The 111581-nt window shown below is 73.4% G+C and carries 104 protein-coding genes and 1 pseudogene (2 of these 105 only partly in view); 55 read left to right on the forward strand and 50 right to left on the reverse strand.

All coding sequences use genetic code 11. The features are described from left to right. Together lysX and ACZ4WZ_RS03310 are read left to right on the forward strand one after the other, a co-directional pair. Positions 1-563, forward strand: the 3' end of a protein-coding gene (gene lysX / locus ACZ4WZ_RS03305) for a bifunctional lysylphosphatidylglycerol synthetase/lysine--tRNA ligase LysX (protein WP_467884504.1). The gene continues 2740 nt to the left of window position 1, outside the view; only the last 563 of its 3303 coding nucleotides appear in the window; its start codon lies off the left edge, out of view; its stop codon occupies positions 561-563. Between the two features lie 91 nt (positions 564-654). Further along, complete coding sequence (locus tag ACZ4WZ_RS03310; protein WP_467884506.1) at positions 655-1521, forward strand: polysaccharide deacetylase family protein; 867 nt, start codon at positions 655-657, stop codon at positions 1519-1521. 73 nt (positions 1522-1594) lie between these two features. Here the strand turns inward: ACZ4WZ_RS03310 and ACZ4WZ_RS03315 are convergent, their stop codons facing one another. Further along, positions 1595-2260, reverse strand: a complete 666-nt coding sequence (locus tag ACZ4WZ_RS03315; RefSeq protein ID WP_467884507.1) for a class F sortase — start codon at positions 2258-2260, stop codon at positions 1595-1597. Between the two features lie 353 nt (positions 2261-2613). Between ACZ4WZ_RS03315 and ACZ4WZ_RS03320 the strand changes: the two genes are divergently transcribed. After that, entirely contained in the window at positions 2614-3114 is a 501-nt protein-coding gene (locus ACZ4WZ_RS03320) for a hypothetical protein (RefSeq protein ID WP_467884509.1), read from the forward strand. Between the two features lie 196 nt (positions 3115-3310). On the opposite strand, the gene ACZ4WZ_RS03325 is transcribed toward ACZ4WZ_RS03320, so the two are convergent. The 3 genes from ACZ4WZ_RS03325 to ACZ4WZ_RS03335 form a co-directional block, all read right to left on the reverse strand. After that, positions 3311-4003 carry a hypothetical protein gene (locus ACZ4WZ_RS03325; RefSeq protein ID WP_467884511.1) on the reverse strand — a complete coding sequence of 231 codons (693 nt, stop codon included), beginning with the start codon at positions 4001-4003 and terminating at the stop codon, positions 3311-3313. A gap of 188 nt (positions 4004-4191) precedes the next feature. Next, positions 4192-4962 carry a bestrophin-like domain gene (locus ACZ4WZ_RS03330; RefSeq protein ID WP_467884512.1) on the reverse strand — a complete coding sequence of 257 codons (771 nt, stop codon included), beginning with the start codon at positions 4960-4962 and terminating at the stop codon, positions 4192-4194. A gap of 53 nt (positions 4963-5015) precedes the next feature. Beyond that, positions 5016-5141: a hypothetical protein gene (locus tag ACZ4WZ_RS03335; protein WP_467884513.1), complete on the reverse strand. Its 126-nt coding sequence runs from the start codon at positions 5139-5141 to the stop codon at positions 5016-5018. Between the two features lie 897 nt (positions 5142-6038). Between ACZ4WZ_RS03335 and ACZ4WZ_RS03340 the strand changes: the two genes are divergently transcribed. Further along, positions 6039-6869, forward strand: a complete 831-nt coding sequence (locus ACZ4WZ_RS03340) for an SAM-dependent methyltransferase (RefSeq protein ID WP_467884514.1) — start codon at positions 6039-6041, stop codon at positions 6867-6869. A 218-nt stretch (positions 6870-7087) separates the two neighbouring features. Further along, on the forward strand, positions 7088-9265 hold the full coding sequence (locus ACZ4WZ_RS03345; protein ID WP_467884971.1) for a putative bifunctional diguanylate cyclase/phosphodiesterase: 2178 nt from the start codon (positions 7088-7090) through the stop codon (positions 9263-9265). Between the two features lie 206 nt (positions 9266-9471). On the opposite strand, the gene ACZ4WZ_RS03350 is transcribed toward ACZ4WZ_RS03345, so the two are convergent. Next, positions 9472-10539 carry an FAD-dependent monooxygenase gene (locus tag ACZ4WZ_RS03350; RefSeq protein WP_467884516.1) on the reverse strand — a complete coding sequence of 356 codons (1068 nt, stop codon included), beginning with the start codon at positions 10537-10539 and terminating at the stop codon, positions 9472-9474. A 133-nt stretch (positions 10540-10672) separates the two neighbouring features. Here ACZ4WZ_RS03350 and ACZ4WZ_RS03355 point away from each other — a divergent pair, with 133 nt between their 5' ends. Together ACZ4WZ_RS03355 and ACZ4WZ_RS03360 are read left to right on the forward strand one after the other, a co-directional pair. After that, complete coding sequence (locus ACZ4WZ_RS03355) at positions 10673-11323, forward strand: TetR/AcrR family transcriptional regulator (RefSeq protein ID WP_467884518.1); 651 nt, start codon at positions 10673-10675, stop codon at positions 11321-11323. 51 nt (positions 11324-11374) lie between these two features. Continuing rightward, positions 11375-12877 (forward strand): class I adenylate-forming enzyme family protein, encoded by a 1503-nt coding sequence (locus ACZ4WZ_RS03360; protein WP_467884519.1) that lies wholly within the window; start codon positions 11375-11377, stop codon positions 12875-12877. Positions 12878-12943: 66 nt separating this feature from the next. On the opposite strand, the gene ACZ4WZ_RS03365 is transcribed toward ACZ4WZ_RS03360, so the two are convergent. Then, positions 12944-13486, reverse strand: coding sequence for a GNAT family N-acetyltransferase (locus ACZ4WZ_RS03365; RefSeq protein WP_467884521.1), 543 nt, complete (start codon positions 13484-13486; stop codon positions 12944-12946). 244 nt (positions 13487-13730) lie between these two features. Then, positions 13731-14609, reverse strand: a complete 879-nt coding sequence (locus ACZ4WZ_RS03370) for a LysR family transcriptional regulator (protein WP_267037533.1) — start codon at positions 14607-14609, stop codon at positions 13731-13733. Between the two features lie 94 nt (positions 14610-14703). Between ACZ4WZ_RS03370 and ACZ4WZ_RS03375 the strand changes: the two genes are divergently transcribed. The 4 genes from ACZ4WZ_RS03375 to ACZ4WZ_RS03390 all read left to right on the forward strand — a co-directional run bounded on the left by ACZ4WZ_RS03375 (position 14704) and on the right by ACZ4WZ_RS03390 (position 18960). After that, positions 14704-15408 carry a succinate dehydrogenase gene (locus ACZ4WZ_RS03375; protein WP_467884523.1) on the forward strand — a complete coding sequence of 235 codons (705 nt, stop codon included), beginning with the start codon at positions 14704-14706 and terminating at the stop codon, positions 15406-15408. Positions 15409-15410: 2 nt separating this feature from the next. Next, positions 15411-17372: a fumarate reductase/succinate dehydrogenase flavoprotein subunit gene (locus ACZ4WZ_RS03380; protein ID WP_467884524.1), complete on the forward strand. Its 1962-nt coding sequence runs from the start codon at positions 15411-15413 to the stop codon at positions 17370-17372. Then, positions 17369-18109 (forward strand): succinate dehydrogenase/fumarate reductase iron-sulfur subunit, encoded by a 741-nt coding sequence (locus ACZ4WZ_RS03385; RefSeq protein ID WP_467884526.1) that lies wholly within the window; start codon positions 17369-17371, stop codon positions 18107-18109. Before ACZ4WZ_RS03380 ends, ACZ4WZ_RS03385 begins: the two co-directional genes overlap by 4 nt. Positions 18110-18294: 185 nt before the next feature. Then, complete coding sequence (locus ACZ4WZ_RS03390; RefSeq protein ID WP_467884527.1) at positions 18295-18960, forward strand: hypothetical protein; 666 nt, start codon at positions 18295-18297, stop codon at positions 18958-18960. A 16-nt stretch (positions 18961-18976) separates the two neighbouring features. On the opposite strand, the gene ACZ4WZ_RS03395 is transcribed toward ACZ4WZ_RS03390, so the two are convergent. Both ACZ4WZ_RS03395 and ACZ4WZ_RS03400 read right to left on the reverse strand, forming a co-directional pair. Beyond that, a complete protein-coding gene (locus tag ACZ4WZ_RS03395; RefSeq protein ID WP_467884529.1) occupies positions 18977-21391 on the reverse strand; it encodes an excinuclease ABC subunit UvrA in 2415 nt (804 codons plus the stop codon). 127 nt (positions 21392-21518) lie between these two features. Next, positions 21519-22511, reverse strand: a complete 993-nt coding sequence (locus ACZ4WZ_RS03400; RefSeq protein WP_467884531.1) for an MsnO8 family LLM class oxidoreductase — start codon at positions 22509-22511, stop codon at positions 21519-21521. A gap of 86 nt (positions 22512-22597) precedes the next feature. On the opposite strand from ACZ4WZ_RS03400, the gene ACZ4WZ_RS03405 reads away from it, so the two are divergent. Beyond that, entirely contained in the window at positions 22598-23092 is a 495-nt protein-coding gene (locus ACZ4WZ_RS03405) for a phosphatase domain-containing protein (RefSeq protein ID WP_467884533.1), read from the forward strand. 31 nt (positions 23093-23123) lie between these two features. On the opposite strand, the gene ACZ4WZ_RS03410 is transcribed toward ACZ4WZ_RS03405, so the two are convergent. Next, positions 23124-23339: a dodecin gene (locus ACZ4WZ_RS03410; RefSeq protein ID WP_467884535.1), complete on the reverse strand. Its 216-nt coding sequence runs from the start codon at positions 23337-23339 to the stop codon at positions 23124-23126. 162 nt (positions 23340-23501) lie between these two features. On the opposite strand from ACZ4WZ_RS03410, the gene ACZ4WZ_RS03415 reads away from it, so the two are divergent. The 3 genes from ACZ4WZ_RS03415 (at position 23502) to ACZ4WZ_RS03425 (ending at position 26757) form a co-directional block, all read left to right on the forward strand. Then, positions 23502-24764 (forward strand): extracellular solute-binding protein, encoded by a 1263-nt coding sequence (locus ACZ4WZ_RS03415; RefSeq protein WP_467884537.1) that lies wholly within the window; start codon positions 23502-23504, stop codon positions 24762-24764. A 221-nt stretch (positions 24765-24985) separates the two neighbouring features. After that, positions 24986-25789 carry a GNAT family N-acetyltransferase gene (locus tag ACZ4WZ_RS03420; RefSeq protein WP_467884538.1) on the forward strand — a complete coding sequence of 268 codons (804 nt, stop codon included), beginning with the start codon at positions 24986-24988 and terminating at the stop codon, positions 25787-25789. After that, a complete protein-coding gene (locus tag ACZ4WZ_RS03425; protein WP_467884540.1) occupies positions 25786-26757 on the forward strand; it encodes a lysophospholipid acyltransferase family protein in 972 nt (323 codons plus the stop codon). The genes ACZ4WZ_RS03420 and ACZ4WZ_RS03425 overlap by 4 nt, the downstream gene beginning before the upstream one ends. On the opposite strand, the gene egtD is transcribed toward ACZ4WZ_RS03425, so the two are convergent. Genes egtD through egtA form a run of 4 tightly spaced genes read right to left on the reverse strand, consistent with a single transcriptional unit; the run spans position 26649 to position 31067 of the window. Next, positions 26649-27614, reverse strand: coding sequence for an L-histidine N(alpha)-methyltransferase (gene egtD / locus ACZ4WZ_RS03430; RefSeq protein ID WP_467884542.1), 966 nt, complete (start codon positions 27612-27614; stop codon positions 26649-26651). The genes ACZ4WZ_RS03425 and egtD overlap by 109 nt on opposite strands. Beyond that, complete coding sequence (egtC, locus tag ACZ4WZ_RS03435; protein ID WP_467884544.1) at positions 27611-28369, reverse strand: ergothioneine biosynthesis protein EgtC; 759 nt, start codon at positions 28367-28369, stop codon at positions 27611-27613. The genes egtD and egtC overlap by 4 nt, the downstream gene beginning before the upstream one ends. Next, positions 28369-29691 carry an ergothioneine biosynthesis protein EgtB gene (gene egtB / locus ACZ4WZ_RS03440; RefSeq protein ID WP_467884545.1) on the reverse strand — a complete coding sequence of 441 codons (1323 nt, stop codon included), beginning with the start codon at positions 29689-29691 and terminating at the stop codon, positions 28369-28371. Before egtB ends, egtC begins: the two co-directional genes overlap by 1 nt. Beyond that, complete coding sequence (egtA, locus tag ACZ4WZ_RS03445; RefSeq protein WP_467884547.1) at positions 29688-31067, reverse strand: ergothioneine biosynthesis glutamate--cysteine ligase EgtA; 1380 nt, start codon at positions 31065-31067, stop codon at positions 29688-29690. Before egtA ends, egtB begins: the two co-directional genes overlap by 4 nt. Positions 31068-31174: 107 nt before the next feature. On the opposite strand from egtA, the gene ACZ4WZ_RS03450 reads away from it, so the two are divergent. Continuing rightward, positions 31175-31990 (forward strand): TIGR02452 family protein, encoded by an 816-nt coding sequence (locus tag ACZ4WZ_RS03450; RefSeq protein WP_467884549.1) that lies wholly within the window; start codon positions 31175-31177, stop codon positions 31988-31990. 296 nt (positions 31991-32286) lie between these two features. Here ACZ4WZ_RS03450 and ACZ4WZ_RS03455 read toward each other — a convergent pair whose 3' ends face one another. Next, positions 32287-32751: a type II toxin-antitoxin system PemK/MazF family toxin gene (locus tag ACZ4WZ_RS03455; RefSeq protein WP_467884551.1), complete on the reverse strand. Its 465-nt coding sequence runs from the start codon at positions 32749-32751 to the stop codon at positions 32287-32289. Between the two features lie 205 nt (positions 32752-32956). On the opposite strand from ACZ4WZ_RS03455, the gene ACZ4WZ_RS03460 reads away from it, so the two are divergent. The 6 genes from ACZ4WZ_RS03460 (at position 32957) to ACZ4WZ_RS03485 (ending at position 39234) form a co-directional block, all read left to right on the forward strand. Further along, positions 32957-33619: a GOLPH3/VPS74 family protein gene (locus ACZ4WZ_RS03460; RefSeq protein WP_467884552.1), complete on the forward strand. Its 663-nt coding sequence runs from the start codon at positions 32957-32959 to the stop codon at positions 33617-33619. Between the two features lie 76 nt (positions 33620-33695). After that, a complete protein-coding gene (locus ACZ4WZ_RS03465) occupies positions 33696-34181 on the forward strand; it encodes a hypothetical protein (RefSeq protein WP_467884553.1) in 486 nt (161 codons plus the stop codon). A 243-nt stretch (positions 34182-34424) separates the two neighbouring features. Next, entirely contained in the window at positions 34425-35624 is a 1200-nt protein-coding gene (locus ACZ4WZ_RS03470) for a thiolase family protein (protein ID WP_467884554.1), read from the forward strand. Between the two features lie 158 nt (positions 35625-35782). Then, a complete protein-coding gene (locus ACZ4WZ_RS03475; RefSeq protein ID WP_467884556.1) occupies positions 35783-37222 on the forward strand; it encodes an aldehyde dehydrogenase family protein in 1440 nt (479 codons plus the stop codon). A gap of 125 nt (positions 37223-37347) precedes the next feature. Then, a complete protein-coding gene (locus ACZ4WZ_RS03480) occupies positions 37348-37728 on the forward strand; it encodes a thioredoxin family protein (protein WP_467884558.1) in 381 nt (126 codons plus the stop codon). A 69-nt stretch (positions 37729-37797) separates the two neighbouring features. Then, on the forward strand, positions 37798-39234 hold the full coding sequence (locus ACZ4WZ_RS03485; RefSeq protein WP_467884559.1) for a dihydrolipoyl dehydrogenase family protein: 1437 nt from the start codon (positions 37798-37800) through the stop codon (positions 39232-39234). Between the two features lie 43 nt (positions 39235-39277). On the opposite strand, the gene ACZ4WZ_RS03490 is transcribed toward ACZ4WZ_RS03485, so the two are convergent. Next, entirely contained in the window at positions 39278-40027 is a 750-nt protein-coding gene (locus ACZ4WZ_RS03490; RefSeq protein WP_467884561.1) for an SDR family NAD(P)-dependent oxidoreductase, read from the reverse strand. Positions 40028-40223: 196 nt separating this feature from the next. Then, positions 40224-40856: pseudogene (locus ACZ4WZ_RS03495) on the reverse strand (phosphoribosyltransferase); the annotation flags it as partial. A 213-nt stretch (positions 40857-41069) separates the two neighbouring features. Between ACZ4WZ_RS03495 and ACZ4WZ_RS03500 the strand changes: the two are divergent. Continuing rightward, the gene (locus ACZ4WZ_RS03500) at positions 41070-41834 is read left to right on the forward strand and encodes a metallophosphoesterase (RefSeq protein ID WP_467884563.1); all 765 of its coding nucleotides are present in this window, start codon (positions 41070-41072) and stop codon (positions 41832-41834) included. On the opposite strand, the gene ACZ4WZ_RS03505 is transcribed toward ACZ4WZ_RS03500, so the two are convergent. From ACZ4WZ_RS03505 to ACZ4WZ_RS03530, 6 genes are all read right to left on the reverse strand, one after another. Next, positions 41807-42139: a DUF2087 domain-containing protein gene (locus ACZ4WZ_RS03505; RefSeq protein WP_467884565.1), complete on the reverse strand. Its 333-nt coding sequence runs from the start codon at positions 42137-42139 to the stop codon at positions 41807-41809. The two genes, ACZ4WZ_RS03500 and ACZ4WZ_RS03505, sit on opposite strands and share 28 nt — an antisense overlap. A gap of 104 nt (positions 42140-42243) precedes the next feature. Continuing rightward, positions 42244-42900 carry a hypothetical protein gene (locus ACZ4WZ_RS03510; protein WP_467884567.1) on the reverse strand — a complete coding sequence of 219 codons (657 nt, stop codon included), beginning with the start codon at positions 42898-42900 and terminating at the stop codon, positions 42244-42246. Further along, on the reverse strand, positions 42897-43334 hold the full coding sequence (locus ACZ4WZ_RS03515) for a DUF6114 domain-containing protein (RefSeq protein WP_467884569.1): 438 nt from the start codon (positions 43332-43334) through the stop codon (positions 42897-42899). Before ACZ4WZ_RS03515 ends, ACZ4WZ_RS03510 begins: the two co-directional genes overlap by 4 nt. Next, positions 43325-43882, reverse strand: a complete 558-nt coding sequence (locus tag ACZ4WZ_RS03520) for a DUF6230 family protein (protein ID WP_467884974.1) — start codon at positions 43880-43882, stop codon at positions 43325-43327. The genes ACZ4WZ_RS03515 and ACZ4WZ_RS03520 overlap by 10 nt, the downstream gene beginning before the upstream one ends. Positions 43883-44105: 223 nt before the next feature. After that, positions 44106-44888 (reverse strand): MerR family transcriptional regulator, encoded by a 783-nt coding sequence (locus ACZ4WZ_RS03525; protein ID WP_467884571.1) that lies wholly within the window; start codon positions 44886-44888, stop codon positions 44106-44108. 40 nt (positions 44889-44928) lie between these two features. Continuing rightward, positions 44929-46122, reverse strand: a complete 1194-nt coding sequence (locus tag ACZ4WZ_RS03530) for a methyltransferase (protein ID WP_467884977.1) — start codon at positions 46120-46122, stop codon at positions 44929-44931. Between the two features lie 125 nt (positions 46123-46247). On the opposite strand from ACZ4WZ_RS03530, the gene ACZ4WZ_RS03535 reads away from it, so the two are divergent. Beyond that, on the forward strand, positions 46248-47213 hold the full coding sequence (locus ACZ4WZ_RS03535) for a pirin family protein (RefSeq protein WP_467884573.1): 966 nt from the start codon (positions 46248-46250) through the stop codon (positions 47211-47213). Between the two features lie 129 nt (positions 47214-47342). Further along, positions 47343-47861, forward strand: a complete 519-nt coding sequence (locus tag ACZ4WZ_RS03540) for a DinB family protein (RefSeq protein WP_467884575.1) — start codon at positions 47343-47345, stop codon at positions 47859-47861. Positions 47862-47919: 58 nt separating this feature from the next. Here the strand turns inward: ACZ4WZ_RS03540 and ACZ4WZ_RS03545 are convergent, their stop codons facing one another. The 3 genes from ACZ4WZ_RS03545 to ACZ4WZ_RS03555 all read right to left on the reverse strand — a co-directional run bounded on the left by ACZ4WZ_RS03545 (position 47920) and on the right by ACZ4WZ_RS03555 (position 51525). Beyond that, positions 47920-48555, reverse strand: a complete 636-nt coding sequence (locus ACZ4WZ_RS03545) for a VOC family protein (RefSeq protein WP_467884577.1) — start codon at positions 48553-48555, stop codon at positions 47920-47922. A 121-nt stretch (positions 48556-48676) separates the two neighbouring features. Beyond that, positions 48677-50182, reverse strand: coding sequence for an alpha/beta hydrolase family protein (locus ACZ4WZ_RS03550; RefSeq protein ID WP_467884579.1), 1506 nt, complete (start codon positions 50180-50182; stop codon positions 48677-48679). A 278-nt stretch (positions 50183-50460) separates the two neighbouring features. Next, on the reverse strand, positions 50461-51525 hold the full coding sequence (locus ACZ4WZ_RS03555; protein WP_467884580.1) for an alpha/beta hydrolase family protein: 1065 nt from the start codon (positions 51523-51525) through the stop codon (positions 50461-50463). Between the two features lie 113 nt (positions 51526-51638). Between ACZ4WZ_RS03555 and ACZ4WZ_RS03560 the strand changes: the two genes are divergently transcribed. Both ACZ4WZ_RS03560 and ACZ4WZ_RS03565 read left to right on the forward strand, forming a co-directional pair. Then, a complete protein-coding gene (locus ACZ4WZ_RS03560; RefSeq protein ID WP_467884582.1) occupies positions 51639-52271 on the forward strand; it encodes a GNAT family N-acetyltransferase in 633 nt (210 codons plus the stop codon). Between the two features lie 7 nt (positions 52272-52278). Then, positions 52279-53154, forward strand: coding sequence for a PaaX family transcriptional regulator C-terminal domain-containing protein (locus ACZ4WZ_RS03565; RefSeq protein WP_467884584.1), 876 nt, complete (start codon positions 52279-52281; stop codon positions 53152-53154). Positions 53155-53531: 377 nt separating this feature from the next. On the opposite strand, the gene ACZ4WZ_RS03570 is transcribed toward ACZ4WZ_RS03565, so the two are convergent. The 3 genes from ACZ4WZ_RS03570 to ACZ4WZ_RS03580 form a co-directional block, all read right to left on the reverse strand. Then, positions 53532-53849, reverse strand: coding sequence for a hypothetical protein (locus ACZ4WZ_RS03570; protein ID WP_467884586.1), 318 nt, complete (start codon positions 53847-53849; stop codon positions 53532-53534). Positions 53850-54014: 165 nt separating this feature from the next. Further along, positions 54015-54467 (reverse strand): hypothetical protein, encoded by a 453-nt coding sequence (locus ACZ4WZ_RS03575; protein WP_467884587.1) that lies wholly within the window; start codon positions 54465-54467, stop codon positions 54015-54017. Between the two features lie 301 nt (positions 54468-54768). After that, positions 54769-55875 carry a glutamate--cysteine ligase gene (locus tag ACZ4WZ_RS03580; protein ID WP_467884589.1) on the reverse strand — a complete coding sequence of 369 codons (1107 nt, stop codon included), beginning with the start codon at positions 55873-55875 and terminating at the stop codon, positions 54769-54771. Between the two features lie 526 nt (positions 55876-56401). Here ACZ4WZ_RS03580 and ACZ4WZ_RS03585 point away from each other — a divergent pair. Continuing rightward, positions 56402-58384: an APC family permease gene (locus tag ACZ4WZ_RS03585; RefSeq protein ID WP_467884591.1), complete on the forward strand. Its 1983-nt coding sequence runs from the start codon at positions 56402-56404 to the stop codon at positions 58382-58384. Positions 58385-58426: 42 nt separating this feature from the next. Here ACZ4WZ_RS03585 and ACZ4WZ_RS03590 read toward each other — a convergent pair whose 3' ends face one another. Continuing rightward, positions 58427-59494, reverse strand: a complete 1068-nt coding sequence (locus tag ACZ4WZ_RS03590) for a hypothetical protein (protein WP_467884593.1) — start codon at positions 59492-59494, stop codon at positions 58427-58429. Positions 59495-59674: 180 nt separating this feature from the next. Between ACZ4WZ_RS03590 and ACZ4WZ_RS03595 the strand changes: the two genes are divergently transcribed. The 5 genes from ACZ4WZ_RS03595 to ACZ4WZ_RS03615 all read left to right on the forward strand — a co-directional run bounded on the left by ACZ4WZ_RS03595 (position 59675) and on the right by ACZ4WZ_RS03615 (position 63323). Further along, entirely contained in the window at positions 59675-59902 is a 228-nt protein-coding gene (locus tag ACZ4WZ_RS03595; RefSeq protein ID WP_467884594.1) for a hypothetical protein, read from the forward strand. 198 nt (positions 59903-60100) lie between these two features. Continuing rightward, positions 60101-60988 (forward strand): STAS domain-containing protein, encoded by an 888-nt coding sequence (locus tag ACZ4WZ_RS03600; RefSeq protein ID WP_467884596.1) that lies wholly within the window; start codon positions 60101-60103, stop codon positions 60986-60988. After that, positions 60985-61392 (forward strand): STAS domain-containing protein, encoded by a 408-nt coding sequence (locus tag ACZ4WZ_RS03605; RefSeq protein WP_358813499.1) that lies wholly within the window; start codon positions 60985-60987, stop codon positions 61390-61392. Before ACZ4WZ_RS03600 ends, ACZ4WZ_RS03605 begins: the two co-directional genes overlap by 4 nt. Further along, positions 61376-61849 carry an ATP-binding protein gene (locus ACZ4WZ_RS03610; protein ID WP_467884598.1) on the forward strand — a complete coding sequence of 158 codons (474 nt, stop codon included), beginning with the start codon at positions 61376-61378 and terminating at the stop codon, positions 61847-61849. The genes ACZ4WZ_RS03605 and ACZ4WZ_RS03610 overlap by 17 nt, the downstream gene beginning before the upstream one ends. Before the next feature lie 193 nt (positions 61850-62042). Further along, entirely contained in the window at positions 62043-63323 is a 1281-nt protein-coding gene (locus ACZ4WZ_RS03615) for a PP2C family protein-serine/threonine phosphatase (RefSeq protein WP_467884599.1), read from the forward strand. Between the two features lie 93 nt (positions 63324-63416). Here ACZ4WZ_RS03615 and ACZ4WZ_RS03620 read toward each other — a convergent pair whose 3' ends face one another. Beyond that, on the reverse strand, positions 63417-63902 hold the full coding sequence (locus ACZ4WZ_RS03620) for a MarR family winged helix-turn-helix transcriptional regulator (RefSeq protein ID WP_467884601.1): 486 nt from the start codon (positions 63900-63902) through the stop codon (positions 63417-63419). A gap of 750 nt (positions 63903-64652) precedes the next feature. Here ACZ4WZ_RS03620 and ACZ4WZ_RS03625 point away from each other — a divergent pair. The 4 genes from ACZ4WZ_RS03625 (at position 64653) to ACZ4WZ_RS03640 (ending at position 67687) form a co-directional block, all read left to right on the forward strand. Further along, complete coding sequence (locus ACZ4WZ_RS03625) at positions 64653-64805, forward strand: hypothetical protein (RefSeq protein ID WP_467884603.1); 153 nt, start codon at positions 64653-64655, stop codon at positions 64803-64805. After that, entirely contained in the window at positions 64805-65815 is a 1011-nt protein-coding gene (locus ACZ4WZ_RS03630) for a SpoIIE family protein phosphatase (protein WP_467884605.1), read from the forward strand. The genes ACZ4WZ_RS03625 and ACZ4WZ_RS03630 overlap by 1 nt, the downstream gene beginning before the upstream one ends. Next, positions 65812-67083: a PP2C family protein-serine/threonine phosphatase gene (locus ACZ4WZ_RS03635; RefSeq protein ID WP_467884607.1), complete on the forward strand. Its 1272-nt coding sequence runs from the start codon at positions 65812-65814 to the stop codon at positions 67081-67083. Before ACZ4WZ_RS03630 ends, ACZ4WZ_RS03635 begins: the two co-directional genes overlap by 4 nt. A gap of 100 nt (positions 67084-67183) precedes the next feature. After that, positions 67184-67687, forward strand: a complete 504-nt coding sequence (locus tag ACZ4WZ_RS03640; RefSeq protein ID WP_467884609.1) for a MarR family transcriptional regulator — start codon at positions 67184-67186, stop codon at positions 67685-67687. A gap of 36 nt (positions 67688-67723) precedes the next feature. Here ACZ4WZ_RS03640 and ACZ4WZ_RS03645 read toward each other — a convergent pair whose 3' ends face one another. The 3 genes from ACZ4WZ_RS03645 to ACZ4WZ_RS03655 form a co-directional block, all read right to left on the reverse strand. Continuing rightward, complete coding sequence (locus tag ACZ4WZ_RS03645; protein ID WP_467884611.1) at positions 67724-68896, reverse strand: PP2C family protein-serine/threonine phosphatase; 1173 nt, start codon at positions 68894-68896, stop codon at positions 67724-67726. A 211-nt stretch (positions 68897-69107) separates the two neighbouring features. Beyond that, positions 69108-69674: an ATP-binding protein gene (locus ACZ4WZ_RS03650; protein ID WP_467884612.1), complete on the reverse strand. Its 567-nt coding sequence runs from the start codon at positions 69672-69674 to the stop codon at positions 69108-69110. Positions 69675-69974: 300 nt separating this feature from the next. After that, a complete protein-coding gene (locus ACZ4WZ_RS03655) occupies positions 69975-70532 on the reverse strand; it encodes a hypothetical protein (protein ID WP_467884614.1) in 558 nt (185 codons plus the stop codon). 166 nt (positions 70533-70698) lie between these two features. Between ACZ4WZ_RS03655 and ACZ4WZ_RS03660 the strand changes: the two genes are divergently transcribed. Further along, positions 70699-71406 (forward strand): hypothetical protein, encoded by a 708-nt coding sequence (locus tag ACZ4WZ_RS03660; protein ID WP_467884616.1) that lies wholly within the window; start codon positions 70699-70701, stop codon positions 71404-71406. A gap of 100 nt (positions 71407-71506) precedes the next feature. Here the strand turns inward: ACZ4WZ_RS03660 and ACZ4WZ_RS03665 are convergent, their stop codons facing one another. Continuing rightward, the gene (locus tag ACZ4WZ_RS03665) at positions 71507-72580 is read right to left on the reverse strand and encodes a polyprenyl synthetase family protein (RefSeq protein WP_467884617.1); all 1074 of its coding nucleotides are present in this window, start codon (positions 72578-72580) and stop codon (positions 71507-71509) included. Positions 72581-72856: 276 nt separating this feature from the next. On the opposite strand from ACZ4WZ_RS03665, the gene ACZ4WZ_RS03670 reads away from it, so the two are divergent. Continuing rightward, positions 72857-73945: an AfsR/SARP family transcriptional regulator gene (locus tag ACZ4WZ_RS03670; RefSeq protein WP_467884619.1), complete on the forward strand. Its 1089-nt coding sequence runs from the start codon at positions 72857-72859 to the stop codon at positions 73943-73945. Positions 73946-73992: 47 nt separating this feature from the next. Here the strand turns inward: ACZ4WZ_RS03670 and ACZ4WZ_RS03675 are convergent, their stop codons facing one another. Further along, positions 73993-74646, reverse strand: a complete 654-nt coding sequence (locus tag ACZ4WZ_RS03675) for a cutinase family protein (RefSeq protein ID WP_467884621.1) — start codon at positions 74644-74646, stop codon at positions 73993-73995. Between the two features lie 352 nt (positions 74647-74998). Between ACZ4WZ_RS03675 and ACZ4WZ_RS03680 the strand changes: the two genes are divergently transcribed. From ACZ4WZ_RS03680 to ACZ4WZ_RS03700, 5 genes are all read left to right on the forward strand, one after another. Further along, complete coding sequence (locus tag ACZ4WZ_RS03680; protein WP_467884623.1) at positions 74999-76660, forward strand: DUF8189 domain-containing protein; 1662 nt, start codon at positions 74999-75001, stop codon at positions 76658-76660. 244 nt (positions 76661-76904) lie between these two features. Next, positions 76905-78416 carry a DUF8189 domain-containing protein gene (locus ACZ4WZ_RS03685; protein ID WP_467884624.1) on the forward strand — a complete coding sequence of 504 codons (1512 nt, stop codon included), beginning with the start codon at positions 76905-76907 and terminating at the stop codon, positions 78414-78416. A gap of 86 nt (positions 78417-78502) precedes the next feature. Further along, positions 78503-80533: a DUF8189 domain-containing protein gene (locus tag ACZ4WZ_RS03690; protein ID WP_467884626.1), complete on the forward strand. Its 2031-nt coding sequence runs from the start codon at positions 78503-78505 to the stop codon at positions 80531-80533. Positions 80534-80882: 349 nt separating this feature from the next. Continuing rightward, positions 80883-81692: a serine/threonine protein kinase gene (locus tag ACZ4WZ_RS03695; protein ID WP_467884628.1), complete on the forward strand. Its 810-nt coding sequence runs from the start codon at positions 80883-80885 to the stop codon at positions 81690-81692. Beyond that, on the forward strand, positions 81689-83128 hold the full coding sequence (locus tag ACZ4WZ_RS03700) for a serine/threonine-protein kinase (protein WP_467884630.1): 1440 nt from the start codon (positions 81689-81691) through the stop codon (positions 83126-83128). Before ACZ4WZ_RS03695 ends, ACZ4WZ_RS03700 begins: the two co-directional genes overlap by 4 nt. Positions 83129-83381: 253 nt before the next feature. Here the strand turns inward: ACZ4WZ_RS03700 and ACZ4WZ_RS03705 are convergent, their stop codons facing one another. Then, on the reverse strand, positions 83382-84017 hold the full coding sequence (locus ACZ4WZ_RS03705) for a Tat pathway signal protein (protein WP_467884632.1): 636 nt from the start codon (positions 84015-84017) through the stop codon (positions 83382-83384). Positions 84018-84198: 181 nt separating this feature from the next. Here ACZ4WZ_RS03705 and ACZ4WZ_RS03710 point away from each other — a divergent pair, with 181 nt between their 5' ends. The 4 genes from ACZ4WZ_RS03710 to ACZ4WZ_RS03725 all read left to right on the forward strand — a co-directional run bounded on the left by ACZ4WZ_RS03710 (position 84199) and on the right by ACZ4WZ_RS03725 (position 90165). After that, the gene (locus tag ACZ4WZ_RS03710; protein WP_467884633.1) at positions 84199-85272 is read left to right on the forward strand and encodes a hypothetical protein; all 1074 of its coding nucleotides are present in this window, start codon (positions 84199-84201) and stop codon (positions 85270-85272) included. Positions 85273-85556: 284 nt separating this feature from the next. Continuing rightward, positions 85557-86648, forward strand: coding sequence for a methyltransferase (locus tag ACZ4WZ_RS03715; protein WP_467884635.1), 1092 nt, complete (start codon positions 85557-85559; stop codon positions 86646-86648). Next, entirely contained in the window at positions 86645-88372 is a 1728-nt protein-coding gene (locus tag ACZ4WZ_RS03720; RefSeq protein WP_467884637.1) for an ABC transporter ATP-binding protein, read from the forward strand. The genes ACZ4WZ_RS03715 and ACZ4WZ_RS03720 overlap by 4 nt, the downstream gene beginning before the upstream one ends. Beyond that, a complete protein-coding gene (locus ACZ4WZ_RS03725) occupies positions 88369-90165 on the forward strand; it encodes an ABC transporter ATP-binding protein (protein ID WP_467884638.1) in 1797 nt (598 codons plus the stop codon). Before ACZ4WZ_RS03720 ends, ACZ4WZ_RS03725 begins: the two co-directional genes overlap by 4 nt. A 29-nt stretch (positions 90166-90194) precedes the next feature. On the opposite strand, the gene ACZ4WZ_RS03730 is transcribed toward ACZ4WZ_RS03725, so the two are convergent. The 8 genes from ACZ4WZ_RS03730 to ACZ4WZ_RS03765 form a co-directional block, all read right to left on the reverse strand. Next, positions 90195-91400 (reverse strand): cytochrome P450, encoded by a 1206-nt coding sequence (locus tag ACZ4WZ_RS03730; protein WP_467884639.1) that lies wholly within the window; start codon positions 91398-91400, stop codon positions 90195-90197. Further along, positions 91397-92728 (reverse strand): aminotransferase-like domain-containing protein, encoded by a 1332-nt coding sequence (locus tag ACZ4WZ_RS03735; RefSeq protein ID WP_467884641.1) that lies wholly within the window; start codon positions 92726-92728, stop codon positions 91397-91399. The genes ACZ4WZ_RS03730 and ACZ4WZ_RS03735 overlap by 4 nt, the downstream gene beginning before the upstream one ends. Continuing rightward, on the reverse strand, positions 92725-94239 hold the full coding sequence (gene dpgC / locus ACZ4WZ_RS03740) for a (3,5-dihydroxyphenyl)acetyl-CoA 1,2-dioxygenase DpgC (protein WP_467884643.1): 1515 nt from the start codon (positions 94237-94239) through the stop codon (positions 92725-92727). The genes ACZ4WZ_RS03735 and dpgC overlap by 4 nt, the downstream gene beginning before the upstream one ends. Then, positions 94232-95023, reverse strand: a complete 792-nt coding sequence (gene dpgB / locus ACZ4WZ_RS03745) for an enoyl-CoA-hydratase DpgB (RefSeq protein ID WP_467884645.1) — start codon at positions 95021-95023, stop codon at positions 94232-94234. The genes dpgC and dpgB overlap by 8 nt, the downstream gene beginning before the upstream one ends. Positions 95024-95076: 53 nt before the next feature. After that, the gene (dpgA, locus tag ACZ4WZ_RS03750; RefSeq protein ID WP_467884646.1) at positions 95077-96162 is read right to left on the reverse strand and encodes a 3,5-dihydroxyphenylacetyl-CoA synthase DpgA; all 1086 of its coding nucleotides are present in this window, start codon (positions 96160-96162) and stop codon (positions 95077-95079) included. Continuing rightward, the gene (locus tag ACZ4WZ_RS03755) at positions 96159-97328 is read right to left on the reverse strand and encodes a glycine amidinotransferase (protein ID WP_467884648.1); all 1170 of its coding nucleotides are present in this window, start codon (positions 97326-97328) and stop codon (positions 96159-96161) included. The genes dpgA and ACZ4WZ_RS03755 overlap by 4 nt, the downstream gene beginning before the upstream one ends. Further along, a complete protein-coding gene (locus tag ACZ4WZ_RS03760) occupies positions 97325-99316 on the reverse strand; it encodes a RiPP maturation radical SAM C-methyltransferase (protein ID WP_467884649.1) in 1992 nt (663 codons plus the stop codon). The genes ACZ4WZ_RS03755 and ACZ4WZ_RS03760 overlap by 4 nt, the downstream gene beginning before the upstream one ends. 94 nt (positions 99317-99410) lie before the next feature. After that, the gene (locus tag ACZ4WZ_RS03765; protein ID WP_467884651.1) at positions 99411-99524 is read right to left on the reverse strand and encodes a pheganomycin family RiPP precursor; all 114 of its coding nucleotides are present in this window, start codon (positions 99522-99524) and stop codon (positions 99411-99413) included. 268 nt (positions 99525-99792) lie between these two features. Between ACZ4WZ_RS03765 and ACZ4WZ_RS03770 the strand changes: the two genes are divergently transcribed. Both ACZ4WZ_RS03770 and ACZ4WZ_RS03775 read left to right on the forward strand, forming a co-directional pair. After that, positions 99793-101106 carry a preATP grasp domain-containing protein gene (locus tag ACZ4WZ_RS03770; RefSeq protein ID WP_467884653.1) on the forward strand — a complete coding sequence of 438 codons (1314 nt, stop codon included), beginning with the start codon at positions 99793-99795 and terminating at the stop codon, positions 101104-101106. A 104-nt stretch (positions 101107-101210) separates the two neighbouring features. Further along, complete coding sequence (locus ACZ4WZ_RS03775) at positions 101211-101621, forward strand: hypothetical protein (protein WP_467884654.1); 411 nt, start codon at positions 101211-101213, stop codon at positions 101619-101621. Between the two features lie 52 nt (positions 101622-101673). Here ACZ4WZ_RS03775 and ACZ4WZ_RS03780 read toward each other — a convergent pair whose 3' ends face one another. Further along, positions 101674-103155, reverse strand: a complete 1482-nt coding sequence (locus tag ACZ4WZ_RS03780) for a hypothetical protein (RefSeq protein WP_467884656.1) — start codon at positions 103153-103155, stop codon at positions 101674-101676. 373 nt (positions 103156-103528) lie between these two features. On the opposite strand from ACZ4WZ_RS03780, the gene ACZ4WZ_RS03785 reads away from it, so the two are divergent. Together ACZ4WZ_RS03785 and ACZ4WZ_RS03790 are read left to right on the forward strand one after the other, a co-directional pair. Next, entirely contained in the window at positions 103529-104260 is a 732-nt protein-coding gene (locus tag ACZ4WZ_RS03785; protein WP_467884658.1) for a DUF4839 domain-containing protein, read from the forward strand. Between the two features lie 98 nt (positions 104261-104358). Further along, the gene (locus ACZ4WZ_RS03790) at positions 104359-105096 is read left to right on the forward strand and encodes a VOC family protein (RefSeq protein ID WP_467884660.1); all 738 of its coding nucleotides are present in this window, start codon (positions 104359-104361) and stop codon (positions 105094-105096) included. Positions 105097-105201: 105 nt separating this feature from the next. On the opposite strand, the gene ACZ4WZ_RS03795 is transcribed toward ACZ4WZ_RS03790, so the two are convergent. From ACZ4WZ_RS03795 to ACZ4WZ_RS03805, 3 genes are read right to left on the reverse strand one after another with little or no spacing between them, the layout of a single operon-like run. Then, complete coding sequence (locus ACZ4WZ_RS03795; protein ID WP_467884662.1) at positions 105202-105540, reverse strand: STAS domain-containing protein; 339 nt, start codon at positions 105538-105540, stop codon at positions 105202-105204. Next, positions 105537-106823 (reverse strand): PP2C family protein-serine/threonine phosphatase, encoded by a 1287-nt coding sequence (locus tag ACZ4WZ_RS03800; protein WP_467884664.1) that lies wholly within the window; start codon positions 106821-106823, stop codon positions 105537-105539. Before ACZ4WZ_RS03800 ends, ACZ4WZ_RS03795 begins: the two co-directional genes overlap by 4 nt. After that, entirely contained in the window at positions 106823-107626 is an 804-nt protein-coding gene (locus ACZ4WZ_RS03805) for an alpha/beta fold hydrolase (protein ID WP_467884666.1), read from the reverse strand. The genes ACZ4WZ_RS03800 and ACZ4WZ_RS03805 overlap by 1 nt, the downstream gene beginning before the upstream one ends. A 176-nt stretch (positions 107627-107802) precedes the next feature. On the opposite strand from ACZ4WZ_RS03805, the gene ACZ4WZ_RS03810 reads away from it, so the two are divergent. Then, complete coding sequence (locus tag ACZ4WZ_RS03810; RefSeq protein WP_467884667.1) at positions 107803-108543, forward strand: restriction endonuclease; 741 nt, start codon at positions 107803-107805, stop codon at positions 108541-108543. Between the two features lie 211 nt (positions 108544-108754). Then, a complete protein-coding gene (locus ACZ4WZ_RS03815; RefSeq protein ID WP_467884669.1) occupies positions 108755-109648 on the forward strand; it encodes an SDR family oxidoreductase in 894 nt (297 codons plus the stop codon). 92 nt (positions 109649-109740) lie between these two features. Here the strand turns inward: ACZ4WZ_RS03815 and ACZ4WZ_RS03820 are convergent, their stop codons facing one another. Next, positions 109741-110889: a CinY protein gene (locus tag ACZ4WZ_RS03820; RefSeq protein WP_467884671.1), complete on the reverse strand. Its 1149-nt coding sequence runs from the start codon at positions 110887-110889 to the stop codon at positions 109741-109743. Between the two features lie 211 nt (positions 110890-111100). Here ACZ4WZ_RS03820 and ACZ4WZ_RS03825 point away from each other — a divergent pair, with 211 nt between their 5' ends. Further along, on the forward strand, positions 111101-111581 hold the 5' portion of the coding sequence (locus ACZ4WZ_RS03825) for a ZIP family metal transporter (protein ID WP_467884673.1). It continues 269 nt past the right edge of the window; the window shows 481 of its 750 coding nt (coding positions 1-481); it begins with the start codon at positions 111101-111103; the stop codon falls past the right edge of the window.

Raw genomic sequence — 111581 nt, forward strand, 5'->3', positions numbered from 1 at the left:
CCGTCCACGACATCTCCGGGCCCTGGCCGGTCAAGACGATGTACGGGGCCATCAGCGAGGCGCTCGGCGAGGAGGTCGACGCCGATACGGAGGAACACCTGCTGCGCGCGCTGTGCGACCGGGCGCACGTTCCGCACGCGCCCGGGGACACCCGGGGCGACGTGGTGCTGGAGATGTACGAGCGGCTGGTGGAGGAGCGCACCCAACTGCCCACCTTCTACAAGGACTTCCCGACCGAGGTGTCCCCGCTGACCCGGCAGCACCGCAAGGACCCCCGGCTGGCCGAGCGCTGGGACCTGGTGGCCTTCGGCACCGAACTCGGCACCGCCTACTCGGAGCTGACCGACCCCGTCGAGCAGCGCCGGCGGCTGACCGCCCAGTCACTGCTGGCGGCGGGCGGCGACCCGGAGGCGATGGAGCTCGACAACGACTTCCTCGACGCCCTGGAGTACGCGATGCCGCCCACCGGCGGGCTCGGCATCGGCGTCGACCGGCTCGTCATGTTCCTCACGGGCCTGACGATCCGCGAGACGCTGCCGTTCCCGCTGGTACGACAGGGCTGATCAGGGGGGCGGCTGGTCCGAGGGGGTGACGGGAGCGGGGCGCGTCCGCGCCCCTCGACATCTTCCGCGATGTCGTTGATACGTAGTAATAATGAAAAATGACGAGCCGACAGTGGGGCGGCGCGTGCTCCTGCGCACCGCCGTCTTCCTCGGAATCGCCGCCGCCTCCGGACTGCTCACCGCCGGCGAGGACGGCGCCGGGGGCGGGGCCACGGCCGGCGCCCCCGCTCCCGGCGCTCCCGGCGCCCCCGGAGCACCCGGGCTGCGCCCCGAAGGGCCCCCGGACAAGTCGTACCGGCTGCGGCCCATGACCGCCGAGGCCCCCGCCCGGCCCCCCGTCGCCAAGCCCGCCGTCCGCACCCGGCCCATCCTGGAGCTGCCGGCCGACCCGAGCACGGGCAGCGCCATGGTGCTCACCTTCGACGACGGCCCCGACCCCCGCTACACCCCGGCCGTCCTCGACACCCTCGCCCGGTACGGGGTGCGCGCGATGTTCTTCGTCTGCGGGGAGATGGCCACCGAGAACCGCGACCTGCTGCGCAGGATGGCCGCCGAGGGCCATGTCATCGGCAACCACACCTGGACGCACCCGCTCATCCCCACGCTCGGCCGGTCCGCCCTCGAAGCCGAGATCGGGCGCACCAGCGAGGTCGTCCAGCAGGCCGTGGGGCAGGCCCCCCTGTGGTTCCGGGCGCCGTACGGGGCGTGGAACCGGGCCGCCTTCGAGATCGGTGCCGAGCTCAACATGGAGCCCTTCGCCTGGACCCTGGACACCCTCGACTGGAAGGAGCCGGGGAGCGCCACCATCATCTCCAGGGTGCTCTCGGGCGCCGGGCCGGGGGTGATCGTGCTGAACCACGACGCCGGCGGCGACCGTTCGCAGACCGTCCGGGCGCTGGAGGCGTACCTGCCCCAGCTGCTCGGGCGCGGCTACCGGATGACGCTGCCGACCCGCTGAGGCGCCGGCCGCGCGCTTCCCCGGCGGCCCGGGGGAGCGCGGGGCCGCCGGGGGGCGTCGGTGAATCGTTCCGTCAGCGGGCCGCCACCATCCGGGCGAAGACGACCACGTTGCCGTCGTAGCCCTTGGCCTTGGAGTAGCTGCCACCGCAGGTGATCACGCGCAGCTCCGGATGGCCGGTGTCCCCGTACACCCGCGAGCCGGGGAAGGCCTCCTTGGAGAACACCTCCACCCCGTACACCTCGAAGACGGCGGTCCGCCCGTCGTAGCGCTCCACCTCGATGCGGCTCCCGTGCCTGAGCGCGCCGAGCCCGTAGAAGACCGCCGGGCCCTGCGCGTTGTCCACGTGGCCCACGATCACCGCGGAGCCCTGCTGGCCCGGCGAGATGCCGTTGAGGTACCAGCCCGCCAGGTTGCGGTCCTGGGGCGGCGGGGCGTCGATGTAGCCCTGCGCGTCCAGCCCGACCGTCATCACCGGCGCGTCCACGTTGATCGTCGGAATCCGGATGCGCTGGACCGACGAGTGTTCCAGCACCTCCAAGTCCGCCGGCGGGGTGGGCGCCGCGGCCGGCAGGTGGTCCGCGCGCGCGGCGACCGCCGCCGCGGCGGCGGGCTGTGGCGGCCCGGCCTCGGCGTTCGCCCCGTTCCTCATCATGGCGAGGCCGCTGAGCATGACCAGCGCGAGCGCTCCCCAGGGGGAGCGTCTCCTCGGCCGCTGCTCGTACTCGTCCTCGGTCATGGCTCTCCCTTCCCGACGCGGGGGTCCCGACCCGCGTTCCAGTCCCTCCCCGGTACGCCCTTCTTCACGCACGCTAAGGGTGCACGCCCGGGACGGCGATCGGGGAAGGGGCGAACGGGTGGTGCGTCCGGTTGGGGTGCGTCCATCCAGGTATTCGTCACATAAATGACTGACGGCTCATGACCTGCGGATCCGTCAGATGATCTTCACGCGCTCCGGCGTGTCGCTCAACCGGGCGGCCCAAAGACGGAAATGCGCTGGTTGCGCCGTGCCCCGAGGGTTCGTGATGGGAGGCGTTCTCGTCGATCTGCCCGGGCCACCGCTCCGGGGCGCTTCCCGCTGGAGGTTCCACCATGCGTGTTCTGCGCGCTCTCACCGTGACCGCGGGCGCCTGCGCCGCGATCGGTCTCAGTGCCCCGTTCGCCGGCGCGAACCCGCCGCAGGGCGGCGGCAACGGGCCCAGCAACGTCACCGTCAACCCGTACTCCGTGCACCAGGGCGCCTCGATGCAGGTCAGCGCCGCGGGCTGCGGCCACGGCGGCACGGTCTGGTCGAACGGCAACTTTCCGCAGACCAACCTGTCGGCCGGCTCCATCGGCTTCGCGACCGTCCGCATCTTCAACCACGCCTCGCCCGGCAACCACACGCTGTCGGTCAAGTGCCACGACAACAGCCTGGTCGCCACGCACCGGTTCACGATCCTGCCGGGCAACGGAGCGCAGGGCGGCATCGGCGGCTCCATCGGCCCGTCCGCCGCCGAGACGGCCATCGGCGCCGGGCTCGTCGGCATCGCGGCGGTCGGCGCGGGTGCGCACGTGATCCGCCGCCGCCGTCCGGCCGGCTCCCGGGGCTGACGCGCCCGCGAGCCGCGGCCACGGGCCGCCCCGGGTCCGCGACCCGGGGCGCGACCGGTGGTTCCGCGGTGGGGCGGGGGTTTCCGGGGCCTTGTGAGACTCCGGGGGCTCCTGGGGTGTCCGGGGCTCCTGGGGGTCACGGGCGCTCCGGAGGCATGGGCACTCCCGGGGCTCCGGGGAGAGGCGCGGTGCGGGCTCAGTGGCCGCGGGCCGGCCGGCGGCGGCGCAGGGCGTACGCCGTTCCGCCCGCGGCGGAGAGGAACAGCGCGGCGCCCGCCCCCAGTTCCACGGCGTCCATCCCGGCCACGCTGCCGCCGAGACCGCCCCGCACCCCGAGGGTGGCCGCGGCGCTGCGGGAGGTTTCGGCGGAGCCGCGCGCGGTGGGCGGGATCCGCGCGGCCGGGGCGGTGCGGACGGGGACGGGGGTGGTGCGCGCCGGGGCTGGGGTGGTGGTGCCCGGCCGGATGCCGGTGGTGGTGCCCGTGGTCGGGGTGGGCCGGACGCCGGTGGTGGAGCTGGTGGTGGGCGTCGTCGTACCGTCGGTGATGGTGAGGTCGGCGGAGCCGTTCTCCCCGTTGCAGGTGAAGGTGACGGAGTACAGGGCTCCGCGCCGGGCGTCGCGGTCCACCGTGACCCGGGCCGTCTGCCCGCGCGCGATGCTCACGGTGTCGAAGGCGCCGGAGGAGGCGGTGGCGTACGCGGCGTCGCAGCCGGTGACGGAGAGCACCACTTGGCCGCCGGGGGCGACCGTGGAGGGAGTGACGGCGAAGCCGAAGGAAGTGACCTGCGCGGCCTCGGCCGCCACGGCGGCGGGCACGCCGAACGCGCCGGACGCGAGGAAGGCGCCGGCGCTGAGCAGGACGGTGGCGGAGCCGCGTATCGCACCCATGGTGGGTCCTCCGGATCCCCGAGGAGCAGTCGCGCAGCGTTTCCGCACGTGGGGGTCGTGCACCTCGATGTCCGCCACGCTAGGCGCCGGTCCGGTGACCCGCGATCAGGAACGGGCGAATGGGGCATGGCCCTGGGCCGAACCGGCGACGGGGGCCCGCCCCCGGTTTCCCGGCAGCGGGCGCACGTTCAGCTTTTCAGCCCCAGGTGCGGGAACTGGGCGAGGAAGGGCTCGGCGGTGGCGGAGATCCCTCGCCCGAAGGGCGCGTCGAAGTCCCAGATGAGGAAGAGCAGGAAGGCGATCAGCGCGCTGAACAGGCCGGCCAGCAGCATTTCGCGGAAGGAACGGCGGATCTGCAGGGTGAAGATCAGGCCCACCGTCACCATGGCCCCGGCGATCAGCCCGAACCACACCACGCCGGGCATGGTGGCGCCGGCGCTCTGGCCGCGCGAGTTGCGGGCGTCGTCCACGAGCGCGACCTGGTCGACGAGCGGCTGGTAGGCCTGCCCCTCGTGGTCGGTACGCGGCTCGTAGTCGGTGACGTCCCTGCGGATCGTCTCCAGCAGTTCCCCGCTGCGCTCGGTGATGACCCCGCTGTCGGCCATCTTCCGCCATTCCGTCTCGACCACGTAGGTCACGTACGCGTCGACGTCGGAGCGGATCTTCGTGCGCACCTCGGCCGGGTAGACCTGGGAGCGGACGCTGATCTCGTGCAGGGCCTGGGCTTCCTGGCGTACGTACTCCTGGGCGGCCCCGCGGGCCTCCCAGACGCCCGCGATCGCCAGGCCCAGGACGATCGCGTAGATCACCCCGATCATCATCGTCATGTACTCGATGACGTCGGGGGTTTCGTTCGGATCGTCGTCCTCGCCGATCCTGCGGTGGTTAAAGAAGGCGATGGACAGCACCACGGCGCAGGCCGCGGCCATCGCGAGGGACAGGACGAGCCATTCCGACAAGACGACTCCCGATCGGTGAGCGGTGGGCGGTGGGCGGTGAGCGAGTGGGCGGGCTAACGCGGGCGCAGCGCGACGATCGCGAGCACGGCCGGGGCGGCGGTCATGAGGGTGAAGGTGACCGGTGAGATGTGGTGCTCCACCGGCTTGCGGGTGCGCGTGTGGTACGCGGGACGGGCCACGGGCCTGGGCACGGGAGCCGGAGCCGTCGCCGATGGCGGTGCCGGTGCCGGTGGCTCGGGCGCGGGCTTCGGCGGCGGCGCGGCGGGTGCGGCGCGCACCGGGGGCGGTGGCGGCGGTGGCGGGGGCGGCTTGGGCGCCGCCGGCGGCGGCTTCGGGGCGGGCACGGGCGGCGCGGGGGCCGGTTCGGGCGGCGGTGGCGGCGGGGTGGGCTTCGGCGGTGGCGGCTTCGGCGGCGGAGGGGGCGTCGGCGGTGGCGGCGGCTTGGGGGTCGGCTTGGGCGGGCAGGGCGGGGGCGGAGGCGGGCAGTGGTGCGCGCCGGAGTGGCCCTCGCCGCGGTGGCCGCGGGCGTGGCCGTGGCCGTGGCCGCCGTGATGTCCGCCACCTCGGCCGGCCCCGGCGCCGCCGCTGCCCGCGTAGGCGTACAGCTCGACGGCGGGTCCGCCGTCCGCGGCGCCGATCGTCGCGTAGGCGCAGCTATCGGCCACGGCCGGCGTGGCGGAGAGCGCCGCCCACAGCAGGACCGGGACCGCCAGCAGGCGTCTGGCACAGGCTCTGTTCACTGGGGGAGCATGGGCCCGCGCGCGCCCGCGCACGCGGGGCGTTGGTGTCGGTTCGCCTGATCGGGTGGAGCGTGGAGCGTAGATGTTTGAGCCAGCTTTGGATCGCTTCTGATCGCTCGCAGTCGAAATCTCAAATGGTATTTGTCGGTTTCTTCTTCATCGCTGGCGGGGGCCGCACGTGCCTTTGGTGTGTGACCAAGAACGGACCGCCAATTTCCGCTTTTGCTCGCCCTGTTGGGAAATGATCAGTACATTCGGCTCGGACAGCAGTCCGACCACCGTCCCACCCCCGGACGAACCCGCCCGACCATGGCACGACGAGGCTTGGAGACCCCGATGGAACGCCCCGCCTGGGCCCCGCCGGGCATCGACATATCGGTGCCCAGCGTGTCCCGCATCTACGATTACTACCTGGGCGGCTCCCACAATTTCGAGGTCGACCGCCAGGCGGCCCGCCGCGCCATGGAGTTCATGCCGGGCCTGCCCAAGATCATGCAGGCCAACCGGGCGTTCATGCGCCGCGCCGTCCGCCACGCCCTGGCCGAGGGCGTCACCCAGTTCCTCGACATCGGCTCCGGCATCCCGACCTTCGGCAACGTCCACGAGGTCGCCCGCGCCGCCAGCCCCGAGGCCCGCGTGGTCTACGTGGACCACGACCCGGTGGCCGTGGCCCACAGCCGCGCCGTCCTGGCCGGGGACGACCGCACCGGTGTCGTCCCCGCCGACCTGCGCAAGCCGCAGGACATCCTCGGCTCGCCCGAGGTGGGCCGGCTGCTGGACCTCGAACGGCCCGTCGCCCTGCTGCTCGTCGCCGTCCTGCACTTCCTGGAGGACACCGACCAGCCGTACGACTCCGTCGCCGAGCTGCGCGACGCGCTGGCCCCGGGCAGCCTGCTGATCCTCACCCACGCCTCCTACGAGGGCATCCCGCTCACCGAGGACGTCGCGGGCGAGGTCGTCGGCGTCTACCGGGACATCCGCAACCCGCTGGTCATGCGCAGCCACGAGCAGATCACCGGCTTCTTCGACGGGTTCGAGCTGCTGGATCCCGGCCTGGTGTCCATGCCCGAGTGGCGCCCCGAACGCATCGGGCCGCTCGAGGACGGCGAGGAGCCCGAGGACCCGTACGCGTTCTCGGGCTACGGCGGCGTGGGACGCAAGGCGTGAGACTCCCCGCTCCGACACCCCCGCCCGCCGGCCCCCGCCCCGCGGGCCGTGCCCCTGCCAGCCCAGGCCCCATCAGCCCAGGCCCCATCGGCTCCGGTCCGGCCGGCTCCGGTCTGGTCGGCTCCGGCCCCCTTGCCTCCGGTCCTGTGGGCCCCGCGGCTGCTGTTCCCGGCCCGGTCGGCCCCCGTCCTGCCGGCCCGCGGGAGGGCCGGGCACCGCTGCGCGAGCCGCGCAGCGGGCTGGAGGACCGCATCGCCCGCTTCGCCACCATCTGGGGCCGGGCCATCTTCCCCGTCACCGCGACGTCCCTGACGCGCCCCGAGTTCGAGCAGCACCTCGTGCCCCTCGCCCGGACCCTGACCGAGGCCCTGCACGCCCGTCCCTTCGACGCGTCTGTCGCGCAGCGCGTGGGCGCCGAGCTCGTCGCCGTGCACTGCACCGACCCGGAGGCGCTCGCCGGCACCCTCGGGGTGGTCGAGTCCTACCTGGTGCTCTACTGCGGCCCCGACGGGCCTGACGGCGCCGGCACGGACAGCACCGAGGAGTACCGGTCCCGCTGCGCCCGGCTCCAGCACGGCATCGCGGCCGGCTTCGCCCGCGCCCTGCGCGAGCGCACCCTGCGGGAGCAGGAGGCCATCGCCCGTTCCGCGCTGACGGCCCGCAGTGACGCCCAGCAGGCCCTGCACGCCAGCGAGGAACGCTTCCGGGCGGTCTTCGAGGGAGCGGCCGTCGGCATCGGCATCGCCGACCTGGAGGGCAACGTCCTCGAGGTCAACGACGCCCTGCTGAAGATGTTCGGCGGCCTGGAGGGCCACGTTCGCAGCCGGAACGTCAGCGAATGGGGCCACCCCGACGACACCCCGCACGTCTGGCGGATGTACGGGGAACTGGTCCGCGGGGAACGCGAGCACTACCGCGTCGAGAAGCCCTACTACCGGCACGACGGCACCGTGCTGTGGACCAACCTGACGGTGTCCCTGCTGCGCGACGCCAACGGCGTGCCCCAGTACCAGCTGGCCCTGATGGAGGACACCACCGAACGCCGGCTGCTCAACCTCCGGCTGCGCTACGAGGCCACCCACGACGCCCTCACCGGTCTGCCCAACCGGACGCTCTTCTTCGAGCGGCTGGAGAAGGCACTGGCAGGCGCCCCCGGCAGCCGCTTCGGCCTGTGCTACCTGGACCTCGACGGCTTCAAGGCGGTCAACGACAGCCTCGGCCACTCGGCGGGGGACCGGCTGCTGGTGGAGGTCGCCGACCGGCTGCAGAGCTGCGCCACCGGACCGGGCGAGGTCGTGGCCCGCCTCGGCGGTGACGAGTTCGTGGCCCTCACCACGGGGCCCGCCGCCGGCACGGACGAGGATCCCGGGGACAAGGTGACCGACCTGGCGGTGCGCATCCTGTCGGCGCTGTCCACCCCCATCCGGCTGGAGGGCCGGGAGCTGTCGGTGCGCGGCAGCATCGGCATCGTCGAGGGCCGCGCGGGGGAGCGCACCCCGGCGGAGGTGCTGCGCAGCGCGGACATCACCATGTACCGGGCCAAGGCGGCCGGCGGAAACCGCTTCGAGTTCGCCGACGCGGAGGCGGACGCCCGCGCCATCACCCGGCACGGCCTGACCAACGCCCTGCCGGCGGCGCTGGAGCGCGGCGAGTTCTTCATCGAGTACCAGCCCCTGGTGCACATGCACGACGGCAGCGTCCACGGCGCGGAGGCGCTGGTGCGCTGGTCGCACCCCCAGTACGGGGTGCTCGGCCCGGACCGTTTCATCCCGCTCGCCGAACGGACCGGGCTGATCGTGCCGCTCGGCCGCTGGGTGCTGGAGGAGTCCGTCCGCCAGGCCCGCAACTGGCAGCGCCAGCACGGCGGAGCGGCCCTGCGCGTCAACGTCAACCTCTCGCCGACCCAGCTCCACCATCCCGGTCTGGTCGCCGACACCGTCCGCGTGCTGGAGACCTTCGGGCTGGCTCCGGGTGCCCTGTGCCTGGAGGTCACCGAATCGGCGCTGATCGGCGCCGACGACGAGCTCCTCGAGCCGCTGCGCCGGCTCGCCGCGCTCGGCGTGGACATCGCCCTCGACGACTTCGGTACCGGCTACTCGAACCTCGCCAATCTGCGCCGCCTCCCGGTCAGCGTCCTGAAACTGGACCGCTCCTTCACGCAGGGGATGCAGCAGCAGCCGGCCAACCCCGTCGACGTCAAGATCGTGGAGGGCATCGTCGCCCTGGCCCACAGCCTCGAACTGGCGGTCACGGTGGAGGGGGTGGAGACCGGCGTCCAGGCGGCCCAGCTCCGTGCCCTCGGCTGCGACACCGCCCAGGGCTGGTACTACGCCCGCCCCGGGGCCCCGGACCGGATCCACGCCCTCACCCTCTCGGACGCCGTCCCCACCCCCTGAACCGGAGCCCCGGCGAGGGTGTCGGCGGACCGCCGGACCCGGCCGGGGCCGCGCCGGAACGGTGTCCGGCGCCCGAACGACGGGTCCGGCGCCCGGTCTGGCGGGGCCGACGGCCGAACGGCGGGGCCGCGCGCCGGTACGACCCTGCCGGGCGCGAGCCGGTGCCGCGCCCCGGTGGCAGGGTGCCCCGAGGGCGCTCGCCCGGGTCAGCCCATGCCGGCCTCCGTTCCGCGGCCGGGCTCGCGCACCGCGGCCATGACCCGCCGATGCCGCTCCGAGGTGTCCGCCAGCACCCGCGCGGCCGCCGGCAGCCGCTCGGCCTCGTAGACGTCGAGCACCTGCGCCCCGGCTTCCCCGGTGAGGGCCGCGCCCAGAGTCCGGCCGAGGGCTACCGCGTCCTGGATGCCGGTGTTCATTCCGAGCCCGCCTGCCACCGAGTGGACATGGGCGGCGTCCCCGGCGAGGAAGGCCCGGCCCTCCCGCAGCCGCGTGGCCATGCGGACGTTGACCCGCCAGGTGGAGAGCCAGGTCGCCCGGGTCAGCCGTATGCCCTCCATCCGGGCGTGCCGGTCGAAGAGCCGCTGGAAGCCCTCCAGCGACGGCGGCACCGGCGTGCCCTCCTCGTCGAGCTCCGGCGAGGCCTGGAGCTGGAACGACGGGGTCCCCGGTATCGGACAGAGCATCACGGCCCCGCCGTCCGAGGTGAACCACTGGTGCCAGCGGTCCCGGACCAGACCCGGGGCCTCGACGTCGCCGATCACCATCAGCTGGGTCTCGTCCGTGGTCCCCTCGAAGGGGATGCCGAGGAGCTTGCGGGTCGTGCTGTGCCCGCCGTCGCATCCGGCGAGGTACCCCGCGCGGATCGAGCGGCCGTCCGCCAGCCGCGCGGTGAGCCCCTCCGCGTCCTGGTCGATCCCGGTGACCCGGGCGTCGTACTCGACGCGGACGCCGAGGGCGGAGAGGTGCTCGCGCAGGATCCCCTCGATCTGCCACTGGCCGATGAAGAGACCGCCCCCGGAGGGGGTGTCGTTGACGTAAGCGCCGTCGAAGTACTTGCGCAGCACCAGCCCCTGGATGCCCGCTGCGGACAGCCGCTCGCCGAGGCCGAGCCCGGCGAAGACCTCGAGGCTTTCCGGGTTGAGGCCCTTGCCGCGGGATTCGCGGTGCGGGCCGGGCCGCTGGTCGAGCACGCGGACCGGGACGCCCCGGCGGGTCAGGTCGCAGGCAAGGGTGAGTCCGGTGGGGCCGGAGCCCGCGATCAGTACGTCGGTCATCGGAATGTCCTGTCTTCCTTCGGTGCCCTCGGTGGGTCGATGACTCAAGGAAAGCGCGACCCGGGCAGAAATGCAACCCGGTCACGAAATTGACTTGGTTGTTTTTTCGTGCCACTCTGGAGGCATGGAGAACATGACGGATGCACCCACGGGGCTGCGCGAGACGAAGAAACTGCGGACGAAGAACCAGCTGGCGGCCACGGCGCTCGAGCTCTTCCTCGAGCGCGGCTTCGACGCCGTGTCGGTGGCCGACGTCGCCGCCGCGGCCGAGGTCTCCAAGCCCACCCTGTTCCGGTACTTCCCGAGCAAGGAGGACCTGGTGCTGGACCGGTTCGCCGACCACCAGGACGAGGCGGCGCGCGTCGTGCGCGACCGTCCGGCGGGTCTGACCCCGGTCCGGGCGGTCCACGAGCACTTCGTGGCCGCCCTCGCCGAGCGGGACCCGATCACCGGGCTCTGCGACCACCCGGACGTCCTCGCCTTCCAGGGGCTGCTGTACTCGACCGCCAGCCTGGAGACCCGGCTGGCCCACTACACGGCGCGGGAGGTCGACCTGCTCGCGGCGGTCCTGGAGGCGGAATCGATCCCGCCGTTCACCGCCCGGCTGGCGGCCCTGCACCTGGTGACCGTGCGACAGGAGCTGGGCCGGGAGAACTGGCACCGGCTCTCCGCGGGCCAGAGCGCCGACGAGGCCTACCCGGCCGCCGTCGCCGAAGCCGACCGTGCCTTCGCCATGCTGGCCGACGGACTCGACCGGACCCTCGGGCCGCTCATACCCTCCTGACGCCGGCGCACGGGATCGCCGGTGACTCGAATCGCGGAGGCGGGAGTGCGGATGGGCGCCAGGTATGTCACCGAGCTGATCGAGGCGTTGGAGCGGTACGGGGACCGGCCGGCGATCGGGTCCGGGGCGGACGTCCTGCGGTTCTCCGAAGTGCAGGACACGGTGTACCGGCTGGCCGGGGCGCTGGACGAGGCCGGCGTCCGGCGGGGCGAGGGGCTGGCCTGCGTGACGGGCGGCAACCGGCCGGAGGCGCTCCTGGTGCGGCTCGCGGCGCACGTGCTGGGCGCGCGGCTCACCCAGGTGGTGGGCGGTCCGGCCGTGCACGGCGTGGACTTCATCCTGCGGGACTGCCGGCCGGCCGTCGTGGTGCACGACGTCCCGGTGCCGGAGACCGGTGCCCCGCGGCTCCCCCTGGAACGGCTGCTCGCGGCGGCGGCCGAACGGGAGGCCGCCGAAGTGACGGTACGTGCGAGGGAGCAGGACCTCGCCCGCGTGATGTACACCGGCGGGACCACGGGCCGCCCCAAGGGCGTGGCCTCGACCTTCGGCGCGCTGGCCGCGCGGGACAGCGGCCGCGGGGCCCGGTGGACCGAGTCGGTGTACCTCTCGGTCACCACCCTGGCCCAGCGCTCCGGCGGGCGGTGCCTGGAGCAGCTGCGGACCGGCGGCAGGGTGGAGATCCTCGATCCCTTCGAGCCGCGGGAGTTCGCGGCCGCCTGCCGGCGCCTGGGGCGGGTGTCCACGTATCTGACGCCGCCGATGCTCTACCGGCTGCTGGACGACCCGGCGACCGCCCAGGGGATTCCGGGACTCGAGGCGGTCTCGTACGGAGCCTCGCCCATCCTCCCCGCACGCCTGCGTGAGGCCGTGACCCGATGGGGTGTGAAGTGGCGGCAGGGCTACGGGATGAACGAGGCGGGGGTGATCTGCCGCCTCACCCCCGCCGACCACGACGCGGCGGCGGCCGGCCGCCCCGAGCTGCTGGCGTCGGCGGGCCGGCCCGCGTCCGGGGTGGAGCTCCAGGTGCGGGACGAGCGGGGCGAGGTGCTGCCCGCCGGACACAAGGGAGAGGTGTGGGTCCGTTCCGCGACGGTGATGGCCGGCTACTGGAACCAGCCTGACCTGACGGCCGGAGTCCTGCGCGAGGGATGGCTGCGCACCGGGGACGTCGGGCACGTCGGCGAGGGCGGGTACCTCTACCTCGACGACCGGGTCAAGGACATGGTGATCGTCAACGGAGCCAACATCTACTGCCTGCCCGTCGAGGCGTCCCTCGCACAACATCCCGCCGTGGCGCAGGCGGTGGTGGTCGGGCGTCCCAGCCCGGTCACCGGCGAGGAGCTGTGCGCCTTCCTGGTCCCGGTCCCCGGCCGTGAGCCGAGCGGGACGTCCGCGGCCGAGGCCTGTGATCTGGTGGAGCGGGAGCTGGCCCCGGCGCACCGGCCGACCGCCGTGTTCTGGGAACGGGAGATCCCGCTGACCGACCGGGGCAAGCCCGACAGGCGGCGCCTGCGACAGCGCGCCGCGACCGCGCCGTCCCCGCCACCCGCATGACCCGAGAGCGCACGGGGGAGTTCCGGCGGACCGGGGCCGCCCCGGCCGTGATCCGCCGGACGCCGCCTATCGCCGCGCGTGCTGCTTCCAGTCGTGGACGAGGAGCCCGAGCAGCACCTCGTCCAGGAACTCGCCCAGCACCCAGGCCGAGGAGCGCAGCAGGCCCTCGCGTACGAAGCCGTTGCGCTCGGCCGAGCGCAGCATCGCGGCGTTGTCCGACAGCGTCTCGATCTGCAGCCGGTGCAGGCCGCGCACGACGAAGCCGTAGTGGCACAGCACCGCGACCACGTCGGTGCCGTAGCCCTTGCCCCGGCAGGACGGAAGCAGCCCCAGCCCGATGTGCGCGGACCGGCTGTGGTTGTCGATGCCCCACAGCGTCGCGGTGCCGACCAGGGTGCCGCCTTCCAGCTCCACCACGGAGAACTGGACGCTTCCCTCCCTCGTGTCGTCCACCACGAGCCGCGGATCCTTCGAGCCCGGCGTGATCGGCCGCCACGGCCCGCTTTCGGCCCGGGAGGAGTTGACCACGTCGTCGTAGAGCTCGGCCCGCAGGGCCGGGATGTCATCCTCGTGCCGGGCCCTGAGCCCGACCTTGCTGCCTCTGAGCATGCGAGCTTCCTATCCGGCCGGGCCGGCAGGCGGCAAACCAATATCCGGCGGCAAACCGAGGACCCGCGGCAAACCGATGAGCGGTCTCCCCGAGCGGGTCGCATGCGGCGGCCCTCGCGGCCCCCGCGCCGCCGCGAAGGCCCGCCGCCCCGCGCCAGCCGCCCGTCGCACCGCCGCGGGCCGTCCGCCGTCCGCCGCCCGTCGCACCGCCGCGAGCCGTCCGCCGCCGGCCGGGGAGGCCGTCTCAGCCGACCAGGATCCGCTTCAGTTCTCGGGCCGCCCGCGGGGGCGCGACGTCCGTACGGTGGGCCAGGGCGATGGTGCGGCGCAGCGGGGAGCCGGCCAGGGGGGTGGCGCGCAGGCCCGGGCCGGCGTGGTCCACGACCATGGCCGGGACCACCGCGATGCCCAGCCCGGCGCGTACGAAGCCCAGCACCGCGTCCATCTCCCCGCCCTCCACGGTGAACACCGGTTCGAAGCCCGCAGCCCGGCACGCCCCCACCGTCAGGTCCCGCAGGTCGTAGCCGTGGCGGAACATCACCATCGGCTCCTCGCGGAGGTCGGCGATGGTCAGCTCCCCGCCGCCCGCCGGGGGCGGGAGGTCCGCGGACGACACCACCACCAGGTCCTCGGTCAGCAGCTCCACCGTGGTCAGGGCGGGCGCCGACGGCGGCAGCGGCAGCGCGATCAGGGCCAGGTCCAGCACCCCGCGCGCGAGTTCGCGCACCAGGTCCAGCGAGCCGCTCTCCTCGATCAGCAGCTCGATGCCCGGGTGGGCCGTGTGGAAGGCGCGCAGCACGGCCGGCAGCAGGCCCGTGCACACGCTCGGGGTCGCCCCCAGCCGCACCCGGCCCCGCCGCAGCTGCGCCAGCTCCTGCACCTCGAGCCGTGCCGTGTCCGCGTCCGCCAGGATCCGCCGGGCCAGCGGCAGCAGGGCCTCGCCCGCGTCGGTGAGGGCGATGTTGCCGCGCGCCCGGCTGAACAGCTCGGCGCCGAGCTCGCGCTCCAGCGCCTTGATCTGCTGCGACAGCGACGGCTGGGCCACGTGCTCGCGCTCGGCGGCGCGCGTGAAGTGCCGGGTCTCGGCGACGGCCACGAAATAGACGAGCTGCTGGAACTGCATCCCCCCAGGCTACCGCCAACCATAGGGCGTGCCTATCGCGATCAGCTCCACCATGTCTTGGACCTCTGGGGACCTTCGTCCGTACGGTCATGCCATGGCTCTGGCAACGCGGACGGCACGACGGCCGTCCACCACGCGCACGCTCTGGGACTCCACCGTCGGCAAGAAGTCCGTGATGGCCGCATCAGGCCTGGTCATGCTCGGCTACCTCGTCGTGCACATGCTTGGCAACCTCAAGATCTTCTTCGGGGCGGACGAGTTCAACGGCTACGCCCGCTGGCTGCGCACCCTCGGCTCCCCCTTCCTGCACCACGAGTGGGCCCTGTGGATCGTCCGCGTGATCCTGGTCGCGGCCGTCGTCGCCCACGCCGTCTGCGCGTACCAGCTCAGCCGCCGCGACATCAGGGCGCGCCCCGTCAAGTACGCCCGCAAGCGCCGCCGGGCCGGCTACGCCACCCGCACCATGCGCTGGGGCGGCGTCATCCTCGGCCTCTTCATCGTCTGGCACATCCTCGACCTCACCACGCTCACCGTCAACGAGCGCGCCTGGGCCGGCCACCCGTACGAGAACGTCCTCTCGACCTTCTCCACCTGGTACGGCAACACCATCTACATCGCGGCGGTGGCCGCACTCGGCCTCCACGTACGCCACGGCTTCTGGAGCGCCGCCCAGACCCTCGGCGCGGGCAACGCCCGGCGCGACCGGGCGCTGAAGTCCCTGGCCAACGCCCTGGCCTTCGTCCTCTTCGCGGGCTTCGTGTCCGTGCCCCTCGCCGTCATGACCGGAGTGGTGAGCTGACCATGAGCACCGAGTACGCCGCCTACACCACCGGCGGGCCCGTCCGCGACACAAAGGCCCCCGAAGGCCCGATCGCCGAACGCTGGGACCGCCGCCGCTTCGAGGCGAAGCTGGTCAATCCGGCCAACCGCCGCAAGCACACCGTGATCGTCGTCGGCACCGGCCTGGCGGGCGGTGCCGCCGGCGCGACCCTCGCCGAGCAGGGCTACCACGTGGTCCAGTTCTGCTTCAGCGATTCCCCGCGCCGCGCCCACTCCATCGCCGCCCAGGGCGGCATCAACGCCGCCAAGAACTACCGCAACGACGGGGACTCCGTACACCGGCTCTTCTACGACACCGTCAAGGGCGGCGACTTCCGCGCCCGCGAGTCCAACGTCCACCGCCTCGCCCAGATCTCCGTCGAGATCATCGACCAGTGCGTGGCCCAGGGCGTCCCCTTCGCCCGCGAGTACGGCGGCCTCCTCGACACCCGCTCCTTCGGCGGCGTCCAGGTCTCCCGCACCTTCTACGCCCGCGGCCAGACCGGCCAGCAGCTGCTGCTCGGCGCCTACCAGGCACTGTCCCGGCAGATCGCCGCCGGCAACGTGGAGATGCACGCCCGTACCGAGATGCTCGACCTGATCACCGTCGACGGGGTGGCGCGCGGCGTCGTCGCCCGCGACCTGGTCACCGGCAGGATCGCCACGTACTACGCGGACGCGGTGGTACTGGCCAGCGGCGGCTACGGCAACGTCTTCTACCTCTCCACCAACGCCATGAACTCCAACGCGACCGCCGTCTGGCGGGCGCACCGGCGCGGCGCCTACTTCGCGAACCCCTGCTTCACCCAGATCCACCCCACCTGCATCCCGCGCACCGGCGACCACCAGTCCAAGCTCACCCTGATGAGCGAGTCCCTGCGCAACGACGGCCGCATCTGGGTCCCCAAGGCCAAGGGCGACACCCGCCCCGCCGCCGAGATCCCCGAGGCCGAACGCGACTACTACCTGGAGCGGATCTACCCCTCCTTCGGCAACCTGGTCCCGCGCGACATCGCCTCCCGCGCCGCGAAGAACGTCTGCGACGAGGGCCGCGGCGTCGGACCCGGCGGCCAGGGCGTCTACCTCGACTTCGCCGACGCCATCCGCCGCATGGGCCGGGACAAGGTCGCCGAGAAGTACGGCAACCTCTTCGAGATGTACGAGCGGATCACCGCGGAGGACCCGTACGAGGTCCCGATGCGGATCTACCCGGCCGTCCACTACACGATGGGCGGACTGTGGGTCGACTACGACCTCCAGACCACCGTCCCCGGCCTGTTCGCGATCGGCGAGGCCAACTTCTCCGACCACGGGGCCAACCGCCTCGGCGCCTCCGCCCTGATGCAGGGCCTCGGCGACGGCTACTTCGTCCTCCCCTCCACCATCAGCGACTACCTCGCCCGCCGCCCGGCCGGGGACGGCACCGGCGCGGTCGACGACACCCACCCCGAGGCGCGGGAAGCCGTACGCGAGACCCGCGAGCGGCTCGAACGGCTGCTGGCCGTCGACGGCGACCGCACCCCCGACTCCTTCCACCGGGAGATCGGCGAACTCATGTGGGAGTACTGCGGGATGGCCCGCACCGAGGAAGGCCTGCGCAAGGCCCTCGCCCGCATCCCGGAGATCCGCGAGGAATTCTGGCGGCGGATCAAGGTCCCCGGCAGCGGCGAGGAGTTCAACCAGTCGCTGGAGAAGGCCAACCGCATCGTCGACTACCTCGAACTCGCCGAGCTGATGTGCCTCGACGCCCTCCACCGCGCCGAGTCCTGCGGCGGCCACTTCCGCGAGGAGTCCCAGACCCCGGACGGCGAAGCCGCCCGCCGCGACGAGGAGTTCGGCTACGTCGCCGCCTGGGAGTACGCCGGCACCGGCGCCGCGCCCGTCCTGCACAAGGAAGACCTCGTCTTCGAGTACGTCCACCCCACCCAGCGGAGCTACGCATGAAGCTCACCCTGCGCGTCTGGCGCCAGCAGAACGCCGACGCCCCCGGCGCCATGGCCTCCTACGAGGTCGACGGCATATCGAAGGACATGTCCTTCCTGGAGATGCTCGACACCCTCAACGAGGACCTCATCCTGCGCGGCGAGGACCCGGTCGCCTTCGACCACGACTGCCGGGAGGGCATCTGCGGCGCGTGCAGCCTCGTCATCAACGGCGACGCCCACGGCCCCGAACGGACCACCACCTGCCAGCTCCACATGAGGTCCTTCGACGACGGCGACACCATCGACGTCGAACCGTGGCGCGCCTCGGCCTTCCCCGTGGTCAAGGACCTCGTCGTGGACCGCAGCGCCTTCGACCGCATCATCCAGGCCGGCGGCTACATCACCGCGCCGACCGGCTCCGCTCCCGAGGCGCACGCCACGGCCGTGCCCAAGCCCGCCGCCGACCACGCCTTCGAGCACGCCGAGTGCATCGGCTGCGGCGCCTGCGTGGCGGCCTGCCCCAACGGCTCCGCGATGCTCTTCACCTCAGCCAAGATCAACCACCTGAACGTGCTCCCGCAGGGCTCGCCCGAGCGCGAGACGCGGGTGCTGGACATGGTGGCGCAGATGGACGGCGAGGGATTCGGCGGCTGCACCCTGACCGGAGAATGCGCGACGGCCTGCCCCAAGGGCATCCCGCTGCCGTCGATCGCCGCGATGAACAAGGAGTGGCTGCGGGCCCTGCGCAAGGCCTGACGCACCCGGCGGCGGGGCGGCCCCGCCCGTGTGCCGCCCCGCCCCCGAAAGAGCCCGGCCCCGGCCCCGCCCCGGACCCCGGCCTGGGCCGATCGGCTGATCCGATCCGCCGACCGGGCGCTCGTACGGGCCGTACGCCGCGCCGCGCCCCGGCCCGGTCCGGCGCGTGGGGTTCAGTGGGCCCCATGCCCCACGCCCCCGCCGGGTCCGGACCGCGCCGCCGCACCGCGCTGGCCGCCGCCCTCGCCTGCCTGGCGCCGGCCGGCTGCACGGCGCACGACGACGCAACCCGCCACAGGGCGCCCCGCCCCGCCCCCGGCGGGCGGGCCCCCGCCAAGGACGCCCTCGTGATGGTGATCCGGCACGCGGAGAAGCCCTACGCCGGAGCCACCGGCGAGGACGACGAGGGCAACGAGGACCCCGGCTTCCTCGCCGGACGCGGCCGCCGCCGCGCAGACGAGCTGCCCCGGCTCTTCGGCCCCGCCCACAGTGCCCGGCTGCCCCGGCCCGCCGCGCTGTTCGCGACCGGCGGGCCGGAATCCGCCCCCGCCCGGTGCAGGCAGACCCTGGCGCCCCTGGCCGCCGCCCTGCGGATCCCCGTCAGCACGCGGTACGCCCTCGGAGCCGAAACCGACCTGGCCCGCGCCGCGTTGGAGGCCCGGACACCCGTACTCGTGTGCTGGGAGCCCGCCGGCATCCCCCGCCTGGTCCGCGCCCTCGGCGCCCACCGGGTCCTCGGCGTGCCCGCCGCCTGGCCCGACCGCTACGACCTCGTCTGGACCCTGACCCGCACCCGCGGCGCGTGGGCCTTCCGCGAACTGCCGCAGGACCTCCTGCCCGGAGACGCCTGATCCGCCCCGGAGCGCCCTACAGGCCCAGTGCCCGCGCCAGGTAGGGGGCCGTACGGGCGTCCGGCGAGGCGGCCACCGCCGTCGGCGGACCGGCGGCCGTGATCCGGCCGCCCTCCGTGCCTCCGCCCGGCCCCAGGTCGATGACCCAGTCCGCCCCCGCCACCACCTCCATGTCGTGCTCCACGACCACCACCGAGTGCCCCGCGTCCACCAGCCCGTGCAACTGCCGCAACAGCACCCGCACATCGGCCGGATGCAGGCCCGTCGTCGGCTCGTCCAGCAGGTACAGGGTGTGGTCGCGGCGCAGCCGCTGGAGCTCCGTCGCCAGCTTGATGCGCTGCGCCTCCCCGCCCGACAGCTCCGTCGCGGGCTGCCCCAGCCGCAGGTAACCCAGGCCGATGTCCTCCAGGGCCCGCAGGCTGCGCGCCGCGGCCGGGACCTCCGCGAAGAAGCCCGCCGCCGCCTCCACGGTCAGACCCAGCACCTCCGCGACGTTCAGCCCCGCGTAACGCACCTCCAGCGTCTCGGGGTTGTAGCGGGCGCCCGCGCAATCCGGGCACGGGGCGTACGTACTGGGCAGGAAGAGCAGCTCCACCGAGACGAAGCCCTCGCCCTGGCAGGTCTCGCAGCGCCCGCCCGGCACGTTGAAGGAGAACCGGCCGGCCTTCCAGCCGCGCGCCCTGGACTCCGGGGCGGCCGTGAAGAGCCTGCGGACGACGTCGAACAGGCCCGTGTACGTGGCCAGGTTGGAGCGGGGCGTCCGCCCGATCGGCTTCTGGTCCACCTCCACCAGCCGCCGCACCGGGAACTCCGCCTCCCCCAGCCGCCCGGCGACCTCGCCCGCCAGCACCTGCCCCACCAGCGTGGACTTCCCCGAACCGGACACCCCCGTCACCGCCGTGAACACCCCCAGCGGGAACTCCACGTCCACGCCGCGCAGGTTGTGCCGGTCGACGCCCGTCAGCCGGACGGCACCGCAGGCCTCCCGCGGGGGCCGCTCCCGGCCCCGGGGCGCGTCGGGAGCGAACAGGTGCCGTGCCGTCGCCGACTCCGCGACGGCGGCCAGCTCCCCGGGCGGTCCGCTGTACAGCACCCGTCCGCCGTGCTCCCCGGCCAGCGGCCCCACGTCCACCACCCAGTCCGCGCGGCGCACCACGTCCAGCTGGTGCTCCACGACGAAGACGGTGTTCCCCGCCCGCTTCAGCCGCTCCAGAACGCCGAGCAGCGCCTCGGTGTCCGCCGGGTGCAGCCCCGCCGACGGCTCGTCCAGTACGTACACCACCCCGAACAGCCCCGACCGCAGCTGGGTCGCCAGCCGCAGCCGCTGGAGCTCGCCCGCCGACAGGCTGGGCGCCGTCCGGTCCAGGCTGAGATAGCCGAGCCCCAGCTCCGCCACGGGCGCGATCCGCGCCCGGAGGTCCCCGGCCAGCACCCGCGCGGCCTCACCCTCCAGCGGAGCCGTGGCCAGCAGACGGTCCAGGTCGCTCAGCGCCAGCGCCGCCGTCTCCGCGATCGTCCGGCCCGCGAACGTCACCGCCAGCGCCTCCGGCCGCAGCCTGCGCCCCGCGCAGACCGGACACGGGGCATCGGTGAGGAACTTCTCCGCGCGCGCCCGCAGGGTGGCGCTCTTGGTGTCGGCGAACGTCCGCATCACATAGCGGTGGGCGCTCGTGTACGTGCCCTGGTAGGGCCGTTGGATGCGGTCGGCATCGCGTACCGGGTGCACGGTGACCACCGGCTGCTCCTCCGTGAACAGGATCCACTCCCGGTCCTCCGCCGGCAGCTCCCGCCAGGGCCGGTCCACGTCGTGGCCGAGCACCTCGAGGATGTCGCGCAGGTTCTTGCCCTGCCAGGCTCCCGGCCAGGCCGCGATGGCTCCCTGACGGAGCGACAGCTCCGGGTCCGGTACGAGGAGCTCCTCGCTGGTGCGGTGGATCCGCCCCAGCCCGTGGCAGGAGGGGCAGGCGCCGGCCGCCGTGTTGGGGGAGAAGGCGTCGGAGTCGAGCCGTTCGGCACCCGGGGGATAGGTTCCGGCCCGCGCGTACAGCATCCGCAGGGAGTTGGAGAGGAGGGTCACCGTCCCCACCGAGGACCGCGAGCCGGGGGCGGAGCGGCGCTGCTCCAGGGAGACGGCGGGCGGCAGCCCGGTCACCGAGTCGACCTTCGGGGCGCCGATCTGGTGGATCAGCCGCCGGGCGTACGGGGCGACCGACTCGAAGTACCGCCGCTGGGCCTCGGCGTAGAGGGTGCCGAAGGCCAGCGAGCTCTTCCCGGAGCCGGACACTCCGGTGAAGACGGTCAGGGTGTCGCGCGGGATGTCCACGTCGACCCCGCGCAGGTTGTGCTCCCGGGCACCGCGTACCCGTACGCAGGGGTCGGGGGCGGCGTCCGGCCGTTCGGGCCCGGCGGGCGCATCGGGGGAGTGGTGCATTCGTCCCAGTTTAGGGGGCCTTCGGGGTCGGGAGTGCACGACCGGCGCCGGAGGCCGGCCGTCCGGGCCCGGGGCCTGTTCGGCGGGATTCCCGCCACCCGGTCCGGACGAAGCCCCCCTCTCGTGTCTAGCCCAGCCCGCTGATCCCGGCCAGCCGCGTGAAGGAGTCCAGCAGGGCCGTCCGGTCGTACGTGGAGGTGGTGACCAGCAGCTCGTCCGCACCCGTGGTCTCCGCGACCCCTGCCAGCGCGGCGGCTACCTGTTCGGCGGTACCGGCGATGTGCCCGGCGAGGCCTCCCTCGTACAGCTCCCGCTCCTTCGGGGTCATCTCCAGCGCCGCGACCTGCTCGGCCGGGCGCAACGGCGGGAAACTGCCCCGGGTCCGCGAGAGCGCGAGGGCCCAGGCCTCCGGCAGCAGCATCCGCCGGGCGGCCTCCTCGGTGGCGGCCACCGCGACCGTCCCCGAGACCACCACATACGGCTCCGCCGCCCACGCGGACGGCCGGAACTCCTCCCGGTACCGGCGCACCGCCTCGGTGACCCTGGCGCGGCCCCGCAGGTCTCCGACCACCACCGGGAGCCCGGCCCGGGCGGCGATCCCCGCGCCGTTCCCCGTGGCCAGCACGAAGGGCGGGATCCGCAGCCCCTCCGCCGGACGGGCGTGCACCTCGGGGTGGACCCGCTGACTGCCGTCGATCCACCCCAGCAGCTCGGCCAGCTGCTCCTCGAAGCGGTCGGCGTCGGCGGTGTCACGGCCCAGCGCCCGCCGGATGCCGCCGGTGAAGCCGACCGAGCGGCCGAGCCCCATGTCGATCCGGCCGGGGAACAGGGCTTCCAGGACCCCGAACTGCTCGGCGACGACCAGCGGCTGGTGGTTGGGCAGCATCACCCCGCCGGTTCCGACCCGGATCCGCCGGGTGGCGGCGGCCACGGCGGCGGCCAGCACGGTGGGCGCGGAGCCCGCGACCCCGGGCACGCTGTGGTGCTCCGACACCCAGAAGCGGTGGTAGCCCAGCTCGTCCGCCGCGCGGGCCAGCTCCACGGTGTCCCGCAGGGCCTCCGCGGCGGTGTGCCCCTCGCGGGTGCGGGACCGGTCGAGTATCGAGACTTTTCGGATCACAGAGGTCTCAACGCGCGGCGGCGGAGGGCATTCCCCGCCCGTGCGCTGGCCGGTGCGCTGTCGGAGGCAGAGCCTAGGCTGCGTACATGACCGAGACCGCATCGCGTCGGCCGCTGGCCGTCTTCGACATCGACAACACCCTCGCGGACACGACTCACCGCCAGCACTTCCTGGAGGGCCGGCCCCGCGACTGGGCGGGCTTCTTCGGCGCGGCCCCCGCCGATCCGCCGCTCGCCCGGGGCGTGGCGCTGGCGGTGGAGAGCGCGGCCGACTGCGAGGTGGTGTACCTGACCGGCAGGCCCGAGCGCTACCGGGCCGACACCGCCGACTGGCTGTCCCGGCACGGGCTGCCCGAGGGCCGGGTGTGGATGCGCGGCAACCAGGACCGGCGCCCGGCCAGGCTGACCAAGCTGGACGTGCTCAGGCGCATCGCCCGCGAGCGCGAGGTGCGGGTGCTCGTCGACGACGACGAGCTCGTCTGCGACGCCGCCCGGGCGGCCGGTTTCCGGGTGCTGCTGGCGGACTGGGCCGCGGACGCGCCGGAACTCAAGCAGGCGCAGGAGGGTGAGGGCCGCACCTGACCGGCTCCTGTCCGTAGCCCAGTGCGCGGCCTCAGCTCTCGCCGTCGAGGCGGAAGCCCACCTTCAGTCCGACCTGGTAGTGCGCGATCTCACCGTTCTCGATGTGCCCGCGCATCTGTGTGACCTCGAACCAGTCCAGATTGTGCAGGGTCTGCCCCGCACGAGCGATCCCGTTCCGGATGGCCTGATCGATGCCCTCGTGGGAGGTGCCGACGATCTCGGTCACCCGGTAGGTGTGGTTGGACATGGGGTCTCCCGCCAGTCGTCGCTGTTGCCTTGTTCCAAGGTGCCCCAGTAAGGCCGGGTCCGCGAACTTTGCGGGAACGATCCCGGGTGAAAGAGGGTTGACCCGGCCATTGGTCTATGCCAATTTCAAGCCATCTGAGATCCGTCCCCAGAAGGTGACCCCGTGAAGATGCGCTTCCTCGCCGTGTGTACGGCCCTCGTGGCCGCCACCGCCGTCACCGGCTGCGGCCGGTCGTCGGGATCCGACGGAGGCGCCGACCAGGTGACGCTGTGGCTGATGAGGGGCAGCGCCTCCGAGGACTTCATCGCCAGGTTCACCGCCGACTTCGAGAAGCGGCACCCCGGCACCGACCTCGACGTGCGGATCCAGGAGTGGAAGGGGATCGGCGACAAGGTCAACGCCGTCCTCAGCGGAAAGGCCGAGGATGGCGCCGACGTCATCGAGGTCGGCAACACCCAGGTCGCTCAGTACGTCGAGACCGGCGGAGTCTCCGAGGTGACCCTCGAAGGCCTGCGAGCGTGGGGCAGCAAGGACTGGCTCAAGGGCCTCTCCGACCCGGGAAGCGTCAACGGGGCCCAGTACGGGGTGCCCTGGTACGCCGCCAACCGGGTGGTGATCTACAACAAGGACCTGTTCGCGGGCGCCGGGATCAAGACCCCGCCCAAGAACCGCCAGGAGTGGATCGCCGCCACCCAGAAGCTCGACAAGGGCGAGCAGCAGGGCATCTACCTCCCCGGCCAGAACTGGTACGTCCTCGCCGGGTTCGTCTGGGACGAGGGCGGCGAACTCGCCGTCGAGACCGGCGGCCAGTGGGTCGGCGGCCTCGACGATGACAAGGCCCTGGCCGCGATGGACTTCTACAAGCAGCTCCAGGCCCTCGGAGACGGCCCCAAGGCCGCCGACGAGGAGACGCCCCCGCAGTACGAGGTCTTCGCCCGGGGCCAGGTCGCCCAGATCATCGCCACGCCCGGCCAGGCGGCCCAGATCGAGGCCGCCAATCCCGCGCTCAAGGGCAAGCTCGGCTTCTTCCCCATCCCCGGCAAGACCTCCGAGAAGGCGGGCGCCGTCCTCACCGGCGGCTCCGACCTGATCATCCCGGAGAAGACCCGCAACCGGGCCCGCGCCGTGGACGTGATCACTGCCCTGGTCAGCGAGAAGTGGCAGACCGAACTCGCCCGCACCATGAGCTACGTCCCCAACAAGACCACCCTCGCGCGCGTGGTGGAGGGCAACGACGGCGCGGCCGCCATGGCGCCCGGCGCCGCCCAGGGCCGGGCCACGCCGAAGTCCGCCCGCTGGGCCGAGGTCGAGGCCAAGAACCCCATCAAGCCGTACATGACGGCCGTGCTCACCGGCCAGGACCCCCGGCAGGCGGCGAAGACGGCCTCGGACACCCTCGGCCGGGTCCTCAGCTCCGACCGCTGAGCCGTCCGGGGCAGCCGGCCGGGCCAGCCGGCCGGGGATCCCGCCAGAGCTCCGGCCGGGACCACGCCGGGCGCCCACACACCGAGCCACCCGCCGAGTTCAGCCTCCGCACATCCGGGTGCCGCTGCCTGGTCACGCCGAATCCAGCCGGTCACGGAAGAAGTAAGGAGCCGGGCCCGCCACCCGCGGCCCGGCTCCCCGTGCCCGGACCAGGAGCAGCCATGACCATCGCCCCCCTGTCCCCGTCCCCCCTCGCACACCGAGCCCCGGCCGCAGCCGCCCCCACGGCTCCCGCCGCCCCCAGCTACACCGTCCGCCTCGCCCGGAACGAGGACGAGGTCCGGGCCGCCCAGCGGCTGCGCCACCGGGTCTTCGCCGGAGAGCTCGGCGCCCGCCTCGAAGGCCCGGAGCCCGGCCTGGACACCGACGCCTTCGACGCGTACTGCGACCACCTCCTGGTCCTCGACGAGGAGACCGGGCAGGTCGTCGGAACCTACCGGCTGCTGCCCCCGGAGCGCGCCGCCGTCGCCGGACGCCTCTACTCCGAGGGCGAGTTCGACCTCTCGGCCCTCGCCCCGATCCGTCCCGACCTGGTCGAGGTCGGCCGCTCCTGCGTGCACCCCGACCACCGCAACGGCGCCGTCATCGCCCTGATCTGGGCCGGCCTGGCCCGCTACATGGAGCGCACCGGCCACAACTGGCTCGCCGGCTGCTGCTCGATCCCGCTCGCCGACGGCGGGGTGCTGGCCGCCGCCACCCGAGAGGCCGTCCTCGCCCGCAACCTCGCCCCGCAGGAGTACCGCGTCACCCCGCACCTGCCGTGGAGCCCCCAGGGCATCACCGTCCCCGGGCGCACGGAACTGCCGCCCCTACTGCGCGGCTACCTCCGCCTGGGCGCCTGGGTCTGCGGAGAGCCCGCCCTGGACGCCGGGTTCGGCTGCGCCGACCTGTACGTGCTGCTCTCCCTGCGCCGGACCAACCCGCGCTACCTGAACCACTTCCTCTCCCTCGCCCCGGGCGCATGAGCGGCTGGCTGCCCGCCTCGCCCTGCACCCCCGAGGCCTGCGCCCGACACCCGGGGAAGACCGCGAGCGCGGCCCGCGCGGCGTTCCGGCTCGCCACCGCCCTCGTCCTGGTCCTGCTCGCCGTCGCCACCGGCCCGCCGGTCCGGCTCCTTCCCGCCCGGCCCCGGCGCGCCCTGGTCCGGGCCTGGGCCGCCGCGCTCGTACGGTCCATGGGCGTACGGATCACCGTGCGCGGCACCGCAGGCCCGGACGGGGCACCGGAGGGCCGCCTGATCGTCGCCAACCACATCTCCTGGCTGGACGTCCCGCTCGTCGCCGCCGTCCTGCCCGGCCGGATGCTGGCCAAGAGCGAGATCGGGGCCTGGCCGGTGCTCGGCCGGCTCGCGGCCCGGGCGGGCACCCTGTTCATCGAACGCGACCGGATACGGGCGCTTCCCCGCACCGTCGAGGCGCTCGCCGGCGCACTGCGGGCCGGGGACCGGGTCACCGTCTTCCCCGAGGGCTCCACCTGGTGCGGCCGCGCCCAGGGGCCGTTCCGGCGGGCCGCGTTCCAGTCGGCGCTGGACGCGCGGGTACCCGTACAGCCGGTGCGGATCGCGTACCGGCTGGCGGACGGGGAGCCCGCCGGGGCGCCCGCCTTCGTCGGGGAGGACCCGCTGACGGCCTCCCTGTGGCGGATCGCCCGGGCGCGGGGGATACGGGCCGAGGTGCGGCTGCTGCCGCGCATCCCGCCGGGCCGCCACAGCGGCCGGCGGGACCTGGCGGCGGCGGCGCGGCGGGCCGTCCTCGGCGACGCCGCGCGGGAGCTGCCGCCGCCGGCGGGCGTACCCGCACGGCGACGGCCCGGCGCGGCGCCGGATCAGCCCCTGGCCACCGACAGGGAGAGCGCGAAGCGGCCGGCAGCGTCCGTCCACCAGTGCGTCAGCTCGAGCCCGGCTTCCGCCAGTTCCTTGCGCACACCGTCCTGACGGAACTTCGCGGAGATCTCCGTCAGGATGTCCTCGCCCGCCTCGAACGGCACCAGCAGGTCCAGCGCCCGCACCTTGACCGTGACCGCCCGCCGGGCCCGCAGCCGCATCTCGATCCACTCGTGCTGCCGGTTCCACACCGCCACGTGGTCGAAGTCGGCGGTGTGGAAGTCCGCGCCCAGCTCCCGGTCGATCACCGCCAGCACGTTCTTGTTGAACTCCGCCGTCACCCCCCGGGCGTCGTCGTACGCGGCCACCAGCACGGCCTCGTCCTTCACCAGATCGGTGCCCAGCAGCAGCGCGTCCCCGGGCGAGAGCATCGCCCGTACGGACTCCAGGAACACCGCCCGCTCCGGCGGCAGCAGATTGCCGATCGTGCCGCCCAGGAACACCATCAGCCGCGGACCCGGCGAGTCCGGCAGGTGCAGCGGCTTCGTGAAGTCGGCCAGCAGCGCGTGCACCTCAAGCCCCGGATGCTGCGCCGGCAGCAGCTCGCCGGCGCCGGTCAGCGCGCTCTCGCTCACGTCCACCGGCACGTACGTCCGCAGCGCGGGCATCACCTCGATCAGGTGCCGGGTCTTCTCCGAGGAGCCGGAGCCCAGCTCCACCAGGGTGCGGGCACCGCTCACCGCCGCGATCTCCACCGCCCGCTCCAGCAGGATCTCCCGCTCGGCGCGGGTCGGGTAGTACTCGGGCAACCGGGTGATCTCCTCGAAGAGTTCACTGCCCCGGGCGTCGTAGAACCACTTCGGCGGCAGCTCCTTCGGGAAGCGGGTCAGTCCGTTCAGCACGTCGGCGCGCAGCGCCTTGTCGGCGGCGTGCTCGTCGAGGGTGCGGGTGATCTGGAAATCGCTCACGAGGAGGTCTCCTTGAGGGGGGTCAGGGCGACCCGCGTGCGGGTGGCGGTCAGCAGGGTCCGGTCGGGCACCTCGTTCCAGCGGGCGTCGTCGTCATGGGGCTCGGACGCCACGACCACGCGCCCCGCCGCCGGGTCGGCCAGGTACCACAGGGAGTCGCCCCAGGCGGTCGCCGCGATGGTCGCGCCGTCGGTCAGGAGCAGGTTCAGCCGCGAGCCGGGAGCCGCCGAGGACAGCTCGCGGACCGGCTCCGCCAGGGCCGTGCCCATGTCGTCGCCCTGCCGCAGCCGGTGCAGCACCAGTGCCCAGACCAGCGCCGAATCGGTGCGCGCCGCCAGCTGGAGCAGATCCCGCGGCGGCAGGCCGGCGGCGAGCGCGGCCGCCGCGTCGGGCCAGTCCCGCACCGCCCCGTTGTGGCTGAACAGCCACGGCCCCGACGCGAAGGGGGCCGCGGCGGCCTCCCCGTCCGCCCCCGGGAGCGTGGCGTCGCGTACAGCGGCCAGGAAGGCCCCGCTGCGCACGACGCGGGTGAGGTCGGCGAAGGTCAGGTCGCTCCAGACGGGCCCGGCGCGCCGGTAGCGGGCCGGTACCGGATCGCCGTCGGCGTACCAGCCGACGCCGAAGCCGTCCGCGTTGACGGTGCCGGACCGCTGGCGGCGCGGCTGCCAGGACTGGCGGACCAGGGAGTGCTCCGGCTCGCTCAGCAGCCGCGCCAGGGCCACCGGCGGCCCCAGATAGGCGAGGTGGCGGCACATCAGGCGTCCCTCGCGGTGCGGAAGCCGGAGAAGATCTGCCGGCGCACGGGCAGGTCCCAGTTGCGGAAGGTGCCCCGGCAGGCCACCGGGTCCACCGCGAAGGAGCCGCCGCGCAGCACCTTGTGCGCCGGCCCGAAGAACACCTCCGAGTACTCCCGGTAGGGGAAGGCGCGGAAGCCCGGGTAGGGCAGGAAGTCCGAGGCCGTCCACTCCCACACGTCGCCGATCAGCTGGCGCACCCCGAGCGGGGAGGCCCCGGCCGGGTAGCCGCCCGCCGGGGCGGGCCGCAGGTGGCGCTGGCCCAGGTTGGCGTGCACGGGGGTCGGGTCGGCGTCGCCCCAGGGGTAGCGGCGGGAGCGGCCGGTGGCCGGGTCGTGGCGGGCGGCCTTCTCCCACTCCGCCTCGTCGGGCAGCCTGCGGCCGGCCCAGCGGGCGTACGCGTCCGCCTCGTACCAGCTCACATGCAGAACCGGTTCTTCATCGGGCACCGGCTCGGTCGCCCCGAAGCGGCGGCGCAGCCACTGGCCGCCCTCGCGGTGCCAGAACAGGGGCGCCCCGATGTCGTGAGCACGGATCTGATCCCACCCCTCGACGGCCCACCAGCGGCGCTCCCGGTAGCCTCCGTCCGCGATGAAGGCCTGGTAGGCGGCGTTGGTCACGGGCGCCGTGTCGATCCAGAAGGACGCCACCTCCCGGACGTGCGCGGGCCGTTCGTTGTCCAGCGCCCAGGGCTCGGCGGAGGTGCCCATGGTGAAGGGCCCGCCCGGGACGAGTACCTCCGCGGCCGCCGGCGGGGGCCCTTGCGGCGGCTCCGGGTCCGGCGCGGTCAGCACCGGGGCACCGGCCCGCAACTGGTGCGTGATCAGCATCGTCTCGTCGTGCTGCTGTTCGTGCTGGGCGATCATCCCGAAGACGAACCCCTCGTCGAGCAGGGCCGTACCCTCCAGCGGAGTGCGCTCCAGCAGGGCGAAGACGCGGCCGCGCACCTCGGCCGCGTACCGGCGGGCCGCCTCCGGGCCCAGCAGGGGCAGCTTCGGCCGTTCGGAGCGGGGGTGCTCGAAGGCGTCGTACAGGGAGTCGATCTCCGGGTGCATGGACTCGCGGCCGGCCACGTGGCGCAGCAGCCACAGCTCCTCCTGGTTCCCGATGTGCGCCAGGTCCCAGACCAGGGGCGACATCAGGGGGGAGTGCTGCGCCGTCAGGTCCCGGTCGCTCACCACGTCGGTCAGCGCGGCGGTACGGGCCCGGGCGGCGGTCAGGGCGGCCACGGCGCGCTCGCGCAGCGGCTCCGGGTGGATCTCGGGGCGGGTCTCGGTGGTCACGGGCGCGGTCCCTTCGGGGCGGGCGGCCGTCGCCGGTGTTCCCCGGCGCGGGCGGTGGCATCGGCGAGGCCGGCTCCGGCGCCGGCTTTGGTTCCGGTTCCGGCGGAGGCTCCGGCTGCGGCGTCGTCGGCGGGGCAGCGGCCGCGCCGTACGTAGCGCTCCGCGAATTCCCCCACCGCGTCCCTGACCTCCGTGTCCGCCCCGAGCCGGGGCAGCGCCTCGACCGCCGCCCGGAAGCAGACGACCGCGGCCGCGCGCAGCTCCGGATCGGCCGGACCCGACCGGGCGGCGGTCCGCCACAGGGGATTGCGCGGCGCGCACCGGGGCCCGTAGGCGTCGGCCAGCGCCTTCACCGCCCGGTAGGCGGTCTCCGAGGCCTCCGGGTCGTCGAAGAGCGCGTGTACCAGAGCCACGGGGACCAGCCAGCCGTTCTCGCCCGGCTGCGCGTCGATCATCCGCAGCTCCAGGTGGCCGCGCGGCCGGACCGGCGGGAAGAGCGTGCTGAGGTGGTACTCCAGGTCCTCGGCGGTGGGCCGCCGCTCGCCGCCCGTACGGAGCCAGTCGCGGAAGCGCAGCCCGCTCGGCACCGCCCAGGGGCCGTCGCCCGGTGCCCGTACGCACATCACCTCGGTGTCCAGCGCGTGCCGGACCCAGGCGGCGCGGGGCTCGGCGTCCAGGGGCGGGGCGAGTGCCCGCCGCGGGTCGATGTCGCTCCAGATCCCCTGCCGGGCGCACCGCCAGCCCCGGTACGGGCCTTCGCGGCCGGGGGAGTTGGCGAAGACGGCCACCAGTACGGCGCCCAGCAGGTGCGCGAGCTGCCAGCGGCGGCCGTATCCGAGCGGACCCGGCTCCTCGTGGCCGGCGTCCACGCAGACCTGCACGGAGGCGGAGGAGCGCATCATGGCGCGCCCGGCGGGGCCGGTGCGGTCGAAGTAGGTCTCCATCGCGTCGTAGCGCGGGCTGGACAGCAGGCGGTCGAGCGGCCCCCGGGGGGCCTGGCCGAGGCCTTGGAGGGCGAGGCCCTGACCGCGCAGGGCGCCGCGCACGGCGGTGAGGTCGGCCCGCAGGCCGTCCAGGCAGGCGGTGAGGGAGTCGGCGGGGGCCGAGCTGAGCTCCAGCTGGCCGCCCGGTTCGACGGTGAGCCGGGAGTTCAGGGGCAGCGCGCGGGCGGCCGCGTGGGCGGCGGTCAGCCTCTCGGGAGTCAGCGGCAGCCAGGGCCGCTCGGTGTCCACGACGAGCCATTCCAGCTCGGCGCCGAGGAGGCGCGGCGGGCCGGTCTTGAAGCAGATGCCGTGGACGAGGTCCTCGGCGGCCGCTTCGGTCAGGGGGTTCTGCTCGGCGTTCTGGGCGAATGGAGCGGGCGAGTCCTCGGGCATGGCCGGAACCTCGTCTCCTGTCGTCGGCCGTGATGTCACCCGTGCCTACCCGTCATCGGAGCGCTAATTCCTTTGCCGCCCCGGGCCCTGCGCCCCAGGATGGGGGCGTGAGCGGCAGATTGCGTGAGATCGCGCGGGAGAACGCGTTGATCGTGGCGTCCGGGGAGTACCGGACGCGGTCGGGGCGGCGGGTCTCCCTCGCCGCCGACCTGGCGGAAGCCAAGGACGGAACCAGAATATATGGGCCGAAACGGGTCATCCCAGGCGGGGAGTCCGTTGGAGGTGGCCACCCGACGGTCTTCGAGGTCACGGGGGAGAGCAGCACGGTCGCGGCGCGCCGCCTCGCGGCGGAGGGCCGCGTGGCCGTCCTGAACTTCGCCTCGGCCCGCAATCCCGGGGGCGGGTACGTCAGGGGGGCCAAGGCCCAGGAGGAGGCCCTGTGCCGCGCCTCGGCCCTGTACGAGACCCTGCTGGAGGCCCCGGAGTACTACGAGGTCCACCGCGCGGGAAAGAGCACCTTCTACACCGACCGGGTGATTCACTCCCCGGGGGTGCCGGTCTTCCGCGACGACCGGGGCGAACTGCTGGACACCCCGTTCCGCGCCGGATTCCTCACCTCCCCGGCCCCGAACGCGGGCACCATCCGCCGCCAGGAGCCGGAGCGCGCGCACGAGATCCCGGCCGCTCTGGCCCGGCGGGCCGGGCTGGTCCTGGAGGTGGCCGCGCTGCACGGGTACGGGCGGCTGGTGCTGGGCGCGTGGGGGTGCGGGGTGTTCCAGAACGATCCGGAGCAGGTGGCGGAGGCCTTCCGGGCGGCGCTGGCCGGCCGCTTCGCGGGGGTCTTCGAGCGGGTGGTGTTCGGCATCCTGGACCGCGACCCCCGCACCCGTGAGGCCTTCGCCGCGGCCTTCGCCGGCTGCTGAGCCGGCGACGGCCCGACGGCAAGGGACGCCACGGGCGCCCGGGTCCGGTCCCGCGAAGGGGAGTGCGGGACGGCCCGTCCGGGCGGCGGGGAAGCCATACGCACCGCCGCGCCGGCCTCAACGGCCCGGCCGCGCCGGCCGACGGCCGCCTCTTCCGCCCCCGACGGACCACCGGGGCACCACGGACCACACCACCGCGCGGGGCCCCGACCCGGTGCCGGGCCCTCGCAACCGCGGAGCCCCCAGGCCCAGCACCCACCCCACCGGGGCGCGCCCGCCCGGCCGCCGGACGCGCGCTACTGCCAGCCGTACCGCTCGCGCAGGCGGTCCACCACCAGGCGGAAGCGCGGCAGGTCCAGCGCGCAGGCCTCGCGCCGCATCCCCGACTCGTGCACCCGCAGCACCCGGTCCAGATCCACCCAGGACTCCCGGCCCGCGCCGTCCCAGGGGCCGGATCCGATCGGCACCCACTCCCGGTCGAAGTCGTGCCGCTTGCTGGAGAGCTGGACCGCGAGCAGCGTCGCCCCGCCCGCCTCCCGCGCGACCACCAGCACGGGACGGTCCTTGCCCCGCCCGTCGTTCTCCTCGAACGGCACCCAGGTCCACACGATCTCCCCCGGGTCGGGGTCCCCGTCCGGGTCCGGGGCGTACTCCGTCCGGACCGGGCCGATGGCACGCGGATCGGCCTCGGCGGTGGCGGTGAGACCGTCCCTGCCGGGCTGCTCGACGTGGCTGCTGCCGTGCTGCGAAAGTGCCGTCATGCGGGCGAGGCTAGTGGCTCCGCGAACACCGTGAGCCACGCCCGGCGCGTGCCGTCCTCCTTCCGGTTCCGAGAGGACCGCTTTCGGGAATCGCCTGCTGCCGCGTCTTGGCCCCGGCACTTGACGGCGCGTCGGGGAACTTCTCCCGCCCCCGAGGCGTCTCACCCCATGAGAAAACGATCAATGAGCGTGCGGGAGTAGCGGAATGGCGATCACACTGGCGGAGGAGGTCGTTCTGCTGTCCCTGGACGACGAGTCCGGCTCGGCGCAGCAGCGGCAGTCGGCCGGCTGGGCAGTGGCGGGGGGCCTGCTGCTCGAACTGGTCCTGGCGGGAAAGGTCTCGGTCACCGGCAAGCGCCTCGAGCTGACGGATTCCACCCCGACCGGGGAGCCGCTGCTGGACAGCCGTACCGAACTGATCGGGACCTGGCTGCGGCAGCGCGCCAAGCACGGGGTGTCGGAGTGGCTGACGAAGGACCAGCCCAAGGCCGTCTCCGCGGCAGTGGCGCGCCTCTGCGAGCGCGGGGTGGTCGCGGAGGAGAAGCGCAAGGTGCTCGGCATGTTCCCGGTACGCCGCTACCCGGAGGCTGATGGCGCGGTCGAGCGCGAGATACGCGACCGGCTCCGCGCGGTCGTGCTGGACGGTGCCGAGCCGGACACCCGCACGGCCGGCCTCATCGCCCTGATCCACTCCGCCAAGCTGCACGGCCTGGCCTTCCCCGACGGCCCGCGCAAGCCCGTGGCCGCGCGGATGGAGGAGATAGCCGAAGGCCAGTGGGCGGCCGAGAGCGTCCGCGCCGCCATCCGCGACACCCAGGCGGCCATGGTGGCGATCACCGTGGTGACGGCGACGACTGTCCTCCTCTGAGCCTCCGAAGCCAAGCGCCCAGCCCCCTCAGGGCGTGATCGATAGGTACCCGAAGACAGGCGTGAGGGGGATGGTGTTGGAGCGACGGAAGCTGATCGGCATCGGCATCGGCATCGGGATCGGGGCGGGGGTAGCAGTCCTCCCCGCCTGGTGGGCCTTGCGCCAAGTGGCGAGCGGCGCCAAAGCGGACTGGCACACCGACACCGCACCGCTGGAGCGGGCCTTCCCGTTGCTGGGCCCGCTCAGGGACGCCAAGTGGGTGAGCAGCCGGGACAGCGACCGGGACATACCGTCGCCAGAGCTGGTGATCTCCGGCTTCGCGCGGCTCGCACCGGGAAAACTCGCCGAGCTGATGGCAGCCCACGCCTTCGTCTCCGAAGGTCCGGCCGCTGACTTCTCCTCGTGGTTCGAGAAGCCGCTCAAGGGCGAGGGGCCGCAGGACCCGCAGTGGGTCCGGTCGCACGAGCTGGACCGCGAAGGCAGCGGCTACTCCACCAACCAGTGGTTCGACCGCCGCAGCGACACCGTCCGCTTCCGGGCACTCAACCCGTACGGCTCCTGACTGCTCCCGACCCCGGCCCACCGGTCACCCGGCACCCCCGGAACCCCGCCCGGCGGGCAACGCCGCCCGCCACCCGGCTCCCGCCCGGCCGGGGCAAGGGCCACCCCGTCCACCGTTGACACGCACCGACGCCGCGGCGGAGACTGCGGGCGCGCCCCACCGGGCGTGCCCGGGGGCGTGTCCCGGTGCCCACTCCGGCACCGGCCCGCCGCCGACCGTACGGAGTCGTCCAGGAGAGCCGCCATGAGCATCCGCACCGTCCGCGACGTCTACGTCGTCGACGCCGTCCGCACCCCGATCGGCAAGTTCGGCGGAGCCCTGGCCGGGGTCCGCCCGGACGACCTCGCGGCGCACGTCGTGCGCGCGCTGGTGGACCGTACGCCCGACCTCGACCCCGCCCGCATCGACGACGTCGTCTTCGGTGACGCCAACGGCGCCGGCGAGGACAACCGCGACGTCGCCCGCATGGCGGTGCTGCTGGCCGGCCTGCCGGTGACGGTCCCCGGCGTCACCGTCAACCGGCTCTGCGGATCCGGCCTCGAGGCCGTGATCCAGGCGGCCCGCGCCATCGCGCTCGGCGACGCCTCCATCGCCATCGCGGGCGGTGTCGAGTCGATGTCCCGCGCCCCCTGGGTGGTGGAGAAGCCCGAGCGCGCGTTCCCCGCCGGACACCAGCAGATGTGGTCCACCACCCTCGGCTGGCGGATGACCAATCCCCGGATGCCCGCCGAGTGGACCGCCTCCCTCGGTGAGGGCGCCGAGCTCGTCGCCGAGAAGCACGGCATCACCCGCGAGGCCCAGGACGCCTTCGCGCTGGAGAGCCACCGCAAGGCCGCGGCCGCCTGGGCCGACGGGCTGTACGGCGACGAGGTCGTCCCCTACCCCGGCGCGGACCTCCCGCGCGACGAGTGCATCCGCGAGGGTTCCACCCCCGAGGCGCTCGCCCGCCTCAAGCCGGCCTTCCGGACGGACGGCTCGGGCACCGTCACCGCCGCCAACGCCTCCCCCCTGAACGACGGCGCCGCGGCCCTGCTGCTCACCGACGAGGAGGGCCTGGCGGCCACAGGCCGCGAGCCGCTCGCCCGGATCAGGGCCTCCGCCGTCACCGGCATCGAGCCGCAGCTCTTCGGCCTCGGCCCGGTCGACGCCGTGGAGCGGGCCCTCGCCAAGGCGGGCCGTTCCCTCCCGGACCTGACCGCGTTCGAGCTCAACGAGGCGTTCGCCGCGCAGGCGTTGGGCTGTCTCGCCGCCTGGCCGGAGCTGGACCCGGCGGTGGTCAACCCGCGCGGCGGCGCCATCGCCATCGGGCACCCCCTCGGCGCTTCGGGCGCCCGGCTGGCGGGTTCGGTGGCGCACCAGCTGGCGGCGGCCGGTTCGGGTACCGGGATGGCGGCGCTGTGCATCGGCGTGGGCCAGGGCATCGCCCTCGTCCTGGAACGCTGAGCCCCCGGGCGGCCGGGGGACCCCGTCGATCATTTCCGGTCACGTGGTGCCCTCAACTGCCCAATAACTGAACAGAGATGATGCCTCCGGTCTGGCACGATGGCGCCTGCTGCCGCCCACCGCCCCGCCCGCCCATCCCCACCCGGAGGCCCCGCGCCATGCCGCTGCTCGACCCGACCCTCTGGCAGGACGGACCCACACTCACCGGCGGTACCGGCCCGGTCGTCGAACCGGCGACCGGCCGCAGCCTCGCCACAGTCGACCTCGCCGCCCCCGCCGACGTCGCCGAGGCGGCCCTGCGGGCCCGGGCCGCGCAGCGGGACTGGGAGCGGGCCACCCACCTGGAGCGGGCGGCCGTACTGCGCCGTGCCGGGGACCTCTTCGCGGCCCACGCGGACGAGCTGCGCGAGTGGCTGGTCCGGGAGTCGGGCTCCATACCGGGCAAGGCGGACTTCGAACTGCACGTGGCCGCCCAGGAGTGCTACGAGGCCGCCGCGCTGGCCTCGCGCCCCGCCGGGCAGGTGCTGCAGAGCGAGGCGCCGCGCCTCTCCTTCACCCGCCGCGTCCCGGCCGGGGTGGTCGGCGTCGTCGCCCCGTTCAACGCCCCGCTGATCCTCTCCATCCGCTCCGTCGCCCCCGCCCTCGCGCTCGGCAACGCGGTCCTCCTCAAGCCGGACCGCCGCACCGCCGTCAGCGGCGGCCTCGCCCTGGCCGCCGTCCTCGCGGAGGCCGGACTGCCGGCCGGGCTGCTGCACGTGCTGCCCGGCGGGGCCGATACGGGCGCCGCGGTGGTCGCCGACCCGCTCGTTCGCGTGATCTCCTTCACCGGGTCCACCGCCGCCGGCCGGGCCGTCGGCGAGCTGGCGGGCCGTCACCTCAAGCGTGCACACCTGGAGCTGGGCGGCAACTCGGCCCTCGTCGTACTGGACGACGCCGACGTCGAGGCCGCCGTCGCGCAGGCCTCCTGGGGTTCCTTCTTCCACCAGGGCCAGATCTGCATGACCGCGGGCCGCCACCTCGTCCACACCTCGCTGTACGACGAGTACGTGGAGCGGCTCGCGGCCCGTGCCGAGGCCCTCGCCGTCGGCGACCCCTTCCGCGAGCGCGTCCACCTGGGCCCGCTGATCGACCGGAGCCAGCTGGAGCGGGTCCACGGCCTGGTCGAGGCCAGCGTCGGGCAGGGCGCCAAGCTGCTCGCGGGCGGCACGCACCGGGACCTCTTCTACCGGCCGACCGTGCTGGCGGGCGTGGCCGACGACACCCCCGCCTACGCGCAGGAGGTCTTCGGCCCCGTGGCGCCCGTACGTTCCTTCGCGACGGAGGAGGAGGCGGTGGAGCTGGCCTCGGCGGGCCCGTACGGGCTCTCCCTGGGCATCGTCACGGCCGACGCGGCGCACGGCCTGGAGCTGGCGCGGCGCATACCGACCGGGATCGTGCACGTCAACGACCAGACCGTGAACGACGAGGCGGTGGCCCCCTTCGGCGGGATCGGCGCCTCGGGTACGGGGGCCCGGTTCGGCGGGGAGGCCAACCTGGACGCCTTCACCGAACTGCGCTGGACCACGGCCCGCCCCTCCCCGCCCGGTCACCCCTTCTGACGGGATCCGCCCGAGGGGTGTTCCCGTGGTTTCCTGGCTCCCCGGCCCTGTCCCGCTCGTCAGGAATGCGGAAGGGCGGCCGTTCGTTCCTTCAGGACACCCCGCAAACAGGAGGTCTGGACACCGTGGCTACTGTCGAGCTCACCAAGGAGAACTTCGACGAGACGGTCAGCGAGAACCCGTTCGTGCTGATCGACTTCTGGGCGGGCTGGTGCCGCCCCTGCCTCCAGTTCGCCCCGGTCTACGAGAAGGCCGCGGAGGCCAACCCCGACCTCGTCTTCGCCAAGGTGGACACCGAGGCCCAGCAGGAGCTGGCCGCCGCCTTCCAGATCACCTCGATCCCGACACTGATGATCGTCCGGGACCAGGTGGCGGTCTTCGCGCAGCCCGGAGCCCTGCCGGAGGCCGCCCTGAGCGATCTCATCGGCCAGGCCCGCGCCCTCGACATGGACGAGGTCCGGGCGCAGATCGCCGCCTCCCAGCCGAAGGACGGGCCCGGAGCGTAGCCGGCCCCGGCACGCCGCAGGCCCGGGATTGCCGCACGCGGCCGCGGGACTGCGGTGACACTGGACCGTATGACCGAAGCCGTGGAGTACGACGTCGTGGTGCTCGGCGGGGGCCCGGCCGGCGAGAACATCGTCGACCGGACCCGCGCCGCCGGGCTGAGCACGGCCCTGGTGGAGAGCGAGCTCGTCGGCGGGGAGTGCTCGTACTGGGCCTGCATCCCCAGCAAGGCCCTGCTGCGCCCCGCGCTCGCCCGCGCCGACGCCCGCCGGGTGCCGGGGCTCGCCGACTCCGTCCGGGGGCCGCTCGACGCCGAAGCGGTCTTCGCGCACCGCGACCACTGGACGGGCCACTGGAACGACGAGGGCCAGCTCGACTGGCTCGACTCCGTCGGAGCCCACCTCTACCGGGGCCACGGCCGCCTCTACGGCATCCGCAAGGTCGCCGTCACCAGCCCCGAGGGCGTGCACCACGTGCTCTCCGCCCGGTACGCCGTGGTCGTCGCGACCGGCAGCCGGGCCGTGCTCCCGGACGTGCCCGGCCTCGCCGGGGCGGGGGCGTGGACCAGCCGCGAGGCGACCTCCGCCCGGGAGGTGCCCGGCCGGCTGCTGATCGTCGGCGGCTCCGTCGTGGCCGCCGAGATGGCCACGGCCTGGCAGGCCCTCGGCTCCCGGGTCACCGTCCTCGTACGGGGCTCCGGGCTGCTGCCCCGGATGGAGCCCTTCGCGGGCGAGCTGGTCGCCGAGGCGCTGGCCGAGGCCGGCGCGGTCGTCCGTACCGGGGTGTCGGTGGAGGCGGTCGTACGGGACGGTCCGACCGGCCCGGTCACGGTGGTCCTGGAGGGCGGCGAGCTGCTGGAGGGCGACGAACTGCTGATGGCGACGGGCCGCGCGCCCCGGACCGAGGACATCGGGCTGGACACCGTCGGGCTGACGCCCGGCGACTGGATCGGGGTCGACGAGAGCTGCCGGGTCACCGGCCACGACTGGCTGTACGCCGTCGGCGACGTCAACCACCGCGCGCTCCTCACCCACCAGGGCAAGTACCAGGCCCGCATCGCGGGCGCCGCCATCGCCGCCCGGGCGGCCGGGCCGGGCGCCCCCGCCCCCGACACCGGCCGCTGGGGCGCGCACGCGGCCACCGCCGACACGGCGGCCCTGCCGCAGGCCGTCTTCACCGACCCGGAGGCGGCGGCGGTCGGCCTCACCCTCGCCGAGGCGGAGAGGGCCGGCCACCGGGTCCGCGCCGTGGACCACGACCTGGGGAAGGTCTCCGGCGCCGGGCTGTACGCCGACGGCTACCGGGGCCGGGCACGGATCGTCGTCGACCTCGACCGGCAGGTGCTGCTGGGCGCCACCTTCGTGGGCCCCGGCGCCGCCGAACTGCTGCACGCGGCGACGATCGCCGTCGCGGGGGAGGTCCCGCTCGACCGGCTGTGGCACGCGGTCCCCGCCTTCCCCACCATCAGCGAGGTCTGGCTCCGGCTCCTGGAGGCCTACCGGGGGTGACCCCCGCGCACCCGGCGCGGGTACGGAGCCCCCTGGGCCGCGCTCAGCGCAGGTACGAGGCCCCGTTGACGTCGAGCACCGCGCCCGAGCTCCACACCGCCGCCGGCGAGGCCAGGTACAGCACGGCGGCCGCGATCTCCTCCGGTTCCGCCACCCGGCCGAAGGGGCTCTGGGCGCGGATCTGCTCGCCCTCCGCCCCGCCCAGCCGGCCGGAGACCCGTTCGGTGGCGACGAATCCCGGTGCCACGGAAGCGACCGCGATGCCGTGCGGGGCGAGGGAGACGGCCAGGGACTGGCCGAAGGCGTGCAGGGCGGCCTTGGTGGCCCCGTACGCGGGGTGGTCGGGCTCACCGCGGAACGCGCCGCGCGAGCCGACGTTCACGATGTGCCCGGTCCGGCCGTCGTCGATCATCCGGCGGGCCACGCAGTAGCTGAGATTGGCGGCGCCGAACAGGTTCACCGCGGCCGTGCGCTGCCACGCCTCCTGCCAGTCCGCGTACGAGGTGGAGGGCAGCGGGTGCCGCACCATCGCGGCGGCGTTGTTGACCAGGACGTCCACCCCGCCGAGCGCCTCCGCGGCCTCGGCGGCCAGGGCCTCCACGCGGGACGGGTCGGCGAGGTCTCCGCTGACGAGGGCGTGGCCCGTCCCGTCGAGCAGGGCCAGGGTCTCCTCGGCGTCGGAGTGCCGGGCGGAGGAGTGCACGGCGACCCGGTCCCCCTGCCGGGCGAAGGCCGTGGCGACGGCCCGCCCGATGCCCCGGGACGCGCCGGTGACCAGTACGCCCCGGCTCATGCCGCCACCCACCGGAGGGCGAGGGCGAGGGCGAGGGCGTGGACGGACGGGGGCAGGGGCACGGGGACTCCTTTGCGGACGCTCTCCGGAGCGGCTGGTCTCGACCCCGCCATCCCATCACGGCAGCGCGCCGCGATCATCCGGATTCCGGCGAGGCCGCAGACCCCTCCGCGGTCCCCGGGACGGCTCCGTGCCGGGCCGCCGCCTCGGCGAGTACGGCGACCACTTCCTCGTCCGGGGTCTGCGAGAAGTCCCGGTACCACTCGCCGACCGCACGGAACGCGGGCGGCGACGACAGGCACACCACCTCGTCCGCCGCCCCGCGCAGCCGGGCGACCGCGTCCGGAGGCGCCACCGGGACGGCCAGCACGACCCGCGCCGACCCCGACGCGCGGGCGATCTCGCAGGCGGCCGCGGCCGTGGCGCCCGTCGCGATCCCGTCGTCGACCACGATCACCGTCCGGCCGCCGAGCGGCACGCGCGCCCGGCCCTCGCGGAACCGGTGGGCCCGCCGCTCCAGCTCGGTCTCCTCGGCGCGCTCGACCTCGGCAAGCTCCCGTTCCGAAGCGCGGCTGCGGCCGGCGATGTCCTCGTTGATGATCCGTACCCCGCCCTCGCCGATGGCGCCGAAGCCCAGCTCCGGATGATGGGGGACGCCGAGCTTGCGGACCACGATCACGTCGAGGGCGGCGTCCAGGGCCCGCGCCACCTCGAAGGCGACGGGCACCCCGCCACGTGGCAGGCCGAGTACGACGGGGTCCTCGCCCCGCAGGTGACGCAGCGCGCCCGCGAGACGCCGTCCCGCGTCCGCACGGTCGGTGAAGATCACAGTGCTCACCCCGTCCGTTCCGGGCCTCCCTTCGAACGAACCCCATCCCCCGGCCTTCCGCAACCGGGGCGGCACGGGTGCTCCCCGGCCACGGGACCGACCGCCGCCGGAGATCACGTCGGATAGGTTGAACACACCCCGGCCCACGCCGCGGTGACCGACCGTCACCGGGCGTCCCGGCCGCCCGCACCAGCGACGAAGGAGCCACCGCCCGTGATCGTGATAGCGCAGCTCAGTGACGTCCACCTCGACGGCGGCCCCCGGGCCGCCGAACGCACCCGTGCCGTGATGGAGTACCTGGACGGCCTCCCGTACGACCTGGCGGCGGTGCTGGTCAGCGGGGACATCACCGATCACGGCAGCCCGGCCGAGTACGAGGAGGCCCGCAAGCTGCTCACCTCGCGGCACCCGCTGGTCATCTGCCCCGGAAACCACGACGAGCGCCTCGCCTTCCGGCGGGTGCTGCTGGACGAGGAGGAGCCCTCCGCGGCCCCGGTCGACCAGGTGCTGCGCGGCGAGGGTTTCGTCCTGGCGGTGTGCGACTCCTCGGTCCCGGGGGAGGACCACGGCCGGCTGGAGGACTCCACCCTCGACTGGCTCGACGGCATCCTGACGCGGACCCCGCACGAGGTGCCCGTCCTCGTCGCCTTCCACCACCCGCCGGTCCCGCTGCACACCCCGTACGTGGACGGGATCCGGCAGTTCGGCGAGGAGCGCCTGGAAGCGCTGGCCGTACGCCACCCCCACCTGCGCGCCTTCCTGTGCGGGCACGCGCACACGGCGGCGGCGACCACCTTCGCGGGCCGCCCGCTGCTCGTGGCGCCCGGGGTGGTGTCCACCCTGCGGCTCCCATGGGAGACGCGGACGGCTCCCGACCACCACGTGCACCTGGACGAGCCGCCGGCCGTCGCCTTCCACGTGCTCGGCGGCGACGGGCGGCTGACGACCCACTACCGGGTGGTCGTCACCCGCCGGTAGCTGCCGCCGTCCCGGGTCCGGGTGAGCCGGCCCGAGGTGATCAGGTAGCGGCGCAGGGCGGAGCAGTCCTCGTGCACGGTCCGCAGCGCGTCGTTGACCTCGGGCTCCGAGTAGTCCCGGCCGGCCGCGAAGAGGGTCTCGGTCAGGTGCTCCAGCAGCTGCTCGCGCCGGGCCGCCTTGCGCGGGATGGCGACGAGGCGCCCGCCGGAGAAGAGGTCGGCGACCCCTCGCCGGCTCTGGCTGCCGGCGGATTCCCGTTGGTCATCGCCGTGTTGAGTGCTGTGCTGAGCGGTGTTCTGTGACATGCCCCGAGCTTGGTCCGCCGCGGCCGGGCCGCGCAACGCGTTTTCCCCGTTCCCCGGGACGACCGGCCCGGGGAACGGGGACGCGGAGCGGGAGCCGCCGGGCCTCAGGGGGTGACGGTGATCTGCTGGGCCGGGTCGGTGGTGTCGGTGACCTTGTAGACCGCGTTGAAGGTGGACGTGGTCGCGCTCGTCGGGCAGCCGAAGCCGCCGGTGACGGTGACGGGTACCACCGCGTTGGTGAACGTCAGGCTCGACGGGGCGCCGTTCGCCCAGCTGCCGGGGACGTTCGCCGGGCCGCCGGGCGCGGTGGTGACGGTGCAGTTGGCCAGGCCGGTGGTCTGCACGACGAGTCCGCCGGCCGGCACCGTCATGGTCGCGGTGATCGGGGAGCCGTTCTGCATGGACACCGACCAGGACCCGCTGGTCGTCACGGTCGGGGTCACGCCCGGCATGCTCGACGTGCAGGAGCTGTAGGTCGGCGGCGAGATGGGCGAGGAGACCGGACCCGCCGGGTTCTGGTTGCCGGGGGCGGCCGGCACCGAGCCGGCGGCGACGGAGACCGTACAGGTCACCGTGACCGAACCGGCCTTGAGGGTGGCCTTCCCGCTGAGGGTCGCCTTGAAGGCGTGCCCGGCCGGGGTGACGGTCGTCGACCCGGCCACCGGTAACGGCGCGGCGGTGGCGGTGGCGGTGGCGGAGGCCGCCGTCAGTGCGGCGGCGGCGGCCATTCCGAGGGCGAGCGCGGTGCGCGTTCGGCTCATGGCTGTACTCCTTGGGGATCGGGGTGCGGAGTGGGGGACTTCCCGGCGGGGGAGGGCCGGGCGGGGGCGGCGGAGCCCCCGGCGCGCGGGGCGGCGTACGGCTGCCAGGCGAACATCAGCCCGCCGCCGAGGATGCCGAGCAGGGTGCCGATCAGGAACCCGCCGAGGTTCGACATGACCAGCGCGGCGGTGGCGACGAGCGTGGTGAGGATCCCGGCGAGGGTGCGCTGTGCGGGGGAGAACCAGGCGGTGAGGCCGAGGACGATCATGACGAGACCCATCAGGACGGACGGGATGCCCGCCACCCCCTGCTGGAGCATGATCTTCAGCGGGGCCAGCGGCAGCACGCTGATCCACACCCCGGCCAGCACGGCGAAGAGGCCGCCCCAGAAGGGCCTGCCGCGCCGCCACCGCCGCCAGCGGCTCAGAAGCATTCCTTCTTGCCCTTGCTGATGTTCATGCTCAGCCCGGAGAGCTTGAAGGTGCCGGCGTTGGTCGCCCACGCCGTCTGCTGGAGATTGCTGATGCTGATCTTGTCGGCCTGCTGGGCGAACAGGTCCTGCATGCCCTGCGCCTCGGCCGGGCCCTTGTCGAGGGTGGAGGCGTCGCGCCCGATCTCGATGTTCGTGAACTCCGCGTCGCCGGCGAGCTGGGTGGCGTCCACGAACAGGTTGGAGGCTTCGACGGGGGACTTCTGACCGGCGGTCAGATTCAGCGAGATGTCCCCGACGACCGGGAGGGTGGTGACCACCGACTGGCAGAGGTGGTGCAGCTTGGCCTCCCTGATGGCGGTGACCGCCACCGGGATCAGCTCCTGGCGGGCGTTGACGTCGACGCTGCCGTACTGGGCGAAGCCCTCGCCCTCCAGGCTCTTCGCCGACACCTTGAACTGCTGGCCCGACACCGCGAAGGAGGCGGCGAGGGCGCCCTCGGCGAGGGCGATGCCGAGGCCTGCGGTGACCGCGACGGCGGGCGCGGTCAGGAGCACGAACCGGCGCCAGCGCACCCGGCCGCCGTCTCTGACGAGCTCGTCGCCGGGCGGTCCGGCCTCGGCGGGGGAGCCTGATCCGGCCTCGGATAAGTTCGGTGAGTCTGCCATGAGATGGTCCTTATCTCGGCTGTGCACCTTTGTTACCGACGAGTTGAATGTAAGAGTGCCAATGGTGGTTGGCAAGGTTGTGCGAGCGCACCCTTTAGGCCGACTCCTACTGCTCCGTACGCAGGAGTTCGGCGACCTCCGCCTCCACCCGGCGCCCCATCGCCCGGGCGAACTCCGTGGCCACCACCTCACCGGCCACCGGCCGCAGCGCCGCCACCGCCTCCCGGACATGATCCAGCTGGCTGGCCGAAAGTGGTCCCAGGCCCTCCGCACCGATCACGTGCCGTCGGAACAGCGCCACGAACCGGTCCGCCAGCGCCGCCGCCTGGACCTGTACGAAATCCCCCGCGTCCAGGATCTCCCCGAGCGGCACCCCCTGGCGCACCAGCGCCACCGTCGCCTCCAGCAACTGCCGGCTCGGGTAGGTGACCCGCTCGCCCTCCAGGCGTACGTATCCCAGCTCGGCCGCCCGCCGGGTGTGCTCGGCCGTCGCCCCCGGGCCGAACAGCTCGCGCAGCTCGGCCCGGGTCATGGTCACCGGCTCCTCCTGCACCCAGCCGCGGGTCATCTCCCGCTCCAGCCCCAGGAGTTGCGAGAGCCCGCCGCCCTGCTCCCAGGCGGCCAGCAGCTCGCCGATGCCGTTGACCGTGTACCCGCGCCCCAGCAGGTCGCTGATCAGCCGCAGCCGCGTCAGGTGGTCGTCGGAGTACCAGGCGATCCGCCCCTCGCGGCGCGGCGGCGGCAGCAGCCCGCGCTCCTGGTAGTAGCGCAGGTTGCGCACCTTGACCCCGGCCGCGCGGGCCACGTCCTCCCGGCGGTAGCGCCGCTGCCCGCCGACGCCCTCCGCCCTGCCGCCCGCCCTGCCGTCCGTCTGCGCCTCGGTGCTCACGCGGCCGAGTGTAGGACCTACCGACGGGTGTACCGGCAGGTCACATGGGGCGGGGCCGCGCTTCGCGCTTGACCGCCCGCAGCACCACGAACTTCGGCTCGCTCGCCACGACTTCACTGTTGCCGAAGAGGCGGCGCAGGTGCGTGTGGTAGCCCATGTGCCGGTTGGCGACCACCCACAGCTCCCCGCCCGGGCGCAGCGCCTTGCGCGACTGCGCGAACATGCGCAGCGCCGTCGCGTCCGTCGTCGCCTGGTGGGAGTGGAAGGGCGGATTGTTCAGGATCAGGTCCACCGAGGAGGGAGCCAGCATGGCCACCCCGTCACCGACGAGGAATTCCGCCGTCCGCCGGCCCGGGTGGACGTTGGCCTCGTACGTGGCCCGGGCCGAGGCGAGCGCCTGGTACGACTCGTCGGTGAAGACCACCTCCGCGTCCGGGTCCGCGACCTGCACGGCCGTGCCGACCACGCCGTTGCCGCAGCCCAGGTCCACGACCCGGGCCCCGTCGGTGTTGGTCGGGATGTTCTGGAGGAAGAAGCGGGTGCCGACGTCCAGGCGGTCCGCGCAGAAGATCCCGGCGTGGTTGACCACCGTCAGCCCGGCCCCGGAGCCCCCGTCCTTGTCGACCTCGTACGTCACCGGCCACGGCGAGGCCCCGGCGGCGGCCAGCAGCGCCGGGTCGGGGGTGCAGAAGATCAGCCGGGCCTTCTTCTCCGCGAGCGAGGTCCGCGTCGGCCCCAGGATCTTCTCGAAGAGGTTCAGCGTGGAGGTGTGGATCTCCTTGACCATGCCGGTGCCCACGACCACGGTGCCCTCGTGCACGTGGGGGGCCAGTCGGTGCAGCTGGTCCTCCAGCAGCGCCAGGCTCTTGGGGACCCGTACGAGGAGGACGTCGATCCGCGCGGGCGGCGCGTCCTGCGTGGTCAGCAGGGTCACCGTGGACTTGGAGGTGCCGATCCCGGCCCGGTCCAGGTTCGCCTCGGTCGCGGCGCGGGCCAGCGCCGAGTCGGTGATCTGCGCGGGGCGGTACGCGGCCAGGGCCGTCGTCAGCGCGCCCCAGCGGTCGCCGACGACCGCGATCTGCCCGGCGCCGGCCAGGTCCACCGGTCCGCGGTCGCCGGTACCGGCGTCGAGATGCTGCAGCAGGTACTCGTCTGCGGCGTCCCAGGCGCGGAGCCGGTCGCGGGGGTCGGCGGGGAAGCGGGTGAGTTCGTAGGAGCCGAAAGGCGTGGTCAGGCGGTTCATATGGCACCCAGGCTAGCCGAGACGGCCCCGCCCCGCGTCCGGCCGCACCCCGCGCCCTGACATATCCCGCGAAGGTGTGGCGCCGGACCGCACCCGCGAGGACTAAGTTGTGCGGCATGAGCAATCTCGATCGCCAGCCCGCTCTCTCCGCCTGCGGCGGCCGCGGCTTCGTCGTGGCCGAGCCGGTGCGCGAGCTCCTCAGCCCGCGCACGGTCAGGCTCGGGGAATCGTCCGAGGTCCGCAGACTCCTGCCGAACCTGGGCCGCCGCATGGTGGGCGCCTGGTGCTTCGTCGACCACTACGGCCCGGACGACATCGCCGACGAACCCGGCATGCAGGTCCCGCCCCACCCCCACAGCGGGCTGCAGACCGTGAGCTGGCTGCACGAGGGTGAGGTGCTGCACCGTGACAGCACGGGCAGCCTCGCCACGATCCGCCCGCGCGAGCTGGGCCTGATGACCTCCGGCCGGGGCATCAGCCACTCCGAGGAGAGCCCGCGCCCCCACGCCCGCTCCCTGCACGGCGCCCAGCTCTGGGTGGCCCTGCCCGACGCCCACAGCGACGTCGCCCCGCGCTTCGAGCACCACGCGGAACTCCCGCGGGTCACGGCCCCCGGCCTCGACGCGACGGTCATCCTGGGCACCCTGGACACGGCGGCCTCCCCGGGCACCGCGTACACCCCCATCGTCGGCGCGGACCTCGCCCTGACGGCCGGCACCGAAACCCGCCTCCCCCTGAACCCGGACTTCGAGTACGCGGTCCTCTCCATGTCCGGCGAGGCCCACGTCGACGGCGTCCCGGTCCTGCCCGGTTCGATGCTCTACCTGGGCTGCGGACGTACGGACCTCCCGCTGCGCGCGGCCTCGGACGCGGGCCTGATGCTGCTGGGCGGCGAGCCGTTCGAGGAGGAGATCGTGATGTTCTGGAACTGGATCGGCCGGTCCCACGAGGACATCGCGCAGGCCCGCGAGGACTGGATGAACGGGTCGCGATTCGGCGAGGTGAAGGGCTACGACGGCCCTCCGATTCCCGCTCCCGAGCTCCCGCCCACCCACCTGAAGCCCAGGGGAAGGGTGCGTTGACCTGCCGGTTTGTGGGGATGGGTCTCCAGCTCCTGCGCCAGCTCTGTGCAGCGAACACAGGCGGGTGACGGTCTGCTCCGGGTAGGCGCGGTTGGCGAGTTGACGGAGCCCCGCCGTTAGGGTGGGCGCGTGAATGACGACTGCACGGAATGCGGGTTCATCTACGACCTCGATCTGGCGCCCTCGGTCGCCTCGCTCGCCCGGGAACACGCGGCGCGGTTCGCGGACCTGCTGCGGGCCGAGCCGGCGGCGCTGGCACGGCGCCCGGCCCCCGGGGTCTGGTCGCCGCTCGAGTACGCCTGCCACGTGCGGGACGTCCTGCTCGTCCAGCGTGAGCGGGTACTGGCCGCCCGGCGTACCGACACGCCGGTCGCCGAGCCCATGGGCCGGGACGAGCGCGTCGAGCACGACGGGTACGCCCTCCAGAGCCCGGCCGACGTCGCCCGGCAACTCGCCGACGCGGCGGCGCTGTTCGGGAACGTCCTCGACCGCCTGCCGCCTGCGCACTGGGCCCGCACCCTCGTGTACAGCTACCCCGAGCCCGCCGAGCGGTCCCTGCGCTGGGTCGCCGTGCACACCCTGCACGAGCTGCGCCATCACCTGCTCGACGCCCGCCGCCAGGCGCCGGAGCCGGCTGCCGGAGTCTGAGCGCCCCGGCCGGCGCGCGGCCGGGCAAGCCCGGCGGGCCGCGAGCAGATCGCCCCGGTCAGATCGTGACCGGGCCGTGGGCGGTGGCGAACTCGACCGAGACCAGGCCCGGTTCCTCGTCCTCGACCCAGGTGACGTCGATCTGGTCGAGGGGGTGGTCGGCCGGTTCTCCGAGGAATTCGGCGATGGAGGCGGCGTCGCCGGCGATGGAGAGCCCGTGGATGGTGGTCGAGGTGCGCGGGTCGGCGCTCGGGCGCTCCTCGAGGGGGACCAGCCACTGGAGGAAGTAGGGCAGTTGCGGATCGTCCAGCAGTTCCAGCAGGCCGATCTGCTTCCACCTCAGGTCGAACCCGTCGGGGCGGACACGGTGGCCCTCGGCCGAGGTGCGGCCGAGGCGTGCCTCGACCGGGGCGATGTCCTCGACGGAGACCACCCAACCGAGCCAGCCGCCCCCCTCGGCGGCGCGGCGCGCGACCGCCTGGCCGAAGGGGGCGCGGTCGGCGGCGGGGTGGTCGAGCGTGGTGACGACCTCGACGTAGGTGCCGCCGCTCAGCGGCAGAATGAAATTGCGGGTGCCGAATCGCGGGTGCACGCCCCCGTCGACGAACCCGGCGCCGAGGGCCGATCCGATCCACTGGACGGTCGAGACGAAGCTGTCGCGGGCCACCGCGTAGGACACGTGATCAAGTCGCACCGCGCCATCATCACCCGGCAACCCGTACAAATCCCGACGCCACGCACGCCACCCGGCCGTGTCCGCCGTGGAATCAGCGGTGAAGCTCCGTACCGGGGAGAGGGAGCAGATCGAACGACGGTTACGGGGTTGGCGTCGCAGTTCCCCGAGCCCCTGATGACGACGAGACCGTGCCGTAGGCCCGGAGGGTGTCGGCCGGGTCGCCGGGGCGGCCCCGCAGAGTGGCGTCCAGAAAGGCGAGGGTGGCCGCGGCGACGACGCGCGGGCTCTCGGTGCGGCCCAGGGTGCCGACGATCGAGGACACCGGCGGCAGGTAGAGCGGGCCGTCCATGAAGGTGAGGTGCCCGGCGCCGGGGACGGTGAGCCGGTAGCTCTTCGCGGTGCTGTGCTCGAGGGCCTCGGTGAGCCGGGGCAGGTAGCGCGGGTCGGTGCCGGCGGTGATCTCCTGGGTGAGCGCGAGCGCCGGCTGCTCCAGGGCGGGCGCGGTGGGGCCGTGGGGGTAGCCGTCCAGGTCGACGACGGAGTCGAACCGGCGGTCCTGCCGGGCCGCCTGTAGGGCGGCGGCTCCGCCCAGGGAGTGGCCGGCCACCGCGGCGCGGCCGGTGTCCAGGCGTCCGGCCAGCGGGTCGGATGTCTCACCGTGGTCCAGTCGCTCCAGCTGGGAGAGTACGAAGCCGAGGTCGGCGGCCCGGACGGCCGTCCAGCCGGCGGCCAGTTCCTCGTCCCTATCGCGGTCCCCGGAGGAGGCGGTGGTGGCGCGGATCGTGCGGCCGTCGGCGAGGACGACGACGCTGGAGTCGTACGGGTGGTCGAGGGCGGCGACCAGGTAGCCGTGGCTGGCCAGCTCCTCCGCCCAGGCGGTGTTCTGGGACCGCACCCCGCCCGACCCCGGGGAGAAGAGGACGACCGGGAACCGCTCTTCCCCGCCGGCCACCGGGGCGTCGACGACCGCGCGGCTGCGGGCCCTCGGGACGCCGTCGACCAGGAAACCGGGCAGGCCGACCCCGTCGGCGAGGGCCTCGGAGACGGTCCGCGCCTCGCCCTCCGTGCGTCCGAGGTACTGGGCCCGGGCGACGCCCGCAGGGCTCTTCCGCGCCGGGTACCAGAGCTGGACCACGACCGTGCGCCGGTCGTCCGGATCGGCCGTGAAGCTCTCGGGGCGGAGCGGGTCGGTCCACTGGACCACCCGGGTCCCGACCGCGGAGGCGCCCGTCGGCTCGGGGAAGACGGGCACGGGGAAGGCCCAGGCGGCCACCGGGCCGGTGGCGACCAGGCCGGCGCAGGCCAGCGACCCCGGCAGGGCCAGCCACCAGCGGGCCCGCCACGCCGGTCGGCCGGCACCGCGCCGCAGCAGGGGCGGGAGGGCGAACGCCGAGGCGACGGCGGCGCCGGACAGGACCGGCAGCATCTGCCAGCGGATCCCCACGACGCCCAGCACGAGCGCCGACGGTACGAGGACCGCCCCCGCCACGACGGTGACGGGCCGGCGGGCGGCCGGGGGAAGCCAGCGCGCCACCAGCAGCGCGACGGCGCCCAGCAGGACGAGGACTTCCGGAAGGGACAGGAACAGCCCCGGGATGGTTTCGGTCACCCGCCCATGCTCGGCGCCGGGCCCGCGCCGACGCATCGGCCCCGGGTCGCCGCCGACTGCGACCGGAGGTGCAACCGGGAGCCCCGGACGGGCGGCCGTCCTACGACCGCGGGAGGTGGCGGGTCTCCTCCTGTGGTCGTACCCCGGCACATCGCGCTCCGACGCCGGGCTGATGTGCGGCGCGGATCCGCCGCCCAGGTGTGCATCGGCCCGCTCACGCATGCCATGCCGCAGCACGCCGTGGTGCCCGTGGCGGTGGTGCCGCGCCCCTGACGGTCACCCCGCCCGGGCGTTCGACGCTGAGGCGTCGGGTGTCATGGGGTGGCACGGCCGCCTGGGCCGAGATCCGTGAGGAACTGCTGTTGGTCGTTCAGATATCCGTCCGCGAAGAGCGAACGGGGGGAGAAGAGCGCGGTGAGCGCGGTCTTGAGGTCCGACTGCTCGATGGACCGTTTGACCAGTGAATGGGCTCCGTCCGGGTATCGCTTGACCGTCAAGGCGCCGCCTCCGTCCAGCGCCCCGCGGTAGCCGCGCTCCGTGTCGGCGGTGTCCACGTTGATGTCGTGGCCGGCGAGGGCCAGCAATACGGGTACGCCGTGCAGGGCGCGGAGATCGTGCGTGGCGTCCGCGGTGTGGTTCTTGGAGATGAAGCTCCAGCGATCGGCGGTCATGCCCTTCGCGTCGCCGCCCATCGCCCTGACGTACTCCTCGAAGGTCGCGTCGCGTTCCAGCAGCCGGCGTGTCGTCTCGCTCCTGGTGATCTCGGCCTGGACGCGGACCGCCGACGCGCCGTCGGCGCGCAGCTCGGCCAGCAGGTTGTAGCGGCCCTGCTGGAGCCAGTTGATCGCGGGCGAGACGGCGATCACGAAACTCACGGACGTCTTGGAGGCGATCTTCGGCACGACCCAGCCCGCCTGGCTGGCGCCCCACAGCCCGATCCGGTCACCGTCGATGTCCGGGCGGGCACGCGCCCAGGCGATGGCGGCGGCGGCCTCGTCGGCCCGATCGTCCATGGACTGGTCGAGCCAGTTGCCGGGTGCGCCCGCGACTCCGGGCTTGTCCCAGGACAGGGAGGCGTACCCGGCCTTGGCGTTCGCTTCCCACATGGGTTTGTAACCGTCGTCGTGGGTGGCGCTGACGGGGCCGTCGCCGTGGACGTACACGACCAGGCCGTGCTGCTTTCGGCCGTCCCTGGGGGTGGCCAGTACTCCGTTGAGCGTGTGGCCGCCGTGGCGTATCGAGACCCGTTGCTCCTCCATGGCGTACGTGTTCTGCCACAGCACCACGCCGACGAGACCAGTGGCCACGAGCAGGACCAGGACGAGTGACCACACGGCGATGCGGAGCCCGCGCCGTCGGGGCTGGATCTTTGGAGACATGACTCTGACCGCCTCTGTTCGGTTCACGCGTAACCAAACTATCGTTGATGGAACGATCGTTCATCAAGTGATAGTTTTGGGCGGAGGTTACAGCGCCAAGAGGGGGAAACCGCATGGGATTCGACGCGACGGACACCGGCACCGGACCGGTGACGGTCCGGCGGGGCATACCGGACGGAGCCGAGCGACGGGCGGCCGAGCTGTACTGGGACGCCTTCGGCCGCAAACTCGGCCCCGCCCTGAACCCGCCGGACAAGGCGGTGTCCTTCATCGCCGCCCACCTGAACGCCGACCGCGCGGTGTGCGCGTTCCTCGACGGGCAGCTCGTCGGCCTCGCCGGCTACCAGCTCGGCGGCCGGGCCCTCACCGGCGGCTCGGCCGCCGCCGTGCTGCGCGCGTACGGACACCTGCGGGGACTGCACCGGCTCCTGCTCCTCGCCCTGTTCGAACGCCACCCGGCTCCCGGGCAGCTCGTCATGGACGGCATCGCCGTGGACCCGGGCCTACGCGGCCGCGGTGTCGGGAGCCTGCTCATCGAGGAAGTGGCCGCGGTCGCGTCCGAGCAGGACTGCCGGGAGATCCGACTGGACGTGATCGACACCAACCAGCGCGCCAGGGCCCTGTACGAGCGGCGCGGCTTCACGGCCGTACGGACCGAGCACACGCCCTGGCTTCGCGGGCTGATGGGCTTCGGCGCGGTGACCACCATGCACCGCCCCGTCGGGGCGAACGGGCCGGGAGACTGAGCGCACCATGACCGAACACATCGAGATCCCCACCCGCATGCTCGTCCACGCGCTGATCCGTGAGGACGGCACCGTCGGCGCGGACGAGCTCTACACCGTCGCCAACCTGCTGGGCATGAGTGACCAGCAGGTGCGGCTGTGCGTCAAACGCCTCGTGGCCGAAGGCCGGTTCACCCACGAAGGCCGGGGTCGCAAGGCGGAGCTGCGCGCCACCGCGGACACCGTGCGTGCCCTCGCCCCCAACGCGGACTTCCTGCGGCACGCGTTCCGGCAGGACGCCGGGCTCGCGCCCTGGGACGGTGTCTGGCACCTCGCCGCGTTCGCGGTGCCCGAATCGGCGCGCACGGCCCGCGACTCCCTGCGCGAGACCCTCGTCCACCTCGGCGGCGCCCCACTCCAGGGCGGGCTGTACGTCTGCGCCAACACCTGGGAACCGTACGTCGAAGAAGCGGCCCGCCGCCTCGGTGCCCATGACGCGCTCACCCTCCTCACCACGACGGACCTGCGAAGGGGCGCCACCCGGGAGCCCGCCGAACTCGCCCGCCACCTGTGGCCCCTACAGGAGATCGCCGAGCGCTACCACCGCCTCAGCCGCCTCGCCCAGCCCCGCCTCGCCCGACTCACCGGCCCCGGCCAGCTCTCCCCTTCCGCACTCCTCACCATCGCGGTCGAACTGGCCGCCGAACTCACTCGCGCCATGGAACCCGACCCGCTCCTGCCGCCTCAGCTCCTGCCCCGGCCATGGCCCGGCACCCAGGCCCGGGAGCTCATCGCCCGCTGCTGGGCCGCCCTGCACCGCCGAGAGCACGGCGAAACCCGTCCGGCCCTCTTCCGCCTCTACGCCGACATCACCCGAGAAGCAGCGGACCGTGCCGTGCGCTGAAAAGGGTGGAGCCGGGCCGGCAGGCCGATTTTCGGCCTGCTGACCCGGTACGGCGGAGCCGGAATCATTCGCCGTGGCCGACGCCGACTACACGGTGGCCCGGATCCGGGAGCGCGGCACCGTCGCCGCCGGCCCCGCGCCGTACCCGCCCCACGGACGGGCGGCCCTGGCCGTCGACCGCGAGGGCGCGACCTCACACGTCTCAACAGCGGCCCCGTCGAAGAGGCCGCTCCGAAACCGCAGCTGCGGCCGCGCTGGCCGGTCCACTTCGAGGTCCGCGACCTGAAGGCCGCCACCGATGCGGCTGCTCGACCAGTCGCTCACCGCCCCTTGGCCGTCGTGCCCTGACGGCATGGGGCAAGCCCGAAGCCTGCTCCTCATCCCAGGTCTTCGCCGGCCAGCCGGAGCGCCAGTTCCTGGAGGATCCCCTCGGTCCGCGGCTCGGAGCCCGTCTCGTCGTACGCACCCGCGACCGCCTCGAAGGCGGTGATGAAGCCGCTGACCAGGGCGCTCAGCGGCTCGGACAGTTGACTCAGCACGGCAGAGCCGACCTCTTCGGGACCAGCTGCCGCGGGAACCGTGAACTGGTCCGGGATGACCTCGCCCAGCAGCTCCGAGACGAGGCCCTCGTCGACGTCGGCGCGCAGAGCCGTCAGGGCGGCAATGGCTTTGAGCTTGATCTCGTTCTCGGTCATGTTCCGAGGATGCCTTGGAGGTGGCGGTGGGGAGGAGAGGGAGACGGAGGCTCGGATGTCGGAGATCACGTGGGCCTGGATCGCCGCCGGGGGATCGCCCGACCGAGTCGGCAGACTCGAACTCACGATCACCAAGCTCGATAGAGCAACCGCTAGTGAGCGCACTCAGCGCACGAAGCCCGTTACTGTGCCGTGGTTGTCGGGAGAGGTCAGGCCCCAGAGGACCAGCCCCACGATGATTGCCAGCAGGATCAGCCCCGGCACGTTCTCGGGCCCCCAGCTGACGGGCTGCCGAATCGGTGGGCAGGGCGTGGCGTCGTCGCGTGCAGCGTCGGAGTCGGCGCGCTGCCAGGGCGCGACATCGGCCTCGCCCCGAGCGATCCGCGCGGCCGTGTGGCGCACGTCCGCCGCGTGGTAGGTCGGCTCGCGGGTCAGGTCCGGGGAGGGCGCACCCGAGGTGCGTACGCTGTTGGCCCGCGCCACGGCCCTGATGCTGCACGGCCTGATCTGCGGCCAGATCTCCCGGACTTCGGCCCTCGTCAGCCAGTCTTCCCCGTCCTCAAGGTCCTGCTCGTCCGCCGCCCCCATTCGAAGTCCGCCCCCTCGCTCGCCGATCACCCTTGGCTTGATACCCGGATCGCAGGAAGATCACCCGACCGAGCAGTCACACTCGAACTCACGCCCCTTTCCCGGCCGACGGCCGGCCCCCCTTCGGCGTGTCCACTTCTCCGGCCGCCAGGAGGCCCTTTGTCGCATCCCCTGATCCGGCTCTCCATCGGCCGCACCAACGGTGTCGCCCACTACGGCGCGACATTCGCAAACGGCGAAGCCCCTGACGGCGTGCCCCACGCACTCGCCCGGCCTCACCGCCGGTCGGCCGGTCTTCCGACACCGGCCGACCGGCGGTCCGCGTCGCGCCTCAGGGTTTGATCGTCAACTCCGCGCACCGGGTGGCGACCGCCGCGAGCGACTCCCCGCTGTCGTGCAGCCGGCGCTGGACGCGGGCACCGTTGCCCCGTTCGTGCAGGTGGGCGATGGCTTCCCGGACCCGCTCGTCGTCGCCGTGGTCCACGAGGGCCTCTCGCACGTGCTGGTACAGGGCCTCGACGGCGTGCACGGCTGACGTCTCCCGCATGGTCTCGGGGTGCAGCAGCGGGCCGTCCAGGCCCGAGCGGCCGGCCCGCCAGCTGGCCAGGCGCAGCAGGCTCGTGCTGATCCTGGCAGGGGGTTCGCCGTCGCGCCACGCGCGGGCCGCGGTCTCGACCAGGCCGCGTGCGAGAGCGGCGAGCAGGACCGGGGTGGAAGCGTCCAGGCAGACGTCGGCCACCCTGACCTCCACCGTCGGGTAGTTGGCCGACAGCCGGGCGTCGAAGTAGATCATGCCCACGTCCCGGAGCACCCCGGTGTCGATCATCGCCTGGACCTGCTCGTGGTACCGGTCCGCGGAGCCGAAGACGTCGACCGGCCCGGCGGACGGCCAGCGGTTCCACACCCGGCTGCGATAGCTGCCGTATCCGCTGTCCTCACCCTGCCAAAACGGTGAGTTCGCGCTGATGGCGGTCAGAACGGCCAGCCATGGTCGGATGCGGTCCAGGACCGCCACGCCTTCCTCGTCCGATTCGACCGAGACGTGCACGTGGCAGCCGCATGTCAGCTGCTCCTGCGCCGTCAGGCCGAACTGCTCTCCCAGCCACCGGTAGCGCGGCCCCGCGCTCAGTGAGGGCCGTACCGGCAGCGGCGAGGTCGCGACGGCCGCCACCACGGCGCCCGCACTCGCCGCGTGGTGCGCCGCCTCCCCGCGGATGCGGACGATCTCGTCGTGCAGCTCGCCCATGTGGGTCACCGGTTTGGTGGCGAACTCCAGTTGTTCCTTGTGCAGTTCCTTCTCGAACGCGTGGTCCTCCCCGCCCGGGCGCAGCCAGGCCAGGCGGTCCGCCGCCGCCAGAACCGCTCCCGAGACGGCCAGCGGTTCACCGCTGCGCTCGTCCACCAAGAGCAGTTCCTCTTCCACACCCACACTTCTCATACCGCCACCCGGGGATCGCGCTTTCAGATGGTCGTCGCCTGCCCTGCCTTCCGGCGACCATGCCGCCGCGGGTCCGCCGTCATGGGCGGCTGGGCCGCGCGGTGCTCCCTGGGCTCTGCACCTCCGACGCACACCCCGAGTAGCCGGTCCCTGACATACGGGTGCGGCGGAGCTTCTCCGAGAGCCGGTCGGCGGCCCCCGCGCGTTAGGGATGCGTTAAGGGTTTACCGGGCCGGGACCCGGTCGCGCGCCCTGCGACGTCCTTCGGGCGCCGGACAGGCGGGACGGGCCGGGAGGGCCGGCTCCCGGCTGGACCCGCTCCGGGCCAGCGCTGTTGCCGCCCGGCGGCTTTGCAGGGCTGCTCGGGGACGGGCGGGGCACACGGGGCAGGAAGCGGTGCGGGCGGCCGCTCCGGGGTGAAGGCCCGGGCTCGGGCGGCCCCATACTCGGTGATCGTCGCGTGGCCCATGGTCCAGCGGCCGTCGCGCACGCATGCCACGTAGGCCAGGAAGGGTTGATGGGGGACATGAAGGAAACGAGCCAGCTGGTGATGCCGGAGGTGGTGGACAGCCCCGCCGCCGCGGAGCAGCCGTCCGGCGGACTGGCGCGGTGGATGCTGCGCCACCGGGTCCAGCCGGTGGGGCCGGCGGCCGGTGAAGGCCATACCGAGCCGCAGGCGTGGTGGAAGGTGATGTGCCTGACGGGCGTGGACTACTTCTCCAGCCTGGCGTACGTGCCCGCGATCGCCGCGCTCGCCGCCGGGGCGGTCTCCCCCCTGGCGACCCTGCTGCTCGTGGCGCTGACCCTGCTGGGGATGCTGCCGATGTACCGGCGGGTGGCGAAGGAGAGCCCCAACGGAGCCGGGTCGGTGGCGATGCTGGAGGACCTGCTGCCGTTCTGGTGGGGGAAGCTGTTCGTGCTGGTCCTGCTCGGGTTCGTGGCGACCTCGTGGATCATCACGATCACCCTGTCCACGGCCGACGCATCCGTGCACGTGGTGGAGAACCCCTTCTTCCCCGCCGCGCTGCACGGCCACGAGGTCGCCCTGACGGTGGTGCTGCTGCTGGTCCTGGGCGGGGTGTTCCTGCTCGGGTTCAGCGAAGCCGTCAGCGTGGCCATCCCGCTGGTCGCGGTCTTCCTGGCGCTGAACGCCGTCGTCATCGGCGTCGGCCTGGTCCACGTCTTCACCACCCCCGGCGCCTGGTCGCAGTGGACGGACGCCCTCCTGGACGGCGGAGGGGGCTTCGGGCAGCTGATGGGGCCCGCGCTCCTGGCCTTCCCCCTGCTCGTGCTGGGCCTGTCGGGCTTCGAAACCGGCGTGAGCATGATGCCCCTCATCGCCGCCGACGGCGAAGACCCCGAACAGCGGCTTCGCGCGCGGGTCCGCAACGCCCGCCGCCTGCTGACCACCGCCGCCCTCGTGATGAGCGTCTACCTGCTCGCGGCCAGCTTCGTCACCACCCTCCTCATACCCCACGAGGCGTTCGAACCCGGAGGCGCTGCCAACGGCCGTGCCCTGGCGTGGCTCGCCCACGAACACGTCGGGGAGGCGTTCGGCACCGTCTACGACATCAGCACCATCCTCATCCTCTGGTTCGCCGGGGCCTCCGCCATGGCCGGGCTGATCAACATCGTCCCGCGCTACCTCCCCGACTACGGCATGGCCCCCGAATGGGGACGCGCCGTACGCCCCGTCGTGATCGTGTACACCGCCCTGTGCGTCCTCATCACGATCGCCTTCAACGCCGACGTCGACAAGCAGGCCGGCGCCTACGCCACCGGCATCCTGGCGATGATGGTCTCCGGTGCGTTCGCCGTTACCGTCTCCGTCGCCCGCCGACGCCGGCGCGCCGCCACCGTCGGCTTCGGTCTGCTCACCGCGGTCCTGCTCTACGCCCTGGCCGCCAACATCGTCGACAAGCCCGACGGCATCGCCATCTCCGCCTTCTTCATCGCCGGGATCATCGTCGTGTCGCTGGTCTCCCGCGTCTCGCGCACCACCGAACTGCGCGCCGACCGCATCGTTTTCGACGAGAACGCACGCCGTTTCATCGACGACACCCTCGCCCACGACGGGGCCATCAACATCATCGCCAACCGCCGCCAGGGCGGCGACCACGCAGAGTACAGCGCCAAGGAGCGCGAACAGCGCGGCGTCAATCCGGTACCCGGGCAGGCGGACGTCCTCTTCCTCGAGATCGACGTCGTCGACCCCTCCGACTTCAGCGACACCCTCACGGTCCGCGGCGTCGAAGTGGACGGCTACCGGATCCTGCGCGCCGACGCCCCGGCCGCCCCGAACGCCATCGCCGCCATCCTGCTGGCCCTGCGCAACGTCACCGAGGTCCAGCCGCACTGCTACTTCGCCTGGGCCGAGGGCAGCCCCCTGGTCCACATGGTCCGCTACTTCCTCCTCGGTCGCGGCGACACCGCCCCGGTCACCCGCGAGATCATCCGCAGCAACGAACCCGACCCGGACCGCCGCCCCGGCATCCACGTCGGCGGCTGACCCGCGTACGGCGCGGCGGCGTACGCGGGCCCCGGAACCGGCTCAGCCCGTGGACCGTGAGTGCAGAGCCGCCAGTCCACGGGCGTGGTCGAAGGCGGCGGCGACATCGGAGTGGTCGTCCCAGGGGGCCGCGCCGCACCACCCGCCGATGAGCCGGAACTGCTCCAGGGCCTGGGGGAACCGCCCCGTCTTCACGAGTGCGGCGGCGTACAGATGCCGTACGGAGGGCAGCAGGCGGTCGTCCGGGGCGGCCTGCGCCAAGTCCTCCCGCACCCGGGCCAGCACGGACCTGGTGGCCCAGGTGCGGTAGGCCCCCTCGCCCTCCTGGCGGGCGGCTTCGTACACGGCGTGGAGGTGGATCCCCGTCAGCAGGCTGCCCGGCGGGGCCGATTCGGCCGCCGCCCTGGCGAACTGGAACATCAGCCCCTGGGAGCCGCACCACTTCTGGCACCAGTACTGGAGGGCCTGCCAGTGGGCGTCGTAGTGGTGCGGTGCGCGGCTGACGACCTCGCCCCACAGCCGCCGGAACTCGTCGTGCGGCAGCCCCAGCCCCCGCGCGGCGGCGACCATGGTGATCCACGGCGACGGGTCGCGCGGTGCCAGCCGTGCCGCCTCTCCCGCGGCGTGCACAGCGGTCGGGAGCAGCTCGGAGAAGCTCGCGATCTGCTCGTCCGAGGTGTGCCTGATGTCCTTCTCGCCGCGGGCCTCCCAGGCGCGCAGCAGTATGGAGTGGGCGTGCACGACGACGGCGTCCGCGTCCTGCGGGCGCGTCGCGCGCCAGACGCGCAGCCAGCGCTCGTCCTCCACGCAGACGTCCGCGAACACCTGGACGAGCCGCCAGCGCTCGGCCCAGTCCTCCGACTCCGAGGCCGCCGCGAGCATCGCGGCGGCCGGCGCCCATTCACCGTCGAAGGCGGACTCGACGGCCAGGCGCAGCGCGGGCTCGTCCCGGGGCGGCCCCGAGTGGCGGGTGTCGAGCTGTTCGCGGGGGACGAGCCCGTAGGCGGCGGCGTCGAAGCGCCCGGCCTTCCGGTTGCGCTGGGCGTTGCGCGCGGTACTGACGATCGCCCAGAGGAGGACGGCGAGACCGATGACACTGACGAGGTTCATGAGCACGATGTGTCATCGTGCCTGATCACGGTCACGGTAAGCGAACGTTCAGGCCAACGGTCGGACTCGTTCTGCCCGTCAGCCGGCGGCCGCCGCACACAGCCACTGCATCCTTCGGACTACTGTGGTTTCAGCCCCGGGGGTGACGATCTCGCGGCACCGTCACGAGAGGGTCGATCCGTGCGGGCAACCATCGGATACACCATCGAGAGCATCGGCTACGTCGTAGGAGCCCAGGGGCTCGTCGGCTTCGTTTCGCAGACCTTCTTCGGCGCGGAGTGGGGCTGGTTGCACAAGGTCCTCGACCTTCCGTCCGCCGCCCACCTCGGTGTCGTCGTCGCGGGGCTGGCGCTCGTCGTCGGCGGGGTGAGGACGCGGAAGGCGCCCGGGCGCCAAGGGGCCTCCTGACCCGCGGCACGCTACGCCGCGACTCGGATGCCGAACCGCCGTCACCGAGAGGGACTTCAGCCGGTTCTGCCCGTATTGACTTGTTCGACCTTTCCCCGCCGGCCCGCTGTGCGTATATTTGCCGTAGAGCAACTATTGCCGTGCATCAACTCTCGGTGCCGACGGGGGCGCTTGGGCAGCCAGTGAAGGGAGACCCGCGTGGTCAGCAGTGCGGCCGGTACGGCCGATGTCCGACGTCTCGTGGTGGAATCGCTGAAGGGCCGGGCCGACGACATAGCTGACCGCTGGGTCCTGCTCCAGATGGAGCGGGCCCCCATGGACCCCGCGAACAGCGAGCGCGAGCTTCGTTACGAAGCGGACGTGCTGGCCTCCGCGCTCCTGGGCGGTCTGGACAGCGCGCTGCCCGTGGAGCAGGTGGCCGCCGAGCACCACGAACTGCGCGAGGCGGTCCGGGACCTGTCGCTGCGCCGGGCGCGGGCCGGGGCGGCGCCGACGGCGACCTCGCTGTCCGTACTGGCCCTCAAGGAGGTCCTGCTCGGGATCGTCCGGGAGAGCATCGACGACACCCGAGCCCTGCTCGCCGCGGCGCTGCTGATCAACCGGCTCCTCGACGCGGCCGGCGCGCTGTCCTTCGCCACCTACGTGGAAGGCCGCGAGGAGATCATCCGGCGGCAGAGCCGGCAGCTGCTGGAGGTCTCGACGCCGGTCGTCCGGCTGTGGCGGCAGGTCGTCGCGGTGCCCCTGATCGGCACCCTGGACACCGCGCGCACCCAGGTGGTGATGGAGAACCTGCTCCAAGCCATCCAGGACGAGGACGCCCAGGTCGCGATCATCGACATCACCGGGGTCCCGACCGTCGACACGGCCGTGGCCCAGCACCTGATGCAGACCGTGCGGGCGGTGCGCCTGATGGGTGCGGACTGCGTCATCAGCGGGATCCGTCCCACCATCGCCCAGACCATCGCGCAGTTGGGCATCGACCTCTTCGACATCCTCACCCGGGCCACGCTCGCCGAGGCCCTGTCCGAAGCCATGAAGATCACCGGCGGTGCCGCGCCGGCGCCCCGTGCTCCGGTCATCCGGTGACGGCGCCCTCCTCGGCCGTGCCGATCCTGCGTCTCGGCGACGTGCTGGTCACCGGGCTGCTCGACGAGCTGGACGACAAGTCGGCCGTCGCCTTCGCGCGGGAGCTCACCGAGCGGATCTCCGCCGATCGGGCACGGGGTGTCCTCATCGACATCTCCCGCCTGGAGATCATCGACTCGTTCGTGGCACGGAACCTGATGGAGGTCACGAGCATGGCCCGCTTGCTGGGAGCCAGGGTGATCGTCGCGGGGATGCGCCCTCCGGTGGCCATCACCCTCGTGGAGCTGGGGATCGAACTGACCGGCGTGGAAACGGCGTTGCACGCCGAACAGGGCATGGCCGCGCTGGGCTGGACCCGGACGGCGCCGCCTCGGGAAGGGGCGCCACATGAGGCCACTGGCTGACGGCACGCACACCAGCGACGGTGGCCATCCGGATGCCCCGCAGCCGGCCGGCCGTGACGACGGACCCCTCCGGATCCCGTTGACCACGGAGGACGACCTGCTCATGGTCCGGCATGCCGTCCGTTCGGCCTCGGTCGCGGCCGGCTTCTCCATCATCGACCAGACCCGCGTGATCACCGCGGCCAGCGAACTGGCGCGCAACGCCTACGTGCACGGCGGCGGCGGGAGCCTGACGATCGACTCCGCGCGGGACGAAGGACGCACCGGGCTGCGCCTGACGATCAGTGACCACGGACCGGGCATCCCCGATCTGGCGGCCGCCCTGACCGACGGCTACAGCACCGGGGTGGGCCTGGGCCACGGGCTGGGCGGAGCGCGCCGCCTGATGGACGAGTTCGAGGTGCGCACGGAGCCGGGCGCCGGTACGACGATCACCACCACGCGGTGGCGGCGTTGACGTCCCGCGGTGCGTCATCGGTGTCGCCTCCGGGCGCGGGAAGAGCGGTGAGGGACGCGCCGCGGGCCGCGGGGCGGCTCCCCGCGGGCGTCCAGCTCACCCTGCGGAGCCCCCCGGAGGCGCTGTCCGCGCTTCCGGGCCACCCGGAGGATGCGGGCGGGGCGGCGGCGGTAGCGGCTCGGACCCCGCGGCCATGAGCCGGCTGTTCTGGGCTCTGACCCCGCTGCGCGAAGAGGTGCGCGAGCTGGCGGCGGTCTACCGGCTGCCCGCCGACCTGCGGGGGCGTCTCGTCCTGTCCGTCACCGACATGGCCGCCCCCGAATTCGAGGCCGGGCATCCCGTCAGGCTGACCGCCGTCCGCGACGCGTCGGGCACGGGCGCCCACCTGGCCGTCACCCTGACCGCCCCCCGGGCAGGGCGCCCCTTGCAGGTCGGCGGGCTCGCCCTGACGGCGCTGGCCGCTTCCGCCACCTCGGTGACCTGGAACATCACCCTGCCGGCCCCGGCCTCCACGCTCCCCGGCGGAACGCGGCGCGCCGACCGACCCGAGGACGGCCCCGGCGCACCGGCCGACCACACGGGAGCGGCTGACGAGGAACTGCGCGCCGCCCTCGCCCTCGCGGACGGGCTCGCGGCCGAACGCCGGCGGCTGAAACACGAACTGGCGGAGACCAACGCCGGGGTCCTGGCCCTGTACGTCCACCTGGAAGAGCGGGAGGAGGAGGCCGGCCAGGCGCACGGACGGGTGCTGCGGGAACTGGAGGACGCGTTGCGCCCCGAGCCGCTGGAAGTCGAGGGGGTGGAGCTGGCCGTGCACTTCGCCCCTGCCGATCCCGGCGCCCCGACCGGCGGCGACCTGTACGACTGGTTCACCCTGCCGGACGGCACGGTGCACATCACCGTCGTCGACGCCCTGGGCCACGGCGTGCGCGGCATCCGGACCGCCATCACCGTCACCCACGCGGTGCGCACTCTGGCCCTGGAGGGGCATTCGCTGGACTCCGTCCTGGCCCGCAGCCACCACATCCTCATGTCCTTCGACGCCGATCTGATGGCGACGGTGCTCCTGGCCCGGCTCGATGCCGTCACGGGGGAACTCCAGATCGCCAACGGCGGCCATCCCGCGCCGGTTCTGGTGCGGACGAGCGGAACCGCCCGGTACCTCGAAGCACGGGGAAGGGGCATCGGTCACCCCGGCTCGGGCAGTGAGGGAGTGTGCAGGGAGCGCCTGGCCCCCGGTGACCTGCTCCTGCTCTACACCGACGGACTCGTGGAAAGCCGCGAGGATCCGGTCGAAGGTGAGCGCGGGCTCATCGCGTCGGCCCGGACGCACGCCGACCGCCCTCTGTACGAAGTCCCTGCCGCCATCGCCGCGGACATGCACTCCCTCGTCCCGCACGCGGACGACACCCTCGCCCTGGCCGTCCGGATCACACCCCGCGTACCGCCGTCGGCGCCGCCTCGGCCTGCGTGACGGGGGTGAGGTGCTCGGTGGGGGTGCGGCGGGCTGGACCGGCGTCAAGGCGGCCCGTGGTGACCGGTTCGACCCGAGCACCGCCGCGGCCGCTCACGGCCCGGGGTCACGGTCGGGTGGAGCGCTGTCCGGGGGGTGTGCGGCGCGGGTGAAAGCGCGCAGGCCGGCCAGGAGGACGTCCCGTTCCTCGTCGGGCAAGTGCCGCAGGACGTCGCGCAGGTCTTCCGCGCGCCGTTCGGACAGGGACAGGAGGGCGTCCGCGCCGTCCTTGGTCAGGGAGAGGCCGATCTCACGGCGGTCAGTGGCGGCGCGGTCGCGGCGCAGGAAGCCTGCGGCCTCGAGCCGGTCGCAGAGTCTGCTCGCTGCCGGAACCGATGCGCCGACCATCTCCGCCAACCGGGAGAGGTTGGCTCCCGGAACGCGCCGTACGGCCACCAGGGCCCGGACCTGAAGGGCCGAAAGGCGGGGCGAGGAGTTCTGGCCCGCGCGGTTCCAGCAGTCCACCAACGCCTCGGCGGCGTCCGCGACCTCACGGGACGCCTCGTGCAGAGGATCGTCGGCCGGTTCCGCGCGGTCCATTGTGGCGGTCGCCTCCATGAGCGGGTGCAGTGCCCCCAGAAGCCGCCGGCATCCGCCACCGCCTCCGCGCGGGGTCTCCCGCGTCTGCCCTCTCTGACGAGAGTATGCCCTCTGGGACGGCCTCATCCCGCCCGTATCCCGATGACACCACGCGCAACTCCGGTCCCGGGTGGCGAGCGGCGTCCCCGAACCGGGAAGGTGAGGAGCAGCCGGCGCGCCGGGCCGGCGGTCGGCCTTCGGCGTGCGACGGACCACCAGGACTTCATGGCCGGGCAGACTGCGGAGAGTGACCGGTGGGTGCGGGTCCGCTTCCCTTCGGCGGGCCGGCCTGCCTATAGTTGCCGCAGGGCAACAGTTACCGTCCGGCAAATACCCGGACCCGCCGACGGGCCCCGGCCCCCTGCCCGAAAGGCACCTTCGTGATGAGCAGCGCGGTCCGTACCCGCCGGCGCGCAGAGCGCCGGCTGGAGGGACGGGAGCGGACATCACCGACCGCCGGGCCCGCCACAGCCGCGGCGAGCCGCTCAGAGCGGGCCCGACGCGGACGCGCGGGCCGCGACCAGCGGCGCGAAGACGCGCTGTTGACCGCTCTGCCCGACCCACGCGAGGACAAGGCCGCAGCGGCCATGACCCTCGTCGAACCGGGCAACGAGCCGGTCGGCGTCGAACCCGCGCCGCACACGCGACAGGGCGTGCGGCCCTCGTACGGCACCGCAGCTCTCAGCTCCCAGCCCCCGGAAGGGGTGCCCCATGACACTTCCCGCTGACCACGGCGACACCCCATGCACCCGGGACGACCCGTTGACGACCCGCCCCTCGATGCGGCCCGCCGCCGTGCGGACGCAGTACACGGAATGCGGGGCCACCGACCAGACCGGGGAACACGACAGGGGGACGCACTGATGGCCGGCTCTCCCGCGCCGGCGACCCGCCGGGTACGGATCGACCACCACAGCGCCGTGCACGACGCCGCCGAAACCGCCCGGTCCCTCGCACGGGAATGCGGGCTGCCCGGTGCCATGCCGGACCAGGCGGCGGTCCTCGCCTCCGAGCTCGCCGGAAACCTCGACAAGCACGCCGTCGACGGCAGTCTCTACCTCCAGCCGCTGCCGCTGGGCGGCGGCCTGGAGATCCTGGCCGCGGACCGCGGGCCGGGCATGGCCGAACTCGAACGCTGCCTCACCGACGGCTACACCACCAAGGGCACCCTCGGCGCGGGGCTCGGCGCCGTCCGCCGCATCGCCACGGACCTCACCATCAGCACGCGGGCCGGCACCGGAACCCTGATCTGCGCCCGGCTCACCCTTCCCGACGCACGCGAGGCGGCCCGGGAGGCGGTAGGGCTCCTCAGCCTGCCCGCGGCGAACGAGGACGAGTGCGGAGACGCCGCAGCGGTCACCGACCTCACCGGTCTGCGCACCGCCGCCGTGGTGGACGGCCTCGGGCACGGCCCCGACGCTTCCGAGGCCGCACAGGCGGCGGTGCGCACCTTCCGGACCCACGCCGAACGGCCGCTCACGGAGATCATGACCGCCATGCACCGGACCCTGCGCCACACCCGCGGCGCCGCCGTCGGCCTGCTGCGACTCGCCGCCGGAGAGGCCGAGTACTGCGGCGTCGGAAACGTCCGGGCCGTGGCCATCGGCCCGGACGAGGTCCAACTCCGGCTGACCGGCCAGCCCGGTGCGGTCGGCTGGCGGATGCCGGCGCCCCGGACGCACGGCTTCCCCCTCGCCGGCGCCGCCACCGTCGTACTCCACAGCGACGGCATCGACCTCCGCTGGGCCCATACCCCACCGCTCCGTCTGCTGCGTCTGCCGGCCCCCCTGCTCGCCGCCGCCCTCGTACACGGCTACCACCGCACCCGTGACGACGCCACCGTGGTCGCGGCCCAGCCCCGCAGCTCACGATGACGAACGGTGAGACCTTCCGCGACGTGACGGCCCTGCGCCGGGCCGTACGCGCCCTCGCCCACCACCACCGGCTGCCCGCCGAGGTGCGCGGCCGTCTGGTCCTGTCCGTCACGGAACTGGCCACGGGGCAGTTCGAGGCCGGACATCACGTCGAGCTCGCCGCCGCCTGCGACAGCGGCACCGGACACGACGGCGCCCAGCTCGTCGTCACCCTGACCGCCCCGCAGGCAGCCGCGGCCCTGCCCTGCGACGCCTTGGCGCTGCCCGCCCCCACCACCACGGCGAACTCCGCCACCTGGCGGACCGCCCTCACGCACTCTCCCGGCCGGCTCCCCCCGCCCCGAAAGCAGATGTCCCCGGGACGGTGGACCGACGCCCAGGCCGACGCGAACGCCCAGGCCGACGCCGAGGAGGAGATGCGCGCCGCACTCGCGCTCGCGGACTCGCTCGCGGCCGACCACCGGCTCCTCAAGCACGAACTGGCCGAGACCAACGCAGGCGTCCTGGCCCTCTACGTACAGCTGGCAGAGCAGGAAGAGCAGCTGCGCAGCGCCCACGGCCGGGTGCTGCGCGAACTCGAGGACGCCCTGCGCCCCCCACCACCGCGAGTCGACGGCCTCGAACTCGCCGTCCACTACGCACCCGCCGACCCGGCCGCCCCCACCGGCGGAGACCTGTACGACTGGTTCGTGCTGCCCGACGGGACCGTCCACGTCACCGTCGTCGACGCCCTGGGCCATGGCGTCACCAGCACTCGCAGCGCCATCACCGTCACCCACGCCGTGCGGGCGCTGGCACTGGAGGGACACTCCCTGCAGTCGCTCCTGGCCCGGACGCACGACCTCCTGAAACCCATCGACGCGGACCTGATGGCCACAGTGCTGCTGGGCCGGCTCGACCCGGCCACCGGGGAACTGCAACTGGCCAACGGCAGCCATCCGCCCGCCCTCCTCCTGCGGGCCGACGGCACGGCGCACTACCTGGAGGTGAGGGGCAGGGGCATCGGCTTCCCCTGTCCGGGCAGCGACACGGTCCTGACCGTCCCCGTCGCACCGGGAGACCTGTTGCTCCTGTATACCGACGGGCTCACCGAGAGCCGCCGGGACATGATCGAAGGCGAGCGCAGGCTGATCCGGGCACTGCGCGACCACGCCCACCTGCCGATGGCCGAGATTCCCGGCGCCGTCGCAGCTGACATGCACACCATCGTGCAGCACGCCGACGACACCCTGGCCCTGGCCTTCAGAATGAGGGGACCGAACAGATGAGCCGGACCGGCATCCCGACCGGGCACCCCCCCCCGTGTGCTGCGGATGGGCACACGCGAGCGGGCTGGCGAACGCCCGCGGGGGTGACTAGATTGGTGCGATGCCGCACGCCTTCCCGTTGCCGTCCCCCCACCCTGAACAGGTGGCTCTCGAGGCGTCCGCTCTCCTGGAGATGCTGGACCTGCTTTGGGGCCGCGGTCAGGAAGCCATGACCGCCGTGCCGCCGTCCCAGCTGCGCGCGCTCACCGTGATCGACGAGCGGGAGGGCATGAACCTGCGCGACCTCGGCGAAGTGCTCGGCTCCACGCCCCCGTCCGTCAGCCGGCTGTGCGACCGGCTGGAAGCCGCCGGCCTCATCCACCGCTCCCGCGCCACGTCCAACCGGCGGGAACTGGAAGTGCGGCTCAGCCGCGGGGGACGTGCCGTCCTCGCGTCCGTACGCGCCGCCCGGGCGGGCGAGCTCCAGGCAGTCCTCACCCGCATGTCGCCCGCGCGGCAGCGAGCCCTCTTCGAGGGCATGACCGCGTTCCACAGTGCCGCCCTGGAGCACATGGGCGTCACCGAAGAAGCTCCCGCCGCGAACGACATCTGCGACATCGCCTGATCGACGGATGCCGCCGGGCGGCGGGGCCGGGGCCCCTCAGCCCGCGGCCGCGCGGCCGAACCAGTCCATGCACAGCACCAGGGCGTCGTCCTCGGCGTCAGCGCCACGGTGCACGGCCAGTTCCTGGAGGATGCCACGCGGCACCGCGGCGGCGGGCAGCAGACGGGTGGCTTGGATGGCCCTGGCGAGCGCCCGCTCGCTGTACACCTCTCCGCCCGCGGAAGCGGCCGCGTACACACCGTCGCTGACGAAGACCAGCCGGTCGCCGGGCAGCGCGGCGAAGTCCTGCGTCACATAAGGGGTTTCCTCGAACATGCCCAAGGGGAGCTGCTCCTCGAACTCGACGCGCTCCACCGTTCTCTCCCGCAGCCTCCACAGCTGCGGAGAGCCGGCGTCCACGACGTGTCCGCGCCCCGTGGCCAGCTCGACGGACAGCAGGAGCGTGGAGACGTACTCGGCGCCCCGGTAACGGGCGTAGATGGCCTGGTCGGCCAGAGCGGCCTGATCGGCGATCCCGATGCCCGCCCGACGGGCGTTGCGGAGGGCGTTGATGGCGAGGTTCGTCAGCAGGGACGCCTCGATCCCCTTGCCCATGCCGTTGGTGACGGTCAGGGTGAGGTTCTCTCCGGTGGTGGACCAGTCGAAGTTGTCGCCGTGGATGTCGTAAGCGGGCTCCAACTGGGCGCCGATCGCGTACTCCGGACGGGCACAGGAACGAGCGGGCAGCATCTGCCACTGCATCTCCGCGGCCAGAGTGAGCCGGGAGGCCCGGCGTGCCTGGAGGTACAGGTCGGTGTCGCGTTCGGCCACGATGATCTCGTGCCCCAGCAGCTCTGCCAGTTCCCTCAGTTCGCGGACGGCCTCGGACGTGCATCTGTGCTCGGGAAGGCGCACCGTCAAGATCCCCAACCGGTCACCCCGTACCGTGACGGGCAGATGCAGATCGACGGCGTCGTTCTCGGCCGCGTCCTGCCGGTACGGCTCCTGACTGGCGAACGCCCTGCCTTCGGGGGTGCTCTGTACGGGGAGCGGCTCCGCGGTGTGAGGCAGGAAGGTCACGGGCTGCAGGCACGTGAGACTGTAATCCGCCATGAGCAGCTCCACCGCGGTCGCCTCGAAGTGCTCGACCAGCGCGTCGCGGAGCGTACGCAGGAGATCGTCCGGAGCCGCCGTGCGGACAGCGCGCTCCACGGCCAGGAAGTTCGTCATGGTGAGGGCCATTCTGTCGAGACGTTACGAAGGGGGATGGGACCTGGGGCGGGCGGGCGCACGACGAGCCGTACGAGGCCGGGGGTGTCCGCACCAGCACCATGCGGCCGGCGCCGCGTCACCGCGTGCGCCCGGGCCTCTCCGTCGGGGGACCCCGCCGCACCCGGTCTCGGCCGTGGCGGCACTCAAATCGAGAAAGCAACGCGGCCATTTACTCCGCGGCATCGCCAGAGGGGGACCGCACGGCCCCGTGCCCGTGCGCCGACTGGGCCGGATGGCGCGCCATGCGGGCGCGGACGGTCTTCCCGCCGCGCCCTTCGCGGGTCACCGTGACCGCGTTCGCCAGGCGGTGCACCAAGGACAGTCCGAACCCGCCCGTCTCACCGCTCACGTCGGGGGGACGGATGAGCGGGAGACGGGAGCTGGTGTCGCGCACACAGACGTCGACATGGCCTTCGGCGGCCGCCAGCTCGAAGGAGCACGTGCCGCCCGTGTGGCGCAGGGCGTTGGTGACCAGCTCGGAGACGACCAGCACGACCGCGTCGCCCACGCCCTCCTCGACGGCCGGGTTTAGACCCCGCAGGAACCCCCGTGCCCGCCTGCGCGCCTCCGCGACAGCTCCGGGCCGGCGTGCCGAGAGGCAGACGACTTCCTGTGCCGGCACAGCGGCTGTGCTGTTCTCCCAGCGATTCACGCGGCTCACCTCGGCTTCTGGCCTTCCCGGTTGCGACGGCTGTCCACCTCGAAGCAGTTGCCCGGAATAACAGGCGTGTAACACCGCGTATCACACCGTGCCGGATAGCCGCACCCCGGGTTCTTCCTGCCCCGACGGGGCGCTGGCCGCGTCGCGGCGGCGAGGGCATGGAAGGAGCGGTGAAGGTGATCACCCTCTGGAGTCGGACGCGCGGAAACTCCCGGACGTTCGGGGCGCCGTCAGCACAGGCCCATGCGGCGGGCGGGCCGGTACGTCGCGGACCCGGACACGCTCAGCCGTCCGCCCGGCATGACGTACGACGAGCCGCCCGGATCACCATCCGGACGGCTCGTCACAACAGGACGAACGTCACCCGATGCGGCACTAGGACAGTGGCCGACCGCCGAGACCTGTCCGCGTGACGCCGCGGGGTGAGAACGTCATCGGTCCTATCCATCCCTGGCGGACGAGGGCGATCTGGGAGGGCAGCGGTGACACCGGGTCGAGTGCCCTCCCGCGCGCCCAGTTCTCGAACAACCCCTCGGTCGTCGTGACCGCGGACACCACCATGGTCACCTTCAGGTCCCCGTCGCTCCAGGTGTTCCACAGTGCCCAGCCCTCAGGCCGGGCGTCGACGCCGATCCGGGCGCACACCTCCTCGTACGTCTCCTCCACCCCGGCCGGCATGGCCCCGGGCTTCAACACCGAGGCTCCGACCAGGCGGACCAGAGGCCGGTCCTCGTCCAGGCAGCCGTCACCGTCGAAGTGGTAATGCCGCAGCGCCCGGGCAAGCTCGTTCACACGGCGCTGGAGCGGTGTCGCCCCTGCGGGGTCTGCCTGGAACGAGAGCCATCCTTCGTTGGACGCCTCCACGCTGACGCGGTTGGCGAGGCGCTCGATCTCCCGGAGATAGTCCAGGTCACTGAGCTCGGGTGAGGTCATGACCGGAAGTTTCGCATCATTGCCGCCGACGCCCGCACAGGATATCGATCCGGTACGCGGGACCCTGCGTACCGCACTTCCAAGGGACGTCGTTCGTCGTGTGTGTCAGTGGCGGGTACGAGGATGTGACCGTACCGCTGAACCGGCGACATCCAAGGGAATCCTCATGTCCGCACCCGCACCTGCCACCGCACCCTCCCGCTTCCCCACCGGATGGTGCGCCACCGACCTCGGCCCCCACCGGCCGTGCGAGTTCACCTACGAGGTCTACCCGCTGGAGAGCCTGCCCTCCCTGGACCCCGGCCGCCTCGACGGTGGCTTCGGGTGGCTGGGCGGGACGGCTGCGCCGGACGGGCCGGAGCCGGGTCACGGGGAGCACCTCGAGGCCGTGGAGGCAGACCTGGCCCCCCTCGGCCTGCGCCTTCCCGCCGACTTCCGCACCTTCTACCGCAGCGGCAGGCTCTGCCGCGCGTTCGACGAGGTGTCGGTGACCGGCTGCTGGAGCGACCTGTCCGGAGCGCTGCGGAGCCCGGTCGAGGAGGGCGCACGCCTCGTACGGTTCCTCCGGGATCAGCAGGACTGTGTCATCTGGTACTTGTACCTGCGTCCCTCGGGGGAGACGTTCGTGGTCTGCTCGCACCTGGACCTGGACATGGAGTCCGCCGAGCAGGAGCTGAACGCGGCACAGGCGGCCGAGTTCCGTGCCGCGGCGGCGGAGTCACTGGTGCGGTGCGCCTCGTCCTTCGAGGAGTTCGCCTACCGTTTCGTGGTGGAGAACGAGCTGTGGACGCACCTGAACACCACCGAGCCGGGCGTCGGGTTGGCCCCCCACCTCCAGGAGTACCTCGACCACTACGCGGCCGCGGCCTCCTGACCCGGGTACGGGCCGGGCATCGGCTGGGTCTGCGGCAGGGCGATGCGGACCTCCGCCTCCGCCCGACGGACGGGACGAGGGCAGGGCGCTCGGCGCCGCGTCACCTGGCTCGTTCGACGCTCCACGGCGGCAGCTGCTCGAAGAAGGTGACCGCCTCCTCCCGCCCCCACGACCGCCAGCCCGTCGCCACCGCGGACGCCTGTTGCGCATGGCGGCGCATGTCCGCCCGCATCCTGTCCGTCACCCCGCGGCGCTCCCCGATCTCGCGGACGGCGGCCACGGTCTCCGGAGTGCAGGACGGGTCACCGAGCGCTGCCACCACCACGCGGCGCTCCGCGTCGTCATCGACGGCGGCCAGCAGGGCGCGGACGGTGTAGCTGTGCTTGCCGTCGCGGAGGTCGGTCCCGGTCGGCTTGCCCATGACGGCCGCATCCCCGAACAGGTCCAGGTAGTCGTCGCGCATCTGCCCGCAGATCCCCACCAGCCGCGCGTACTCCCGCAGCTCCTTGTCCCGGGGCGCCAACGGTTCGCCCGCGGCCAGGAGTCCGAGCCGCAGGGGAGCGAGAATCGAGTACCGGGCGGACTTGTAGTCGGCCACGCAGTGCAGGACGTCTTCGTCCGGTGCGGCGGCGAAGTCGCGTTCCAGGTCGATGATCTGGCCCATGAACGTATCGGCCGCCGCCCGGGTCTGCACCTCGACCATGGCCTGCCGCAGCGCGACGGGCACCTTCGCCTCCAGCAGCACCCGCAACGACAGGGCGAGCGCCAGGTCGCCCGCGAGCACGGTCAGACCGAGGGCCGTCCGCGGGTGGTCGGGGAACCGCTCGCGGTAGGCGTAGTAGGTGGACGGGCCGCCGCGCCGGGTGGGGCTGTCGTCGATGAGGTCGTCGTGCACGAGGCCGTGGGTCTGCAGCAGCTCGATGCTCAGTGCCGCGGCGTCCAGTCCGCCGACCGGCTCGTCCGTCACCAGGCGCGCCGCCTCGTGCAGCATGACGACTCGCATCCGCTTCCCGCCCCGCAAGGACAACTCCCGCAGCAACCGCAGGCACTCCGGGGTGAACCGGCTGAACGACGGCGCATCGAGCGCGGCGCCCACCGTGTCGAAGTACTCCTCGAAGAGCGCGTTCAACCGGCGCTCGTATCCGGCGACGCGCTCGAGGATCTGCTGGGTCATGACACGTTCTTCCTGCTCGGAGTCGGTCGGGCACACCGCTGTGGACGTGCGACGGCGGAGGCCCGTGCCCCGTGGTCGGCGGCGACGGGGTCAGGAAGTGTACTGGGGGGCTTTGAGCGCCCGTCCACGCGGAGCACGATCCGCGACGTTCGTGCGGTGGGGAGGGCGAAGAAGATCTGTCACTCCGGATCGTTCCGGATGCCTTGCCCGGTGCTCCGCCACTACCTTGTCGACGGCGTCCGTCAGACCGACCAGTCCGGAGCCCGGGGAGCAGTGATGCCGACGACCGCCACCACCGACCGCCCGACCGGCGCCGTGCTCGGGCAGCAGGAGCGCGAGGTGCTCGCCGCGGTCGGCTGCGGCCTGGGGGACGGCGAGATCGCCGCCGCCCTCTCCCTCTCCGAGGACGGTGTGGCCGAACACCTCGCACGGATCCTCGTGAAGCTCGGTCTGCGCGATCGGGCCGCCGCCATCGTCCACGCCTTCGACTGCGGCCTGGTCGTCCCCGGGTCCGGCCCGCGCACGCGGGCGGTACGCCCCGTGCCGTCGGCCGCCGCCGGCCGGACGGCGGGGCCGAAGGTACGGATCTCCGTACTCGGACCGTTGCGGGCATGGCATGACGGGCGGCCCCTGGAGCTGGGGCATCTGCGCCAGCAAGCCGTACTGGCGGCGCTGGCGCTGTGCGCCGGGCGGACCCTCAGCCGGCAGGAACTGCTCGACGACGTGTGGGGGGCGGAACCACCGGTCGCGAACGTGGTGCCGGTGTACATCTACCGATTGCGCAAGGCCCTGGGCACGGGGGACGGCCCGGACGCGGTCATCGAGCACGCCCGACGCGGTTACCGGCTCGTGCCGGGCGCGGTCGACGTGGACGTGGCTCGTATGGAGCAACTGGTCGCCGACAGCGGGGCGGCCCATCGGGCGGGCGAACCGGCCGAGGCGGTAAGCCTGTGCGCCCGGGCCCTGGAACTGTTCCACGAGGAGCTGCTGGCCGGTTTGCCCGGGCCGCGCGCCGAACTGGAGCGCCTGCGGCTCACCGAGCGCAGGATCGCCATCGTGCGGCGGAAGGTGGAGTGGCAGCTGCGGCTCGGCCAGGACGCGGAAGCAGTCGCCGAGCTGTTCGCCCTGTCCGCGGCGCACCCCCTGAACGAGCCGCTGGCCGCGATGCTGATGAGGGCGCTGTACCGGCACGGCCGACAGGCCGACGCGTTGGCCGTCTTCGACCGCACCCGCCGCCGTCTGGCCGACGACCTGGGCGTTCCTCCGAGCCGGATGCTGCGGCGGACGCACCAGATGATTCTCCTCGGTGACGAAGTCGGCCTCGGCCTCACCACCCTCGGCCGGGTGGACGCGCGTACGTCCTGAGGGGCCGACGGAAGGTCCTTCACGGCCGAGGGCCGACTCCGTGCTGATTACGCGGGGTACCAGGCGCCGTTGTACCACTGCTCGTTGGCGCTGTCGTTGTGGTGATCCATGTTGAAGTCGGCGGGGTAGTTCTTGACGTGGTTGTCCGGGTAGGTCCAGATTCCGGCGGACTCGTCGCAGACGTAGTCCCAGTGGCAGATCGTCTTGACCGGCACGTTGCCGAAGAACCTGTCGGCACCGGCGAGCGGAGCACCGACGAAACCGCCGAACGGCACGGCTCCGCCGTTGGCACCGGGAGGGGCCTGGCGCTTGGGGTCCGCGATGAGAACGGCGTTGACGTTGTCGAACGTCTGCCAGTTCTCGGTGACCCAGATGTGCACCACCGCGGCGCCCAGGGAATACCCGCCCATCTTGACGTGCTGGCCCGGGCACGCGGCGCGTTGGTCGCGGACCAGGCGGTTGAGCTCGTTGACCCCTGCCCGGGCGCTCGCGCCGTTGGGAATCTGGGTGGGGTACCCGACGTGCTGCTGGATGTTGCCGTAGAAGCCGTCGTTGTTCCACGAGCTGCCCGTGCCGCCGACGACGATCGTGTAGGTGCCCTCGCACGAAGCCGCCGCCTGAGCCGCGGGCGCCTGTGCCACCGAAAGCCCGGCCGTCAGCAGAAGTCCGGCTGACGCGGCAGCGATCCGCCTTGCTCGCATTCGATCCTCCCGAAGTAGTCGGCCTGCGCGTCCGCTCTCCGATGCGGTACGCGGTCGGCCGAGGTCACCCGACGACCGTGGCAGCGGCCGATGACATCCCGATGAAACCCGCAGGGCCGACGGGCGGGGCGGCTTCGGCTCCCGGTGGTATCGGCCGATTCCATCGGCATTTCATCGGTGGCCCCTACTGTCGGCCGCCGACGACCGGAGGTTCCGGCTGGGCGCGCGGGCCAGGCGGCAAGGTCGGGAACGCGCTGGATTCCGCGCACTTCACCGCACCTGCACTTCACCGCACCTGCACTGCACTGCACTTCGCTGCACTGCACTGCACTTCACGACGGAAAGGCACACAGTGGCAGGAAACGGCTTATACCGCGTGCTCACCAGACTGGCCGTCGTGGCCGGTATCTGGGCGTTGGTCATCGGGACGACCCCCTCGGCCGCCATCGCCCGACCCGGGCCAGGTCCGGACCCGGGCGCTGAACGGTCCGGAGTCTCCCGGTATTTCGCCGGCCCGGAGGGGTTGGCCATTCCGACGGAGCCTTGTGATCCGGCCGGCCCGTCGGCCACCGACGCGATCATGGCCGACCAGCTCAACCCGCAGTTGCACGCGAAGATGGCCGGCTACTTGAACGCCTACAAGGTGTCCTGCGCGCGGATGGTCACGCAGGCGGTGAAGGATCGGGGGCTCAACCCGAGGGCCGCAGCGATCGCCATCGCCACGATCATCGTGGAAAGCAGCATGAACAACTACTCCCAGGCCGTCGACTACACCAGCCTCGGACTGTTCCAGCAGCAGGACTGGTGGGGCACCCGGGAACAGCGCCTGAACCCGGCCTACGCCACCAACGCCTTCCTCGATGAGATGGAACGCCTGTTCCCGGGCGGAAGGTGGAACAACGAGGCGATCGGTGACGTGTGCTGGAACGTCCAGCGACCGAGAGAGGACCTGCGCGGCCTGTACGCGATCGAGGCCGGCGACGCGACCCTCATCGCCCATGCGCTGTGGTCCGGCACGGGTGGTGGTCCCGAGCACCCGTACGCCTCGGGCCGGGTGGTGTCCGGGCGGTCCGCGGACGGGCGGCTGGAGGCTTTCGCCGCCGGCGCCGACGGCGTGTACCACGCGTGGCAGACCGCGGTGAACGGCGACTGGTCGCCGTGGCGGTTCGCGGGTGGTCCGCGCGATGCCCAGCTGGCGGTCGCGTCCAACGCGGACGGCCGGCTGGAGGTGTTCGCGCTGTCGGACAGCATGTTCGATCACATGTGGCAGACCGCGCCCAGCGGGGGTTGGTCCGCCTGGGAGAACTTCGGCACCGGAGGGTACCGACTGGCGGCGGGCAAGAACGCCGACGGTCGTATCGAGGTGTTCGCCTCCAACACCAACGGTGTGTTCCACCGCTGGCAGACCGCACCCAGCGGCGGCTGGGCACCCTGGGAAGGCACCGGCGGCGGCCCGGCCCGTGCGCGACTCGCCATCGAGAACGCACCCGATGGGCGGCTCGAGGTGTTCGCGCTGTCGGACGCGACGTTCGAGCACCTCTATCAGACGGGCGCCAACGGCGGTTGGTCCGCCTGGGAGGACTTCGGCGGCGGTGGACACGCCGTCACCGCCAGCTACAACCAGGACGGCAGGCTCGAGGTGTTCGCCTCCAACGCCCATGGAGTGTTCCACCGCTGGCAGACCGGCCGGGCCTCCTGGTCGGAGTGGACGGGCACCGGCGGGGTCGCCGACGCCGAGCTGGCCACCTCCCGGTCGGTCGACGGCCGGGTCGAGGTGTTCGCGATCAACGCCGACACCGCGAGCCACGCCTGGCAGACCGGCCCGAACGGGTCGTACTCCTCGTGGGAGACCTTCGGTGGCGGTGGCACCGGGATCGGCGCGAGCAACAACGCCGACGGTCGCATCGAGGTGTTCGGCACCAGCCGCGCCGGCGTCCACCACAGGTGGCAGACCGGCTTCACCAGTTGGTCGGAGTGGGGCTGGCTGAACGATTCCGGCCCCGCGATCGACTGAAGACTGTCGCAGAAGGCTCGGCCCTGGCCACGATCCCGGTCCGCGACCGGGGGGCGTCCTGTCACCTCACCACTCCCGATCAGGAGGACACGTTGAGCTGTCGCCGGCACCAGCCCCGACCCGCCACGCCCTGTCGCGGCGCGACATCGGCGCCGTCATCGACCGGCTGCGCAAGGCGCGGCCGGCTCCCCTCACGCCCACGTCCACCCCGCTCACCCCGGACTTCCCAGGAGAGGAGCGCCTCGTGCCTTCCGCACCGTCCCGACGCGCACTGAACTGGTTCCTCGCGGCGACAGCCGCCCTCCTGCCGGCACTGGTGGCCACGACTCCGGCCGCGGCCCGCACCACGGACTCCGCCGCGGCGTGCCCGGCCGCCGGTATGGTCTCCCAGCACTTCCACAGCGGTCACAACGGCGTCGACATCGCCAACGACGTCGGGACGCCGATCTACGCCGTGGGCGACGGTGAGGTGACCATCTCGGGATACACCGGCGACTACGGCCAGTGGATCCGCATCCAGCACCCCGACGGCAGGATCTCCGAATACGGCCACATGTCCCGCCGGGACGTCTCCGTCGGCGACCACGTCGCGGCCGGCCGGCAGATCGCCCTGATGGGCTCCGAGGGGAACTCCACCGGTCCGCACCTGCACCTGCGGATCTGGGGAGACCGGTCCGCCTCCTACGGCATCGACCCCGAGGCCTACCTCGCGGAGCGCGGCGTGGTGCTGCCCTGTACCCCGGGCAGCGGTCCGCGGCCCAGACCACTGGTGTATCCGGCGGAGTCGGGGCGGGTGGTGTCGGCGCGGTCGGCGGACGGGCGGCTCGAGGTGTTCGCCGCCGGTGCCGACGGCGTGCACCACGCCTGGCAGCGGGAAGCGAACGGCAACTGGTCGGCCTGGGAGCCGCTCGGCGGACCGGGCAACGCCGAGCTGGCCATCGCACCCAACGCGGACGGCCGTCTGGAGATGTTCGCCGTCAACGGGAACACCTTCCGGCACCGCTGGCAACTGTCCCCCTCGGGGGGCTGGTCCGACTGGGAGGACTTCGGCGGCGGCGGCAAGGACACCGCGGCCGGCGTGAACGCCGACGGCCGCATCGAGGTCTACGCATCCGGGCCGGTCGGGCTCTTCCACCGGTATCAAGTGGCCCCGAACGGCGGCTGGTCCGAATGGCAACCCACCGGAGGCGGCCCCCCGGACAGCCGTATCGAGATGGCGAAGGCACCGGACGGACGCCTGGAGGTGTTCGCCCTCAACGATGACACCTTCCAGCACCGCTACCAGACGGCTCCCAACGGCGGGTGGTCCCCGTGGGACACCTTCGGCGGCGGCGGCCGTGACCTGACCACCGACCACAACGCCGACGGCCGCCTCGAGGTCTTCGCCTCCGGCCCGGTAGGCGTGTTCCACAAGTACCAGACGGGCCCGGCCGGTTGGTCGCAGTGGGAGCCGACCGGCGGCCCGCCCGATGCGCAGCTCACCAGCGAACGGACCGCCGACGGCCGCGTCGAGGTCTTCGCCGTGAACGGCGCCACCGCCATGCACACCTGGCAAACGGCCGTCAACGGCCCCTACGGCGACTGGGCCGCCTTCGGGACCGGAGGCACCGAAGTCACCGCGGCCGCCAACGCCGACGGCCGGATCGAGGTCTTCGGCACCAGCCGCGCCGGCACGTACCACACATGGCAGACCGGCTTCGCCACCTGGTCGGACTGGATCTGGCTCAACGACAGCGCCGGACCCGCCCTCGACTGACCCTTCTCCGACCGTCCCCCCACACGACCCGCGGCCGGCCGTGCCCGTGCGACACCGCCGGCCGCGCGGTCCCCCTGGAGAGGCCCATGCTCCCGATCAGCAGACGGAACCTGTTACGGGGTGTCGCCGGGGCGGGCACCCTCCCGTTCCTGGCCGCCGGCCGGCCCGCGGCCGCGGCCTCCGGGGACGCCCCGCCCCACGAGTGGGTCGGAGCGGGCCCGATGGCGTACGTCCACGACCCGTCCACACCGGCCGGCCCGCGCTATCTCAACGACCACACGCTGATCAAGGCCCAGGGCCGCTGGCACCTGTTCGGCATCGTCGGGGACAGCGCACCGCGCGGCGAATCCCCGGACAGCGCGGCGGAGATCTCCTTCGCCCACGCGTCCGCGCCGACCTTGCACGGGCCGTGGGCCACCCACCCCGACGCCCTCACCGTCGACCCGTCCTACTTCGGCGAGGAACACCTGTGGGCACCGCACGTCATCGAGGCGGGCGGCAGCTTCCGGATGTTCTACGCCGCGGGCGGCGAGAACGGTGCCGCGATCAACCTCGCCACGTCGACCGACCTGTTCACCTGGACCCGCGAGCCGTCCGGCCCCCTGTTCCGGGGCCTCGCGGCGCGTGACCCGATGGTGCTGCGGGTCGGCGGCGAGTGGGTCATGTACTACACCGAGCTCTCGGGCGCGGGTGGCCGGCACGTCGTTTCCTACCGACGGTCCGCCGACCTCCTGCACTGGAGCGCTCCGGGCGTCGCGTTCACCGACGCGAGCACGGACGCGACCGTTTCGGTGACGGAGTCGCCGTACGTCGTCGAACGCAACGGCTGGTACTACCTGTTCATCGGGCCGCGGGGCGGCTACGAGGGCACCGACGTACTGGCGTCCCGCGACCCGTTCCACTTCGACCTCGCCGCATACGCGGGGCACGTGCCCGGTCACGCCGTCGAGGTGGTCGCCGACGGCGAGACGTGGCACGCCGGCTCCGCCGGCTGGTTCCGGCAAGGGCTGTACGTGGCGCCCCTCTCCTGGCGGGACACGCCACCGCCGTGGCAGAGCCCGGACCATCCGGTGGCCGGCCTCGACGTCGGCGGCCGCCTCACGGTGTTCGCCCTCGACGCCTCCGACCGCTCGATGCTGCGGCGCGTCCAGATCGACCCGTACACCGACACCTGGACGCCGTGGGAGCCCTTCGGAGGGCCGGCCGGCGCGGTTCCCACGCTCGGCCGCACCACCGACGGCACGCTGGAGGTGTTCTCGCTCGCCCCGGGCGGCGTCAACCTGCACCACCGGGTGCAGCGGCCGGACGGCGGCTGGTACGCGTGGGAGGAGTTCGGCGGCCCGGCCGGCGCCGCCCCTGCCGTAGCCCGCGACGCCGGCGGCCGGCTGGAGGTCTTCGCCCTGAGCCCCGGCGGCGCCTCCGTCGCGCGACGACGGCAGCGTTCGCCCGGATCTCTGGACTGGGACCCGTGGGAGCCCGGCTTCGGCGGGGCCGCGGGCGCGCCACCGGTCGTCGCGGCGAACGCCGACGGCCGGCTGGAGGTGTTCGCCCTCGCACCCGGCGGGGCCGCGATCCAGCACCGCTGGCAGGAGGCCCCGGGCGGCGCCTGGACCCCCGCATGGCACCGCTTCGGCACCGCCGCCGGCGCCGCACCGCGGGTGGCCGGGGACGGCAGCGGCCGGCTCACCGTCGCCGCGATCGGACCGTCGGGCCTGGGAACCTTCTCCCGGCACCAGTCCGTGCCGAGCGGCCGCTGGGACGAGTGGCGGCCGATGTCCGGCTGGAGCGCCGCCGCCCCGGCGTTCGCCGTCAACGCCGACGGCCGGCTGGAGGCGTTCTTCCTGACGCCCGGCGGCGCCCGGCTCAGCCACCGCTGGCAGGTCGCTCCGGGCGGGAGCTGGGATCCCGGCGGGGAGTTCGGCGAGCCCGGCATCCGGCTCGCGGCGACGCCCGCGGCCGCGCTCGACCCCACCGGGCGGATGCACGTCTTCGCCGTCACCACCGAGGGCCGGATGAGGACCCGCGTCCAGGCCCGGCCGAGCGGCGGGTGGCGGCCGTGGACGGCCTTCGGCGATCGCGCGGTCGCACCCCTCGTGTCGGGTGCTCCCGCCCTCTGAGGCCGGAGCGGGGGACCGGAGTTCGGATTTCGTCACCTGAACGGGCGAAACGGTGGTCCGCTCGCGCTGCGAACCAGCCGAACCGCCCTCACTTCCCTCGGCACACGGTGACTTCGCCCACCTCGCCCGGTGCGTGACGAGGCATCCGCGCCCGGCGCGTGCGCGCAGGCCCCGTGCCCCGGCCTTCGGCATCGGCGGTCCGTCCTGCGACACCTCGGCGTGAGATCTGCGGCCGGACCGCCGGGCGACGGTCCCGGCCGAAGTGGCCGAAGTACGCCGGTGAACTCCCCTGAGAGATGAGTATCGTTCCGCTCGTCCGGCAAGTGCGACGCGTGGAACAGGGGGAACGGTGAGCGGCGTAGTCGTCCATCTGCCGCAGGGAAGTGGTGGCGCCGACGACGGCGAACCGTGCGGTGACCCGGTGACGTTACGGCTCGGCCCCGGCGAGGTCGCCCGCTTCGGACGGGGCTCCACGACGGTCCCCGTCGAGCTGCGCCTCGCCGACGCGGCGATCTCCCGGCTCGCCGGGGAGATCCGCGTCACCGACGACCACTGGCAGTTGACGAACCACAGCACCACCCACAGCTATCTCGTGGAGAACCCGGAGGGAGCGGGGGAGTACCTGAGGGTTCCGCCACGACGGGTCGGGGCGCCCATCCCGTTCGAGTTCTCGCGCGTGGTGCTGCCCACCCGCGGTGACGTCCCCGTCTCCTTCCAGGTGTTCGCGCCCGACCACGTCTACCTGGACCCGGACGCCATGGGCGTCCCCTGGGGGAACCGCACGGTCACCGCGTACTCCCTGGACGAGACGGCCACCTACTTCCTCGTCCTCGTCGCCCTGTGCGAACCGCGCCTGCGGGACCAGTCCCGCGTGGCGGTCCCCACCACTCCGCAGATCGTCGAGCGGCTCAGGTGCCACGGCGCTCACGACGCCCTGACCGCTCGGGCGGTCAGTTCGCACATCGACTACCTCGCCGAGGAGAAGCTGCGCATCGGCGTCCCGGACACCGACGAACGCGGCAAGGCCGACCGCCGCAACGGCAAGCGGGAAGAGATCGTCGGGCTCGCGCTGCGTTTCGGGCTGGTACGGGAAGAGCACCTCGCGCTGCTGCCGTCCCTGACACGCGCCGGCGGGCGGGAGCGGCAGGCGGGGCGATGACACCGCCTCACGGCCCGGGCTGCACCACGGAGAGCGACCGCACGGACCTGCTCCCGGCCGGCTACCGGGTGGGAGACTGGGTGGTCACCGAGCTGATCGGGTCCGGAGGCTGGTCCACGGTCTACGCGGCGCGGCCGGCCGACAGGCGCCCGGACCGGAACGGCGGGGCCCCCGCGGACCGGCCTCCGGGCCCCACCGACGTCGCGCTGAAGATCATGCCGACCGCCGGACTCGCGCCGCGCCAGGCGCGCCAGACCGTGGAATCCGCCCGCCGCGAGGTCGAACTCGGGCGCAGGGCGGGGCATCCCCGTCTGATCGGGTTCCTGGAGACCTTCGTTCTCGCCGCACCGGACCGGCCCTCCCTGGACGGCGCGATCGTGCTGGTCATGGAAAGGGCCGCGGGCAGTCTGCGGGAACTCGTCGACGCCGGTGTGCCCGAGGCCGACCGCGGCCGGCTGATCGCGGGAATCTGCGAGGGCCTCTCCCACCTCCACCGGTCGGGATGGGTCCACGCCGATCTCAAGCCGGAGAACGTCCTCCTGGGCACGGACCGCTCCGTGAAGCTCTCGGACTTCGGCCTCGCCACCGAGCTGACGGGGACGCACGGGTACGTGCCTCCCCTGGGCACCCTGGACTACCTCCCGCCCGAGCGCTGGAGGGCGCCCCTCGGGGAACTGGGCGTGCAGGTCAGGCCGAGTGCCGACATCTGGGCCCTGGGCATCGTCATCCACGAGGTGTTCGCGTCCGGTGGCTCACCGTTCTCCGGTGCCACACCCGTGGCGCGGGGCGCCGCGGTCCAGGAGTACGGCGCGGGGCGCGCCCCGCTGCGCATGGACGACGCCCTGCCACCGTTCTGGCGTGCGCTGGCCGCCGACTGCCTCGCCCCGACCCACGCGGCCCGCGCCGCGCACACCGCCGAGAGCCTGCTCGCCCGCATCCGCGCCCACCAGGGGACGCGGGGGACGGTGCCGGGACGGCTGCGGGGCCGGGCCCGCGCCGCCGTCCTCGTCACCGCGCTCTGCGGGATCGCCGGCGCCACCCTGTACGCGGACGCGCAACGGGTGAGCCCGCCGGCACCGTCCGGCCGTCCGGACGCGACGGCCGGCGAGATCCGGGTGTTCAACGCGGAGCGTGGCTGCCAGGAGCGGGCCGACCGCGACCCACGGTGCAGTCTGGGCCTGGCGATCGATCCCCTGAAGCCGTACGCCGCGGACAACGTCGTACCGACCCGGGTGTGGCACGGAGACGTCCTCGCCGCCGACTGCCAGTCGGCCGACGGGCAGCCCATCATCGACGAGGAGGGCCTGCGGTCCACCCACTGGTTCCGCGTCCGTCTCCCGCGCGGCTCCGCGCCCCCCACGGCGTGGCTCCCGGCCGTCCGCACCAAGGAACGGCCGGCGCTACCGGGATGCCCGCACCCCACGGCCGTGCGCTGAGGCGGACGACCGCGCCGACCGCCCGCCGACCGGGAGGGCCGGCGGCCGGTCGGCTTCGTGCGGGGTTGCTCTGATGAACGGGCGGACGGACCCGGCGACGGCGGCGGAGGCTGTCAGCCCCGGCCGTCACACGCCTTGCAGTCCCCGCTCCCCTTGCAGCTGTCGCACTTCGCCCCGCTCCAGCCCCGGAAACCGGAGCCCCCGCACGTGGTGCACTTCCCGTCGCCCTTGCAGCGCTGGCACATGCCCTCCCTCACCCCCGGCCCTTGGCGGGCGTGTACACGTGGGCCTTCTCCCAGCCCGGCGCCTTGTTCAGGACGGCACCGAAGTACCGGTTCGGCGGGGTGGCGGCACCGTCGGGCAGGCGGCCGCCGCCCAGGGAGGGGCTGTACTTGCGGAAGATCGCGATGGCCTTGGTCAGGCAGTTGTTGTGGGTGACCTGGTAACCGTTGGCCTTCATGTTCTCGTACGTGCGCTGCGCCGCCCGCAGGTCGCCGCCGGGGGTGTTGGTGCACCGGTAGTGGTCGTAGAAGCCCATCCGGTGCCCGCTGTCCGGCTTCAGGCTCTTGCGCAGCGCCTCCCAGGACCCGCCGGCGATCCAGCTGCCGTTGGGCTTGCCGGGCTCGGTGTACGAGTCGCCCTCGGCGTTCTCGGTCGCGCCCCAGATCCAGTGCCCGGCGTTCTTCGGGTCGCGGACGGCCCAGGCGATGTGCCCGGCCCCGCGCGCCCCCTCCGCGTCCTGGAAGAAGCACACCCGCCCGCCGGCGGCGGCCTGCGCCTGCCCCGCGGGCAGGACGGCGGGGGAGGCGGCACCGAGCAGGGCGGCGCTGAGCAGCGGGACCGCGAACGCGGCGCGGCGGCCGCCTGCCCGAGTGAGTGATCGGATCATGCCGTTCTTCTCCTCTCCGGGGTGAACCCCGGTCTGAGCGGTGCGTCCGTCGCACCGCCGAGAACGACAATGACCGCTGGTCCGGGGCCGGAGGAGGCGTGGCGGGCGGTGGAATGCTGCACCGCCGGTTTCACCGCTCCGACCTGCGGTTTCAGTGAGTCGGTACAACGTGTGCAGGGGTGTGGTCGCATTGGGGGGTGCTCGTCCGTCGTTCATCGGGCTGGCCACGGCGTTCGGCGGGGCACTGGACGAGTGGTCGGCGGCGGTCAAGGACGCCCTCGCCGCGCAGGGCCGGTACCAGAACTGGCTGGCGCGCAGGCTGGGCACACCCGCGCCGAAGGTGTCGTTGTGGCTGCGGGGGCGGGAGCAGCTCTGGCTGAGCGGCGCGGGACTGCCCGGCGCGGCCACCACGCGGGCCATCGTCCGCGAACTCGGCCTGGAGGGCCCGCGGGCGGAGCGGCTGGCCGATCTCGCGGCCCGCGTCGACGGCCTCCAGCGGCAGTTGGAGGACCTCCACCCCCGGGACTGGCGCAAACGCGTGGTGGAGCACCTCCGTGACAGCCCCCCGGACACGCCGTCGCCCGCCATCCCGGCGACGGCGCCCGGCGAGCCCACCACGCCCCTGCCCGACGGCACCCCTGCGACCCGCCGCCACTCCCGCCGCACGGCGTCCCGGCTGGCGGCAGCGGCCGCGGCGGGAGTGGCGGCGGCCGCCCTCGTCGCCCACCTCGCCCCCACCCGCACGACCCCCGACGCCGCGAAGCCCCCCGCACCCCCGCGGGCGGCGACGACCACCGCGGCGCCCGTACCGGCAGCAGCGCTCGAACGACCGGGCCTGGAGAAGGACACCCTCGGCGCCGACAGCCGCTGCGGAGAACCCGTCCCCGGGCCGGAGTCGGTGGTCTGGCGGGTGTGCGCCCGGGTGGACGCGGACCGCGTGGCGTTCGCCGTGAAACTCACCAACCAGGCCGACCGCGCGGCAACGGCCCGCGTCCGGGTCAGGGTGCAGTACGCACGGCAGAAGGCCTTCCACCCCTGCCCGGAGGCACCGAACCCGGAGCCCGTCGACGTCCCCCCGGGCCGCACGGTCATCACCGACCCGGCCCGCTGCTCGCTCCCGCGCGAGCCGGTTCCGTACGCGTACCAGGGAGTCGGCTGGGTGGTCCCGGCGCACGCCGACGCCGGCACGTACGAACTCTCCCCGACGGCCCACGTCTACCCGGACCGCACCATCTGGAAGCCCGACCTCCTCTGAGCCGGCGCGGTGCCGCTGGAGCGGGCCGGTCGTGGGCCCCACGGCGGGTGTGGAGGGCGCGTCCGCGGGGGCGGCCGGATTGCGCGGGGTGTTCTTGCGGGGCTTTGGGGGGTGTGCCAGCATGCCAGGACGTGATCGTGATCTTGGAGTCGGCTGTGGTGCCCCCGTGAGCGGGCCGCGGCGATCCGCTGACGAGAGGTGCGACGTTGAATTCGTCTGCCGACACGGCACCATCCGCTGGAACGAACCCGTCCGGCCAGCCCGGACGGCCTGAGCCGGCCTTCGTGCCCGGCCAGGTCCCCCGTCCCGGCGGTGCCGGTCCGGACGTCGCCGCCGTCGATCCGGTCGTCGAGCGGTTCCACTTCCTCGTGAACGCCCCGGCCCTCTTCAACGCCGTCGTCACCGCGCTCGAATGGGACGTCTTCGGCCATCTCTCCGCCCGCCCCGGCGCCTCCCTCGAAGAGCTGCGCGCGGCCGTCGGGGTGCCGGCGCACTCCCTGCGGGTCCTGCTCCACGCCGTGTGCACCACCGGCCTGCTGGAGCGGGACGCCGACGGCGGCTACCGCAACGCGCCCGCCGCCGCCGAGCTCCTCGCCCCCGACAGCTGGCGCCACATCCTCACCGGCTGGCGGGAGATCTACTACCCCGCCTTCTCCCGCATGAGCGAGGCCCTCGCGGCCGGCACCAACCTCGCGCTCGATGCGCACCCCGGCGACGAGCCGACCCTCTACCGCCGCCTCGCGCACGACCCGCAGCTCGAGGCGGTCTTCCACCGCAGCATGAGCGCCTTCACCCTCAAGAGCCTCGACGCGCTCGTCGAGACCGAGGAGTTCGCCACCGTACGGCACCTGCTCGACATCGGCGGCGGCGACGGCACCACCAGCGCCCGGCTGCTCGCCCGCCACCCCGGCATGCGCTCGACCGTCTTCGACATCCCGTCCGTCGCGCGGCTGGCGGCCGAAGCGAAGTCCGAGGCGGAATCCGGGGCGGAATCCGGGGCCGGAGACCGCATCCGGCTGCACCCCGGCGACCTCTTCACCGACCCCTTCCCGCCCGGCGCGGACGCCGTCCTCTTCAGCCACGTCCTGGAGATCTTCTCCGGCGGGCAGATCACGGAGCTGCTGGCGAAGGCGCACGCCGTCCTCCCCTCCGGCGGACGGGTGTTCGTCTACGGTTACAACGCCTCCGACGACGAGACCCGCGGCTGGTACTCCGCGCGCCTCTCCCTCTACCTCAACGTGCTCGCCAGCGGCCAGGGCATGGCCTACCCGGCCCGCGACTACGAGGACTGGATGCGCCGGGCGGGCTTCGACGCCGTACGCACGCTCACCGGCTACCCCTACGAGCACGGTCTGACCATCGGCACCAAGCCGTGAGCCGCGACAGGTTCCCCGCCGCCGACCCGGGGGCGCCCGCCACCGGCTCGCCGGTCCGCTTCCTGGTGTGGCTGGCCACCCGCCACCGCGGCAGCCTCGCCCTGGCCACCGTGTTCGGCGTGCTGTGCACCCTCGCGCAGGCGCTGGTGCCGGCGGCCGTCGCCCTCGGCATCGACCGGGGGCTCCTTGAGCGCGACCGGGACGCATTGCTGCTGTGGGGCGGGGCGGTCCTCGCCCTCGGCGTCTTCCAGGCCGTCATCGGCATGCTGCGCGACCGGGCGTCGACCACCAACCGGTTCGGCGCCGTGTACGGGACCACCCAGCTCGTCGTCCGCCACGCCGCCGACCTCGGCGCCGACCTGCCGCGGCGTGCCTCCACCGGCTCCGTCGTCAGCGTCAGCGCCTCGGACGTCGGCCACCTCGGCACCGCCCTGGAAGGCACGGCGCGCGGCACCGGAGCCGTCGTCTCGATCCTCTTCGCCGCCGTGTTCATGCTGGTCACGTCCTGGCAGCTGGGACTGGTCGTGCTCGTCGGCGTCCCGCTGATCGCCGTCGCCGTCACCCGGCTGATGCGCGTCCTGCACGGCCGCCAGCAGCGGCTGCGCGAGCAGCAGGGGGCCCTCACCGACCTGTCGGTCGACATCATCGACGGGCTGCGCGTCCTGCGCGGCTTCGGCGGTGAGAAGACCTACGGCCGTCGCTACCGCGAGGGCTCCCAGGCCGTGCGCGCCGAGGGCACCCGGGTCGCGGCCACCGTCGCCGACATCGCCTTCCTGCGCGTCCTGCTGCCCGGCGCGCTGCTCGTCGCCATCGTCTGGCTCGGCGCGCACCAGGTGAGCACCGGCCGCCTCGAACCGGGCCTGCTCGTCGCCTTCTACGGGTACGCCGTCTTCCTCACCGACCAACTCGGGCAGGTCACCGCCATGCTCGACCAGCTGACCCGCGCCAACGTCGCCGCCGGCCGCGTCCTGGACTTCCTGCGCCTGGAACGGGAACGGCCCGGCGGCACCCGCCCGCTCGACGACGGCGCGGACGGCCTCCCGCTCCACGACCCCGACTCCGGGCTGACCGTCCCGCCCGGCCGGCTCCTCGCCGTGGTGTGCGGCACGGAAGGGGACGCCCGTACGCTCGCGGAACGGCTCTGCGGCCACACCGGCTCCGCGGTCCTGCTCGGCGACACCCCCCTCTCCGCCCACCGCACCGACGACGTACGCCGCCACGCCCTCCTCGCCGACAACGACGCCACCCTCTTCGCCGGGCGGCTCGGCACCGAGCTCGACCCCCGAGACCGCCCCGACAGCCCCCGCGACGGCCGGCCCGCCGACGCCCTCCTCCGCGCCCTCGACGCGGCCTCCGCCCGCGACGTCGTCGACGCCCTCCCCGACGGCCTCGACCACGAGAGCACCGGCGGACGCGAGTTCTCCGGCGGGCAGCAGCAGCGGCTGCGCCTGACCCGAGCCCTGCTCGCCGACCCGCGGGTGCTCGTCCTCGTCGAGCCCACGAACGCCCTCGACGCCCACACCGAGGGCCGCGTCGCCCGGAACCTCGGCCCCTACCGCGCCGGCCGCACCACCGTCGTCTTCACCACCAGCCCGATCGTCCTGGACCGCGCCGACTCGGTGGTGTTCGTCAAGGACGGCAAGGCCGTCGCCGAAGGGCCCCACCGGACCCTCCTCGCCGACCCCGACTACCGTGCCGTCGTCACCCGTGAGGTCCTGGCATGACCGCCCCCGCCCCTGCCGACACCGCCCCGGATCCCGACGCGGCCCCCGGCGCCCCGCCCGCCGATCGGCTGCCCGTCGCCTCCGCCCGGGAGGTCCGGGCGCAGGCCCGGCGGACCGTGCTCAGGCACCGCCGCCCCCTGGCCGGCTCCCTCGCCCTGCACGCGCTGGCCTGCGTCGCCGCGCTGGCCGCACCCCAGCTCCTCGGCCGGATCGTCGAGGACGCCGCGCACGGCACGCTCGCCGTCACCCCGGTCGCCCTCGCGATCTGCGCCGCGGTCGTCCTCCAGGCGGTCCTCACCCGCTTCGCACGGCTGGCCTCGCTGCGGCTCGGGGAGACCGTACTGGCCGAACTGCGGGAGGAGTTCGTCGACCGGGTGCTGTCCCTGCCCACCCCCGTCGTCGAACGGGCCGGCACCGGCGAGCTCGTCACCCGGACCACCCGGGACGTCGACGTCCTCGCCCTCACCGTGCAGCGGGCGATCCCCGACACCCTCGTGGCGGGCACCACCATCGCCCTGACCATCGGCGCCGTCTGCCTCACCGACCCGCTGCTGGTCCTGCCCTGCCTGGTGGCCGTCCCCGTGCTGTGGCTGTCGACCCGCTGGTACCTGCGGCGGGCCCGCGGCGGCTACCTGCGCTCCAACTCAGCGTACGCCCGCCTCACCGACACCCTCGGCGAGACCGTCGCCGGCGCCCCCACGGTGGAGGCGCTCCGGCTCCAGGGGCGGCGCCGGCGCCGCACCGACGCGGACATCGCCGCCTCGTACGCGGCCGAACGGCACACCCTGAACCTGCGCAGCACCTACCTGCCGATCGCCGACACCGGCTACATCCTTCCGGTGGCCGCCACCCTGGTCATCGGCGGGCTGATGTACATCGAGGGGCTGGTCGGCCTGGCCGCCGTCACCGCAGCCACCCTGTACGTCCAGCAGGTGATCGGGCCCGTCGACACCATGCTGTACTGGATGGACGAACTCCAGGTCGGCGGCGCCTCCATGGCCCGCATCCTCGGCGTCCGCGCCGCCGCCCCCGCCCCCGCCGCCGCGGACACGGCCCCGCGGCCCGAAGCCCCCCGCGACGGCGCGATCGACGTACGGGGCGTCCACTTCGCCTACCGGGAGCGGCAGGAGAGCCTCCGCGGCATCGACCTGCGCGTACGGCCCGGTGAGCGGCTGGCGGTCGTGGGCCCCTCCGGGGCCGGCAAGTCCACCCTCGGCCGCCTCCTCGCCGGGATCGACGGCCCCGGCCGGGGGACCGTCAGCCTGGGCGGCGTTCCGCTGACGGAGCTGCCGCCGGACGAACTGCGCCGCGGCGTCATCCTCGTCACCCAGGAGTACCACGTCTTCCGCGGGACCCTGGCCGACAACCTGCTCGTCGCCCGCCCCGACGCGACCCCCGCGGACCTGGAGCGCGCCCTGCGGGCCGTCGCCGCCTGGGAATGGGCGTCGGCGCTGGGCCTGGACCACGAGGTCGGCTCCGGCGCGGCCGAGCTGCCCCCCGCCCGCGCCCAGCAACTGGCCCTCGCCCGGCTGCTGCTGCTCGACCCCCCGGTCGTCGTCTTCGACGAGGCGACCGCCCTGCTCGACCCGCACACCGCGCACACGGTGGAACGGGCCCTGGCCGGGCTGCTCGGCGGCACGGTCGTCTCCATCGCCCACCGGCTGCACACCGCCCACGACGCCGACCGCGTGGTGGTGCTGGAGGACGGCCGGATCACCGAGAGCGGCACCCACGACGAACTGGTGGCCCGTGGCGGGGCGTACGCGCGCCTGTGGAAGTCCTGGCACGGCTGAGGCGGCACGGCGCCGGCGGGTACGGGCCCTCACCAGGCCACGGGCAGCCGGTGCACCCCGTAGAAGCCCATGTCCTCCCCCAGCGGCACCTCCGAGGGCGGCACGGCCAGCTTCAGCCCGGGGAAGCGCGCGAACAGCGCGGGGAACGCGATCCGCATCTCCGTGCGGGCCAGGTGCTGGCCGATGCACTGGTGCGCCCCGTGGCCGAAGGCGAGGTGGCCGGAGGCCGCGCGGGCGAGGTCGAGGCGGTCGGGGTCGGCGAAGCGCGCCGGGTCGCGGTTCGCGGCCGACAGCGAGACCGTGACGGACTCCCCGGCGCGCAGGGTGTGCCCTTCCAGCACGACGTCCTCCACCGGGCAGCGGGGCACCCCGAAGTGGAAGATGGTCAGGTACCGCAGCAGTTCCTCCACCGCGTTCCCGGCCAGGGACGGATCGTCCGCCAGCCGCGCCGCCTCGCCCGGGTGGGACAGCAGAGCGAACGTGCCGAGCCCGAGGGAGCCGGCGGTCGTCTCGTGCCCCGCCGACAGCAGGAGGGCGCCCACGCCGGCGACTTCCGCGGTGGACAGCTCGCCCCCGGCGGCGAGCGCGCTCAGCAGGTCGCCGCCCGGCACCCGGCGCCGGTGCCGGGCCAACTCGGTGAGGAAGACGTCCAGTTCGGCCATCGCCGCCGCGGCCTCGGCGGCGGTCGCGTCGATCCTGAAGAGGGTGGCGCTGTTGCGCTGGAAGGAGTCGCGCTCACCGTACGGCACGCCCAGCAGCTCGCAGATCACCAGGGAGGGGACGGGCAGCGCGAAGGCTTCGACGAGGTCGGCCCGGCCGCCGAGGGCGGCCATCGCCTCCAGGTGCTCGCCGACGATCTGCCCGATGCGGGGCGCCAGGGCCCGCGTACGGCGGGCGGTGAACCAGCCCATGAGCTGCCTGCGCAGCCGTGTGTGGTGGGGTGCGTCCATGTCGACCAGCCAGCCCGGCAGGGCGGGGCTGCCGTAGAACGGGTCCGTTCCCGGCCGGGCCACCGGTACCCGCTTGAGCTCCGAGCGCGCGCTGAATCGGGGGTCGGCGAGCACCCGGCGGGCCGCCTCGTATCCGGTGACGAGCCATCCGAGGTGGCCGTCGGGGTAGCGCAGGCGGCTGACCGGGCCGCGGGCGCGCAGCGCCGCGAGCTCCGGCGGCGGGTCGAACGGGCGGTCCCGGTCGCGGGCGGTGGGGTGGACGGGAACGCTCCGGCCCCCGCTCACGTCCCGCTCCCCGCCCTCGCGCCCGCTCCGGTCCGCGGCCGGGCGTGCTCCCTGAGGAAGGCCCCGAGCCGCCGCACGCCCTCGTCGATCTCCTCCGGATCCAGGTAGCTGCACGACAGCCGCAGCGTACGGGTGCCCCCGCCGCCCGGGTGGAAGGGGGCCATCGGCGTCCACAGCACCCCGTACCCGGCCGCGGACGCCTCCAGCAGCCCGGCGTCCGCCGGCACGGGCAGCCGCATCCGTACGAAGAACCCGCCGCCGGGCCGGTTCCACTCCACCCCCTCCGGCAGCCCGGCCGCGCCCTCGCGGTCCAGCGCCCGCAGCAGGTGGGCCAGGTTGCGCCGGTACAGCACGGACCTGGCCCGGCTCAGTTCGGCGAGCGAGCCGCCGTGCTCCAGCAGCATCCCGGCGATCAGCGCCTGGCACACGGGCGAGGTGTTGACCGTGACGGCGGTCTTCAGCCGCGCCAGCTCCGCCGCGAGCGGGACGGCCGCGGCCCCGCCGGCGGTGGACACGGACTGGTCGGCGACGACGTAGCCGACGCGCGCCCCGGGGAAGCACACCTTCGCGAACGTTCCGATGTGCACGACCCGCCGCCCGCCGTCCAGGGCCTTCAGGGCGGGCAGTTCGGTGCCCGGGGGAGCGGTGAACCCGTACGCGTTGTCCTCCAGGACGAGGAAGTCCTCCCGCGCGGCCAGCTCCAGCAGCCGCGGCCGCCGCCCGGCCGCCATGCGGGTGCCGCCGGGGTTGGCGTAGTCGGGGGCGACGTAGCACGCGCGGATGCGGCGGCCGGAGCGGCGGGCCGCCCGGCACGCCCCGGCCAGCGCGTCGACGTCGAGGCCGTCGGCGTCCTCGGGAACGGGCACCACCCCGGCGCCGAGCAGACTGGCGGCGCTGGTGATGCCCACGAAGCACGGATCGGAGACGGCCACCAGGTCCTCGGGGGAGGCGATCAGGGCGCGCAGCACGAGGAACATCGCCTCCTGCGCCCCGACGGTGATCACGAGCGCGTCCGGGTCGGCGTCGATGCCCTGGTCGCGGCGGAGGGCGTCGGCGACGATCCCGTTGATCAGGCCGCGGGCCGGCCCGTACTCGTACAGCAGCCGGGCCGCCCGGTCCGGCCCGAGGCCCGTCGCGGCCGCGTGGGCGGTGAAGCGGTCCAGGTAGCGGGCGGTGTCCAGGCCTTCGTACGGGGCCGGATGCGGGGCGCCGGGGGCGAAGGAGAGGGCGTCGGGGTAGCGGCCCATGATCTCGTTGAGGAAGCCGATCGACTCCAGTACCGGGTCCTGGAGCGAGGCGTGCAGCGCCTCGCGGGCGAGGAGGGTCATGCCGGGGCCCGTCCGGAACGCGCCGAGTGCCGCTCGGTCTTGGCCAGTACGTCGGGGCTGTGGATGCGGCGGGCCTGGACGACCGCGAACTCCGCCAGGTAGCCGCGCAGCAGCTCCAGGGGCTCCTCGGCCAGCGTCAGCATGGCCCGGTTGGCCGCCACGGCCGGTCCGGCCAGCTCGCGTACGGCGCGCTCGGCGGCCGCGTCGAGCGCGGCGGCGGGCAGCACCTCGTCGACCAGCAGGGCGGCCGCCGGGTCGGAGGTGTGGATACGGCGGCCGGAGAGGATGATCTGCCGGGCCGTGCGGGCGCCGGTGAGCCGGGTGAGCCGCAGGTTGCCGAGGCCCGGGACGATGCCCTCGTCGGCGGCGGGCAGGCTCAGGAAGGCGCCCTCCTCGGCGATGACGCGGTCCAGGACGAGGAGGAGCTGCATGCCGCCGCCGATGGCGAACGCGTCGACGACGCCCACCCACGGCTTGCCGGCCGTGGCGCCGCCGGCGGCGGCCGGTCCCTCGCGCAGCAGGCCGCGGGCCAGCTTGTTGACGTAGCCGAGCTCCCGGCCGAGGAGGAACTCCACGAACGGGATCCGGCCCGCGTGCAGCTCCTTGAGGTTGATGCCGGCGCTGAAGATCCGCCGCCCTGCGTGGCGCGGGTGGGTGACGGGCCCGCCGCGCAGGACGCCGACGCGGATCCGGTCGTCGAGGAGGGCCACGTCGACGGCGGTTTCGAGGTCGGCGATGAGCCGGTTGTCCTCGGCGTTGAGGCAGTGGCCGTTGCGGAAGGTGACGTACGCCCCCTCGCCGCGGCGTTCGAGCAGCACCGCGGGCAGCTCCAGCCGGTCCGCGCGCCGGAACTCCGCGAGGCGTGCCGCCGAGCCCGGCGCGGGCCGCAGCATGCTCTCGATCAGGTGCGTGCCCGCGGTGGGGGAGCGCAGCAGGGCCCCGAAGAAGATGCCCTGGTCGATCTCGCGGCCCTCCTTGTGCGCCTGGAGCCGTCCGCGCTCCTCGGCGAGTCGGGCGGCGTCCGGTACGAGTCCGGGGAAGCGTACGGCGGCCTCCGCGGCCAGCTCGGGCAGCCGGGGCCGCCGGGTCCGCCCGGCGGTGAGCTCGTCGTAGACGGCGTCGGCGTGGCGGGCGAGGAAGGCGTGCCGGGCCGCCCGGCAGTCCTCGTGGAGGCCCTCCGCCCGCTCGGCCTCGGAGGCGGTGCGGTCGGGGCGGGGCGGCAGGAGGGCGAGCCTCCGCTCGGCGTCGGCGGCGTGCCCGGCGAGCAGCTTGGCGTCGGCGGCGAGGTCACCGCAGAAGCCGGGGTCTCCGCCCGAGACGGCGGGTTCTCCCGAGACGGCGGGGTCTCCCGAGGCGGCGGCGTCTCCCGAGACGGCGGGGTACCTGGAGACGGCGGGGTCTCCTGAGACGGCCGGGTCGACGGAGGCGGCGGAGGCGTCGCCGGCGACGGCGGGGGAGCCGGGGCCGCCGGCCGGGATGCCCGCCTCCCGGCGCCCCGCCCGGTCATTCACCAGCCCCTCCCGCCGTGTCGCCCGGCTCCGCGGCCGCCGCGGCCGCGGACGCGGCCAGGCGCCGCAGTTCGCGGTCACAGGCGGCGAGATGGGGGCCGAGCGCCTCGTCGAACTCCAGGCTCTGCGCCTCCAGCAGCAGCTGCCGGCGGATCGCGAGCTCCCGGTCGGAGATCCGGCCCATCAGGACGGCCGCCGTGTGCGCGGCCTCCTCGGTGTCGTCCGCGAGCTGGTCGATCAGGCCCAGGTCGCGGGCCCGCACGGCGTCGATGTCGTCGCCCCACAGCACGATCTGCCGGGCGCGGGCCGCCCCGAGCTGCCGGGATATCCGGTGCACGGCCATCCCGGGCCAGAAGTGCCCGTCGTTGACCGGCGCGAGGAGCCGCAGGTCCGGCGACCCGATCCGGTAGTCGCTCACCAGCAGCAGGTCGAGGGCGGGCCCGCCGCAGGCCCCGGAGGCGACGGCGATGCTCAGCGCGGGCAGCCGCTCCAGCCTCCGCACGGCCCGCTCCCAGCGGTTGATCTGCTGGATGTCCACCTGCCCCGGCCAGGCCCGCGCCCCGGCGGGCGCGTCCGGCAGCCGCAGGAGGACCACCGAGCCGTCGGCCCGTGCCTCGGCCCGGTCGCAGGCGCCGGTGACCGCGGCGGTCAGCTCGGGCAGCGGCTGCCGGGCGTCCAGCTCCACGGTGGTGCACAGCCCGCCCGCGGGGCCGTCGGGCACGGTCCTCGCCGTGCCGTCCGCCGGTTCGCCCTCCGCGGGCGGCGGCAGCGTGTCGTGCGTGCGCATCGCAGTTCCCTTCGTCGTCGTGCCGCCGCCCGCCGTGCGGCCCGGGGTGCGGGTCACCACCGCGCCAGCGCCATCTCGATCGTCGAGCCGGGCCCCATCGTCATCAGCACGCCCAGGTCGCCCGGGCGGACCGAGCCTTCGGACGCCAGGCGCTGGTAGGAGAAGAGGAAGGAGCCGCTCGACAGGTTTCCGTGGTCGCGCAGCACGCCGGTGGTGTGCCGTACGTCGTGCCGGGTCAGCCCGAGGTTGACCCGGACGGAGTCCACGACCTTCTTGCCCCCGGAGTGCACCACCCAGTGGCCGATGTCCGAGGCCAGCACCCCCGTGCCGTGCAGCAGCCGCCCCAGCGCCTCCTCCGCGTGCGCGCCGACGACGTACGGGATCTGCGGGTCCAGCCAGAAGCTGAACCTGCCGTGCCCCTCGTCCCAGTCGTAGCGCATGGCGTCGACGGCGTCGGGGATGATCCGGCTGGAGAACCGCAGCAGGGCCGGTGACAGCACCCCGCCCGCATCCGGACCGCCGCCGCCGGGTGCGGTGACGGCGACGGCGGCCGCGCCGTCCCCGAAGAGGCTGTTGACGACGGAGGAGCGCATCGTGCCGTCGAAGACGTACGCCGCCGAGCACACCTCCACGCACACCAGCAGCGCCAGCTCGCCGGGGTGCGCGCGGGCCCAGCCGGTGACCGCGCCCAGGGCGTTGAGCCCGGCGTTGCAGCCCATGCCGACGACGTCGAGGCGCGAGCAGCCGACGTCGAGGCCCAGTTCCTTGATGAGCAGGGCGGAGAACCCGGGCGTCAGGAAGCCGGTCGACGTCACGCAGCACAGGTGGCGCACGTCCGACAGCCGCGCCCCGGTGTCGGCGAGGCAGTTCTCGATCGCCCGCCGCCCCAGCAGCAGACCCTGCTCGGTGTGCTTGCGCAGGAGTTCGCCCTGCGACTCCGCCGCCCGAGAGCCGTCGGGGCCGGCGGCGGGCAGCGTCAGGCCGCGCCGCTCGATGGCGCTGTTCAGGAAGAGCGAGCGGACCCGGGGATCGGTGACGGCCAGCAGGTCGAGCAGCTCGCGCTGGCTGTAACTGGTGTCGGGGACGGCGGTGCCGACCCCGGTGAGCCGGGCGGCGCACCCCGTGTCCGGCAGGCTCATCCGAGGTAGTCCTCCAGCCCGCCTTCTCGCACGGTGTCCAGCGTGAAGCAGTGGAAGCCCCCGCCGAACAGCCGCCGGTGCCGGTGCCGGACCGGGACCGCCGTGAAGCCGTGCTTCTCCAGGGTCCGCGCCAGCTCCGGGCAGGCCTCGTTGACCAGCACGGTGTCGGGGCCGGCGGACAGCACGTTGAGGTCGATGAACGGGCTGGTCAGCACCAGGTCCTCGTCCTCGTAGCGGGGGAAGTTGTCGCTCTCCGGGGCGGGCGCGACGATCCGGTCCCACGTCCGCAGCGCCTCGGGCAGCTTCTCGGCGACGGCCTCCGAGCGCACGAGCAGGGTGCCGGGCCGCAGCGCGAGGACCATGCTGTCGATGTGGCTGTCGCTGAGCCGGTGCACGCGGTGGATCCGGAACCGGTCGCCGACGTGCCGCTCCAGCCAGTCGCAGGCCAGCGCGTGGTGCGCGGTGGAGACGTTGACGACGAGGTCGCGGCCGAGCCGCAGCACCTGCGCCCCGTCGAACATCATCTCGAGGCCGACGTCGTAGGGGGAGGGGCTCGGGGTGCCGATGGGCTCGGTCGGGCCGCCGATCGTGCTCTCGCGGGCGTAGTCGAGGTCGAACGACGCGTCCGTCATCAGGGGACGCGGCATCACCGTCCAGCGGGCGCCCCGCGCGAAGTACCGCTGGAACACCGGCGTGAGGAACTGGGTCTCGAAGTAGCGGGAGCGGATCATCGGCGGCGTCTCGATGATCTCGTCGCCGAGGATCAGCGTGTTGTCGCGGATGTTCAGCGGCGGGACGACGGAGGCGGACCAGGCCGGGGTGCGCACCTCGCTCGTGCCGGGGTCGAGGTCCATCGGCCGGAGCACGGTGACCCCGAGGCCCCTCAGGGCCGCCGCCATCCCCTCCAGGTCCTCGACGAGCTCGTCCACGTAGCGCTGCTTGATGGGCACCCGCCCGCGGCGCGCCCCCTCCGGCCCCGCGTCCCCCTCCCCGCCGACGGTGAGCCGCGGGTAGTACCACTCGGAGCGCGTGGAGTTGTCACCGGCGATGTTGTCGTGGAAGAAGAGGTCGAAGGACAGCTCCCGCTCGTGGGAGGTGTAGTGGGCAGCGGAGCCGAGGACCACCTCCTTGAGCGGGGACCATTCGTCGAAGCTGTTCAGCGTCATCGTGAGCTCCCTTGCTCGCTTGAAGTGCCCGTCGCCGTACGCACGGGCAGCGCGGGCAGCCCGGACCGGAGCGGCAGCGCCAGGGAGAGGTACTTGCCGTCCTCCTCCAGGCAGATCCCGTGCGCGACGCAGGAGGCCAGGAACTCCTCGGCGTCCGGCAGCTCCACGGCCCGGCCGTCCGGCCACGTACCGCCGCCCAGCTCCCGGTGGACGCGGGCGGCACTGCGCGGGGCGTCGCCGCAGAGCTCGTACGCCTGCGCCCGCCACCCGGCGAGGGTCGTCTTGCGGCGCCGGCCGCCCCGCGTGTCGAACAGGGTCAGCCAGTCCGGCCCGCGCCGGTACGTGAGGGTGGGCCGGTCTGCCGAGGCCCATTCCCGCCCCCACGCCTCGACGGCCTTGGCGAGCTCGGCGACGGCGTCCGGGGAGGCGGTGTCCGGCGCCCGGTAGTCGAAGAAGTACGCGATGCGGCTGTGGTCCAGCCCGGGGACCGGGAACGCCAGCCGGTAGGCGCTCTTCGGCGTGATCTCGCCCATCCCGAAGGAGGGGTCGGTGAAGTACGGGCTGAACCGCTCCAGCCAGATCCGCCCGACGCCGGCGGGCGGCTCCAGATGGGTCAGCAGCGGTACGAGGGCGGCCTGGCCGGTGTAGTCCTCGTCCGTCTCGCCGGGGAAGCCGGCGAGGAGGTTCCAGTCGACGCGGACGCCGTAGTAGTGGGCCCACTTGAGCAGCCGGACGTTGAGCAGCCGCGAGGAGCCCTTCCGCATCAGCCCGAGGACGTGGGTGCTGAGGCTCTCCAGCCCCGGCTGGATCTTCCACACCCCGGCCTCGGCCAGCAGGCGCACCTGGTCCCGGGTCAGGTTCGCCTTCACCTCGAAGAACAGGGCGGTGTCCCACGGGGCCCCGCGCAGCCCGGAGCAGAAGGTGTCGAGGTAGGCCATGTCGAGGATGTTGTCGACGGCGTCGACCGCGAGGACCCGGTGCCGGCGCATCAGCTCCTCCAGCTCCGCCAGCGCCCGCGCCGGGGACTTGGCCCGGTACTGCATGCCCAGCGCGTTGAGCCCGCAGAAGGTGCAGTGGTGCTTCGCGCCCCACCAGCAGCCGCGGGAGAACTCCACCAGCAGCCGCTGCGTGTTCCGGCCGATCACCCGGTCCCGGCCGAGGGCCTCCAGGGCGGTGAAGTAGTCGTCGTAGTCCGGTACGGGCAGCTGGTCCATCTCCCGGGTGCGGACGCCGGGGGAGGGCGTGGTCACCCGGCCGTCGGAGGTGCGGCCGCAGACGCCCGGGAGGGCTGCCGGGTCGGCGCCCCGCGCGACGGCCGCCGCCAGCCGGGGGAGCGTCACATCGCCCTCGCCGACGACCACGTAGTCGATGAAGTCGAAATTCCTCAGGTACTCGGGCCCCATGTCGCCGTCGTAGTTCGCGCCGCCGAATACGATGACCAGATCGGGGCGGGCTTCCTTCAGGCGGCGCGCGAGCGCCAGCGCGGCGACGTTCTGGATGAAAGTCGATGTGAATCCGACGATGTCGAGTTCCGGCCAGATGCCACGGGCGGCGAGTTCGTCCATCCACGCGGGGAGGCGGCGGCCGCGCAGGTCGGCCACGGCGTCCCAGTCCGCTCCCGCTGCGGCGCACATTTCGGCCACTTCGGGGAAATGCAGCCGGTAATCCTCCACGTCCTCGGTCACCCCGAACGCCGCCGTCCCGAAGAGCCATTCACCGAAGAGGTGCACCCGTTCGGAAGGGGCCTCGGTGATGATCTCGTAAAGGTCCTTTCCCAGCTCGGCGGCCAGTTCCAGATTCGGGTAGAAGCTCCGCGCGTTGTGGCCGAAGGAGCGGAGCGCGGCCTGGAGCAGCCCGCACTGGATGGAAGGGGTGTCGGTGCGCGCCCACGGCATGTTCACCAGCCCGATCCGCAGCGGTCTCGCCGGGACGCAGTCCGGCGGGAACAGGGGCTGGCCGATCAGTTTCAACTCACCGCCGCCTGACACGATTCCTCCGTACGTCCGCTCCGGCAGGCCGGACCCCTCCCCGGCAGGCGGGGAAGGACCCGGGTCGCGCACTGGTCGGTCCGCTGGCTCAGTCTCAGTCCTTGACGTTGCTGGCAGAAACGATGCCTACGTCCTTCACGTTGCTGTCCGAGACGATCTCCGCGACATCCGCGTCCTCGATCTCGGTCCAGAGGATTTCACGCTCCATGGTTCACCTCCTTCCTCATATCCGGACATGAGATTCCGTCGGTGAACGGTCAACGATCGTACGAACCCCTCCAGCGGGGAACAAGGTGGCGATCCGGCCACCGGAGCATCCGGCCGGCCGCTCCCGGCCGATTCCCATGGGGCATTGGAGGCGGAAGAGGCGCTCTTGACGCCGCCTCACACCGCTTTTCACAATTGGCCGTCCAGCCGGGCCGAAATCCTTCGCCCGCCGCCGGAAAGGGCACTGCGACCACAGGGAGTATTGCCGGATGCTGCGACTGCTCATCGGAAACGACTGGAGCGAGGAACTGGAGGAGCCGGCCGGAACCGGCTGGGCCGTGCAGCGCCTGCTGTGGTTCGCCCGCGACGGCGACGTCCTCGTCCTGCCCGTCCCGCCCGAGCAGGAGTTCCTCTCCTACGTCACCTCCCTGACGGGCACCCGCCGGGACACCCTCCAGATCGTCGTCCCGCCGCCCGGCCGCACCGGCACCGGCGCCCTCACCGCCGACCGGCTCACCGACCCCTCCTTCATCGCCGAGCTGCGCAAGAGGACCGCCGGCCGGCCCGTCGACGAGGTCTTCGCCCTGTGGCCCGACGCCGCGGTCGCGGCCGCCGCCGATGCCCTGGGCTGCCCCGGAGCCCTCGAAGGGCACGCCTTCCTCACACAGAGCGGCGGACTCCTCGGCAGCAGCAAGGCCGTCTTCCGCGCGCTGGCCGCCGGCGTGGGCGCCCCCCTCCCGGACGGCGCGGTCTGCGCCGATCCGCGGCGCGCCGAGGAGCACATCGTCCGCCTGCTGGACGGCGGCAGCCCCGTCATCCTCAAGCAGGACTTCGGCTCGGGCAGCGACGGCAACGAGATCCTCGGCCGCACCGGCGACGTGGACCTGCGCGGTGCATGCGGCGTGCGCGCCCTCCCCGACCGGGCGGCGGTCACCGCGTACCTCGCCGAGCGCTGGGACTGGCTGACCGTCGGCGGCCGCGACCGGGTCGTCGTCGAGCGGTACCACCCCGGCAGCCGCGCCTACTTCGCCGAATACTGGATCTCCGACGCGGGCATCCGGCTCGGCGGGCACGGCGAGATGCAGTACCGCCCCCTGCCCAACGCCCAGGTGATGCCCGCCCCGGACCTGACCGCCCCCCAGCTCGACGCGCTCCTCGACGGCGGACACCGCATCTCGGAGGGCCTGCGCGCCGTCGGCTACCGCGGCATCCTCAGTGCCGACGCCGTCGTCACTCCGGAGGGCGACGTCCTCTTCACCGAGTACAACGGCCGCGCCACCGGCTCCACCCACATCTACGAGATCGTCGGCAAGCGGGTCGTCGGCCCGGGCTTCGGCACCGACCGCATCCTGCTGGAACGGGTGTGGCCCCGGCACTGGGAGGTGCCCTCCTTCACCGCCGCCCTCACCCGGCTCCGCGAGTCCGGCCACGCCTACGACCCCGCCACCCGCCGCGGCGCGATCATCCTGGCCGCCTACCACCCGGGCCGCAAGGGCGTCATGCTCTGCTTCGCGGACGACACCGTCGAGGCCGCCCTCCACCGCGAGGAACAGGTCGCCCCGCTCTTCACCCCCGCCTCCTGACCGGCCCGGGCGGGGAGCGGCCCCTGCACCCGGCCGGATCACCGGTCGGTCTGTCCGCGCTCTGCTGCTGAAGGCAGCGGCACGCATAAGATGCGGGCATGGGCATGGGGAAGATCATTGAGGATCTGGCGGAGGAAGCCGAACGGCAAATCCGCGATCAGGCGTGGGACCTGTCGCCCACCGACCGTACCGTCGCCGCGAAAGCCGCCGCGGACCTCCACTCCGCCATCGGCACTCCGCAGTCCCGGCGAACCATGCCCGAGGTCGACCGACTGGAGCACCTGCGGGAGGCGCTCGCCGTGGTGGCCATCGCCCTCGCCCACGTCCACGGACGCTTGGCCTGGTTCCTCGGCGCGGCTGCCACCGCGCTCACGCCGGTCCTGCATTGGCGAGCTCTGCCCGCCGGCGACGGCCCCACCTTCGGCGCCGTCCAGCCGGCCCCCCAGGAGTACACGGAAGCCGAAGACGCGATCCGCCGGCTCCAGAGGACCCTCGCCGGCATCCACACCGCCTGACACCACCCGGCTCGCGGGGGAGCGTTCCCGCCGGGCACGTCCGTTGTCCGGCTCAGCGTTCGACGCCGGCGACGTCAAGGAGCTGGTGCATGAGGTCACAGGGCAGCGCGTGGTTGCGGGCCGCTGTTCGCGCCATGCCCCGCGCGGTGGCGCCGAGGAGTTCGACGAGGCGTGGAAGCGGCAGAAGAGGGTGGGACGCCGCGTGATGTCGGACCATGTCGTTCGGATCGTGGGAGAGGTGCTCGACGAGTTCCGGAACGGCGTGCGGGTCGCGCAGGGCGGCGTACCGCAGTCGGTGGTCCGGGTTGTCGGCGAACCGGGCGAGGCCAGGTCGGGCGAAGTTCCGACGGGAGGTCAGCAGGACCCACCTTTCTGAGTCGAGGAGCATCTCCACGAGGAGTTCGTGCGGGGCGTGGTCGTGCTCGCAGAGCATCGCCCTGACGTAGTAGTCCTCGTCGGTGGACAGCCGCTCGATCACATCGGCGGGAAGTTGGGGGGCACGGGTGACGCCCCGCCGCAGCATGACGTGGCCGGAGGCCGCGATCTCTCGCAGCGCATCGGGGTCGTCGAAGTGCTCCTCGACCCAGGGCGGGACCGGGTAGCGGTCCTGCGGGGCGGTGTAGTCGATTGCTGTCCGCTGTTCCTCGGTCAAGTCCGCACGCATGGAGACGGCAAGGCGCACGTTTGGCTCGGGGTCAGTGGCCAGTCCGAGGGCGAGGGGCGTGGGCACGTACGGGTTCATTGCGGCCCATTGACGTAGAGAACGGTCCTCGTGGGTGGTGAGGAAGGCTGCCAGGTCCGCGTCGACGGGTGCGTCGACGACGGCGGCGAGACGGCGGTCCTCGTCCGTTTCGGCGAGGAAGGCATCCACCGTCGTCGGCGGGGGCGTCATGAGGCGGGCGACGCGTTCGAACGCCTCGCGTACCCGCGGGTCGGGGTCGGCCCCGGCCGCGGCTCGGACCGCCGGAGGCAGTCTGTGCCAGGTTCGGGAGTTGATGGCGGCGGCCCGGACGCGGGCGTCGCGGTCCGCGGCCAGCAGGATCAGGCTCTTCTCCGGCAGACCCACGAGTTCAGCCGCGATGCTCCGCAGCCCGCCGTACCGGCTGGTCGCCAGTCGGACGACCACCTCCGTCGGCAGTTCGACAGCGAACGCTTGAGCGATCCGGAGCATGCGGCGTTGTACGGTCGGGTCCGCATCCTCGGCCAGCGCTCCGTAGACCTCCGTCGGCAAGCGGGTATTGCCCACCAGGAGCTCGCGGACTTCCGGGTCGGGGTGTGCGGCGGCGGCCATCGCCGCGGTCGGCGACACGTCGCGCTGTCCGAGCAGGCTCCAGACCTCGGACCGAGGACCCAGTGTGAACAAGCGACGCAGTACCGAGTCCGGGGCCGCGTGGTTCGTCGCGAGCCCCGCCACCCATTCCCCATGGAGGAAGGCGTCGGCTTCGAGCAGCCGCAGGGCATCGGCGCGCATCGATGCCGTCGCCTCCGAGAAACCGAACGCGACCTGTGCCGGCTGATCATCCGTGTGTGCCATGAAGTGATCATCTCAAGTCTCGCCGCGACTGCGGCCGTTCAGGGCTGGGCGAAGTCGCTACTGACAGGCCGTTTACCGATGACCAGCAGGGTGACGGTGTGTCATATCGGACCTTTCCGGTCCGGCTCGAGTGGATCAGATCGAAAGAACAGGTGTTCAGGTTGAAGAAATTCAAGGCTGCTGTCGTCGCCATCGCCATCGCCACCGTCGTGGGGCTGGCCGCGGCCGTCGCGCCGGCTCAGGCGGCCGACACCTGCAGTGCGGGGGGCGGCGGCACGTACATGTGTGGCCCGCAGGGCGGAGCCGGCCGCGGAGTCACCTATGCTCGCGAGGCAGCTGGTACGAACAGTTCGTTGAGGGGGCGCGGAGCCGCATGGCCGACGAGATCAAGTACGAGTACAAGACCGTGCGGACACTTCGCGGCGCCGAAGGCTTGGTGATCTCGAAGATGCAGAAGGACGGCTGGGAGCTCGTGGAGCGGACCCAGGGCGGGCTGCGCTCCACCCTCGACTTCCGCCGGCCGAAGAAGCCCCTGCCGCGGGTCCTGATCGGCGCCGCGGTCGGCGGCCTCGTGGTCCTGGCCGTCGTCATCGGCGTAGCCGCGGCACTCGAGGACGACGGCGAGAAGAAGGACGGGTCGAACAAGCCGACCGCGGCCACGGCGATCCCAGAGCCCTCCACCACGTCGACTCCGACCACGGCCGGGCCGACAGCCGCTGAGGTGATCACGCCTCAGAACAACCCGGAGTTCGCGGCGCTGCTGAAGACGCCGGACTCCTGCGACCGGACGAACGCGGACTTCGCGACCAAGTACAAGGGCAAGACGGTCGCCTTCGACGGCTCGATCGTTCACATGGCGCCCCACGGCGACAACCACACCCGCTACGACGTGCTCCTGGGCCCGGGCGACCAGGGAGCGAAGACGGGGATCGGTCCGGCCTTCAAGTACGAGGACGTCAACGTCCTCGGCCTGAAGCTGACCGGCCGGAACACCCCCGCCACCGTCGGCGCGGGCGACAAGTTCCGCTTCGTCGCCGAGGTGGGCGAGTTCAACGCGAAGACGTGCCTCTTCTTCCTGGCCCCGGTCTCGACGGAAGTCCGGTAGTTCAGAGGGCGGTTCGTGACCGCGCGGTTTCGACGAGGACGATCGAGGTCAGTGCCGGGGCGGGCACCTCTGAGCGCGGCGGCTTCTAGGATCTGCGCATGGCAACAAGACTCGTGCAGATCAACATGAAGGCCCACGACGACGTCGCGCTGGGTCGGTTCTGGGCGGAGGCACTCGGCTGGGGTGTCGACAGCGAGGGACCCGGTGTGACCAACCTCGAACCCGTGGGCTTCCACTACCCCGACCCCGTGGCCGTGTGCATCGACATCATCGCCCGCCCGGAAGTCAAAACCGTGAAGAACCGGGTGCACCTCGATCTGGCCACCGCCTCGACCGCCCATCAGGCGGCTCTGGTCGCGCGCTTGCGGGACCTCGGTGCGACGCTCGCCGACGTGGGGCAGGGCGACGTCCCCTGGACGGTCATGGCCGACCCGGAGGGCAACGAGTTCTGCGTCCTGGAGCCCCGCCCGGTCTACGAGGACACCGGGCCGGTCGCCGCGGTGGTGGTCGACTGTGCCGACCCGCGGGAGATGGCCCGGTTCTGGGGGCAGGCGATGGACTGGACGCTGCACGAGGTCACGGACGACAAGGCGACCATGCGCTCCGGCAAGGGTGTCGGTCCCTACCTCGAGTTCCTCCGCACCCCCGACACCAAGAGCGGGTGGAACCGCGTCCACCTGGACGTCTGCCCCTACCCCGGTGACGACGTGGAAGCAGAGGAAGCCCGACTGCGCGCCTTGGGCGCCACCGACCCCGGCATCGACCAGTCCGCGATCCACTGGACGGTTCTGGTCGACCCGGAAGGCAACGAGTTCTGCCTCCTCAGCCCGCGCTGACCTGGAACCTCACCGAACCGCCCGCCTCACCCGTCAGGGGGCATCGCTCGGTATCGGGCGAGGGTGCGGAGGCGTCCGGCGGCCGGCCGTCGCGCCCGGGGGCGGTCAGGGACGGGTGGCGGAGTCGGCGTCGGGGTGGAGGGGGAAGACCTGGTCGAGGCCGACGACGCGCAGGATGCGCAGGGTGTTGGCGGGGACGGAGGCGAGGGCGATGCCGGCTCCCGCGGCCTGGGCGTGGTTGCGGGCGGCGAGCAGGGCGGTGATGCCGCTGGAGTCGCAGAACTCCATGCCGCTCAGGTCCAGGACGAGGCGCTGGCCCGGCCGCAGGGTGAGGGTCGTGACCAGCGTCCGCAGCTCGGTGGCGGTGGCGTAGTCGAGGTCGCCGGTGATCTCCAGGACGGGACCGGTTCCGGCGTCTCGGGTGATGATCTTCAGCGGCTTCATCTCGGGTTCTTCGTCGTAGGTCCGGCGGTGGGGACGCCGAGGGCGAGCAGGGCGGTGTCATCGTCGAGGCCGTCGCCGAAGTCGTCCAGCAGGCCGGTCAGGGCTTCGACGACGGCTTGCGGGGGCCGGCCGGCGTGCCGGGCGGCGAAGGCGCGCAGGGCCTGGTCCCCGTACAGCTGCGTGCGGTCGCTGCCGGTACGCGCTTCGGTGAGGCCGTCGGTGTAGAGCAGGAGGGTGTCACCGGGACCGAGGGTGGTGGTGGCCGAGGTGAAGCGGGCGGCGGGCAGGATGCCGACGAGCAGGCCGCCGGGGGTGGGCAGGAAGTCGGCCGTGCCGTCGGCGCGCAGGACCAGGGCGGGCGGGTGGCCGCCCGACGCCAGGTGGACGTCGGCCTGCCCGGTCGCGGGGTCGGACTCGACGGTCCCGAAGACGGCGGTGCAGTAGCGCGGGTCCCCGCCGGAGTACCGCTCGTGGAGCACCTGGTTGAGGGTGGTCAGGGCGGACACCGGGTCCGGATCGTGCAGGGCGGCGGCGCGCAGGGTGTAGCGGGTCAGCGAGGTGACGGCGGCCGCCTGGGGGCCCTTGCCGCACACGTCTCCGAGGAAGAAGCCGAAGCGTTTGCCGTCCACGGGGAAGACGTCGTAGAAGTCGCCGCCGAGCCGGTCGGGGGAGGCGGTGCGGTAGTGGGCGGCCGTCTCCATGCCGGGCAACGGCGGAAGCGTGTCCGGGAGCAGCGACTGCTGGAGCACGGCGAGGGCGTCCTGCAGCCGGGCGCGGTCGGCCTCCGCCTGACGGCGCGCCTCTTCGGCCGCTTCCCGCGATCTCAGAAGCTCTTCTTCGTAGGCGCGGCGGTCCCGGGCGTCGAAGACGGTGGTACGGATCAGCAGGGGTTCGCCGGAATCGCCGTGCTTGACGACGGAGGAGACCAGTACCGGCATCCGCCCGCCGTCGGCCCGGGCGATGTCGAGGGCGATGCCGCCGATCTCGCCCTGCATCCGGAGCAGCGGCGCGAAGTGCGTCTCGTGGTACAGCTTGCCGCCCACCGTCAGCAGGTCGGTGAACCGGAGCCGGCCCACCACCGCCTCCCGCTCCAGGCCGAGCCAGCCCAGCAGGGTGGTGTTGATCTTCGCGATGGTGCCGTCCATCAGCGTGGACAGGTATCCGCACGGCGCGCTCTCGTACAGCTCCTCCGCACTGCCCTCGAGCAGCGAGGCGAACACCGCGTTCGACGCCTGCTCGTCCCCGGCGTCAGACGGGTCCGGCTGCTGCCCGACGCGGCACATCACCGCAGGCTCGCCAGGAAGCCGGTGATGGCCTCGTTGGTGGCTTCGGGCGCGGACAGGTGCGGGCAGTGTCCGACCGCGTCGAGCGTGACCAGCTTCGAGCCGGGGACCGCCCGGTGGACGAAGGCACCCACCTCGCGGGGAGCGATGGCGTCCTGGGTGCACTCCAGTACCAGCGTCGGCACCCGCACCCCCGGCAGGTCGTCCCTCGAATCGGAGAGGAAGGTGGTACGGGCGAACACGCGCGCCATCTCCGGGTCGGTGGCGCAGAAGCTGTTCTTCAGCTCCTCGGCGAGCTCCGGCCGGTCCTCGTTCCCCATGATCACCGGGGCCATGGCCGCCGACCAGCCGAGGTGGTTGGACTCCAGGGAAGCCAGCAGCTCATCGATGTCCCGTGCGCTGAACCCGCCCCGGTAGTCCCCGTCGTCGACGTACCTCGGCGACGGGGCGACCATCACCAGCGACCCGATCCGCTCGGGGGCCGCACCGGCCGCCAGCACCCCGATCATCGCGCTGACCGAATGCCCCACGAACACCGCGTCGCGCAGGTCCAGTTCCTCGCAGATCTCCACCACGTCCCGGGCGTACCCGTCGAGGGAGGCGTACCGTTCCGCCGAGAACGCCGACAGGTCCGAACGCCCCGCGCCCACGTAGTCGAAGAGGACCACCCGGTACTCCCCGGCCAGGGCGGGAACGGTGAGCCGCCACATGTGCTGGTCACAGCCGAACCCGTGGGCGAGCAGCACCGTCCGGCCCCGCGGGTTGCCGGTGACGGTGACGTTGTTCCTGCGAACGATGTCCATACCCGTCAGTCTGGCAGGCGCGGACCGCGCCCCGGCACGGCCCCCTCGGACCGCCCCGCCCCCCGGTGGCGGCCGGGATCACACCGACGGGTCGTCATGCACCGCTCATGATCCGGGCGGGAGGGGGAACACGGCCGTGACCGGCCGCAGGGCGGGCAAGGAAGGGGAGGCGCCGCATGAGGTCATCGAGGGCGGGCGGGAAACGGGACCGGCCGCGCGCGCCGCTCGCGCGGGACGTGGTACTCGCCATCGGACTCGTCGGGACCGGCGTCGGCGGCCTGGCCGCCTTCGCGCAGGCCGTCGGAGCGGCCGGCACCCGGATTCCGGTGGTGCCCGTGGTGCTGCTGGTCGTCCTGGCGGGCGCGACGGCACTCATGGCGTGGAGCGTCCAGCCCTTGCGGGCCCGCCCCGCACCGTGTCGCGGTCGCGGCGCGGACGTTTCGCCCGCGGGGGCCGGACCCGGCCTGCCGGACGTGACGGCCTCGGCGCTGGACCACGAAGCGGTCGACGCCGACGGCTTCGAGCACACCGTCGCCGCGCTCTGCGCGCGGGACGGCTGCACCCCGGTGGAGGTGTGCGGTGGAGCGGGCGACCTCGGCGCCGACGTGCTCGCCACGACCCCGGACGGCCTGCGCGTCGTGCTGCAGTGCAAGCACTACGGCGCGGACAACCGGGTCAGCTCGCCGGAGCTGCAGCGCTTCGGCGGGACGTGCTTCGCCGTCCACGAAGCCGACGTGGCCGTCTTCGTCACCACCAGCTCCTTCACCACGCCCGCTCTGGAGTACGCCGCCGCCTGCGGCATCGTCTGCGTCGACGGCGACGCGCTGGCGGCCTGGACGGAGCTGGCGGCGCCGCCGCCCTGGGAGCCGGCGGGCAGCCGCCCCGGTTCCGCCGAGGCGGTGCCGACCGACCGCTGACGCGGCCGCGCACCGGTGGGCCGTCCAGGCGACGGAGGGGATAGGAGCCCGTCGCCCGGGTAGCCGGGTCGCATGACACCGGAACGACCCGCTGCGCGCGGGCGCGCCGGTCCGCGCGGTGTCCCGCCGGCTCAAGGCCGCCCGTACCCGCCGTCCCCGTACCGCCGTCCCCCGACGGCCCTCAGAACAGAGCGAACAGGACGTGATCCCGATGCCCTCCCGCGGCGAACCCCACCTCCCCGACCCGGTGCGCCTCCACCCGCGCCCCCCGTTCCCCGAGCAGGACCAGGAGCACCCCGGTTCGACCAGCGCGATGGACCCCCGCCCCGACCACGGCGAGGACACCTACCGCGGTCACGAACTGCTCCTGAACCGCAGGGCGCTCGTCACCGGAGGGGACTCGGGGATCGGCCGGGCGGTCTGCCTCGCCTTCGCCCGGGAAGGAGCCGACGTCGTCTTCACCCACCTGCCCGAGGAGGCCGGAGAGGCCGAGGAGACGGCCCGCCTCATCCGCGAGGCGGGGCGCACGGCACTGCCCGTCGCATGCGACATCCGGTACGAGGAACAGTGCACCTCGCTGATCGAGCGGGCCGTGCGCGAGCTGGGCCCCGTCGATCTCCTGGTCAACAACGCCGCCTACCAGATGGCCCAGCCCGACGGGATCGAGGCGATCACCACCGAGCAGTTCGACCGGGTGATGAAGACCAACCTGTACGGGATGTTCTGGCTCACCCGCGCGGCCCTGGCCCACATGCCGCGCGGCGGCTGCGTGATCAACACGACGTCCGTGCAGGGCTACCAGCCCAGCCCACACCTGCTCGACTACGCGATGACGAAATCGGCGATCATCTCCTTCACCCACGGGCTGGCGCAGATGCTCGCCGAGCGCGGCATCCGGGTCAACGCCGTCGCCCCCGGACCGGTCTGGACGCCGCTGATCCCCGCGACGATGCCCGACGCGACGAAGTTCGGCGAGCAGTCACCGCTGGGCAGGCCGGCCCAGCCGTCGGAGATGGCACCCGCGTACGTCTTCCTCGCCTCGTCCCAGGCCGGCTACATCACCGGTGAGATCGTCAACGCCACCGGCGGCACCCCGCTGCCCTGAGCGGGACCCGGGACCGGGGGGGCGAACCGCTCCTCCCCCCGGCCCCGTCGCCCGTAGCGGAGAGCGCGCGGGCCGGGCGGCCGCCCCAAGGCCTACCGGCAGTCGCGCACCGGGTCGTCCTGGGTCATCGCGCAGGCGATGCGCTGGCCGCGGGCGGTGCCGTAGCGGGCGATGAGGGAGCTGCGGAAGCCCGCCCACTGGGAGCGGGTGTCGGCGATGGCCGCCTGGACGGCGGCGCTGAAGTTGCCGGCGACCTGCCCCCGGGAGGTGGTCGGGGAGGAGGCCTCCCCGGTCGCGGGGTCGATGATGCCGTTGTCCTTGTTCAGGACGCCGTGGGTGACGCGATTGCCGCAGCCCCACGGGTTGAGGCTGAAACAGCCGGTCGTGAGGTCGCTGGGAATGTCGGAGGCCGAAGGTGCCGCCGCGGCCAGCCGGAGGAAGGGCGCCGGTCCGGTACGGGCCAGGCCCGGCGGGTTGTTGACGCCGATGGCGTACCTGCTGTCCGCCTTGTCCGCCCAGTTGCTGTGCGAGTAGAAGTCCTCGGTGCCGTGGAGCGCCCGGCCGAAGCCCTCGATGGCGTTGCACTTGCCGCGGCCCGCGACGCCCAGCACGAAGGTGCAGTCGGAGGAGAGGTCGGTCGCGGAGGCGCTGACGCCGCCCGCGGCGTCCACGAGCGCGTCCGCCTTCTCCACGCCCCGGTTGAACTCGCCCTTGAGGTGCGCGATGCACGCCAGCAGCACCGAGGTGGCCTGCGCGCGGGTCCGGGGGTAGCCGGCCGCGCTGAGGTAGTCGGCGCCGTCGCAGTGCGCGGCTTCGGTGAACACCTGGTCCACGTCCGGCGCTCCGATGGCCCCCATCGTTCCCTTCGCCCCCGCCAACTGACGGATGGACGCCGGCTGGAAGCAGTCCCCGGTCGCGCCCGGGGAGATGCCGGCCGGGCACGCGAGGGCGGCACGGGTGATGCGTTCGTGCTCGGAGTTCTGCCCGAAGCTGTCGATGGTGCCGAAGTACTGGATCGGCGGTATGCCGGGTCCGGGCTTCTTCGCCTTGGCGGCCGAGCCGGTGGGCGTGAGCGCCGGTCCGGTGACCGCCCCCGCGGTCGCCCCGTCCTTCGTCCCGCCCTTCGCCGTGTCCGGAAGCGGAGCGGCGTCGGCGGACGTCGCGAGCCCGAGGAGCAGGGCGGTGGCCGCGATCCCGGCCGAGAGCGTCGAGAGCACTGGCCTGCTCCGACGGTGTGTCATCGTCATGATGATGTCCCCTTGTTGAGACCCGTGCGCCTCCCTCGGGCGTACGGGCCGTCAAAATATAGCTACTGCTCAGTAGCCACCGGGCACCGGCGCCTCGGGCCGTCTCCGAAGCGCCGGCCGGGCGGTCCCGTGGGCCGGACGGCCGTTGCGGCGCCCCTTCGCGGGGTAGGAGCGGCCCACGTGTCGGAAGGGAAGGCGGGCGGCTGTGAGCGGAGCGTTGACGGCGGGAGGATGGGGGCTGTTCGCGGGGGCGGCTCTGCTGGTGGGGGCGGCCATCGGCTCGCTGACGCGCGTCCCGCCACGGCTGATCGCGCTCGTGATGGCGTTCGGCAGCGGCGTACTGATGGCCGCGGTCTCCTTCGAGCTGATCGCCGAAGCCTACGAGCGGTCGGGGATGTGGCCGGTGGCGGCGGGAGCGGTCGGCGGCGCGGGCGTGTACTCGGGCGCCAACGCGCTGCTGGCACGGCGCGGTGCGCAGCACCGCAAGCGCTCGGGGGAACAGCAGCCTTCCGAGGACGAGGCCCCCGGGTCCGGGAACGCCATCGCCTTGGGGGCGCTGCTCGACGGGATCCCGGAGTCCGTGGTGATCGGGACGAGCCTGCTGGGCGGCGGCCATCTGGGAGTCGCCACGGTGGGGGCGGTGTTCATCAGCAACATCCCGGAGGGACTGGCCAGTTCCGCCGGGA

It is taken from the genome of Streptomyces sp. NPDC029122, assembly GCF_055569445.1.

Excerpts from the sequence above, each read along its gene's own strand:
- ACZ4WZ_RS03310 (WP_467884506.1), top strand. The coding sequence starts at position 655 with ATGAAAAATGACGAGCCGACAGTGGGGCGGCGCGTGCTCCTGCGCACC.
- ACZ4WZ_RS03315 (WP_467884507.1), bottom strand. The coding sequence starts at position 2,260 with ATGACCGAGGACGAGTACGAGCAGCGGCCGAGGAGACGCTCCCCCTGG.
- ACZ4WZ_RS03320 (WP_467884509.1), top strand. The coding sequence starts at position 2,614 with ATGCGTGTTCTGCGCGCTCTCACCGTGACCGCGGGCGCCTGCGCCGCG.
- ACZ4WZ_RS03325 (WP_467884511.1), bottom strand. The coding sequence starts at position 4,003 with ATGGGTGCGATACGCGGCTCCGCCACCGTCCTGCTCAGCGCCGGCGCC.
- ACZ4WZ_RS03340 (WP_467884514.1), top strand. The coding sequence starts at position 6,039 with ATGGAACGCCCCGCCTGGGCCCCGCCGGGCATCGACATATCGGTGCCC.
- ACZ4WZ_RS03350 (WP_467884516.1), bottom strand. The coding sequence starts at position 10,539 with ATGACCGACGTACTGATCGCGGGCTCCGGCCCCACCGGACTCACCCTT.
- ACZ4WZ_RS03355 (WP_467884518.1), top strand. The coding sequence starts at position 10,673 with ATGACGGATGCACCCACGGGGCTGCGCGAGACGAAGAAACTGCGGACG.
- ACZ4WZ_RS03360 (WP_467884519.1), top strand. The coding sequence starts at position 11,375 with ATGGGCGCCAGGTATGTCACCGAGCTGATCGAGGCGTTGGAGCGGTAC.
- ACZ4WZ_RS03365 (WP_467884521.1), bottom strand. The coding sequence starts at position 13,486 with ATGCTCAGAGGCAGCAAGGTCGGGCTCAGGGCCCGGCACGAGGATGAC.
- ACZ4WZ_RS03370 (WP_267037533.1), bottom strand. The coding sequence starts at position 14,609 with ATGCAGTTCCAGCAGCTCGTCTATTTCGTGGCCGTCGCCGAGACCCGG.
- ACZ4WZ_RS03375 (WP_467884523.1), top strand. The coding sequence starts at position 14,704 with ATGGCTCTGGCAACGCGGACGGCACGACGGCCGTCCACCACGCGCACG.
- ACZ4WZ_RS03380 (WP_467884524.1), top strand. The coding sequence starts at position 15,411 with ATGAGCACCGAGTACGCCGCCTACACCACCGGCGGGCCCGTCCGCGAC.
- ACZ4WZ_RS03385 (WP_467884526.1), top strand. The coding sequence starts at position 17,369 with ATGAAGCTCACCCTGCGCGTCTGGCGCCAGCAGAACGCCGACGCCCCC.
- ACZ4WZ_RS03390 (WP_467884527.1), top strand. The coding sequence starts at position 18,295 with ATGCCCCACGCCCCCGCCGGGTCCGGACCGCGCCGCCGCACCGCGCTG.
- ACZ4WZ_RS03395 (WP_467884529.1), bottom strand. The coding sequence starts at position 21,391 with ATGCACCACTCCCCCGATGCGCCCGCCGGGCCCGAACGGCCGGACGCC.
- ACZ4WZ_RS03405 (WP_467884533.1), top strand. The coding sequence starts at position 22,598 with ATGACCGAGACCGCATCGCGTCGGCCGCTGGCCGTCTTCGACATCGAC.
- ACZ4WZ_RS03410 (WP_467884535.1), bottom strand. The coding sequence starts at position 23,339 with ATGTCCAACCACACCTACCGGGTGACCGAGATCGTCGGCACCTCCCAC.
- ACZ4WZ_RS03420 (WP_467884538.1), top strand. The coding sequence starts at position 24,986 with ATGACCATCGCCCCCCTGTCCCCGTCCCCCCTCGCACACCGAGCCCCG.
- ACZ4WZ_RS03425 (WP_467884540.1), top strand. The coding sequence starts at position 25,786 with ATGAGCGGCTGGCTGCCCGCCTCGCCCTGCACCCCCGAGGCCTGCGCC.
- egtC (WP_467884544.1), bottom strand. The coding sequence starts at position 28,369 with ATGTGCCGCCACCTCGCCTATCTGGGGCCGCCGGTGGCCCTGGCGCGG.
- egtA (WP_467884547.1), bottom strand. The coding sequence starts at position 31,067 with ATGCCCGAGGACTCGCCCGCTCCATTCGCCCAGAACGCCGAGCAGAAC.
- ACZ4WZ_RS03455 (WP_467884551.1), bottom strand. The coding sequence starts at position 32,751 with ATGACGGCACTTTCGCAGCACGGCAGCAGCCACGTCGAGCAGCCCGGC.
- ACZ4WZ_RS03460 (WP_467884552.1), top strand. The coding sequence starts at position 32,957 with ATGGCGATCACACTGGCGGAGGAGGTCGTTCTGCTGTCCCTGGACGAC.
- ACZ4WZ_RS03470 (WP_467884554.1), top strand. The coding sequence starts at position 34,425 with ATGAGCATCCGCACCGTCCGCGACGTCTACGTCGTCGACGCCGTCCGC.
- ACZ4WZ_RS03475 (WP_467884556.1), top strand. The coding sequence starts at position 35,783 with ATGCCGCTGCTCGACCCGACCCTCTGGCAGGACGGACCCACACTCACC.
- ACZ4WZ_RS03485 (WP_467884559.1), top strand. The coding sequence starts at position 37,798 with ATGACCGAAGCCGTGGAGTACGACGTCGTGGTGCTCGGCGGGGGCCCG.
- ACZ4WZ_RS03490 (WP_467884561.1), bottom strand. The coding sequence starts at position 40,027 with ATGAGCCGGGGCGTACTGGTCACCGGCGCGTCCCGGGGCATCGGGCGG.
- ACZ4WZ_RS03505 (WP_467884565.1), bottom strand. The coding sequence starts at position 42,139 with ATGTCACAGAACACCGCTCAGCACAGCACTCAACACGGCGATGACCAA.
- ACZ4WZ_RS03510 (WP_467884567.1), bottom strand. The coding sequence starts at position 42,900 with ATGAGCCGAACGCGCACCGCGCTCGCCCTCGGAATGGCCGCCGCCGCC.
- ACZ4WZ_RS03515 (WP_467884569.1), bottom strand. The coding sequence starts at position 43,334 with ATGCTTCTGAGCCGCTGGCGGCGGTGGCGGCGCGGCAGGCCCTTCTGG.
- ACZ4WZ_RS03535 (WP_467884573.1), top strand. The coding sequence starts at position 46,248 with ATGAGCAATCTCGATCGCCAGCCCGCTCTCTCCGCCTGCGGCGGCCGC.
- ACZ4WZ_RS03550 (WP_467884579.1), bottom strand. The coding sequence starts at position 50,182 with ATGCGTCGGCGCGGGCCCGGCGCCGAGCATGGGCGGGTGACCGAAACC.
- ACZ4WZ_RS03555 (WP_467884580.1), bottom strand. The coding sequence starts at position 51,525 with ATGTCTCCAAAGATCCAGCCCCGACGGCGCGGGCTCCGCATCGCCGTG.
- ACZ4WZ_RS03560 (WP_467884582.1), top strand. The coding sequence starts at position 51,639 with ATGGGATTCGACGCGACGGACACCGGCACCGGACCGGTGACGGTCCGG.
- ACZ4WZ_RS03565 (WP_467884584.1), top strand. The coding sequence starts at position 52,279 with ATGACCGAACACATCGAGATCCCCACCCGCATGCTCGTCCACGCGCTG.
- ACZ4WZ_RS03570 (WP_467884586.1), bottom strand. The coding sequence starts at position 53,849 with ATGACCGAGAACGAGATCAAGCTCAAAGCCATTGCCGCCCTGACGGCT.
- ACZ4WZ_RS03580 (WP_467884589.1), bottom strand. The coding sequence starts at position 55,875 with ATGAGAAGTGTGGGTGTGGAAGAGGAACTGCTCTTGGTGGACGAGCGC.
- ACZ4WZ_RS03585 (WP_467884591.1), top strand. The coding sequence starts at position 56,402 with ATGAAGGAAACGAGCCAGCTGGTGATGCCGGAGGTGGTGGACAGCCCC.
- ACZ4WZ_RS03590 (WP_467884593.1), bottom strand. The coding sequence starts at position 59,494 with ATGAACCTCGTCAGTGTCATCGGTCTCGCCGTCCTCCTCTGGGCGATC.
- ACZ4WZ_RS03610 (WP_467884598.1), top strand. The coding sequence starts at position 61,376 with ATGAGGCCACTGGCTGACGGCACGCACACCAGCGACGGTGGCCATCCG.
- ACZ4WZ_RS03615 (WP_467884599.1), top strand. The coding sequence starts at position 62,043 with ATGAGCCGGCTGTTCTGGGCTCTGACCCCGCTGCGCGAAGAGGTGCGC.
- ACZ4WZ_RS03620 (WP_467884601.1), bottom strand. The coding sequence starts at position 63,902 with ATGGACCGCGCGGAACCGGCCGACGATCCTCTGCACGAGGCGTCCCGT.
- ACZ4WZ_RS03625 (WP_467884603.1), top strand. The coding sequence starts at position 64,653 with ATGACACTTCCCGCTGACCACGGCGACACCCCATGCACCCGGGACGAC.
- ACZ4WZ_RS03630 (WP_467884605.1), top strand. The coding sequence starts at position 64,805 with ATGGCCGGCTCTCCCGCGCCGGCGACCCGCCGGGTACGGATCGACCAC.
- ACZ4WZ_RS03635 (WP_467884607.1), top strand. The coding sequence starts at position 65,812 with ATGACGAACGGTGAGACCTTCCGCGACGTGACGGCCCTGCGCCGGGCC.
- ACZ4WZ_RS03640 (WP_467884609.1), top strand. The coding sequence starts at position 67,184 with ATGCCGCACGCCTTCCCGTTGCCGTCCCCCCACCCTGAACAGGTGGCT.
- ACZ4WZ_RS03645 (WP_467884611.1), bottom strand. The coding sequence starts at position 68,896 with ATGACGAACTTCCTGGCCGTGGAGCGCGCTGTCCGCACGGCGGCTCCG.
- ACZ4WZ_RS03655 (WP_467884614.1), bottom strand. The coding sequence starts at position 70,532 with ATGACCTCACCCGAGCTCAGTGACCTGGACTATCTCCGGGAGATCGAG.
- ACZ4WZ_RS03660 (WP_467884616.1), top strand. The coding sequence starts at position 70,699 with ATGTCCGCACCCGCACCTGCCACCGCACCCTCCCGCTTCCCCACCGGA.
- ACZ4WZ_RS03665 (WP_467884617.1), bottom strand. The coding sequence starts at position 72,580 with ATGACCCAGCAGATCCTCGAGCGCGTCGCCGGATACGAGCGCCGGTTG.
- ACZ4WZ_RS03670 (WP_467884619.1), top strand. The coding sequence starts at position 72,857 with ATGCCGACGACCGCCACCACCGACCGCCCGACCGGCGCCGTGCTCGGG.
- ACZ4WZ_RS03675 (WP_467884621.1), bottom strand. The coding sequence starts at position 74,646 with ATGCGAGCAAGGCGGATCGCTGCCGCGTCAGCCGGACTTCTGCTGACG.
- ACZ4WZ_RS03690 (WP_467884626.1), top strand. The coding sequence starts at position 78,503 with ATGCTCCCGATCAGCAGACGGAACCTGTTACGGGGTGTCGCCGGGGCG.
- ACZ4WZ_RS03700 (WP_467884630.1), top strand. The coding sequence starts at position 81,689 with ATGACACCGCCTCACGGCCCGGGCTGCACCACGGAGAGCGACCGCACG.
- ACZ4WZ_RS03705 (WP_467884632.1), bottom strand. The coding sequence starts at position 84,017 with ATGATCCGATCACTCACTCGGGCAGGCGGCCGCCGCGCCGCGTTCGCG.
- ACZ4WZ_RS03725 (WP_467884638.1), top strand. The coding sequence starts at position 88,369 with ATGACCGCCCCCGCCCCTGCCGACACCGCCCCGGATCCCGACGCGGCC.
- ACZ4WZ_RS03735 (WP_467884641.1), bottom strand. The coding sequence starts at position 92,728 with ATGACCCTCCTCGCCCGCGAGGCGCTGCACGCCTCGCTCCAGGACCCG.
- dpgB (WP_467884645.1), bottom strand. The coding sequence starts at position 95,023 with ATGCGCACGCACGACACGCTGCCGCCGCCCGCGGAGGGCGAACCGGCG.
- dpgA (WP_467884646.1), bottom strand. The coding sequence starts at position 96,162 with ATGAGCCTGCCGGACACGGGGTGCGCCGCCCGGCTCACCGGGGTCGGC.
- ACZ4WZ_RS03755 (WP_467884648.1), bottom strand. The coding sequence starts at position 97,328 with ATGACGCTGAACAGCTTCGACGAATGGTCCCCGCTCAAGGAGGTGGTC.
- ACZ4WZ_RS03765 (WP_467884651.1), bottom strand. The coding sequence starts at position 99,524 with ATGGAGCGTGAAATCCTCTGGACCGAGATCGAGGACGCGGATGTCGCG.
- ACZ4WZ_RS03770 (WP_467884653.1), top strand. The coding sequence starts at position 99,793 with ATGCTGCGACTGCTCATCGGAAACGACTGGAGCGAGGAACTGGAGGAG.
- ACZ4WZ_RS03775 (WP_467884654.1), top strand. The coding sequence starts at position 101,211 with ATGGGGAAGATCATTGAGGATCTGGCGGAGGAAGCCGAACGGCAAATC.
- ACZ4WZ_RS03780 (WP_467884656.1), bottom strand. The coding sequence starts at position 103,155 with ATGGCACACACGGATGATCAGCCGGCACAGGTCGCGTTCGGTTTCTCG.
- ACZ4WZ_RS03785 (WP_467884658.1), top strand. The coding sequence starts at position 103,529 with ATGGCCGACGAGATCAAGTACGAGTACAAGACCGTGCGGACACTTCGC.
- ACZ4WZ_RS03790 (WP_467884660.1), top strand. The coding sequence starts at position 104,359 with ATGGCAACAAGACTCGTGCAGATCAACATGAAGGCCCACGACGACGTC.
- ACZ4WZ_RS03795 (WP_467884662.1), bottom strand. The coding sequence starts at position 105,540 with ATGAAGCCGCTGAAGATCATCACCCGAGACGCCGGAACCGGTCCCGTC.
- ACZ4WZ_RS03800 (WP_467884664.1), bottom strand. The coding sequence starts at position 106,823 with ATGTGCCGCGTCGGGCAGCAGCCGGACCCGTCTGACGCCGGGGACGAG.
- ACZ4WZ_RS03805 (WP_467884666.1), bottom strand. The coding sequence starts at position 107,626 with ATGGACATCGTTCGCAGGAACAACGTCACCGTCACCGGCAACCCGCGG.
- ACZ4WZ_RS03810 (WP_467884667.1), top strand. The coding sequence starts at position 107,803 with ATGAGGTCATCGAGGGCGGGCGGGAAACGGGACCGGCCGCGCGCGCCG.
- ACZ4WZ_RS03815 (WP_467884669.1), top strand. The coding sequence starts at position 108,755 with ATGCCCTCCCGCGGCGAACCCCACCTCCCCGACCCGGTGCGCCTCCAC.
- ACZ4WZ_RS03820 (WP_467884671.1), bottom strand. The coding sequence starts at position 110,889 with ATGACACACCGTCGGAGCAGGCCAGTGCTCTCGACGCTCTCGGCCGGG.